This is a genomic window from Sphingomonas sp. (assembly GCF_017304615.1).
Lineage (GTDB): Bacteria > Pseudomonadota > Alphaproteobacteria > Sphingomonadales > Sphingomonadaceae > Sphingomonas.
This window is the reverse complement of sequence record NZ_JAFKLZ010000002.1, coordinates 330264-445606: the sequence shown is the minus strand read 5'-3', so window position 1 is coordinate 445606 and position 115343 is coordinate 330264. Positions and strand designations below refer to the sequence as shown.

Below are 115343 nucleotides of genomic sequence, written 5' to 3'. Positions count from 1 at the left end.
GGCGGCGGAGCATTATTTCGATTGCGAGCCGGGCGAATTGACGATCAGTCAGGCGGCGATGCTGGCTGGACTGGTCAAGGCGCCGTCGCGGCTCGCGCCGACCGGCAACCTGAAGGGCGCGCGCGACCGCGAGAAGGTCGTGCTGGCGACGATGGTCGACAATGGCGTGCTTACCAAGACGCAGGCGCTCGGGATCAAGCCCGCGACGCCGCGTCCGCGCCCGGTCAAGCTGGTCCCCGACGGCACCTACTTCGCCGACTGGGTGTTGCCCGAAGCGCGCGATACGGCGGGCGACCTCAGCCAGGAATCGACCGTCACGACGACGCTCGACCGGCGCCTGCAGAAGGCGGCGGAGCGCGCCGCGAACCGCGCCGGGCTCAAACAGGCGCAGATCGCGATCGTCGCGATGCGCCCCGACGGCCGCGTCGTCGCGATGGTCGGCGGCAAGGATTACGCCGCCAGTCCCTTCAACCGCGCGACTCAAGCGCAGCGCCAGCCGGGCTCGGCGTTCAAGCTGTTTGTCTATCTGGCGGCGATGCGCGCTGGCCTGACCCCCGACGACATGATCGAGGACGAGCCGGTCACGATCGCCGGGTGGAGCCCGAAGAACAGCGACGGCCGCTATGAAGGCAAGATCACGCTGCGCCGTGCGTTCCAGAAATCGTCCAATGTCGCCGCCGCGCGGCTGATCCAGAAGGTCGGGGTCGATGCCGTCATCAAGGCGGCGCGCGACCTTGGCATCACTACCCCGCTGCCGCGGGAGGCGACGATCGCTCTCGGCACGGCTACAGGGTCGCTGCTGGAACTGACCAGCGCGTTCGCGGCGGTGGCGGGCGACGGCTACCCGGTCGCCGCGCGCGGGATCGATGCGACCGCCGAAAAGAGCTGGTACGACCGGCTCGTCGGCACGCGCAGCATGTTCGGCGGCAAGGTGCGCGACGAAATGCTCGACTTGCTCTCCGCCTCCGCGACCAGCGGCACCGGGCGCGAGGCGGCGCTGTCAGTGCCGACCTATGGCAAGACCGGAACGACGCAGGATGCGCGCGACGCGCTGTTCGTCGGGTTCGCGCGCGACCTGGTGGTCGGCGTGTGGGTCGGCAATGACGACAACACCCCCAATCCGGGCCTGTCGGGCGGCGGCGTGCCCGCGCGGGTATGGAAGGATTTCATGCAACAGGCTTTGGGCATCGCCCCGCCGCCACCGCCGCCCGCCGCCGAGCCTGACGACGGCAACTCGACCGACGGCAATTTGACGATCGATCCGGGCATCGGGCCGGTGCCGGTCGAGGGCAGCATCGAAGGGCTGGGTATGAACGTCCAGGTCAAGAAGGACGGCACGATCAAGATCGCGCCCGTGCCCGACACCGGCGATCGCCCGCCAAGGCCGCCCGACCAGTGATAGTCGCCTCGTCATGCCGGACTTGATCCGGCCTCCCGCGTCTTCTGCGTCGGAAAAGCGGGACCCCGGATCAAGTCCGGGGTGACGGAAGAATTGAAGCCGGTCCTCCTTGCGGGCAAAGAGCCGCCATGCACTTCTTCTCCGACAATGCAGCCCCCGCCTGTCCGCAAGTGATCGATGCGATCGCCGCCGCCAACACGCTCGACGTCGCGTATGACGGCGATCGCTGGAGCCGCCAGCTCGACGGACGCTTTTCCGACCTGTTCGGGACCGACGTGCGCGTGTTGTGGACGCCGTCGGGCACGTCCGCCAATTGCCTCGCGCTCGCCGCGCTTTGCCAGCCGCATGGCGCGGTGGTCTGTCACCGCGAGGCGCACATCAACACCGACGAAGCCGGCGCGCCGGGTTTCTTCCTGCTGGGCGCGAAGCTGCTGCTGGCCGAAGGACCGGGGGCGAAGCTGACGCTCGACGCCGCGAAGGCGGTGCTCGACGCGATCCGGCCTGACGTCCACCAGGTTCAGGCGCATGCGCTGTCGATCACAAACGCGACCGAATACGGCCTGACCTACATGCCCGACGACGTGGCGGCGCTTGGCGATCTCTGCCGGGAGCGCGGGCTCGGCTTCCATATGGACGGTGCGCGGTTCGCCAATGCGGTCGTCTCGACCGGCGCGGACCTCGCCGACCTGACCTGGCGCGCCGGGGTCGATACGTTGAGCTTCGGGTTCATCAAGAATGGCGGGATGAGCGCCGAGGCCTTGGTGTTCTTCAAGCCCGAACTCGCCGACGCCAGCCTCTATCGCCGCAAGCGCGCGGGGCTGCTCCTGTCGAAGGGGCGCTTCCTCGCCGCGCAGATCCTGGCGATGCTCGACGACGACGTGTGGCTCGACAATGCGCGCGCCGCGAACGCCGGAGCGGCGCTGTTAGCGAAGGCGGCGGGCGACCGGCTGGTCTATCCGGTCGAGGCCAACGAGGTGTTCCTGCGCGTGACTCCGGACGAAGCGGCGGGGCTTCGCGCGCTGGGGTTCGACTTCTACGACTGGGCGCCAGGCGAGGTGCGGCTGGTCACGTCATGGGACCAGCGAGAAGCCGCGATCAGGCCGCTCGCCGACGCAATCGCGGCGCTTCCATGAGCTAGGCTTGTCATTCCACAAGCATAAGCGGGGTTGTCGAGCGGTCGCGCCGCGATAAGGCAATAAACGTGCTCCAGCCACCGCCAGCCAAGCCGCAATCGACCCGGCTCGCCATCCTGATTCCGTTCGGGATCGTCACGCTGATTTGGGGATCGACCTGGCTGGTGATCCGCGACCAGCTTGGCGTGGTGCCGCCGAGCTGGTCGGTGACCTATCGCTTCCTCGTCGCCGGTCTGTGCATGGTCGGATACGCGCTGTGGAAGCGTGACAGCTTCCGGCTCGGCGCGCGCGGGCTGGCGTTCGCGGCCGTGTTGGGGATCGCGCAGTTCGCGATGAACTTCAACTTCGTCTATCGCGCCGAACAGCATGTCACGTCGGGCCTGGTGTCGGTCGTGTTTGCGCTGCTGCTCGTGCCGAACGCCGTGCTGGCGCGGATTTTTCTGGGACAGAAACTGGGGCGGCAATTGGTAATCGGCGCCAGCATCGCGATGGCCGGGATAGTCCTGTTGTTCGTCAACGAAGCGCGGATCGATCCGCACGGGCCGGGGCAAGTGCTGATGGGGATCGGCTTCACGCTGTGCGCGATCCTGGCCGCCTCGACCGCCAACGTAATGCAGGCGACGCCGACCGCGGCGCGCTATCCGATGGGGTCGTTGCTCGCAGTCGCGATGCTGACCGGCGCGGCGATCGACGCGCTCTACGCGCTCGCAACCGTCGGCCCGCCGGTGATCGAAATGCGCGGCGCTTATTGGCTCGGCATCCTCTATCTCGGCGTGTTCGCGTCAGCGCTCGCCTTTCCGCTCTATTTCGGCGTGCTCAGGACGATCGGCCCGGCCAAGGCGGCCTATTCGAGCGTGATCGTGCCGGTGATCGCGATGCTGCTGTCGACGATCTTCGAAGGCTATCGCTGGTCCGGGCTGGCCGTGGCGGGGGCGTTACTGGCGGCAGCGGGATTGGTGATCGCCCTGAGGGCGCGCAGGCCCGTGCGGTAATCGGCGTAGCGGGACCGCCAGCCGAGCACGCGCTTCGCCTTGCCGTTCGCGACCCGGCGATTCTCGGCATGGAAGGCGCGGGCGGCGGGTGAGAGGGACTCCAGCGGCACGATGGGCGGCGGCGCAATGCCCAGCAGTTTGGCAGCAAAGGTGACCACATCGTCCTGTGGCGCGGGGCAATCGTCGGCGAGGTTGTAGGCCCCTGGCGGCGCGTCGAACCCGGCTATCACGCCCTGCGCGAGATCGTCGACATGGATGCGGCTGAACACTTGCCCCATTATGCCCGTGCGATGCGCCGTGCCCGCCGCGACCCGATCGAGCGGCGAGCGGCCAGGGCCGTAAATGCCGGGCAGGCGGAACACCCGCGCACGGAGCGCTAGCCAGGCCGCGTCGGCGCGGTTGCGCTCGTCCCGCCGCCCCTTGACCGGCGCGCTTTCATCGACCCACGCCCCACCCGTATCTCCATAGACGCCGGTCGAGGAGAGATAGCCGAGCCACTTCCCACTCAGCCGATTGCCATAGGTGGCGAGGACCGGGTCGTCCTCGCCCGGCGGGACCGACGACAGGATATGCGTTGCCGCGTCGATCGCCGCCATCACGGCATCGCGATCGTCGAAATCGAGGTCGCCCGCGCTGCCCGTCGCCGACACTTGCCACCCGTCGAGCCGAGCCGCGACGGCGCTTGCCGCATAGCCCAGCCCGAAGATCAGCAGGCGCCCGTCACTTCGCGCCATACCCCCCAAACACCGTCCCGAAATAATCGCCCTTGTTCCAGCGCGGGCGATCGTCGCCATCGGCTATTTCGCGCGCGATCGTATAGTTGACCGTCACGAACCGCATCCCCTGCTCCCAGTCGAGCGGCAGGCCGATCTCGTCCGATGGCTGGTGGTAGTGGTTCTTCATGAAGTCCTCCCACGCCGCCTTGCCCGCGCCCTTGTAGCCAGGCCACAGGAACACCGAGGGAATGCCCTTCTGCACGAAGCGGAAATGATCGGATCGGACGAACAGCCCTTCGTCGGGCATCGGATCGGGCGCGAGGCCGACCCCGACGCTCTCGACCGCCTTCTGCACGATCGATCCCAATGTCGATCGCGGCGCGCCGAACACCACCATGTCCTCGAACTTGTAGGTGATCAGCGGCATGTCGAGATTGACGTCGGCGACAATCGACTTGAGCGGCACGGTCGGGTTGTTGGCGAAATAGTCGGAGCCGATCAGCCCCTTTTCCTCCGCCGTCACCGCCAGGAACATGATGGTGCGACGCGGCGGCTTGCCGGACGCGGTGAAACGCTTGGCTTCCTCGATCAGGCTGGCGATCCCGATCGCATTGTCCTCCGCGCCATTGTTGATTGTGTCGCCGGTCTTGTCGGGCCGTCCCACGCCGATATGGTCGAGGTGTGCGGACAGGATGACGACTTCACCCTTCAGCTTGGGGTCGGCGCCGGGGATGATGCCGATCACGTTGGACGACGGCATCGGGCGCATCACGGTCTTGGTCGCGACCGACAGATTGCCCTTGAGCATGAAGGGCGTGAATTTGGCGTCGTCGCTGTCGGCGGCCTTCTTCACGTCGTCCGACGACATCTTCGCGCCGGCGAACAGCTTGGTCGCGCCCTTCATGGAGATGGTGCCGAGGATCGGGATGCCGTCATTCTTGCCACTGCCGTCCGACCGTGACCACGTGACGCGCTCGCGGTCCCAGGTACGCATCGTCACGGCGAAAGGCAGCGACCCCCGACCGACGCGGGGGCTTTCGATCTGGATCGCGCCGACCGCCCCGTGCTGGAACGCGATCGCCGCCTTGGTCCCGCTGCTCGAGAAGAAGGCGCGTTCCTCGCCGTCATAGCCCTTGGGCGCGCCGCCAACGAAGGCGACGATCTTTCCCTTCACGTCGACGCCCTTGTAGTCGTCGCGCTTGTAGTCGGGCGCGACGATGCCGTAGCCGACGAACACGACCGGGGCACTGATGCTGGTTTCGGTCTTGCCGGCGTTGGGCGCGGGCGAGAAATCCTCACCGAACACCAATGTCTGCGGCGCGGCGGCCTTGCCCTCGGCGGGCGTCCACACGAAGCTGCCCTTGTCGGCGAGCTTGTAGCCGACCAGCGGCACCTTTTGCAGGTAGCCGCCATCCTCTCCGCCCGGCCGCAATCCGGCGGCGTAGAATTGCGCAGCGACATATTGCGCGGCGATGTCGAATTCGGGGCTGCCCGCCTCACGTCCGCGCATCGCGTCCGACGCCAGGAACAGGACATGCGCCTTCATCGCCGCCTGGTCGGCGGGGAGGGGGGCCATGACGCGCGCGTTGACGCTGGCCACCGATTCCTTCTGCGGCGGGGCGGCTGGGGTCTTGTCGGTTTGTGCGATTGCGGCGCCCGCGACGACGGTCAGAGCGGCGGCGCCGATCAGTTTGAACATGGCTTTCCTCTTGGCTGTCCTCGACCGGCGGCGTAGCACGGCCTGAAACCTTGGCAACACTGTATTGTAACAGTGCGACAGCCAGTCGCACCGCATCGTGGAATTCGAATGATCGACGCCCAGTCCGCTCTCGCCGCACCCGCTATCACCAGGCGTGAGGATTACCGGCCGCCCGATTGGCTGGTCCCCGACATTGCGCTCGATTTCGATCTCGATCCGGCGGCGACCCGCGTGACGGCGATGCTCGATGTCGTGCGGGACGGGGCGCACGATCACCCGCTTCGGCTCGACGGCGACGGGCAGGCGCCGGTCAGGGTACTGGTCGACGGCGTTCCGCATAACGACTGGCGGATGGATGGCGATACGCTGGAGATCGACTTGCCCGGCGGCGAGCATCGCGTCGAGACCGAGGTTGTGATCCACCCCGACCGCAACACGCAGTTGATGGGGCTGTACGCGTCTGGCGGGAATCTGTGCACGCAATGCGAGGCGGAGGGGTTCCGCCGCATCACGTTCTTCCCTGACCGGCCCGATGTGCTGGCGCGCTATTCGGTGAAGATGACGGCGGACAGGAAGCGTTTCCCGGTGCTGCTGGCGAACGGCGATCCGATCGCTTCGGGCGACTTGGGCGACGGCAGGCACTGGGCCGAATGGCGCGACCCGTTTCCCAAGCCGTCCTATCTGTTTGCGCTAGTGGCGGGCGATTTGGCCGTGAACCGCGCCACGTTCACGACGATGTCCGGGCGCGAAGTGGAGCTCGGCATCTGGGTGCGCGAAAGCGACTTGCCGCGCACGGAACACGCGCTCGACGCGCTCAAGACCGCGATGGCGTGGGACGAGCGCGTTTATGGCCGCGAATACGATCTCGACGTCTTCAACATCGTCGCGGTCGACGATTTCAACTTCGGGGCGATGGAGAATAAGGGGCTGAACATCTTCAACAGCCGCTACATCCTCGCCAACCCCGACACGGCGACCGACTATGACTATGACGCGATCGCCGCGGTGGTCGCGCACGAATATTTCCACAACTGGTCGGGCAATCGCGTGACGTGTCGCGACTGGTTCCAGCTGAGCTTGAAAGAAGGCTTCACCGTCTTTCGGGACCAGGGTTTCTCCGCCGACCAGGGATCGGCCGCGGTCAAGCGGATCGAGGATGTCCGCACGTTGCGCGCGTCGCAATTCCCGGAGGACGCCGGCCCGCTCGCGCACCCGATCCGCCCCGATTCCTATATCGAGATCAGCAATTTCTACACGGCGACGATCTACAATAAGGGCGCCGAGGTGATCCGCATGATGGCGACCATTCTGGGCGCCGAGGGTTTCCGCGCCGGCACCGATCTCTATTTCGACCGCTATGACGGGACGGCGGCGACGTGCGACGATTTCGTCCGCTGCATGGAATTCGGCGGCGGGGTCGACCTGACCCAGTTCCGGCGATGGTATTCGCAGGCGGGCACGCCGCGCGTATCGGCCGCGATCGACCACGAGACCGGGTCGGGCCGTGCCACGCTTCGCCTAGCCCAACGCACCCCACCGACTCCGGGCCAGCCCGAAAAGGAGCCGTTCGTCCTGCCGCTCAAGCTCAAGCTGTTCGGTGGCGAGACCGGCAGGGCGTTGGGCGACGAGCAGCTCTACATGTTCGATCGCGCTCAATCGGAGATCATGTTCGACGGCCTTACCGAACGCCCTGTCCTGTCGATCAATCGCGGCTTTTCCGCGCCCGTCATCATCGAAAGCGACCGGTCGCCCGACGACCTCAAATTCCTGTCGGCGCATGATGACGATCCGTTCGCGCGCTACGAGGCGATGCAGCAATTGATGCTCGACACGCTGGTCGCGTCGGTGACGGCGGGACGCGCCGCCCATGCGCCGGTGATCGAGGCGGTGCGCCGGACGCTGGAGGATCCGTCGCTCGACCGCGCGTTCGTCGCCGAAGCGGTGCTATTGCCGTCGGACAGCTTCATCGGCGACCAGTTGGCGGTCGTCGATCCCGAATCCGTCTTCCGCGCGCGGGAAGCGTTGCGCCAAGACTTGGGCAAGAGCCTCGCCGACCTGTGGCGCTCGGCCTATGCCGATTCGAGTCAGGCCGACGCATTCGTCTATTCGCCCCCGGCCAAGGCCGCGCGCCGGATGCGCACCGTCGCGCTCGGCTATATCGCCGCGAGCGGGGGATCGGATGCCGCCGACATCGCGTTCGCGCAGTTCGAGGCTGCGGACAACATGACCGACCGCCAGGGCGCGCTGACGACATTGGTCAATGGCAATTCGGACAAGCGCGTCGCGGCGCTCGACATCTTCTACAATCGCTATTCGGGCGATGCGCTGGTGCTCGACAAATGGTTCCAGACGCAGGCGCTGTCGATGCGCGACGATACGCCCATGGTGGTCGCGGAGCTCGCGCGGCATCCCGATTTCAGCCTGGCCAACCCCAATCGCGCGCGGTCATTGGTCGGGGCGTTCGGCGTCAACCAGCGCGCGTTCCACATGGCGGGCGGGGCCGGTTATCGCTTCCTCGCCGACCATTTGATCGCGCTCGACAAGCTAAACCCCCAGACCGCCGCCAAGTTGCTACCGCCGCTCGGCCGGTGGCGCCGGTTCGATGAAGGCCGCGCGCGGCTGATGGTGGCGGAACTGGAACGGATACTCGCGACACCCGGCCTGTCGAAGGATATGTTCGAACAAGCGTCGAAGAGTCTCGACGGCTAGGCGATCGGACGTCGCTAAACCATTGCCGAAAAGTAGCTTATTTTGTCGAATCCGGGGCGCCTTAACCAATCGGTAAGGTCCCGCGGCAATCCGTCGTTTTCGAACGAGAGACGGATCAAACATGGCATTGGCTGCGCAATTGTATCGGGACGCTCGGGCGGCGGAGCGTTTCCGCGTCGGGCTGGACGCCACGTTGCGCGACCCGGAGCATGTGCCGCTCGACGTGATGGTCGAGGATTTGTCGGCCAGCGGCTTTCGCGTGCTGACTGCGACCGATCTCGCCGTGGGTGTCGAGATCGGGCTGGGACTGGCGGGTATCGGCATGCAACGGGCCGTCGTTATCTGGTGCGATGGCGGGGTGTGCGGTTGCGCGTTCGTTCAGCCGTTGTCGAAGGCAGCGCTCGACCGAGCGCTCGGTGCGCCATCGACCGCGCCGGTGGCGCTGCCCCGGGTCGGACCCTGGGGTCCGGTGCCCGTCGACGCGAATTCGGACGAGCGCCCGGTCAGGAAATTGCCGATTCCCGTCCGGTTGCTGGTGATCGTGGTACTGTCGGTGCTGGCCTGGCTATCGGTGATCGCCCTCGGCCTCCTGGTCGTCCGCGGGCGCCTCTTCTGACGCTTGTCCTTAAAACAGCCGACCGCCATTTGGCACTGCTTCGCTCGGCGCGATCAGCACCACCTTGCCGTCGGCATCGGGAAATCCGAGCGTCAGCACCTCCGACCTCATCGGCCCGATCTGGCGTGGCGGGAAATTGACCACCGCCGCAACCTGACGCCCCACCAGTTCCTCAGGGGTGTAATGCTCGGTGATCTGGGCCGAGGATCGCTTGACGCCGATCGGCTCGCCGAAATCCACGCTGAGCTTGTAGGCGGGCTTGCGGGCCTCTGGAAACGGCTCCGCCGAAACGATCGTCCCGACACGGATGTCGACCTTCAGGAAATCGTCGAAGCCGATCGGCTTCGCCGCCGGCGCGCCCGCGTCGTGCGTCACATGCATGTCAGAAGTTCACGTCGTCATAGTGGGGTGCGGCCGGTATCCCTTCCATCCGCTCACTCAATAAAGGGCGGAAGCTGGGCCTCGACTTCATCCCCGAATACCAGCGCGCGGTTTCCTCGTGGCTCTTCCAGTCTATTCCGCCGAGATAGTCCGCGACCGAAATCTGCGCCGCCGCGGCAAGATCGGCGAGGCTGAGCGTCGACCCCGCCATCCAGTTGTGCCGCCCTAGCAGGTAATCGGTGTAGTCGAGATATTCGACCGCCGACTTCATCGCCTCGCGCAGCACCTTGGCGTCGGGTCCCTGCTTGGTGACGATCCGCTTGATCATCCGCTCGCCGAGCAGTTTCTCGGTCACGTCGCGGTAGAAGAAGGTGTCGAACCAGGTCGACAGCCGCCGGATTTCCGCCCGCTGCGCCGCGGTGCCGTTGATCATCTGCGCCTTGTCGACCGTCTCGTCGAAATATTCGCAGATGACGAGCGAATCGATCAGGCGGACGTCGCGCTCGGGGTCGGCGATGACCGGGGTCTGCCCCGCCGGGTTCATGTCGATGAACTCGTCGCGCCGCTCCCAAGGATTTTCGCGCATCAGCGTGTAGCCGACACCCTTCTCGCCCAGCAGCAGCCGGACCTTGCGCGAGAAGGGACAGAGCGGGAATTGATAAAGCTGCCACATGACCTCACCCTAGCGAGCGCCGGGGTGAGGCGGCAACCCGGTCAGCGGCGATAGGAGTCGATAATCCGCTGCAGCCGGGCGGCGGTGGCGTCGATCGAATCGGTCATCGCCGCGGCATCGCTCGCGGCGCGGCCGGCGACCGCTACGGCGCCGACGGTGCCCATGCGGAGCTTGTTGCGGAACGCGGGATCGCGACGCGCCTGCACCGAACCGACCGTGTCATCGGGGCGGATGTCCGAATCGGGCGCAAGATCGGCGAGCGGGCCGACGCGCGTGTCGAGCACGGCGGTCGTGAGCTGGTCAAGCAGCACCGCGACACCGGCCTGCACGCGCGGATCGCTCAACGCGCGAGCGGTGGCGCGCACGTCGTCGCGCGGCGGCGGGGCGTCGTAACGATCGCGAGCGAGAGCGGGAGTCGCCACAGTCGCGGCGAGAAGAAACAGGGTAATCTTACGCATGGCACACATCCGATCGATTATCGGTAACACCGTCCCATACCACTTTGCTCCCGCGATTTGAAGTGTCTACTCCGCCGCGACCAGCACCTCGCTGTCGTCGAGCGGGTGCGCCATTCGTCCGACCATTTCCTTGGGCACCACCTGCCAGAACGCCTCACGCGTGCGATCCCAGTCGTCGAGCAACGATTGCGACCAGGCGCTGTCGGTCGCGACGGCGTGCGCCCGGACCAAATTCTTCAACACCGCCTCCCAATGCGCCGAGGCCAGCCGCTGCCACAGGATCGATTCGCCGTTGGCGCGGCGTTCGAAGCTCTTGCTCGCGTCATAGACGAACGCCATCCCGCCGGTCATGCCCGCGCCGAAATTGGCGCCGACCGCGCCGAGCACGACCGCAATGCCGTTGGTCATATATTCGCAGCCGTTCGCGCCACATCCTTCGACCACCACCGTCGCGCCCGAATTGCGCACTGCGAACCGCTCGCCCGCCTGTCCCGCCGCGAACAGCCGCCCGCTGGTCGCGCCATAGAGGACGGTGTTGCCGATGATCGTGTTTTCCTGGGATCTGAGGGGCGACGACACGACCGGGCGCACGACGATCGTACCGCCCGACAGCCCCTTGCCCACATAATCGTTCGCGTCGCCGAACACTTCCAGGGTCACCCCCTTGCACAGGAACGCGCCCAGGCTTTGTCCCGCCGATCCGCGCAGCCGGACGGTGACATGGCCGTCGGCGAGCTTGTTCATCCCGAACGTCCGCGTGATTTCCGACGAAAGCCGCGTGCCGACCGCGCGATGCGTGTTCCGCACCGAATAGGTGAGCTGCATCTTCTCGCCGCGCGAGAAGACGTGCGCGGCGTCCTTGATCATCTGTGCGTCGAGGCTGTCCGGCACGTCGTTGCGCCATGTGCCCAGGCTGAACCGGCGCTGGTCGTCGTTCGCGTCGACCTTGGCGAGGATCGGGTTGAGGTCGAGATCGTCGAGATGCTCGGCCCCGCGGCTGACCTGACGGAGCAATTCGGTGCGGCCGATCACCTCGTCCAGGCTGCGGAAGCCCAGCCGCGCAAGGATGTCGCGGACTTCCTCGGCGATGAAGGTCATCAGGTTGATGACCTTCTCCGGCGACCCGGTGAACTTGTCGCGCAAGGCCGGGTCCTGCGTGCAGACGCCGACCGGGCAAGTGTTCGAATGGCATTGCCGCACCATGATGCAGCCCATCGCGACCAGCGACAGCGTGCCGATGCCGAATTCCTCCGCGCCCAGGATCGCGGCGATGACTATGTCGCGCCCGGTCTTCAGCCCGCCGTCGGTGCGCAGCTTCACGCGACCGCGCAGGCCGTTGAGCGTCAGCGTCTGGTTGACCTCCGACAGCCCCATTTCCCACGGCGTTCCGGCATATTTGATGCTGGTCTGAGGTGAAGCGCCGGTGCCGCCATTGTGCCCTGCGACCAGGATGACGTCGGCATGCGCCTTCGCGACGCCCGCCGCGACGGTGCCGATCCCGGCCGAGCTGACCAGTTTCACGCACACGCGGGCGCGCGGATTGATCTGCTTGAGGTCGTAGATCAGCTGCGCCAGATCCTCGATCGAATAGATGTCGTGGTGCGGCGGCGGACTGATCAGCGTCACGCCGGGCGTCGAATGGCGCAATTTGGCGATGAACTCGGTGACCTTGAAGCCGGGCAATTGCCCGCCCTCGCCGGGCTTCGCGCCCTGGGCCACCTTGATCTCGATCTCGTCACACGCGTTGAGATATTCGGCGGTCACGCCGAACCGGCCGCTGGCAATCTGCTTGACCCCCGAATTGGCGTTGTCGCCGTTCTCGTAGGGCTCAAAGCGGATGCTGTCCTCGCCACCTTCGCCCGACACCGCGCGCGCGCCTATGCGGTTCATCGCGATCGCCAGCGTTTCGTGCGCCTCGGGACTGAGGGCGCCCAGCGACATGCCGGGCGTCACGAAGCGCTTGCGGATCTCGGTGATCGGTTCGACCTGGTCGACCGGGATGCCCTCGCCGGGATAGTTGAACTGGAGCAAGTCGCGCAGATAGACCGGCGGCAGGTCGGCGACCCCGCGCGAGAATTTCTGGTAGGTCGAATAGCTGTCGGTCGCGACGGCGGTTTGCAGCAAGTGCATCAACTGCGCCGAATAGGCATGCGTCTCGCCAGTGTGCCGCTGGCGATAGAAACCGCCGATCGGCAGCGTCGCCACCGCCGGATCGAACGCCGCCTGATGCCGCAACTGCGCGTTCAGATGGAGCGACGCATAGCCTTCGCCAGAAATCTTCGCCGGCATGCCGGGGAACAGGTCGTTGACCAGGCTGCGGCTCAGTCCGACCGCCTCGAAATTATACCCGCCGCGATAGCTGGAGATCACCGCGATCCCCATCTTCGACATGATCTTGAGCAGCCCTTCGTCGACCGCCTTGCGGTGGTTGGCGAGGCATTTGTCGAGGCTCAATTCGCCGAACAGGCCGCGCGCGTGGCGATCGGCGATCGCGGCTTCCGCCAGATAGGCATAGACCGTGGTCGCGCCGACCCCGATCAGCACCGCGTAATAATGCGTGTCGAGGCATTCGGCGGTCTCGATGTTGATCGAGCAGTATGAGCGCAAGCCACGCCGGACGAGGTGCGTGTGCACCGCCGCCGCCGCCAGTACCCCGGCAATGCCGACCCTGTCCTCGCCGATGTCGCGGTCGGACAGGAACAATTCGCTCTTGCCCTCGCGCACCGCCTGTTCGGCCTGGTTGCGGATGCGCTGGATCGCGGTGCGCAGCGCATCGACATCGCCGCCCGACGCGAAGGTACAGTCGATCTCCGCCGCCGCGGCGCCGAAATGCGCCTTCAGTCGCGCCCAGTCCCTGCCGTCGAGCACCGGGCTTTCCAGCACCAGCACGCCGTCCTGCGCCCCATCGGTGTCGAGGATGTTGGCGAGGTTGGAGAAGCGCGTCTTGAGCGACATGACATGGCGCTCGCGCAGACTGTCGATCGGCGGGTTGGTGACCTGGCTGAAGTTCTGGCGGAAGAACTGGCTGATGAGGCGCGGCTTGTCCGAAATGACCGCGAGCGGCGTATCGTCGCCCATCGACCCGATCGCTTCCTTGGCGGTTTCGACCATCGGCGACAGGATCAGCTCCATATCCTCGATCGTCTGGCCGGCGGCGACCTGGCGGCGCATCAGTTCGGCGCGGTCGAACCGCGTCACGTGATCGCCCTTTGGCGTCTTCAAGTCGTCGAGCGTCAGGAACTTGCCGATCATTGCGGCATAGTCATGCTCGCCGGCGATACGGTCCTTGACCTCGCGGTCGTGGAACAACTTGCCCTGGTCGAGGTCGACCGCGATCATCTGGCCGGGGCCGAGCCGGCCCTTCTCGACGATCATCGTCTCCGGCACGACGACCATCCCGCTTTCCGACCCGACGATCAGCAGCCCGTCGGACGTGTGCGTATAGCGCAAGGGACGGAGCGCATTACGGTCCATCCCCGCCACCGCCCAGCGCCCGTCGGTCATCGCCAGCGCGGCCGGGCCGTCCCACGGCTCCATCACGCTGCCGAGATATTTGAACATATCGAGATGCGCCTTGGGCATCTCGCCCTTGCCGCCCCACGCCTCGGGCACCAGCATCAGCTTGGCGGTCGGCGCGTCACGGCCCGAGCGGCAGATCGCCTCGAACACCGCATCCAGCGCGGCGGTGTCCGACGCGCCCGCCGGGATCACCGGCTTGATGTCCTCCGAATGCTCGCCGAACGAGGTCGCCGCCATCTTGATCTCGTGGCTGAGCATCCAGTTCTTGTTGCCGCGGATCGTGTTGATCTCGCCATTGTGCGCGAGACAGCGGAACGGCTGCGCCAGCCACCATTGCGGGAAGGTGTTGGTCGAATAACGCTGATGGAAGATCGCGACGCGGCTCTCGAACCGCGGGTCCTTGAGGTCGGGGTAAAAGACCGACAGCGACTCCGCGAGGAACAGGCCCTTGTAGATGATCGACCGGCACGACAGCGAACAGACGTAGAAGCCGTTGATCTGCGCCGCGATGATGCGCTTCTCGATCCGGCGGCGGACGAGATAGAGGTCTTTCTCGAACTCCTCGGCGGATTGCTGGTCGGGCAGGGGGCCCGCGATCATGATCTGCTCGATCTCCGGCCGCGTTTCCTGCGCCTTGCGGCCGATCACCGACACGTCGACCGGCACCTGGCGCCAGCCGTAGATCGTATAGCCCGCCTCGATGATCGCGCTTTCGACGATCGTCCGGCACGCTTCCTGCGCGCCCAGATCGGTGCGCGGCATGAAGATCATCCCGACCGCGAGCCGGTTGTCGGCGACCTTATGCCCCGACGCCTGGATTGCCTCGTCGAAGAATTTGTGCGGCAGGTCGATATGGATGCCCGCGCCGTCGCCGGTCTTGCCGTCGGCATCGACCGCGCCGCGATGCCACACCGCCTTAAGCGCATCGATCGCCGACTGCACGACGCGGCGCGAGGCGAGGCCGTCGGTCGCGGCGACGAGGCCCACGCCGCAGGCGTCGGATTCGAACTCGGGACGATACATCCCCTCGGCGGCGAGGCGGGCGCGTTGGTCGGTCACTTGCCGGTCTCCTTGAGCGCGGGCTGGCCGCGCATGGCGCGGCGCTGGGCCGCTTCGCGTACGAGCCGCTGATAATCGGGTCTCTTGCGCAGTTCGGCCAACCACGCCTCGCGGCTGTTGAAGAAGCCGGCCCGCATCCGCGGGCAGACAAAGCCGTCATCGGCCATTCGGGGGCCAACACTCGCCCAGAATTCATCGACCGCCCGGCCGACCGAGCCTTGCGGGTCGAGCACTTTCCACATCGGCGTCCGCTTTGCGCGTGCGCTCGAGAAGTCACCGTGAAGCTTCACCGGCGGTTCACGTTTTTCGCCGACAAAATCATAATATCGGTAATAGCTACCGTCGCCGCGGTCGAAGGCGAGCGCGATATAGGCCTGATCGAGCACCTCCGGTCGCACGCGGGCGCGTAACAAGGCAGCGAAACTTGCGCGAAACTCGACGTTGCAAGCGCCAGGGTTGTAACCAATCCTGCGATAATAGGCCCCGTTGGTTTCTGGATCGAGACCCTCAAGCTCGGTACCGTCGAATTCGCTCCCGTCCCACAGGTTCTTCGCGCTGCCGAGCGTGTCATATTCGTTGCTGTCCCCGCAACTATTCTGCCAGATCCGCACCGCTCGCACGTTCGGGATCAGCATGTCGGCCAGCCCGACTGCAACGTCGACGCGTCCCTCGCGCACCTCGGCAGCGATCCGTGTAAGACGTTCCGTTGCGATCTGCTTCGCGACCTGCGCATCGAACCGGGCCTGCGCACGCTTGCTCAACGGCTTGCCGAGCGTCTCGGTAAAGACGGTTCGCACGCAGGCATGCGCCGGCGCAGCAACCAGCAACGCCACGCCCACGGCGATCGCCGCCGCGCCCCTCACGCCGCTTTCCTCTCTTCCTTCGCCTTCGCACGCAGATACTTGTCGATGTGTCCCGCGACATCGCGCCCGTCGCGGACGGCCCACACCACCAGGCTCGCGCCGCGGACGATGTCGCCTGCGGCGAAGACGCCGTCCAGGCTGGTCATCAGGCTGGCATTGTCGACCAGCACCGTCCCCCAGCGCGTCACGCCGAGTTCGGGGGAGTCAAACAGCGTCGGCAGATCTTCGGCGTCGAAGCCGAGAGCCTTGATCACCATGTCGGCGTCACGGACTTCGGCGGGGGCGCCGTCGGGTTCGGGTGCGCGGCGGCCGCTGGCGTCGGGCGCGCCGAGCCGCATGCGGGCGATCAGGACGTTTTCGATTTTGTCCTGGCCACCGAACGCTTGCGGGGCGGAAAGCCAGACGAACTCGACGCCTTCCTCCTCGGCATGGCCGACCTCGCGCTGAGAGCCGGGCATGTTGTCGCGGTCGCGGCGATACAGGCACGCGACCGACGCCGCGCCCTGGCGGATCGCGGTTCGCACGCAATCCATCGCGGTGTCGCCGCCGCCGACCACGACGACGTTCTTGCCTGCCGCGTCCAGCGCGCCGCTGTCGAATTCGGGCACCGCGTCGCCGAACCCCTTGCGGTTGGAGGCGGTGAGGTAATCGAGCGCTTCGATCACGCCGCTTTGGTCCGCCCCGGGCGCACTCAGCCCGCGCGCTTTGTAGACGCCGGTCGCGATCAGCAGAGCGTCGTGGCGCTCGCGCAATTCCTCTAGGGTCGCGTCGCGACCGACTTCGAACCCTTCGTGGAACACGATCCCGCCCGCCTTCAATCGGTCGACGCGGCGCATCACGATCGGCTTTTCGAGCTTGAAGCCGGGAATGCCGTACGTCAGCAACCCGCCGGCGCGATCGTGCCGGTCGTAGACGTGCACGTCATAGCCTGCGACGCGAAGCAGCTCGGCGGCGGTAAGCCCGGCAGGCCCCGCTCCGACGATCCCCACCGACTGGCCACGCGGGCGGCCCGGCGCCAGTGGCTCGACCCAGCCTGCTTCCCAGGCGGTATCGGTGATGAACTTCTCGACCGACCCGATCGTCACCGCGCCGTGACCAGAAAACTCGATGACGCAATTGCCTTCGCACAGCCGATCCTGCGGACAGATGCGGCCGCAGATTTCGGGCATGGTCGACGTGGCGTTGCTCAGCTCGTACGCCTCGCGCAGCCGACCCTCCGCTGTCAGCCGCAGCCAGTCGGGGATATGGTTGTGCAACGGGCAATGCACTGAGCAATAAGGCACGCCGCATTGCGAACAGCGCGCCGACTGTTCTTCGGCGGTCGGGACGGCGTAGCGGTCGGCAATTTCGCGAAAATCTTCCGCGCGCGCCTCGGCCTCGCGCTTGGGCGGGTAAGCCTGCGAAACCTGCACAAATTTGAGCATATCCCCGGCCATCGCCCGTTCCTTTCGAAGCGGCCGGTATCGTGATTCTATCTCTTCGTCACGCAGAATCGGACAATTAGGACAATAAAGCTGTCCTTAATACCGTCGTTTTCAGCGCTGGAGGTTCGGTAGGCGATCAACATTTCCGATTTAACGCCCGGATCGGACTCATTTAAGCAGGAGAAAGAGGGCAATCGCTCCAACGCCGATTCGGTACCAGCCAAACGGGCTGAACCCCGTCCGGCCGACCAGTCCGACGAACCACCGCACCACGATCAGGGCGACAAGGAACGCGACGACGAAACCGATGGCGATCAACCCGAACCCGACGGTGTTGCCCGCCGCCAGCTCGTGCCGCTTGCTGACCAGTTCGAGCACGGTCGCGCCAAGCATCGTCGGGATGGCGAGGAAGAAGCTGAATTCGGCCGCGGTGCGCCGCTCGACCCCAAGGCTTAGCGCGCCCAGGATCGTCGCACCCGACCGGCTGACCCCCGGCACCATCGCCAGGCACTGGATCAGCCCGATTCCGACAACCTTGGGCAGCGGGATGTCGGCGACGCCTTTGACGTTGCCTTCGCGCACGAACCGCTCGATTCCCAGGATCGCGAAACCTCCCACGATCAGCGCAACCGCGACCGTGATTGGCGACCCCAGCAGCGCCTCTATCTGCTTATGAAGCAATACACCGAGCACGGCTGCTGGAATGAACGCGACCAGCAGGTTGCGGACGAACCGCACCGACGTCGGATCGAACCGCAGCAACCCCATGCCGACCGCCCAGAAGGTCCGCCAGTACAGCACGACGATCGCCAGAATAGCGCCCAACTGGATGACGATGTTGAACAGCGCCCAGTAAGCCGGGTCGTATTTGAGCAGCGCGCTCGCGAGGATGAGATGACCGGTCGAGGAGACCGGAATGAACTCGGTCACGCCCTCTACGATGCCGAGGATGATGGCGGCGATGATGTCGGACACGGAAAGCCCCTAATGGCGGCGGCTGACCGCGCGCCGGAAAAATTCAGGCGGCGGCGCGCACGCCGAACCGGCCGGCCTTGCGATAGCGGACCAGCCATCCGGGCGCGACCGCCTCCATCGGCGTCGGCGCGATGCCGAGCGCGGACAGGCCGGGTAGCGTACCGCTCGCGACATTGTCGGTTTGCAGCATCTTCCACTGGTCGCGCTTGATCGGCGCGCCGGGCAGGAAGCCGAACAGCGACAGCAAATCGCCCGCGACGTCGGGCAACTCGGCAATCGCAGGCGCACGCCCGATCGACTGCGCGAGCCAGCCGATCAGCTCGCCCATGGCGATCACTTCCGGCCCCGCGAGTTCATAGGTCTTGCCCGCATGCGCGTCCGGCTCCGCCAGCACGCGTGCCACCGCCTTGGCGACGTCCACGACATGAACCGGCTGGAACCGCGCCTTGGGCTTGAGCACGGGCACCACCGGCATCGCGGCCACCATCGCGGCGAAGCGGTTGATGAATTTATCCTCCGGCCCGAACACCACCGAAGGACGCAGGATCACGGCGTCGGGAAAGGCCGACCGTGCAGCGGCCTCGCCCGCGCCCTTGGTCGCATAATATTTCGAATCCGATTCGGCGTTCGCGCCGATCGTGGAGATGTCGACGAAAGCCTCGGCGCCCGCCGCCTTGGCGGCGTCCGCGGCCGCGCGCAGGCCGTCCTCCTGCAGACCCTTGAAGTTCGGTCCCCATGTGCCGACCAGATAGACCACCGCATCCGAACCTGCGACCGCGCGCGCCACCGTATCCGGCTTGGTCACGTCGCAGGCCGCAAACTGCGTCTGGCCGAGGCCCCCAAGGGGCTTCAGGAACCAGGCGCGGCGCGGATCGCGTTCGGCGATGCGGATGCGCGCGCCCGCGGCAAGCAATTCCTGCGCGATATAGCGGCCGATAAATCCGCCACCGCCGATCAGCGTTACGACTTTGTCCTTCACGACGCGCCTCTTGTCCCGGGTCCGTCGCTTCCATGCCGCGTCGCGCTCGCGCCGACAAGCCGCGACCGCGCGGTTGACAACCTCCCGCCCCGCTCATAGAGCCGCGCGCCTACCCCGTGCCCAGATGGCGGAATTGGTAGACGCACCAGCTTCAGGTGCTGGCGCTCGCAAGGGCGTGGAGGTTCGAGTCCTCTTCTGGGCACCAATACTGGCTCTGGATGCGTCCAGTAGCGTCCAGTAAGCGGCTGGTTTCACAGCATTTTTAGACCGAGAATCGCCAGACACCGTCCGGCGAAATCCGGCTAAGGGCATGTGCAGCGACCACAAATGCTGCCCTTTTTGTTGCCCTCGGATCGACCCGGCATTGCTGGGAAAACGACCATGCTGACCTACATCCAGATCAATGCGGCCAAGCCGAGAGCGAAGGCCTGGAACCTTTCCGATTCTCAAAACCTCTATCTCGTCATCCAGCCCAACGGCTCGAAGCTGTGGCGCTTCAACTACCGTTTCCTGGACAAGCAAAAGAAGCTTCATCTCGGGGGCTGGCCAACCATTAGCCTCGCCGAGGCACGGGCGCGGCGCGACGAGGCCAAGAAGAAGATCGCGGAGGGGATCGACCCGGCGCTTGAGAAGAAGCGCGCGCGGATCGCCGCGAAATATGCCGCTGCCAACACTTTCCAGGCGGTCGCCGAGGAATGGCTCATCAAATGCGAGCGCGACGGTTTGGCGCCGGTGACCGTCGACAAGATCCGCTGGCTTCTCGCCAAGGCATATCCGCTGATCGGCACCATCCCGATCGCGCAGATCACTCCGCATGAAGCCCTCGCTGTGCTACGAAAGGTCGAGGCGACGGGCGCCTATGAAAGCGCGCGGCGCATGCGCAGCGTGCTCAGCCGGGTGTTTCGCTATGGCGTGGCAACCGTGCGATGCGACAAGGACGTCGCGGCTGACCTTCGCGGCGCGATCGCCGTGCCCAAGGTCAAGCACTTCGCAGCCATCACCCGGCCATCCGAAGTCGGTGCGCTGCTCCGGGCGATCGATGGCTACACGGGGCACAAGGTGACCGTCATGGCGATGCGCCTATCGCCGCATGTGCTGCTTCGTCCCGGCGAACTCCGACAGGCCGAGTGGACGGACATCGACTTCGAAGAGGCTATCTGGTTCATCCCAGCGGAACGGATGAAAATGCGCCGGCCGCACCGGGTGCCGTTGTCACGCCAAGTGATCGAGATGCTCAAGGAACTTCACGAGCACACGCACTGGTGGAAGTATCTGTTCCCGTGCCTCGGCAAGCCGCGCAAGGCGATGTCGGAGAACGCCGTCAACCAAGGCCTGCGCAAGCTCGGCTACACGACCGACCAGATGACCGCGCACGGCTTCCGGGCGATGGCCGCAACGCTGCTCAACGAGATGGGCGAGTGGAACCCCGACGCGATCGAACGCCAGCTCGCCCACGTCGATACCAACCAGGTCCGGCGCGCCTATGCCCGTGGCGAATATTGGGATGAGCGCGTCGTCATGATGCAGCGCTGGTCTGACTATCTCGATCAACTGCGCGATGGTGGAAAGATCCTCCGCCCGGTCTTCCCGGCGGCGCGCCGCGCCTGACGCTGGCAGGGAACGTGTCGGTACCGAACTGGACCGGCACGTTCCCAAAAGCGGTGCGGTGGTTGTCTTTGCTCTGAACTAAACCCCGTGAGCACGAACCATGTCGAAATACATCAAGCCAACTCCGCTCGCTTCACCCGAGCCCGGCGGCGTGGCTGTCGGAAGCCTGCCGCAGGCCAAGCGACACAAGCGCAAGTTCGACGCCGTAATCACGATCGAGGAACCGGGTGCCCGGCCGAACCTGCGACTCCGGTTCGCGCCCGATCCGGGCCGAGCGCATCTCGTCCTCCAGTTCGAAGACGTTGACACGGATAGCCTCGGCATCCGCGTGGCGACGCTGGAAGACGTCGAACGGGCGATCATCTTCGCGCGGTCTTGGGCCGATCGCTCGATGCTGGTGCATTGCTTCCACGGCGTGGGGCGCTCCGCGGGGATTGCACTGGCCGTCCTAGCCGACCGGCTTGGCCCCGGGAACGAGGCGCAGGCGCTGGACCGGCTGCTGGCGGTTCGGCCCGAGGTCACGCCGAACCTTGTCGTGGTCGCGCTCGCCGACAGGCTGCTCGAGCGATCAGGCAGGCTCTGCGAGGCAGTAGCGGCATGGGAGGCCTCCGCACCGGGCCTTGCCGAAGCCCGCGCGGCGCGACTGCACTTTGCCCGGACCCGCCCCGAACTCTACGCCGCGCGAGATAGTCATGTAGGAAATGGCGGAAATCCGCCATTGCCCCGAAATCGCGAGACCCAGGCGTGGTGCCATGCCTGACGACGACTTCACGCCCAAGCTCGGCCGCAAGCGACCCAAGGATGGCAAGAAGGTCGTCAAATACGGCGGTCGCATCCTCGCCGCCGCTCGACTCGCCGGCACCAAGACCGGCGTCCGCGCCCCCCGCTTCGACGGCAGCCGAATCGGGCGCGGGGCGAGCATCGGCCGCTTGCTTTCGAGCCGGGATCGGCTGGCCGGATATCGCGGTCGCCGGGCGGTGGTTAAGGCGAGCCTCATCCGCCTGCAGGGAAAGGCCGGCCAGGTCGCGCGTGCGCACATGCGCTACATCCAGCGCGACGGGGTTACGCGCGAGGGATTGCCGGGCGAACTATATGGTCCGCAGGAGGACCGCGCCGACGGCAACGATTTCCTCAAGCGCACCGCCGGCGACCGGCATCAATTTCGCTTCATCGTCTCGGCCGAAGACGGGGCCGAATATCCCGACCTCAAGCCCTATGTCCGGCGGCTGATGACGCAGGTCGAACAGGACCTGGGCACCAGGCTCGATTGGGTCGCCGTCGACCACTTCAACACCGAGCGCCCGCACACCCATGTCGTGCTGCGCGGCGTCGATGACCGTGGCGACAACCTCATCATCGCGCGCGAGTATATTGCACACGGGCTGCGCGAGCGCGCGTCCGAACTGGTGACGCTCGACCTGGGACCACGCACCGACCAGGAGATCGAGGCGCGGCTTCGTCGTGATGTCGACCAGGATCGATTGACCGCGATCGACCGGCGCCTGCTTCGTCGCATGGATGTCGATCGTACCGTGGCGGCGACGGACAACGATCCGTTCCAGCAATCGGTCGCGGCTGGGAGGCTGCGCAAGCTCAAGGCGATGGACCTGGCCGAGGATGTCGGCGGTGGCCGCTACCGGCTCGCCGAAGGGTTGGAGGACACGCTGCGCCGGATGGGTGAGCGCGGCGATGTTATTCGGCTCATGCAGCGCGAACTGACCGCGCGGCGTCTCGACCGGGCGGGCGTCGAGCAGGTGGTGTCGAGCGACCTGCGCGAGCCGCTGGTGGGACGCGTGATTAGCCGCGGCTTCTCGGACGAGCATCGCGACCGGCACTATTTGATGATCGACGGCGTCGATGGCCGGGTCCATTATGTCGATATCGGCCGGGGCGACGCCACGCCGGCCGTACCGGGAAGTGGGACAGTGCGGATCACGCCGTCGCGGATCGAGGCGACGCAGGCCGATCGCACCGTCGATGCGGTGGCGCGCGCCAATGGCGGCCATTATTCGGTCGATCTCCACCTTCGTCACGACCCCAACGCCAGCGAGACCTTTGCGGCGAGCCATGTCCGCCGGCTCGAGGCGATGCGGCGGGAACGTGCCGGTCCCGAGCGCCTGGCCGACGGCAGTTGGTCGATCCCCGACGACCACCTCGCTCGCGCGGAAGCATTGGCCCAGCGCCAGCAGCGCGACCGGCCCGTGATGCTGTCGGTCCTTTCGCAGTCGCCGGTCGCCGAACTTGCCGGAAAGGACGCGCCGACCTGGCTCGATCGGGAGCTTGCCGAGGGCGGTCACGGGGCTGTCCGCGATGTTGGCTACGGGCGCGACGTACGCACTGCCTTGGCAGCGCGGCGGCAATGGCTGATCGAGCAGCAGTTGGCGGACGGCGAGCGGTCCGCGTTTCGATATCGAGACGGCGCGTTGGACACGCTGCGCCAGCGTGAATTGCAACACGCCGGCGAGCGGATCGGCGACGATATCGGGAAACGGTTTAAGCCGGCCCGGATCGGCGAGCGGATTGAGGGCAAGATCGCCCGACGGCTGGATCTTGAAGGCGGGAGTTTCGCTGTCGTCGAGCGATCGCGGGACTTCACGTTGGTCCCGTGGCGCAAGGTACTCGAACGCAACATCGGGAAGACGGCGTCGGGCATCCTGCGTGCGGCAGGGATCGACTGGCAGTTCGGGCGCGGTCGATCCGGCCCGACGATTTCCTGAAGCTGGGCTCGGCCGGAACGAGTCTGCCATCAACGCACTTCTTGGGCGGTGAAGACCGTGACCTATAATGTGAAAGGCATCAACGGCCGCCTGGCGGTGTTAGGGCGCTGGCGTGTCTTGTTGAGCCTGACGGGTCTGCCTGCTGGGGTTGAAGTCATTCTCGTATACATTGTCTTTGCTGATCCGACACCTACATGCGCGGCATGGCCCGCGCTATATCTTCTTCCAAAAAGATCCAGGCGGGTCTTCAACAGGACATCCTATGGCTGCTAATCACGATATACTCTTACGTCACCCGGATGCGCTTTGAGCGCATGCGCGAGATGTCGCGCGAGGAGTTCCAGGTGGAGGCAATCCTCCTTGAGAGCGCGAGCCGCGATATCGTCTCTCGGCTGGCAGCTCTCGACGACGACGGGAAAACCAATCGATCCTTTCAGACCCTCTTCGGCGCTCTGAAGCGAGAGGGGCTTGGTCCTGAGCGAACGAAGGACCTCGACCGAAAGGTGAAGGCCTTCCGCCAGATTGTGAACGGCCTCAAAGTCGCGCACCGCAATTCGTACATCGCGCATGTCGCGACCGACGCGGAGGTGAAGCCGCGCGTCCTCGACAATCCCATCGACTTCGGTCCGGCAGCCTCGATGTCAGTTGACCTTCTCGACGACATCGCCGGCCGACCGTTGTCGTACTTCTTCCGTCTTGGATCTGACGGATCGATCGATCTCCGGAAGGCGCTGGCTTAGAGGATTTCATCCCGCCGCTGCCAGCCGTGCCCACAATCCCGCGAGTGTATAGTCGTCCGGCGCGAGCGACGCGAGGTGCGCGGTCTGGATCCGGATCACCGCGGTGGCGCGGTCTGGCAGCCGCTCTGGTGTCGGCACACCGTTCACCGGGGCCCAGCTGCCGGCAGCCAATCTGGGCCCAGGATGTTCGGTCGCCCATTGATACTGCATGCGCCGCTCGCAAGGGAGCAGGTCCTGAAGCGGGTCCCAGCTCCAGAAGAGCCGGTAAGTGTAGGCGAAGGGTACGAGCAGGCACATCGCGTAGCGAGTGCGATTGCGCTCCGCCTTGCCGCGCTCGAGATCGGACCAATAGATTCGTTCGGTGGCGAGCGTCTTTACCTCGACATGCCAGGCACCGTCAGGGCGGTTGACCACGATGTCGCTTTCCCCGTTCAGCGCGTCGCGGGCATTGCGTTCAATCGTCGTGCCAGAGGGTGCAGTGGCTGCGACGCGCGCTGCCAGCCAGGCCTCGCCATCGGCACCGAGCTCTTGCTGGCGTTGGGACCAGGAATTCCCATTGCCGCCGCCGCCACCGCCGCCCTGGCCCGGCTCAGGATCATACAGCGGACGATTGGAGAGATCCCCGGAGGCGTAATAAGTCGCGCCGAGACGCCGGGACGGATCGGCGGTCTGGCCGGGCGATGGCGGAGGAGGCGGCGGTGGAGGAGGAGGTGGTGGTGGCGGTGCGGGCGGCTCGGTCCCGCCGCCATCCGCCTCCTTCCTGCCGTCGTCCGATGGAGCGGCCGATTCCGGTTCCTCTTCATCAAGCTCAGGATCATCCTCCAGGCGCACTGCGGCGAGCTGGTAGGGCGGAATGCCGTCTTCGAGTAGCGCTCGTATGACCTCGTCGCGGTTCCTGGCCCTGAGGATGGCGGCAAAGCGATAGCGGAGATCTGCCCCATGCCCCACGCCTTCGGCGAGGGCGCTCGCCAGACCGTCGGTGACGTTGGTCAGATCGATGAGCCAGACATCGCCTTCGAGGAAGTTGGAGGCGCTGATCTGGGTAACCGGCGTTTCGCCAAGCCCGATCGACAGAGTGAGACCGTTCACCATCCGCAATTTCGGGACGGCGGGCGGACGGACACGCTTGGCCTCGCATTGCACCGCGATTGCCCGCCAGCGCGATTGCAGCAACTTCTCATAGCGGCGAGTTGACCCGTCCGCGGGGCTATAGTCCGGAGTAATCCGGACCAGCGCCGAGGCACGCGGCGTCTTCAATCGCTCTGGCGCGCTGGCGCCACGGTCCAGAAGCGGCGGCAAATAGCGAAGGCCCGCCTGGGCGAGCGCGTCGAGAATCTCGGGTGCCGCGAGCGCCGGCTTGTCGATCCACGCCGCCTGGGCGCGGGGCACCGCTTCCAGCCCTCCGTCGGCCCCTGCAGTCACGCACACGAGCGTGTCGGGAGGATTGCCGCAATGGGTGAAGCGCATGTCGAGCAGCGCCTCGTAAAAGACGCGGGCTGTGCGCGCGCCGCCGGGAACCCGGTTCTCCCTTGCGGCGGTCACCAGCGCCTTGTTCCATTCCATCCATTCGTCCCAGCCGGTGGGAAGCTCGCTGCGGATGGCAAGCGCCTTCCCGACACTGTTTCGCAGCTGGGCGCGGCGCGGCTCCTTGATGCCGAGGAGATCGAGATTTTGCGTGACGCCGGGGATGCCGCGCCTCGGCCAATAGGCCTTGCTGCCGACCGCATGAGCCGTACCGAAGATGTTTGGGCGGACCGGCAGGAAGGCGGTGCGGCGCAGCTGGAATTGTACGAACGACTTGAACGGCCTTGGCTGATGGGCCGTCGTCGAGTTGGATTGCTTGTAATAGGCGCCTTCCAGGCTCTCGGCGGCGCGCTGGACGTCCTCGACCATCGTCATCAGCGAGCTGGCCGGCACGTCGTCGCCGAGGCATTCGGGAAAGGCCTCGAGATACCAGTCCTGGCCGCGATAGCGCAGCGTCTCGGTCTGGGCGTGCCAGAAGTCCCGCTCGTTTGGCGCGCCGAGCTCGGCACCGATGTCATCATCGAATGCCCAGATCTTAGGCTCCCAGGAGACACCGAGATAGCGCAGCAGCGCGCGCCAGGTCTCGCGGGAGAAACGCTGGCGCGCCTCGCTCGGAAAACTGCACAGATATCGGCCCGGCACCTCCTTGTAAAAGCGGCCGAAACAGGCCGGCGCGCCGAGCTCGGTGCGGGCAAAGCTGTGGCGCGCAGGCACCCAGGCTCGCGGTGTCGGCACTCGCGCCACTTCCGCAAGCGCATCTCTGGCAGTCTCGCCACCCTTCGGGGGCGCATAGGGCTTCATGGCGTTGAACTCGCCGAGCGAGGCCCAGTCAGCGATGCGTTCGAGCGCTTGCCAGCCATGCCGCTCCCAATCGGCGTCGCCCCAATCGGCGAGCGTCGGCGCGAGGCAGGCGTCCAGATAGGCCTCGAGCGTGCGGTGGAGCGCGTCGTCGATCAGCGGCAACCAGTCCTTGCCGACCGCCTTGCCCGGAAATACCGCAGCGACGAATGCGGGCGCCAGCGCATCGGCCGCGCTCCAGGCAGGCCAGTCGGCGGGCCGCTCGAGGAGCAGCGGCGGCCCGTCCTTGAGCGAGCGCACCGACCCGTCGCCAGTCGGCCAGATCGGCGCAGCGTGCAGGCGGGTGAGCGTCGCTGCACCGACATGTCCGGTAAGGCAGGTGCGCAGCATGACGCCGGCAGCGGTGATACAGGCGTCGATGGTCGGGCAGCGCGCATGCTGGAGAAGTGCTGCATATTCATGCTGGACGAGCCGCGTGCTGCCCAGCTTCGCCAGCACGTCGACGCCCGGCTCGAGCTCGGGCCGGGCGATCGCCGCCTCGGCCACCGCGCGCTTTTGCGGGCTGAGCAATGCCGCGAAACCCGGCGCGCTGATCCGCGCGGCTCGCGGAATCTCCTTGCTGCGGGCACGCCCCACCACCGGCACAAACGCAGTTTCGCGAAGTGCCCCCATGATCCGGAACTGCAGCTGCCGGTCGACGGCCTTTTGCTTACGCGCGGGTGCTGCGTCGATAATTTCGCGGAAGACGGCCAGGGTCGCCTCGGCCGGAATGTCGAGCGCGATCCGCGACGCCAAAGCCGCCATCCGGTCGAGCAAGGCGGTGTCATTGTCGCCTTGGCGGACATGCTTGCGGTTGCCCTGGACGTCGAAGGCGCCGTGGATGAGGAAGCGCGCGGCGACCTGGTCTTCGGTCGGATAGAAAACGAACACGGGCAGCGGCTCGGCGGTCGGTGCCGGCACGCCGCCCTGAAGCTCGAGCGCGATGGCGACGCTCAGCCGCTTGGAGCGGTCATGCTCGGGCGGCCAGACATCGCGCCACACCCGCCACTGGCTCTCGCGCCATGCTTCCTTTCCCGCCCGGACCCGAAGCGTTGCCAACGCCCCGGCCAGGCTGCCGCGCGGCCCGCTTCGCACAAGGTCCCGCCGCTCGCCCCCCTCAAGGCGGATTTCCACGGCCTCCAGATGCTGGGCAAGCAGCAGGAAATGCGGCTCGAGCGCACGGAGCTCAGCGAGCGCGAGCGTCCGCGCCGCGGCATCGCGGAAGGGCAGCCGGATCACGGTCGAGAAGCCAGCGCGGAGCAGCTGGCCCGCGCGCGCGTCGGGATCGAGCATGTGCGGCAGGCGGAACACGCCGACGCGGTCGGCATGGGGATGGTCGGCAAGGAGGGCGCGCGAGCGCCCGACATCGAACTGGAAGCGGAAGGGCCCGGAAAAGATTTGCGGATTGTCGGTCAGCTCCAGCACCGACTTGAAGCCGAGCCCCTTCGCGCCGATGAGTTCGGCGGGCGAGGAGCCAACCGGTGCCATCGCATCGTCTGAGTTCTGGAGCAGCTCGAGAAGGCAGCGGCCGGCATAGTCGCGCGTCGCCTCGTCCTCGGCATTGCGGTTCTCGAGCAGCAGGTTCGGGTCGATGCGGTAGAGTTCGAGCTGGCGCGCCTGGATTGCGGGCACAAGATCGGCATCGGCGCAGGAAGGCAGGCTGATGTCCTGAGCGCTCGCTCCCTTGGCGCTCAAATTCTGCCGGCAAATCGAAATGACGCCGGCCTGGTCGAACGCGCTGCCGCTATTCGCGACATAAAGCGCGTCCTTGGTTGCCTCAAACCTGATCCTGGCAAGCGATCCGCCAGCTTCCCGCCCCGTCATTTCCGGAAGCTGCAAGTGAATGCGGCCAGCTGCAAATGGAAATTGATTTCGCTCTTCAGAAGCGGCGGCCAGAAGGGGGGCGGACGGAGTCGTCGATCTCAGAAGTAGCTGCGAATTTGAGCAGGGCTTGATCGACGACGAGCGCGTCTCCATCGAGCGAACGGAATGCTTGACCGGCGGGGGTTTGGTTTCGGCAGCTTCGCCATCTAATCTGTCCGGATCATCAGCACGGCCTCCCCCAACTCTCGCCCGCGACGAAGCGTTGCTTCGGCTTCGCGCTGCGCGCGTGTTGCTTTGCCGAGAACTTGGCTTCGCGCGATGAGCATACGTCGCGTGTCGTGCGCGCGCACCGTCTGTCGCTTGAGATCGACGACCGTTGCGCTGCTCGACGATGGGAATGTTGCTTTGCGGTCGTCCAGCGGCAAATAGGTGACGCTGCGCTGCTGGCTATCAATCCGGATCAGTCCGTCGGGATCGGGCTCGCCCGCGAGATAGGTCGCGCAGCCGAGATACACGCGTAATACGCCTGGCAACGCTTCGCTGGCGCGAGCGTCGAGCAACAAACGACCTTTCTGATCGCGCGCTGCGACACCGCTTGCCGCCGCCTCTAGCATGGCACCGCCGACCTTTTGCTCGTCAGCCAGCGCCATCAGATAGTCCATCGCCGCAGCCATCACTTCGCGCTGGCTCCCAAAATGCGCGCGGACGTCGCGGACCATCGCTGGGCTTGGTCGGTCAGCCGTGCTCGACCGGTTGATCCGCGCCAGCGCATAATGGACCAGCAGATCCTCGCGCATCGCCGCGGCTGCGGTGTCAAACGCCGCCTGACTGAGCGGGCCATCCAACATCAGGTCGAGCGCGCGTGATAGCGAGACGCGCTCGCTGGCGAGCTGCTCGAGTACATCGGCAGACACTTCTTCAACGACTGGTGTCCGACCTCGCAGCTGCGTCAGTTCCGCCAGATGGGCGAGCGCCTCGGCAACCCGCTCGCTGGCGGCTGGTTGCAGCTGCGCCTCTCGACGCGGCCGCGGCGCACGATAGGCCAGCGTACTCGAGCGGCGACCAATCCGGCGGCGCAGGAGAAACTCTTCCTCATCTTCGCTTGCCCGAAACACGAAGAAGATGCCCGGCGCGGCCGAGACTGGCGCGCGTCCCAAGGCGTCGCTGATCAGTGTGCGCAACTCAGGCACCGAGAAATACTTCTGGAACGTGCCACGACTGGTCAAATAGCCATCACGGTAGGGCTTCAGACCTTCGGTCGGAACCTGTCCAACAATCATTGTCGAGACGGCCAGCGCTCGGGTGGCGAGCGACCACGCCGTGACCAGCGCCTCGCGGCGTTCGGTGTTATCCTCAATTACATTGAGCACGAAGCCCAGATTGACCACATCGGCCGCGTGGCGCGACTGCTCGGGACAGAAATGCGGATCCCAGCCTGCCGCGCTGATCCCCGCTGTCGCCAGCGCGCGCAGGTCGTCCCCTTGACCGCAACCATAGTCGAACACGCTGACCCCGGGATGGATCACGCCGTGCTGAACCATCAGCGACATGGGCTGCGACATGCTGTGGCGTACCATCGCCGTACGATGCCGCTGCACGGGCTGCGCTGCGCTCATGCGATCATCTGCCCCTGCCCATCACGTCCTGCATCCGCCAGCATCGTGTTCCACACCTCGCGGCGGCCGATCCGGTTCCAATCACGGAACAAGCCAAGCAGCTCCAGCTCCACCGTCAGCGCTGCCCACGCAGCCCGATTTGGATGGTCCAAGCGCACCAGCAATTCCTTGCGGTGGAGGATCAGCGGATTGGGGGACTTTTGGTAGTTTGTGAAGCGCACGCTTCGCGCACTGACGTCGACCAGAGCGGCGCGCGCAAGCGCTGGAAAAGCATCGCTATCAAACGCGAGATAGTCGAGCAGCCCAACGATATCACCGGGATCAATGCGCGCGACGTTCCAGCTGAAATCCTCAACCAAGCGGCTCGCCCGCTCGATCAATTCCCGCTCGGCCGCTGGCAAATCCGCAATCGCGTTTCGGTGAATATAGAGCGCGCCACGCAAGCGCTTTCCGACCGCATGCGCCACGATCATTGCTGGGCGGGCGCGCCGCGTTTCCACGTCGCCACGATGGCATCGACCAGCTCCTCGACATCGTCCTCATCGATGAAGGGGACTTGCGCGTAGATCTTCTCGTCGCTGTCGAGCTTGGCGATCAAATGACCCTTGCCGAGCAAACGGTCAGCACCTTTCTCGCCAAGGGCGATTTTGGAGCTGCCCTCGTCTGGCAGTCGCAGGATCAGCCGGTTGCCGAGGTTGGTGCGCAGCTGCATCGTCATCACCTGCACATCGGCACGCTGATAAATCATCACGAGATGCAAGCCCGCCGCCCGCGCACGCGTGGCGATCTTGTTGAGCAATGTCTCAACAGCCTTTTTGAAGTCCTCGTCCTGCATCCAGTTGGCGACTTCGTCGAAGAACACCACCACGCGCGGCAGGCGCTCGCTCGGTGAGACACGCTCGTTGAACTGGTTGATGTTGCGATAGCCTCTCTGCGAGATCAGCGCATCGCGCTCTTCCATCTCGACAACGAGCTTTTCGAACAGGGTCACCGCTTCGGCCTGATCCGAGATGATCCCGCCCCGCAGGTGCGGCAGCCGCCGCGCCCAATTGTAATCGAGGCCGCGCTTTGGATCGATCAGGTAGAGCTCAACTTCATCGGGCGCGTTGCGCGCACAGAGATCGAGCATCAAATTGGTGACCAGGATGCCCTTGCCGCTGCCCGTGCTGCCCGACACCAACGTATGGGGTGCAGCGCGCGGTTGCCCGCCAAAATCGCCAGCCAAGGGAAGGTACAGCAGATTGCCGTCATCTTCCTTTTCACCGACCACTGGTGCGAAGCGCTCGCCTGGTCCGGCGTTGCGGCTCGGCACTTGCCGTAGCCACGCATCAGCCAAATGCAAGATCGCGCGTTCCGGCCGTTTGACAGCGATGGCGATACTACCGCGCTGCGGCGTGATCCGCATGATCTCGATGCTGTGCCGGGTCATCAAATCGGTCTGGCGCCGTTCGAGCCAGCCGACCGTGAGCATCCGCGCGCCCACATAAATGAGGCCGCTATTTGGGGTCAGTCGCGATTCAATGATCGGCGCGTCCATGCCTTCGGCTTGCAAGGCATTCTGCAGGTCCTGGACAATCGTCTTTAACCACGCTTCGCCCTGCGCCTGGTCGTCGACTTCGCTCATCCGCGCTAGCGCATCAGCAATCGCTGGCGGCCAACCTGTCGGCGTGTCGCTGGCGGTGGACGCGCCGTCGCCAGCGTCCACTATTTCGGTGCCGTTTCCTGGTTTGTCCGTAGCCGTCGGCTCATCCGCACCAGCGTCGCCGTGCAGTGCAATGTCAGTGTCTGATGGATCCGACTTGCCATCACCCGCCGGACCGCCTGAAGTCGTGACAGGTGCGGCAACCGGCTCCGCTCCCGTCATCGCCGCGTCGTGATCGAGGTTGTCCGCTGCCATGGCATCGCGGTGGTGCGTCGGGTCGGTGCGGCTGGCCGTACCGCTGTCGCTTGTCGCGCCTCTAGCATCGGGCGGTGACGGGGTTGGGAGAGGGGGCGGGCCATCATCGCCCCCATCTGACGCCACATCGCCAGCGCTGTCGCCGCCGCCTGGCCAGCCCGCTGGCAGGTTCAGTGGCGGGGCTGGCTGATCTTCACCCATTGCGGTGAGAAGGGCCACAACTTCAGCTTGGCCGTGAACCCATTGCGCCAGCGGCCGGCGTTCTTCCGCTGGCATATCGATATCGGGCATGATCGGTGCGTTCGGCGCATTGGGCAGATCGTAGCTGAACACCATCGAATGGCCGCTGACCTCGATACGTACGCTTTCCTGGCGCAGCGCTTCGATCCATTCGAGCTGGCTCATACCAGCAACCGTATCGAACGGATCCATTTGCTCGAGCAACATGTCCGCAATGCGGTTGCGCCAGATCGACGGATCGAGACTGGTCTCCGATTGTTGCAGCCGTCGATGCATCTCGGTGAACGTCGCCTCGAGCTGCCTAAGCGACGTCGTCCGCATCTTGCTGATCGTGCCAGCCGTGCAATATTTTGCTTCGGCTATGGCGATCTTGATAACCGGGCCACCGGCGTCGCTCGTGAAGGCGACCGACAAAATATCGGCCATCTCTCCGCGCAGGTCGAGCCACGACCGATTGTCATCGAGGAAGAACCAGGCCGCGGCATGCTCGCCGCCCTCGGCGAACCAGCCTTCCAGACGTCGTTGCGCCAGGACCAAGCCGATCAGCTCTTGCGCGAAATTCTGCCACTGCGCCGCCTTCATCACCACCGCACCCGACAGGCGTGCCGCTGTCGCATGCAGGCGTTGCAACACCGCAGTGCGCAGCTCGATCGAGGCGTTCGGCAACAGCTTGGCGAGATCATTGTCCAGGCGATCGCCGAGGTCGCGACTGCTGACCTCTGCCGACACAATCACATTATGGGCTGAATTTGGCGTCGAGAAATAGCGGATGATGCGACGATCATCCTGCACGATCAGTCGACGATCGGCGATCCGATCAAACGTCACCACCCAATTGGCCAGGCTGTGCGCGCGTTTTAGCACATCGGCAACGCCTGTATCGACAAATTCAGCGGTGCGCAGCGGCAGCCACGGCGCGGTCCGCGTGGACACTTGCCGCATCAGCACATCGCGCAGGGCATTGGTCCAGGCGATAACGGCGTTGGGTTGAACCGTGGCGGTCAGATACAGACCAGACTCAACGCTGCGTTTCCTGAATGGATAGCGCTTCGATCGCGACGTTGGGACATGCGTTGCAAAGTCGACCTCGTCGCTGATCGCTTCGCCCTCGACCCAGCGGACCGTTGCCGAGCGCGCGATCACGTCCTGCAGCAAAACAAGATCGCTACCCTTGCCGGTTTGCGAAGACGCCAGCCGGTCCGGGCCGACGAGGCTGATCCGCAGCCGCGACATGAAGGACCGGCTCGGGTCACCCGTCGCGTTATTGTCAAAATCGGCCCCCATCCGCCGGTTCTGACTTTCGTATAGATCGCGCAGCCGCGCCGGGTCGTCATGGGTAACGACAAGGTCGCAGCGCACATCCGGGCTCTGATCGACTAGCCGTGTTAGGCTCTTGGCCAGTAACACGGGAATATCGTCGGATTCCGCGCCCAACAGCACGATAGAGAAGTTGGCGCGCTCGTGTGGCCGCAGGTCGAGATATTCGGCGCTAACGCGGTGCAGCGATTCAACCGCTTCCTGCGCGCCTTCTTCACCGATATTGCGAACTCCGTCACCTTCGGCTTCTTCGAGCATGCTGCAATCCAGCACCCGCTGAGTCTCGGCCAATAAAGTCGAGCGCGTGCCGATGCCGCGGCCGATGTCAGCGTAATAGCTGCCCGCCAGCGTACGAATACGGCTCTCAAGATAGTCGCCAGCGCCTGTCCGCTGCGCAGCATTGGCGGGTCAGGATTGCCGTGGCCGCTTCTGCCATCTGGAGCGCCTTGGCGCGGATTTCTGCCAGGCGCAGCGGATGCCAACTGGCAATGATCGCAGCGGCACGCTTGCCCTCAACCTGGATGCAGCCAATCTCGAGCAGTGGCGCCACCAGTTCGCGCAAGCCGGGCTCGGACGCGGCATGGGTATACAAGGTCTCGAACAAGCGGCCGTAAGCTTCGGCCTGCTCGATCAGCGCCGGATCAGCCAGGCCGTCGCCGTCGATCAGAGCGCTGATCGCGGTGGTGTAACGCTCGCGGAACGTCGCAAAGCTTGCGGCAATCGCGACAGCACCCGCATCGCTGATGACAGCGTCACCGCGCAACTCGCCCAGCGCCGTCTCGAACCGCGCGCAAACATGATTGCGCTGATCCTCGGAGTTTGCGAGCACGCCCGCCTGCATGCCGAACGTATCGACGAGCGAGCCTGCATCCTCGAGATCGATGCCGCTCGCGCCGCGCCGCGCGCGCCGGTTTTCGGCAACCGATCCGGTCAGCAAAAAGGCGCACACAGCGCTTGCTGGCTTAAGGAAGCGCAGCTCCGCTTGCAGCGCATAGCCAACCGCATTGGGTTTGGGCCGCCAGCTCATCTGCGCTCGTGCGAAGGGGTTGCCGACTTTCCCTGAGGACAGCGTCGGGAGGTCAGCCACATCGACCAGAAAGGCTTCAAACTCGATCGTGGTCGTGCTCGAGGCACTCTCGATCGTCTCATGTTCCCAGTCGGTCGCCCAGCAACGACCGAAATCCAGTTTGATTGCAGGCGCCAATAAGGTTGCCAGCCCGCGGTAGCGATCGCGCAAATACAGGAGTTGCGGCTTGAGCTTTTCATTCGCCCAAAAGCTCGCCTGATCGGAACCGCGCAGCCACAAATAGACAACGCGCCCACTGCCGTCGTCTTCGGAGCAGACCCGGTCAATCAGCCGCAGCAGACCTTCGGTGAGATCGTCGACCTCGATCGACTGTTTGAAAATCAACTTTTCCCAGCGGCGGTAGAGCGGCGGCCGGCTCTTCAATCGCTCGCGATGCGTCTCGAAGAAGTCATCGATCTTTTTGACGCCAGGCTTCGCGACATCACTTTGCAAGCCTTCGAGGAAGTCGGTCTCCTCCTTGGTCAGCGTGCCGCGGAACTGCTCGTCAAACAGCCGCTTGGTTTCTTGCCCAAAGCTCGGCTTCTCCGTTTTCTTGGCCGACACAAAGATGGCGCTAAGGTCGTCCCAGGGGATCTCGGCGGCATCCGCCTGAGCCTTGCTCCACTGACCATCGCGCACGTTGCGATCATCGCAGAGCGCGTCGACGCGAGCGGCATTGTCCGCACTTATCGCATGCGTCTGGCGGAGGTCATCGAGCTTGCGCCGCAAATCACCGGACGCCAGCGTCTCACCGTCGCGGGCACGCCGGTAGAGATAGGGCTGCGCCTCGCTGCGCAAGCGCTGAAAGAAATCGCGTGCCGCGCCTGGCGATTCCGCAATTGTCGATTTCGCGTCACCCGCATTTCGGGGCAAGCGCAACGCTGGCAAGCTCTCGCGCACGGCATTTTCGAGCATCGACCCGCCATCGCGCATTGTCGTAGCTACGCGCGCGCAAAAGGCTGCAAGCAACACTGGCGTGACGACAAGATCGCTGCAGATCAGCCCGTCGAGGATCGTCCCAAAGTCCTTGCGCGTACTCTCAACACTGTGCGCAAGTGCCGTCTGCGCCCAAAGGTCAGGACGTTCGAGCAGCCAGCTTTCGTCGATCCGCGTGATATGGTTGAGGCTCTGCTCGACCGCGCGGATCTGCGTGGCTGGCACCGAAAAGATCGCCGCACGCACACCTTCGGTAGGGTGGTTGCGGTGCCAGGTCGCCGTCCTGCGCGATTCTTGGGCTGCGCCGATATTGCCGTCCTTGAGCGAGGGATGGACGAATACCTCAATCTTCCCGACCGCTGGGATCGCCGCCACTTTGCGCGCGATCGCGCTGGTAACATCGGGCTTCAGTCCCATGATGCCGAACAGCGCTCGTGTGCCCGGACGCTCGAGCATATCGGCGAGCCGCGTCGCGGTGACCTGACCGATAATCTCAAGCGGCGACATCATGATCCCCGTCGGTCAAGCTGGTGTCCGGGTGGAAAGGGTTGAACACAAAGGCGCAGTCATCGGATTTGCGTTCGAGAAACCCGAGCATGCGCAAACGATCTTCGAAACTTCGCTCATTCTCACGGAATGTCGCGTCGACCTCGGGTAGCTCGCCGTCGAACGCCCGCATTGCCTCCTGCGCGCCAATGACGATGCGGTAGCGGTCGAACAGCTTTTCCAAGAACGCGTCGAGCTCAATCGGGCCAGCAACATTGGCGAGCACCAGCGCTTCGATCAGTTCATCATTTGGCGCATACCAAGTCCCGACGCCCGCACGCGCCGTGATCGCCCCGATTTGCCGGCTGTGCGCCACATACATCGCGCTCACTGAGTGACTGTGCGACTTTTGCACTTCATTGATCAGCAGTTCGATCTGCTCGCTCGGGCTCGGCATCGCGTCCGGATCGGTACCGATGTCGCGCTTCCACAAGAAACGCTGCTGGAGCCGGTTGCAGGCCGTCAGACTTGCCTGGTCGGTCCCTTCAATCGCCTGCCACTCGTCACTCTGGCGATAGGCCTCGACAAATGCGCGTGTTGCGCTCGGCATCAAGCGTCGGTGCTGCTGCAACAGGTTCTGTGACAGCTTGCGCAGCCCATTCCCCGACGTGTTGCCGACCATGTCGAACACATAGGGTGGAACATAGCCGCCCGGACCTTCGGTCACTTCAACCGCCCGCTCAACGATGTAGAGCAAAAGGTTGAAGCTGCTCAGTCGAGCCAGCGGTGCGAGGGAGGTCGCAACCGGCATCTTCTTCAATGACAGAATTGCCCGCCAGTCTTGCGCGAGCCGCTCATAGGCCCCATGCTCGGCGAGCGGCAAAAATCCGGTGTTCAGCGACCGAGGCTGATCCTCATAGGCATCCCCGCCCATCAGTTTGCGCGCCAGGCGGTTCCACGGACTGTCCGCGCCGATCAGCTCGCTCTGGATCAGGTTGGCGACCTCGGTGCGCAACGACGACCGATTAAGCATCAGGAATATGAGCTCGCCATTGCGTCGCATGAAGCGTCGATCTGACGTGTGCTCGACCTCCTTCACGTCCGCAAACAGCATTGATGGGCCGAGCGGCAGCAAATGCCGGGACGTTGGGCGCCGGCCATTATTGCCATCGACCTGGCCGCTGCGCAGCAAGGCGACCGCGTTGGCCAAATCCTGAAATTGCGGGAACGTCTTGCGCAAATGCGCAATGTTCACGGGCGGCTTGACCCCGAGCTCGGCGATCCAGGTCGACCACATCGTTCCATTCTCGGTACCGGAGCTGGCGATCTCGTCGATGTGCTGATCTTCGAACAGCAAATGGCGCAACCCAAGCGCCAACGGCGCCTCGTAATTGATCCACTCATGCTCGCCATCGCTGGTCTCCGGCGGGAAAACGGATTTCTTGTGGCTCACCCGCGCGAAACAGATATGCAGCGTCTCGAGCAACGTCAGCCACGGTGTTTGATTATCGTAGAGCAGCAATCCCCAGATCGGGATCTCGCACCACAGACCGATCTGCGACACCTGCAAATTGCGCGGTGGCTCCAGACTGTTCGCGACTAACAGGGGCGAGCGTTCGACCTCTGCCATCGTCACACCTCTAACGTCTTTGCGTCGACATTCCCTGTCGCGCTCAGGGACAGCACAAAGACGCTGCTCACATCGCCTTCATCGCCCTCGTCGCCAAAGGCAGCGTTCGTAATCAGCGCAAACTGGCGCACCTCCTGTTGGCACTGGCGGGAGAAACTCGATGGCAAGCTGCCCTCGTCGACGCGCAGGAGGTACTCGAACAACAACGGCCGCAACTCGAGCGGCTCAATGGGCTCGTCGAGCGACTTGCTGCGCACCAGGAGCACCGGGCGGCGCTTGCCGCGGTCCATGTCCAGCTTGATGCTCTGCGCGCGCGTTGCCCGCGCGATCGCGTCGACGGTCGCTATCCGACCTACCGTGTCGTCGGTGCGACCGATCGTGCCAGCGAGCCACAATTTCTCGGTCTCCTCGGCCATCATGCCGAGATAGGCGCGGTTGAGACCCTTGATCAGCCGCCGCGTGATCTGGTCGAGGAAGGTCTTGTTGGCGTCCGCATCGGTCAGCGCCGCGATAACATCAAGATAGGTGCCAGCATGATGCAGCACCGTGAACCGCCAGGGCGACGCCATGCCCTCATGAGACGCCGACATCCGGAAAAACGCGCGGCGACGCTGCGTCGCAATGCTGCCGCGAAACTCGTCCGCCTTGCTGCGATCCGCAGTCACATAATAAGCATGGTGCGCAGGCGCGAAGAGCCGCTCGCCATACATTTTCTCGGTCGCGAAGATTTCCTCGGCCAGGGCCTTGGGTTCGCCTTTGGTCAGTGCCTCGTCGAGAAGATTGTTGGTCTCTTCGCCGAGACCGAGCGAGGCCAGCTGGCTGAACACGACATTGGCGTCGCGCTGGCGCTTGGGCATGTTGAGCCCGAGCGCATTGTCATACGGGTTGCATAGTTCGTAATTGCCCTTGGCCGCACGCTGTTTGGCGCGATCGCAATCGAGTAGAGGATCGTCGGCCACTTGCCGGTCGCCCAACAGAATATTGACCGCAAGCATGATCAGATAGCGAATAGGGATATGGCTGTCGTTGGCCGCACCGACGCGCAACGCATCCTTGATTCGGGTGCGGAAATTCAGTCCTGCACCGTCGTCGCCGCGCAAAATGCTCTGGTTGAGACGGATAGGGCAAGGGTTGGCCACTCCAGTTCCCGGGCATCCATCGCACGAGCTGGCCCAATCAGGGTGATCGATCACTGCATCGAATATCTTGTCGACGGTCTCGCCGCTCCAACTGCGGCTTAAATTGAGCAGCACCAGGTCGAGCGCACTCTTACCGACCTCGGACCGCAACATCCGCGCGAGCTCGGCGTGGATCGCGCCCGCACCAACCGTCGTGCTGTCGCGAAAATAGCGCAGCAATTGTCCGTCGTTCGCGGCAATCAAATAGCGGACGTCGGTTCGTTTGCCCTTGAGGCAGGCGATGATCGCCGCGAGCTCTGCATCCTTCTCATCGTCTTCGAGCTCACTCAGGTCGCGAATGACGCGTAGCGGAATTCCGCTTGGCAACGACACTTCGAGCACGGGTGCGTCGCCTGGCCACAATTCCGGCGCCATATTGAGCTCGCCGAGGAGCAGCTGCCGGATATGGTAGGTCTTACCGTCGCCAGCGGTACCAGTCAGGATGACGTTACTCGGCGTCTCGCCGCATAAGGCCGTCTTGAGCTTCTCGAGCTGCGGCGCTGGCGTGACGATTGGCTGCACCCCGAACTCTGCCAGCGCCTTGCGGACATTCTCATCGCTCAGCGCGTCGGTTTCAGCCGACGGACCAAAGATCCGCAGAAATGAAACCAGCGAACTCGACTGGCAGGCACTCACAGATGACACACCGCACAGCCGTCATCGGCCTTGGCCTTGATCGCGCGCCGCGGCATGCGCTCGACATCGTCGAGCGAACGCCCATCGACCCAAGTGTACTTCCGGCCGCCCTTCATCGTCTCATAGGCTTTGGCACGCTCGTACAGCGTCGGGTGACGCTCCTTCAGGCCCTGCCATTCGCCAATCTGCTGATAGAAGCAGAAGTAGCAGCCCGAGCGACTGCGCCACTCATAATAGTCCGGCAACCTGAGCCCGGCGCTCTCGAGAATGCGACCGACCTCAGCCACGTCGATACAATCGTCACGATAGGGATAGACAGGCGTGATGTTGGGCTGTTCGGAAATCACCACCGGCTTGGCACCCGCCGTGCCAGTGCCAAGATAGCCCGCACGATTCTCGTCGGCGCGGATACCAATGTACGAATACGCGCGATCCGTGCCGACAAACCGCTCGAACGGCGCGATCTTCATGATCCGTGTGCACCAGCGTGCACGCGGGCTGGGCAGAAACCCGGCGAAATGTTCATATAGCGCGACGTCGAAGGCCGTCCGCCCCGGCTTTTCCGCGACGTCAAACAGGTCCATTGCCGACACGCGGTGGACTTCGATCCCGAGCACATTCTCGAGCCGGTCGAGGAAATCATAGGTTTCGGGCAGTTCTACGCCTGTATCCGAGAAAACATATTCAAACTTCACCTCGGGATTACGCTGACGCAGATACACCGCCAGCGCTGAAGAATCCTTGCCGCCAGAGATCGGCACAATGTGACGAGCACTCTTATCGCGGACAGCGTCGTCGACACTTGTAATGGTTACGCTCACCGCACCCCTCCCACGATCTTCACACTATCCCCGCCACTGCTGTCCTTGCTCTCATCGATTCGAGCAAGCATTCCGGTAAGCTCGCCCAATTTTGCTTCGATGATAGGCCTCAGCGCAGCGCGCGGGCGATCGGTATCAAGCGCGGCCGCTTCGACCCGCTCGCGCGCCTCGCGGAGTGCTGTCCGAAATTGCGGTGCGGTTCGATCGTCCCATTTATCGAGACTACGCTGCAGCAGAATTGAGCTCAGCGCATTGGCCAGCGACTTCTCCGAGAAGCGACCATTGGCGGTCTCCAACGCCTTGCGCACCACCGACCGGTCGACGATGCGCAGCGATGCCGCCGCGTCGAGATCATCGACCGCGAAACAGCCCGCCCAACTCTTGATCGCGTCGACAGCCGCCGTCTTATCGGTTGCGTAGCGCTCGAAGCTGCTGCGAATGACCTCGACCGCTTCATCGGCATAGTCATCGCGCAGCTTGTCTATCTGGTGCCGCGCGTGCTCAACCCGCTCAACCAGGCGCACGCTTGGCGATGACGCGCCAAAGGCTTCCGGGATATCTTGGATGAGCAGATCGATCGGATCGCTGGCATTGCCCACCGCGCGCAGCAACGCCCGCGCGGGCGCTCCCAAGCGTGTCGAGCGGCGAGCGCCGTCGGTCACGGTCAACAGCCAACCGCGGACCGCATCATGCGCCTTGCGGATCAATTCATCATCGGCCGCTGGCCGCTCATGGGCGAACGCGTAACAGATTTCCGACAGATATTCGGTGAGTTCAGGGGTCACCTTGAGCACACGCACGCAATAGCTCTCGGGCGTCGATACCATCTGGTCGAACGGGAAGCCCAGGATGTCGGGCACATATTGACCGTCACGGTAGAGGGCGACGGCGCGCGCAAAATGTCGGTACCCAGCCGCAATCAACACCGGCATCACCGCGCGGGGCAGTCCGATCGGCGGTGCGGCCAGCATGTCGGTCAACGTTGCCAGCCCGCGATAGGCTGGTTGCCGCGATTGGCTCGGCTGACGGAAAAAGCCAGCGATCTGCAGCCACACTTCCTTGAGCCCAGCGTCATCGACCTGATCAGGGTCGGCAAACCGGGCTTCACTCGCGCGTCGCAGTCCCGTGCGTTCGACCACAGTGCGATAGATCGACGCTTCGGCGCTCCCGTCACTGTCTTCATAGCCGAGCGTCGGCTGATCGCTACGCTCAAGAATGGAGCTCACGACGCGAACTCGCGCTGTCTGCATCGTGCGCGACGCGGTGCTGCGCATCAGCTGCTCATTGGCGATCCGCGGCGTTTGCGCATACCATTCGCCGAGCAGGCGCGAGGCTGACACCGAAGCTGGTCGCTCGGCCGTGACCCGCAACTTCTCACCTGCGCTGAACCAGCTTGCATGGCTCCCACTTGGATCAAGCAGCACGCGCATCATCCGCGCGAGCTGCTCGAACGCCACCGAGTGCAGTTCGTCGATCTCGGTCGGGATCATCGGATCCGATGCCAGGAAATCGGCGTCCTTGCTCAACGCTTCAATTGCGACCAGCTCGAGCGCTGCGCCGGTGATATCGAGCGGCCGGTCCGGAACCACCAGCACGACACGCGCTTCATCGGACTGCGCAGCGGCCTTGCGCGCGCGTTCGATGTCCGCACGATCTTCCGCCAGCAAATAGCCGACGACGCCGCTCGTACTGACGTCGAGCCCAATCGGCGCCGCCATGTCTGCAGGCAACAGATAACGTCCCTCAAGGAAGCGATTGACCCCGAAATCGGCGTTGTGGCCAGGCGCGCGCACATGCGGCGCGGGAAAGCGCTGATTGAGGAAATCGCGCAGTCCAAAGTCACCTGAGCGGCGATCGCGTTCTTCGCGTACGCGCAGGGCCACATCGATATCAGCGCCATGCCAGACGGCGACGTCGTCATTATGTTGCCGCCACAGCAAGAGCCGCGATGAGACCAGCTCATCGAACGCGTGCGCGATCGCTTGCCGTGTGTTCACATCACTGGCTACGGCCAGTTCGACAACCGCACGTGAAACCCGCCGCCGTTCGCCGCTTCCGCCAAGCTGCAACAGGCAAGCGGCCGCCAGCAGCTCGCGTTTCAGCGCACTATTTGCCCGCGAGCGTGCGCTTTCGGTCTCGACCCATCGGCGGTAGGTGCCGCCAATACCGACATCGGTGCGCATCGCATCGGCAAAGGCAACGTAAACATCCTCAATCCCAGCCGGGAAGCTGAGATCCTGCTCACGCAGGAAGGAGAATAAGCTGCGCTCATTCTGTCCGACCCGGGCGACCAGGGTTGGCAGGACCTGCAAGGCGCCCGCAGACAAAGGGGCTGCGCCCTTGAGCAACGCACTGACGCGCTGCTCATCGTCCATACCGTCAAACCATCCGGCCTCGATCGCAGCGCGCACAAGGCTAGCGGCGGGCGCCGCTGGTCGCGATCCCGCCCCGCGCAAACTTGTCACGACTTCAGCGACGAGCTCGAAGAACTCCTGGCTGTCCTCGATCAAGCGGAGCGCAGAAAAACGCCCCTCGATCTTGCGCCATTCATTGCGCGACGTTTCGTTCAGCCGGGTGGCATAGGCCAGGAGATTTTGATGAAGCAGCAGGGTCAGGCTGAGACTGGGGTCATCGGCGCGCGCAGCTCGCTCTGCCAATCGCTGAATGATGTCGAGCTCGCTCGACCGGCCATCGGCGATCAAACCCTCAAGATGCCGTCCGAACTCATCCCAGATGATCGCAACATGATCCCAACCAGCATCGCGCATCGCCTTGCCAAAGCCTTCAACCGACTTTGGAACATGGGCCATGCCTATCGCGTGGGCGATCGCCGCGAGCGGATCTCCGATCAGCCCCGACAACACGACCACTTTGCCGCGCGTGCCCGCCGCAACCCGCTCGCCCAGCATTGCCGCGAGCGGCGGATCGACGCGCGCGATCCGTTCTACCAACTGCCCTAGCGACACGGCATGTTCGTCGGCATTGTCGACGAACAATCCGCCAACGCCCGCCGCCAGGCTCTTGCCGCTGCCGTAAGGCGCGATCACCATTGTCGCCGCACCAGGGCGAAGCACTTGAGCCACGATTGGCAGGGCCCGCCGCGTCGGATGATAATGCAGAAACCGGTGGGGATGGGGCAGATCCTCGACCAAGCTCATCGACCGGAAAAAGGCGCTCAATGCCGTCACGCGCTGGCCTCGAGGCGCTCGTACAGATCGCTCATCCACGCGGTCATCGGTTGCGGTTCGACTATGAGCATGCGTTCGCCGGCGAGCGAGTCGAGCTGCGCGTGCGGTGAGGCGGCCGCGGCGTTTGCGACCATCGTCTCCAAGGCGTCTAACCCCGCGCAGAATATTCTCCCTGGCCCATGTGCAATCGTTGCGAGCTCACGCAGCGAGAAAGCACTGCGACCACTATCCTCGACCAGCGCCGACACGCACGCAAGTAACGCTTCGGGGGGCACGCCCGCGGGAAGACGGGTGCGCTCGAAGCGCTGAACATGCGCGTGGCGATATATCAAGCCGAGCTCGCGCAACGGGCACGCGCCGAGATCGTCGGGATCAACATAGTCGACTCCCGGACGACTGCCGTACGCCGCCAGCAGACAGGCCACGTCCTTTTGCGCCATCTGCGGCGACGCCGCCCGGATCGCACGCGCGCGGGTATGCTCGATAAATGCGTCGATGCAGCCATTTCGATCGAAAATGCGATCAGCATAGACATTGAAAAACCACGACCACACGGTGCCAGGTGTCCGCGCCAAGGCCAGGTGCAGGAACCACCATGTGCCAGGCAGCTCACAGAACCGATCGCGTTCGGCAATCAGGTGGGCAATTTCGGATGCACCGCGCGTCTTGGTGTCGGCGTCTTCGACACTCAAACCCATGGCGCGAAGCCAGAAGCCAAGCGAGTCCACCATCTTCGAGCCAAGTCCGAGCGCATCGGCCACATCGGTTGAGGCCGAGAAGCCGCCAGTTTCGACCAGTCGGTTGATGCCCTTCGGTAGCCAACCATACCGCACCGGAAAGGTGTAATGGCCGCCGTACGCGTAGCGCTGCAGGGCGATCGTCACAGCCCGCCTCGCATCTGTGCCACGATCTCAGCGATGGCTCTGGCTGCCAGATCAACATCGCTCGCCTGATTATGGACCGACAACGACAGACGGATCGCCGAGAAGGCCTCGCCTTCGCTCAAGCCCATCGCAACCAACACGGGCGACGGTTCGGGCCGGCGGCTCGAGCACGCCGATCCTTGCGACACATATATGCCGCGCGCATCAAGGTTGGCGACCAGCGCCATCGCATCGATCCCAGCAAACCGCACGTTCGTCACATTGGGAAGGCGGGGTGAAGCCGCACCGTTGATGATGGCGCCGTCAATCGCGGCGAGCCGCGCTTCAAGCGCGCTTTGCATTTCGGTCAGAGTGCGCTGTCGCTCGCCGCGCATGCCCGCCCATTCTTGGCATGCAGCCGCGAGGCCGGCGATCGCTGGCACAGCCTCGGTGCCTGCGCGCAATCCATGCTCCTGTTCGCCGCCGCGCAATAGCGCTTGCAGCGGAATGTGGCTGTCAGCGGCCACGACAACCGCGCCAATCCCCATCGGTGCGTGGAGCTTGTGCCCCGACAAAGTCACGACATCTGGCCCAACACCACGACCTACAGTGAGGTCGATCTTTCCGACAGCCTGGGCGGCGTCGGCATGAAAGAAGCAATCGGCCGACCCTGAGACGATCGCTGCGATCGCACGAGCGTCTTGCAGAATGCCAGTTTCGGAATTCGCCAGCTGGATCGACACCAAACATGGTCCGCTTGCCGCATTCACCGCGGTGCGCAGTTCCGTCAGATCAATGCCCCCATCGCCGTCAACGCCAAGGATGGTCACAAGGCCGCCGGTCGCACGAATGTCGTTGACCGTCGCGATCACCGACGGGTGCTCGACCGCAGTAGTGATAATCCGCGCGGGAGCGCCTGCAAAACTACGCAAAACAAGGTTATTCGCCTCAGTGCAGCCCGAGGTGAATGTGACACCGTCCTCGCTCGCTCCGCTAATCAGTTCGTTCACTGCATCGCGAGCATCAGCCAGGATCCGACGGGCTGCGTCACCGCGGCCATGGCCGCTCGACGGATTACCGTAACCTTCTGACATGGCAGCAACTACCGCTGCAATGACGCCAGGCGTCGGCGCCGTCGTTGCACTCGCGTCGAGGTCGATTTCAGTCACACTTGCCCTTGCGTCCTCGCGCAACGACGACGCGACTGCTTCAAAATTCATGACCGACTCCCGCACCATCGCTATAGGGTGACCCCGATCATCGCGCCACCTTAGAATGCCAAAAAGCGAGACTATTCCGCCGTCCGAGTATAACAAAGGTTCCTTCTTTGTTCTAGACCGTACCAAGGGGAGAATGCGGCGGTAGCTACGTTCAGCCGTGGGTGCATTCACTTGTCTCGTTCGCCGGAACGAGACCGGAACAAACTCTTGACACAGCATCTTGTGATGCCTATTAAAGCGTCAGGAGATGCGTTATGAGCAATGTTGTTGCCCTACAGCAGCCGGCTGCAGTCGTTGGCGCCCTTCAAAATTTTGCCGGTGATGACGATCGTCGGCGTTTGACACCGGCCGCCGCGAAGGCAGTACTTCGTCTGGTAGACGCTTGGGGTGGCAGCAATGCGGAGGGCGCTGCGCTCCTTGGCGTTTCTGAGAGCACGTGGGACCGGATAAAGTCCGGAAAATGGGAAGGTGTGTTCTCGCAGGACCAGCTCACTCGTGCTTCAGCATTGATCGGGCTATTCAAGGGGCTCCACCTGCTTTTCGCCGATGACATGGCCGATCGGTGGCCAACGTTGCCTAATCGCGGTCCAGTCTTCGATCGGATGTCGCCTGTGCAGGCGATGATCTCAGGCGGCATCCCGCGTATGCTCGAGACGCGACAATATGTAGACGCGCTGCGTGGCGGACTCTGACCCAGGCGTGATGGATGGCATACCGCTCGTGCGCGAAGCCTTTCCGCGCACAGTTCGGCTCGTCAGCAGTGCGCGTCTGCGCGACGCTGTCATGGCGCCGTTGGTCGACGACGCGGATGAACTCGCGCTGCTCGCCGAAATCGAGGCGGCGACGAGCAGCCGGCTGATCGCCGAAGAGCGTGGCCAAGGCGGCATTCCCGCCGCCGAACTTGTGCATGGCGTGCCGCATGCAAAGTTCATCAATGCGAGCTTCGCGTATGCAAAGCCGCGCGAACCAATGCGATTCAATCCGGCAGACCGAGGCGCGTGGTATGCAGCTATTGATGTCGAGACCTGCATTCGCGAGGTCGGCTATCACCTGACCAATGCGCTGGCCGACGCCAACGACTTCAATGCCGTTGTCGAGTATGGCGAGATGCTTTCAAGCATGTCGGGCGTTTTCGTCGACCTTCGGCAGGTGCCGGACCACCCCAGCCTCGATGCCAACCCGTCGATTGGATATCCGGCGGGCAATGCCATCGCCGCGAGCGCCCGTGCCGCTGGCCACAATGGGATTATCTATCCATCGGTGCGGCATGGTGGCGAGCCCTGCATCGCAGCATTGTGGCCCAATGTTGTGCAATCGGTCGTTCAAGGCGGAATGTATCGTCTGACCTGGTCGGGAAAGCCCGAATTCAAAGTGGAAGTTCTCTGAATCCAATTCGGTGTCGGTCATATCAGCAGGAGCGAGAGCAAGATGGCTGAACCGGTTGCTGCGGAATTCACGAGCTGGACACTTATTCAAGCTTCGCGCGGAGCGTGCGGTTCTCAGGTCGTTAAGGCGGGGCTCGAATTAGCGCGTCCGACGATGTCCACCCTTTTCCACGAATTCAGATCATGATATCGTTGCCTCTGGCGACTTCGCAAGTCTCTGATTTGACTGTGAAATCAATCGCTTAGGTGCTTTGCTAGAAAGCTCTTCTGGGCACCATTTCCTGCCTTTGGCGCGTGGCGGCGTCAGGCCGATCGGCCGCGGGCCGTCACTGGCCAGATCGCCACCAACATTTCCCGTCGCACGACGTGATAGGCGTCGTAGAGGTTGACCGTCGGGTCGCAATGAGGGGTCATCAGCGACAGGCGGGTTCCAAGACCGGGCGCGGACGCGCCGCCCGGGACGATGACGGCGCCATGTTCGTCGCCCATGAACCGATAGGAGCTACCGTCCGGCGCGCCCGACAAGATCACTGGCGGCCCCGCTTCGGTCGCGAACGCCTTAATCCCTGCATCGAGCGTCGCCATGCCGGGCGCGTTGGCACTGATCACGCTTGTGTCGACCGTCAGCGCTGTGGCGAACGACGCGCCGAGGTCGCAGTCGCGATATTCTCGGTCCATGAACACATAGGATCCGACCTGAAGCTCGGTCAGCACCCCGAGTTCGGCGTCGATCCGGTGCGTGCCGGTGCCGCCGCCGGTGACGGTCGGGGGCGGCAGGCCGGCTTCGGCCAGCGCGGCGATGATGGATTGCAGATAGGCGGTGCGGTCGGCGATCGCAGAGCGCCGGTCCGCGAAGGCCGCGATATGCTGTTGCAATCCGCAATAGAATTGCACGCCGCCATAGACGAGTTGCGGGGCGTCGGCGATCCGCTGCGCCAGTATGACGGCGTCGGCGGGCGACGCGACGCCGGTTCGATGGGTGCCCGGATCGACATCGACCAGCACGCGTAGTGGGCGGCCCGTGTTGGCGTTGGCGATGGCCGCGACAGCATCCGGGTGATCGGCCACGACGGCGAGGCGGGGGATATGCCGGTTGAGCGCGGCCAGCCGTTCGATCGCGGGGCCGGTGATGACGGGCGAGGTAAGCAGGATCGACTCGATCCCTTCCGCCGCCAACGCTTCGGCCTCCCCGATTTTGGCGCAGCATATGCCGATCGCGCCCGCGTCGATTTGCAACCGGGCGATGTCGGCGCTCTTGTGCGTCTTGGCGTGCGGCCGGAGTGCGACGCCTGCCTCACGCGCGAACGCCGCCATCGTCGCGATGTTCGCCTCCAGCGCGTCGAGATCGACGATCAAGGCCGGCGTGTTGAGCCGGTCGCGCGAGCCGGGTTGGCCGATCAGGTGGCCGTGGAGATGCTGGCTTGGGGTCACGGCGCCGCATTTACCATGCCGCGCCGCGCCGTCGTCAAGCCGATGGGCTACCCCAGCGCCGCCACGGCGCGCGCTTCGGCGGCCGCGTGGAGTTCCCAGAAATTCTCCACACCCTTGCCGACGATGCGACGTTCGAGCGCGTCGAGATGCGATCCCCAGCCGCCGCCGAAGCTGCGCGCGTCGTCGGGGCCGCGCAGGCCGCTGTGCGTGAGGACGAGCCGCGTCCTGCCTTCGTCTATCGGAGTCAGCTCGATCGTCACCCGTCCCGCTTCGCCATTGTCCCAGGTGAAGGACAGCAGGTGCGGCGGGTCGATCGCCTCAATCGTCTCGAACCAGGCCTTGCCGGCATTCTTCGCATAGCGCTCCGGCCCCGGCGCGTCGCCGTCCGACAGCGCATCGTGATTGAAGGTCAGCCCGAACTTGCCGCCGACGCGCGGCTCGGTCTCGCCGCCCATGAACCAGCGGGCGCGCAGGTCGGGCTCGATCAGATAGCGCCACACGGTCTCGACTGGTGCGTCGAGCACGCGGTCGAAGCGCAGTTCGCGCGTAGTGATGGTGTCAGTCATGCTTATCCTCCGCGATAATCGCTTCGAGCCGGTCGAGGCTCGCATTCCAGAATTGCTCCCATTGCCGCAGCCATTGGTCGGCCTCGCGCAGCCGGTCGGCCTTGAGCCGGCATAATTGCTGGCGACCGGCGCGGCGGCGCTCGACCAGGCCCGCGCGTTCGAGCACGCCGACATGCTTGGCGGCCCCGGCGAAGCTCATCGCGAAGGGGGCGGCGAGTTCGCCGACCGACCGTTCGCCCGAGGCGAGGCTGGCCAGCATCGCGCGGCGCGTCGGGTCGGCGAGGGCGGCGAAGGTCAAGTCGAGTCGTTCAACCATACGGTTGAATTACGGCGGCTCGCGATAACTGTCAACCAATTAGTTTAATGTCACTCGCCGGTATCGTCTTCCTTGTCGGGTCGCGCGCCGGGCGGCCGGCCGCCAAACCCGCCACGCCACCGTGGGCCGTCGTCCATCGGCAGCTCGATGCTGGGCAGTTCGCCGCGCGTGATTCGTCCGTCATGGTTCTTGTCGAGCATCGCGAAACGATCCAGCGCGGCCGCGCGGAACTCGTTCGGATCGACGCCGCGGTTGAAATTGGTGTCGGCCACCACGACCGGCTCTGGATAGTCGAAGAACGAAAAGCGCGCGGCGCCGCGTTTGGTGTCGGAATATTTGGGCGTTTTGGCCGATCCGCCATTGCCGAACGAGAAGCCGCCCGGCTGGCCACCGCCCATGCCGCCACCGCCGGGACCGCCACCGCCCCCTCCGCCACGGCGTCCGCCGCCGCGCCGCCCACCGCCGCCGCTGGCTCGTGGGCCCGCCGCCGCGCCTTCACCGCCGGTGCGGATTTCCGGGGCGAGCTTGGTCTCGTAGAATTCAATGTCGTCGGGATCGATCTCGCCGTCCTTGCCGCGATCGAGCACCGCGAAGAATCGCATCGCATCGGCGACGAACTCGTCGGCGGTCAGCGCGCCGTCCTTGTTGGTGTCGGCGCCGTCGAACCATTGCCGGATCGGATCGGATCCCCGGAACGGTTCCCCCATCGGGCTGATGAACAATTTCCCGCGCGGACGATCCTCCCGCCGTTCGCCGGCCGGCCGTGGCGGCGGGAGGGGCGGCAACGTGCCGGCAAGCGGCGGCGCGTCCTGCGCCGCCATCAACGCCCAGACCAACATCGTCCCCAGCATCGCCCACGCTCCGTCGTTACCGGCGCAGCGCTAGCCTTGCTTTGTCGCACAAATATGTCGCGGTGTTGCGGTTAGTCCGCGAACAGCAACACCGGCGTCTCGAGATACTTCCTGAGCGCCTGGACGTAGCTCGCCGCGTCCCAGCCATCGACGACGCGGTGGTCGCAGCTGATCGACAGGTTCATCAGCTTGGCGCGGATGATGTCGTCGCCGCGGAACACCGGACGCTCGACGATCTTGTTGGGGCCGATGATCGCGACTTCGGGGCGGTTGATGACCGGCGTCGTCGCGATCCCGCCGAGCGGGCCGAGGCTGGTGACAGTGATCGTGCCGCCTTGCAGCTCCTCGGACTTGAGCTTGTTGGCCCGCGCGGCTTCGGCAAGGCGAGTGATCTCGCTCGCGAGCTGCCAGACATTCTTGTCCTGCGCGTCGCGGATGACGGGGACGGTCAACCCAGCATCGGTCTGCGTCGCCATCCCGAGATGGACGCGGCCCGACCGTGTCACCACGCCCGCATCGTCGTCGTAGCGCGCATTGAGCATCGGGAAGTCGGGCAGCGAGCGGCAGATCGCGACGATCAACAGCGGCAGCATCGTCAGCTTGGGCCGGGGTCCGCGATTGGCGTTCAGGTCCGCGCGCATGTCCTCGAGCGCCGTGACGTCGACTTCGTCGACATAGGTGAAGTGGGGAATGTGGCGCTTCGCCGCGGCCATGTTCTCCGCGATGCGGCGGCGCATGCCGATGACTTTGATCGTCTCGTCGTCGCGCGCGCGACTGGCGTGCGGCGCGTGATAGCCCTGGTCAGAGCCATAGCGAAGGAACGCGTCGAGATCGGCATGGCGTACGCGGCCGCCGTCGGCCTTGACTTGCGCCAGGTCGACGCCGAGCTCCTTTGCCCGCTGGCGGACCGCGGGAGAGGCGAGCACGGCCTTCGCAGGAGCTGAATCCTCCGTTCGTGCTGAGCTTGTCGAAGCACGTGTATCCGGGACACGCCCTTCGACAGGCTCAGGGCGAACGGGGACGGAGGTTGCGTTATCGGCGACCTCTTCGAACCCCGGCGTCTCTGCCTCGAACGTCTCCTCGTCTTCGATGCCGAGCTGTTCGGCGACTTCCTCGCCAATGTCCTTCGGCGCAGGCACGGCGGGGGCGTCGCCCGCAACCTCGATCACCACCAGGGTCGATCCGATCGGCACTTGATCGCCGACCTCGCCCGCCAGCTCGATCACCGTCCCCGCGACCGGCGATTCCATCTCCACCGTCGCCTTGTCGGTCATCATGTCGGCGAGCTGTTGGTCCTCGCTCACGGTGTCGCCGACCTTGACGTGCCACGCGACGATCTCGGCCTCGGCGATGCCTTCGCCGATGTCGGGCAGGCGGAATTCGAAACGCGCCATCGCGGTCAGTCCTTCATGATCTTCTTGAGCGCCTGTCCGATGCGGACGGGGCCGGGGAAATAGGCCCATTCCAGGCTGTGGGGATACGGCGTGTCGAACCCGGTGACTCGCTCGATCGGCGCTTCTAGGTGATAGAAGCAACGCTCCTGCACCAGCGCCGACAGTTCGGCGCCGAACCCGCTGGTGCGCGTCGCTTCATGGACGATCATGCACCGTCCGGTCTTCTTCACCGATTCCTCGATCGCCTCGATGTCGAGCGGCACGAGCGTGCGCAGATCGAGGATTTCGGCATCGACCCCGGCTTCGTCGACCACCTTCTGACAAACATGGACCATCGTGCCGTAGCAGAGGATCGTCAGCGCCTCGCCGCTGCGCACGACGTTCGCCTTGCCCAGCGGCACCTTATAGTAGCCGGTCGGCACCTCGCCGCCGGGATGCGACGACCAATTCTCCGCCGGACGATCCCAATGGCCGTTGAACGGGCCGTTATAGATGCGCTTGGGCTCGAAGAAGATGGTGGGGTCGTTGTCTTCGATCGCCGCGATCAGCAGCCCCTTGGCGTCGTACGGCGTCGCCGGGATCACCGTCTTAACCCCTGAAACGTGCGTGAAGATACCCTCGGGCGATTGCGAGTGCGTTTGCCCGCCGAAAATGCCGCCGCCGTAGGGGGAGCGGATCGTCATCGGCGCGATGAACTCGCCTGCCGAGCGATAGCGCAACCGCGCCGCCTCGCTCACCAACTGGTCGAGTGCCGGGTAGATGTAATCGGCGAACTGGATCTCGGGCACTGGGCGCAGGCCATAGGCGCCCATCCCGACCGCAACGCCGACGATGCCGCATTCGGTGATGGGGGTGTCGAACACGCGGGTCTTGCCGTGCTTGGCCTGCAAGCCCGCGGTCGCGCGGAACACGCCGCCGAAATAGCCGACATCCTCGCCCATCACGATCACGTCGGGATCGCGCGCCATCATCACGTCGAGCGCCGAATTGATCGCCTGAATCATGTTCATGCGGGTGGTTTCGCCGGTGCTGGCGGTGTTTTCGATTTCCAACACGTCGCTCATTTCTTGCGAGCCCATGGCCGGCCGCTTGCGGTTTCCTCGGCGATCATCTGCGCCTGCTGCTCGCGCAGATGCCACGGCATTTCTTCGAACACGCCGTCGAACAGGCTGTCGAGCGGCTGGTGCAGGCCGTGGCCAAGGATGCCGTTCTTCTCGGCCTCCTTCTGCGCCGCCTTGACCATTTCGGCGAGTTCGAGGTCCTGCGCGGCGTGCCGTTCCTCATCCCACTCGCCGATCGCGATCAGGTGGTTCTTGAGCCGCACGACCGGGTCGCCGAGCGGCCAGGCGGTCGGTTCGCCCGCCGAGCGATACTGGGTCGGATCGTCGGAGGTCGAATGGCCTTCCGCGCGATAGGTGAAATGCTCGATCAGCGTCGGACCCTGGTTGGTCCGCGCGCGCTCCGCCGCCCATTCGGTGGCGGCATAGACGGCAAGGGCGTCATTGCCGTCGACCCGCAGCCCGGCGATGCCATAGCCCACCGCGCGCGCCGCAAATGTCGTCGCCTCCGCGCCCGCAAAGCCCGAAAAGCTCGAAATCGCCCACTGATTGTTGACGACGTTGAAAATCACCGGCGCGCGATAGACCGTCGCGAAGGTGAGGGCGGAGTGGAAGTCGCCCTCCGCCGTCGATCCCTCGCCGCACCATGTCGCCGCGATCCGCGTATCGCCGCGCGACGCCGACGCCATCGCCCAGCCGACCGCTTGCGGATATTGCGTCGTGAGATTGCCAGAAATCGAGAAAAACGAGAAGCGCCGCTCCGAATACATGATGGGGAGCTGCTTGCCCTGCAGCTTGTCGCCGGCGTTCGAATAGATCTGGTTCATCATGTCGACGATCGGGCACCCGCGCGAGACCAGCACGCCCTGCTGGCGATAGGACGGGAAGCACATGTCGTCGGCGGCGAGCGCGGCGGCCGCGCCGACCGACACCGCCTCCTCGCCGAGGCTCTTCATGTAGAAGCTGGTCTTGCCCTGCCGCTGCGCGCGGAACATGCGTTCGTCGAACGCGCGGACCAGCGCCATGTTGCGGAGCATCCGGCGCAGCGTGTCGGGGGTCAGCTTGGGGTCCCACGGCCCGACCGCGCGGTCGTTCTCGTCGAGCACGCGGACCATCGTATACGCCAGGTCGATGAAGTCCCTGGGCGCGTCGGTGGTGTCGGGTCGACGGACGCTGCCCGCGGCAGGGACTTCGACCGCCGCAAAATCGACCGTATCGCCGGGCCGGAACTTGGGCTCGGGAACGTGCAGCGACAGGGGCTTCAGATTGGCGCGCGGTGACTCGCTGGCCATGCTCTCTCCGGGTTCGACTCGACGGCTAAACGCTTGGCCGCCGCCTTTCACCCGTTGTTATTTTATTTCAAGCGGCTTGGCGAGTCACCGTAACGCCGTCACGCTCCGACAGTTTGCTCGATGACGCCGAAGATCGGGTGATGCCGGTCGTCCTCGGCCCAGATGCGGACGGTATCGCCTTTCTTGAGGAATGGCGTGACCGGCTTGCCGGCCGTGATCGTCTCGACCGTGCGCACCTCCGCCAGGCACGAATAGCCGACGCCCCCATCGGCGATTGGCTTGCCCGGACCGCCATCTGCGTCGCGGTTGGACACGGTGCCCGACCCGACGATCGTGCCCGCGCCGAGCTTGCGCGTCTTGGCGGCATGCGCAACCAAGGTGCCGAAGTCGAACGTCATGTCCTCGCCAGCATCGGCGCGGCCGAACGGCTCGCCGTTGAGGTCGACCATCAGCTTGCGGTGGAGTTTGCCGTCTTTCCACCAGTCCCCGAGTGCGTCTGGGGTGACGAACACCGGCGAGAAGGCGCTGGCGGGCTTCGACTGGAAGAAGCCAAACCCCTTGGCGAGTTCGCCGGGGATGAGGTTGCGCAAGGATACGTCGTTGGTTAGGCCGACCAACAGGATCGCGTCGAGCGCCTGATCGCGGCTCGCACCGAGCGGCACGTCGCCGGTGACCACCACGACCTCGGCCTCCATATCGCAGCCCCAGCTTTCGTCGGCGAGCGGGATCGGGTCGCGCGGGCCGAGGAACCCGTCCGATCCGCCCTGATACATCAACGGATCGTGCCAGAAGCTGTCGGGCATCTCCGCCGCGCGCGCCTGCCGCACCAGCGCGACATGGTTCACATACGCCGACCCGTCCGCCCATTGATAGGCGCGCGGCAGCGGTGACGCGGCGTCGTGTTCGTGGAATCGCTCCAGCGGGATCGCCTGGTTGCGCACATCCGTCGCCAGCACGATCAGATCGGGCAGCAACCGGTCCCAATCATCGAGCGCGGCCTGCAGCGTCGGCGCGATGTGCCCGGCATCAGCGTACCAGGCCAGATCGTCTGACACGACGACGAGCTTGCCGTCGCGACCTTGCTTCAAGCTTGCCAGTTTCATGCGCTCTCCTTTTGTCGTCGGTGATCCTAGCCGCACCTACGGGGGATTGACCAGCCGCCCGGTTGCCCGCCACATCAGGGAAAAGGTTGCAGGAGAGGACTGACATGACCCCCGACAGCGTGCCCGGCCGCTTTGCCTATAACGAGGATCACGAGGCGTTCCGCCAGACCGTGCGGTCATTCCTTCAAAAGGAGGGCGTGCCCCACGTCAACGAATGGGAGCAGGGCCGGCTGGTTCCCAAGGAGTTCTGGCGCAAGGCGGGCGAGATCGGGATGCTGTGCCCGACCGTGCCGGAGGCCTATGGCGGGCTGGGGCTGGACTTCGGCTACAATGCGATCGTCGACGAGGAGATGTCGTATATCGGCGTCCCCGCGGGCTTCGCGCTGCAATCCGATATCGTGTGCGGCTATCTCGAGGCGTACGGATCGGAGGAGCAAAAGAAGCAGTGGCTGCCGCGGCTCGTCAGCGGCGAGACGATCACCGCGATCGCAATGACCGAGCCGGGAACGGGGTCAGACCTCCAGTCTATCCGTACCAGCGCCAAGAAGGACGGCAACCATTACGTCGTCAATGGCAGCAAGACCTACATCACCAACGGCCAGAACGCCGACCTGGTGCTGGTCGTCGCCAAGACCGATCCCGACGCCAAGCCCGCCTATAAGGGCATGTCGATAATCCTGGTCGAGGCGGATCGCGAAGGGTTCAAGCGCGGGCGCAAGCTCGACAAGATCGGTCAGGACGCGGCGGACACGTCCGAACTGTTCTTCGAGGATGTCCGCGTGCCGATGACCAATTGCTTGGGCGAGGAGGGCAAAGGCTTCATCTACCTGATGAGCCAATTGCCGCAGGAGCGCCTCTCGATCGCGGTCGGGACGCAGGCCAGCGCGCAAAAGGCGTTCGACGAGACGGTCGAGTTCACCAAGACGCGCAAGGCGTTCGCGGGGATGGTGTTCGATTTCCAGAACACCAAGTTCGTCCTCGCCGATCTCGCCGCCAAGCTTCAGGTCGGCTGGGCGCATCTCGACTGGGCGATCCAGCGCCACCTGAAGGGCGAACTCACCCCGACCGAGGGCGCCGCCGCGAAATTGTGGCACACCGAACTGCAATGGGAGGTGATGGACAAGTGCCTCCAACTTCACGGTGGCGCGGGCTATATGAACGAATACCCCATCGCCCGCATGTGGCGCGCGGCACGAGTCAGCCGGATCTATGGCGGGACCAACGAGATCATGAAGGAACTGATCGGGCGTTCGCTGTAGGCGCGACCTCGTCCCGATCTTGACTTTTTGCGCTGCAACATGCATATTCTTCTCATCGAGGCGTTATGCAGCGTGATCGAACCCTCACGGGTTCAGGCTCCGCCTCGGTCGTTTTAGCGACAGGCTTCCCAAGTCACGCGGGGTGTCATTTACCCCCGCCGCCCGTGCGCCTCCCCGGCGTGCGTGAGGCTATTTTGAAAGTTTCCATGACCAAATTCACCGATCTCGGCCTAGCCGAGCCGCTCGTCCGTGCGCTCGAGGCCAAGGGCTACACCACGCCCACCCCGATCCAGGCGCAGGCGATCCCGACCGTCCTCGAAGGACGCGACTTGCTCGGCATCGCGCAGACCGGCACCGGCAAGACCGCGGCGTTCGTGCTGCCGTCGATCCAGCGCCTCGTCGACGGCGGCAAGCGCGTCCTGCCGACGCATTGCCGCATGCTCGTCCTCGCGCCGACGCGCGAACTCGCGAGCCAGATCGCCGAAAGCGCGCGCCAGTACGGCAAGTTCAGCCGCATGTCGGTCGCGACCGTGTTCGGCGGCACCAGCATCAACAAGAATCGTCAGGACATGAGCCGCGGCGTCGACATCCTCGTCGCGACGCCCGGCCGCCTGATCGACCTGGTCGAGCAGCGTTTCGTCAGCCTGCAGCTGATCGAGACGCTGGTGCTCGACGAAGCCGACCAGATGCTCGACCTGGGCTTCATCCATGCGCTCAAGAAGATCGTGAAGATGGTGCCGCGTCAGCGTCAGACCCTGTTCTTCTCGGCGACGATGCCCGCGTCGATTCGCGAGCTGGCTGGACAGTTCCTGACCGATCCCGCCACCGTGTCGATCAAGCCGGCGGCGACCACCGCCGAGCGCGTCGATCAATATGCGACCTTCGTCAACCAGACCGAGAAGCAGTCGCTGCTGACGATGACGCTGGCCGACCCCAGCATCGACCGCGCGCTGGTCTTCACGCGCACCAAGCACGGCGCCGACCGCGTCGTGCGTCTGCTCGGCCAGAACGGCATCGCCGCCAACGCGATCCACGGCAACAAGTCGCAGCCGCAGCGCGAGCGTGCGCTCGCCGCGTTCAAGTCGGGCGACGTGCCGATCCTGGTCGCGACCGACATCGCCGCGCGCGGCATCGACGTGTCGGGCGTCAGCCACGTCATCAACTTCGAGCTGCCCAACGTGCCCGAACAGTATGTCCACCGCATCGGCCGTACGGCGCGCGCGGGCAATGACGGCATCGCGATCAGCTTCGTGGCGGACGACGAGAAGCCGTACCTGCGCGATATCGAAAAGACGATCCGCCAGAAGGTGCCGCTGAAGGCGCTGCCCGAGGGCTTCATGGCCGAAGCGGCGCGGCTAGCGTCGGTGCGCAAGAAGGCCGGTCCTGTTGAAGTGCCGCGCGACGAACGTCCGCGTGGTCCGTCGGGCCAGCGCCCGCCGCGCAAGACGCACGATCCGCGTCCGACCGGTAACCGCTTCGGCGGCCGTCCGGGCGGCGGCCAAGGCCAAGGTGGCGGTCAGGGCGGGGGCAATCGCCGTCGTCGTGGCGGCCGCGGTGGCCAAGGCGGCCCGCGCAACAGCGTCACCGCCTGACCTTATCCTCTCATCGGAAACGGTGAGGAGCAGCGATTCTGCACGGATCGGGCGCGGCCTTTGGCCGCCGCCCGCCATCCTCCCGCTTCCCGCGTTGCGCGCGGACCCCGCCCCTCACCCATGGGGAGAGCGGGTCAGGTCCTGACGTTCAACCACTCGCCTTCCGGTGCGCGCTCGGTGCGCAACCGGTTGGCGGGTTCACCCTTATCCTCGTAGCCGATCGCCATGCCGCAGAAGAGCATCCGCTCGGCGGGCGTGCCCAGGAACGTTTCGATCGCCCGCGGATAGACTGCCCAGCATTCTTGCGGGCACGTCGCGAGGCCAGCCTCCACTGCCAGCAGCATCACGTTCTGCAAATACATGCCGAGGTCGGACCATTGCGGCGGCCCCATTTGCCGGTCGACCGTGCAGAACAATGCCGCCGGCGCGCCGAAGAACTGGAAATTGCGCGCGAACCACGCCCGCCGCGCGGCCTTGTCCTCGCGCGGGATGCTGACATGCCCGTACATCGCCTCGCCGACCGCGAAGCGCCGGTCGCGATACGGCGCGGTGAGCGCGCGCGGATAGATGTCGTAGCCTGGCTCCTCGGTCTCGCCCGCCATCAGCTTGGCGGCGACGATCGCCTTCAGTTCGGCCAAGCTGTCGCCCGTCACCAGGTCGATATGCCAGGGCTGGAGGTTGCCCCCGCTCGCCGCGCGCGCGGCCTTGACGGCGATCTCGCGCAGCAACGCCGCATCGACCGGCGTGTCCAGGAACCCGCGCACCGACCGGCGCGCCGCGATGGCATCGGAAACGTTCATTGCCCCACCCTTGCCGAGCGGCGGGCGCCCGGCAAGAGTGGGGTTACACGACGCCTATTTCTCCATCGTCATTTCGGTCCACTGACCGTCGTCGAGAAACTGGCGATACTTTTCGTATCCCGCCACCGCGATCTTGCCCTGTTCTTCGCTGAACGTGGCAAGGATTTCCTTTTCAACCGCTTCGTCGCGCGCCTTGTCCGGATCGAGCAAAGCCGCGCTGGGGACGTGCGTCATGATCAGCACGTTGGGCGATCCTTTGCCATAGCCGTTGCGAACGAGGAACTTGTAGGAATCCATTAGCCCGCGCTTCTTCAGCACCTCGAAGCCCGGCACTTGCGACTTGCGCAGGCCAGCCAGGTAATCGTCGATATGATTGGGATCGACTTCAATCGCGCTAATCTGCCAGAAGCCCTTTTGCGGTGTGTAATCGACGTATTGCTTGGCCACTGCCACACCGGCGAATGCGAGCGTCGCGGTCGCAGCGCCCATGACGAACGAACGAATCATGCCTAGTCCCCTCTTGTCGTGGAGGCGGCAGAAGGAACCTGTCCGCGGCCGTAATCAAGTCAATTCGCAGAAGCGCGAAGTGGACGATCAGTCGCGCCGCTTGTACCGGGCGCACACGATCCCGCTGGATCGAGTTAAGTGACGAAAGAAGGGGAAGTATTTCATGCCGATCACGATGTTCAGTTTCGTCGATCTCTACGATCGCACGCTTGGATCACTCACTCATCTACTCGACAAAGGCGAAGCGTTCGCGACCGAGCATGGCTTCGAACGCGAATCGATCCTCGACTGGCGGTTGATCGACGACATGCATCCGCTGCGCTTTCAGGCGGAGGTGGTCATCAGTTTCTCGCGGCAATGGACTGCGCGCGTTGCCGGGCTATCGGTGCCCGATCGCTTGCCCGAAGGAGCGACGCTCGATGGTCTGCGCGGCGCCATCGCGACCGCACGCGCTGAACTCGCGGTCCTGACCCCGGAACAGTTCGCAGGTCGCGACGACGAGGCAATGACGTTCCAGATCACGGAGACGATGACGCCGACTCTTCCCGCAGGCCAGTGGCTGTCGGTGTTCGCCACGACCAACATCTATTTTCACCTCTCGATGGTCTATGCGATCCTGCGCATGAAGGGCGTATCGATCGGCAAAATCGATCTGTTCGCGGGCAGATTGTAGTGCGATGTCCAGTGGCTCGGTCGGCAGGCGACGGTGACGTAACCATCCGTATCCTCGTCGCGAATATGTTTGGCTGACATCGGTCTGCCAGCTCAACGCGATTGGCGGCGCTCGAGCGATAGTATAGATTGATTTCATGGAAGAGGCCGCGCCGCCGCCCGACCCCGATCTGCCGCCGCCGCCCGCGCCGCCCACCGTCTATCGCCACGCCCTCGCAACGCGCGTCTGGCACTGGGTCAACGCGGTTACGATCTTCGTGATGATCGGCAGCGGGCTGTCGATCTTCAACGCCCATCCTCACCTTTATTGGGGGCAGTACGGCGCGAACTACGATCATGCCTGGTTCCACGGTCGCTGGATCTTCGGGACCGACCGATTCCCGGTGCCGGGCTGGCTGACGATTCCGTCGAGCTACAATCTCGCGCTGGCGCGACGCTGGCACCTGACCTTCGCGCTGCTGCTGGCGTTCGGGCTGCTGATGTTCATGATCGCGAGCCTGATCAACCGCCATTTCCAGCGCGACCTGCGCGTGCGGGCGAAGGAGGTCGCGCCCGGCCACCTGATCGACGACGCCATCGCGCACGCGAAGTTCGATTTTCACAATCACGACGACCCCGCCGCCTACAACACGCTCCAGAAGCTGTCCTATATCGCGACGATCTTCGTGCTGATCCCGGCGATGATCCTGACCGGGCTCGCCATGTCGCCGGGGATGGACGCGGCGTGGCCGTGGCTGATCGAGATATTCGGGGGTCGGCAATCCGCGCGGTCGATCCATTTCATCGCGATGCTGCTGCTGGTCGGGTTCATCGTCGTGCATCTGGCGCTGGTGATTCTGGCCGGCCCGGTCGGCGAGGTGATGTCGATGATCACCGGGCGCTGGAGGTTGCCCGACGCGGCGCCCCCAGCGCCCGAACCGGAGCCAGCGGAATGACCATCGTTACCAGGCGCGCGCTGGTCGGTTTCGGCGCGACGGGCGCGGGACTGCTGCTGTCAGGCTGCGACAAGCTTGCCGAGCAACCGACGTTCCGCAAAATTCTGTTCTCCGGCGATAAGATCAACATGGGCCTGCAACGCGCGCTCAGTAATCGCAATGCACTCGCCCCCGAATTCCGCGCCGACCAGATGTCGCCCTTCTTCCGCACCAACGGCACGCGCGACCCCGGCACGGCGGAGTATGGCGAGCATGTCGCGACTCGCTTCGCCAATTGGCGGATGCAGGTTGGCGGGCTGGTCGATCGTCCGCTGAGCTTGAGCGTGCGCGATCTCGGCGCGATGCCGCAACGGGCGCAGATCACCCGGCACGATTGCGTCGAAGGCTGGAGCGCAATCGGCAAGTGGCAGGGGCCGATGCTCGGAAACGTGCTCAAGGCTGCGGGCGTGCGATCGGCGGCGCGCTTTGTCGTTTTCACCTGCGCCGATCTCTATAATGGCGCTCCGTATTACGAATCGATCGACATGATCGACGCATTCCATTCCCAGACCATCCTTGCCTGGGCGATGAACGACCAGCGCCTGTCGGTCGGTCACGGTGCCCCGGTGCGGCTGCGCGTCGAGCGTCAGCTTGGCTACAAGCACGCCAAATATGTCATGAGGGTCGATGCGGTCGCCAGCCTGGACGGGATCGGCCGCGGGCAGGGCGGCTATTGGGAGGACGCGATCGGATACGACTGGTACGCGGGGATTTGATCGGTCAGGACGGTTAGGGGCTTTTTCCCGCCTCAATCCGCCGATACGACGACTCGCATGGCGCTGCTCGATCTTTTCCTCAACCGCGCGATCAAGCGTGGTGAAGTCACCATCACCTATCCCGACGGGAGCGAACGGACGTTCGGGAAGCCCGACCCCGAACTCGGTGATGTCGGGATCAAATTCACCGACAAGGGCGCGATCAGCGCGCTGGCACGCGACCCGGCGGTGGGTGCGGCCGAAATGTACATGGCCGACCGGCTGCAGATCACGCGCGGCACGCTGATCGACTTGCTGGTGCTGTTCACCGCCAACAATCGCTATGAAGACAATACCAGCGGCCTCAACCCGACGCTGCTCATGCGCGCGGGCGCGGTGCTGCGCTACAAGCTCGGCCGCTACAATTCTCTCCGCCGCTCGAAGCGGAACGTCGAACATCACTACGATCTCTCCGACCGGCTCTACGACCTCTTCCTCGACGCCGACCGCCAATATAGCTGCGCCTATTTCGCCGATCCGGCTAACACCCTGGAACAGGCGCAGCACGACAAGATGGCGCACATCGCCGCCAAGCTGGCGATCAAGCCCGGTATGCGCGTGCTCGACATCGGCTGCGGCTGGGGCGGGATGGCGATGTACCTTCACCAGAAGACCGGCGCCGAGGTGCTGGGCGTCACCCTTTCGGAGGAACAGATCAAGGTCGCGCGCGAACGCGCCGCGGCGGCGGGCGTCGCCGACAAGGTCAAGTTCGAGCTGATCGACTATCGCGAAGTGACGGGCACATTCGATCGCATCGTGTCGGTCGGCATGTTCGAACATGTCGGACAGGACCAGTACGGTGTGTTCCTGCGCAAATGCTACGAGTTGCTGCCGCGCGACGGTGTGATGCTGCTCCACACGGTCGGCCGCGCGAACGGGCCGGGGATCACCGACAAGTTCACCGACAAATATATCTTCCCCGGCGGCTACACTCCGGCGCTGTCGGAGATTCTTGTCGCAAGCGAGCCGCTCAACTGGTTTACCGCCGACATCGAGCAGCTGCGGCTGCATTACGCCTATACACTCAAGAACTGGTACGACCGCGTCGTCGCCAATCGCGAGGCGGTGATCGCGCTCTATGACGAGCGTTTCTACCGGATGTGGACCTGGTATCTCGCCGCCTTCTACGTCAATTTCCTCAACGGCATGCTGGTCAACTACCAGATTCAGTTCGTGCGCGACCGCAACGCCGTGCCGATCACGCGCGATTACATGGCAGAGGAAGAAAAGCGCCTGCGGGGCTAGCCCGCCCAGGCGGCGGCGATCAGTTCGTCGAGCACCCCGGCGTCCACGTCCGTCAGCTTCTTGATGTAAAGGCACCCCTTGCCAGTGCTATGCTTGCCGAGCCGCGTGACGACCCCGGCGTTGCGCTCGATCCCCATGCCGTAGAGCGTCAGCGCCGCCTTGCGCGGGGAAAAGCCGATCTTGCAGATGCTGCCTTCGCGCCCGCTCTCATACTTGTAGTGATTGACCCCGAACCCAACGATCGACGGCCCCCACATCGTCGCCGGCTCGCTCGAAACCCGCGCCATCGCGGCGCACAAGGTTTCGGCGTCGGCGCGGCGGCCGTCGTCCACCCCGGCCAGATAATCGGCGACGCTCAGCGCGGTCGCCCGGGTCTTGTTTTCGGCCACCGTCGCTCTCCGCGACCGACTCGGTTGCGAACCGGCCCCCGTCACCTTAATGCGCCGCGTCATGAGCGAAAATATCAACCGCGTCGTCCTGGCTTACTCCGGCGGGCTCGACACCTCCGTCATCCTGAAATGGCTTCAGCAGACCTATAATTGCGAGGTCGTGACGTTCACCGCCGATCTGGGTCAGGGTGAGGAACTCGAACCCGCGCGCAAGAAGGCCGAGATGGCGGGGGTCAGGCCCGAGCACATCTTCATCGACGACCTGAAGGAAGAGTTCGTCCGCGACTACGTCTTTCCGATGATGCGCGCCAACGCGCTGTATGAAGGACTGTACCTGCTCGGCACGTCGATCGCGCGGCCGCTGATCGCCAAGCGCCAGATCGAGATCGCGAAGCTGGTCAACGCCGACGCCGTAAGCCACGGCGCGACCGGCAAGGGCAACGATCAGGTGCGGTTCGAGCTCGGCTATTACGCGCTCAATCCCGACATCAAGGTGATCGCGCCGTGGCGCGAATGGGATCTGACCAGCCGCGAACGCCTGATCGAATTCGCCGAGAAGAACCAGATCCCGATCGCCAAGGACAAGCGCGGCGAGGCGCCGTTTTCGACCGACGCCAACCTGCTGCACACCTCGTCCGAAGGGAAAGTGCTCGAGGATCCTTGGCAGGAAGTGCCGGATTATGTGTACTCGCGCACGGTCAACCCGGAGGATGCGCCCGACCAGCCCGAGACGATCACGATCGATTTCGAACGCGGCGACGGCGTGGCGCTGAACGGTCAGGCGATGAGCCCCGCGACTCTGCTGGCGGCGCTCAACGATCTCGGCCGCAAGCATGGCATCGGCAGGCTCGATCTGGTCGAGAATCGCTTCGTCGGCATGAAGTCGCGCGGCATGTACGAGACGCCGGGCGGCACGATCTATCACCTCGCGCATCGCGGGATCGAACAGATCACGCTGGACCGCGGCGCCGCGCACCTGAAAGACGAACTCGCGCCGCGCTATGCCGAGCTGATCTATAACGGCTTCTGGTTCGCACCCGAGCGCGAGATGCTCCAGGCCGCGATCGATTACAGCCAGGAAAAGGTGTCGGGCACCGTTCGGCTCAAGCTCTACAAGGGCAGCGTGATCGTGACCGGCCGCAAGTCGCCCAACACGCTGTACAGCGAGAAGGTCGTGACCTTCGAGGACGACCAGGGCGCCTACGACCAGCGCGACGCGGCGGGCTTCATCAGGCTCAACGCGCTGCGGCTGCGATTGCTGGGTCGCAGAGATCGTTAATTTCGGGGTTTTAGGGGGTCGTTAACCACTTTGCCGCCAAGGCTGCTCGCGACCAATGTGGGTCGGGGGAACTCTCAGCATGCGCGACGACCAGGCCGTTGATGTCGCGATCATCGGCGCCGGCCCGGCGGGACTGACCGCCGCGTATCAGCTCACCAAGGCAGGTTATTCGGTGACCGTGATCGAAAAGGATCCGGTCTATGTCGGCGGCATCAGCCGCACGGTCGAGCATGAGGGATTCCGCTTCGACATTGGCGGGCATCGCTTCTTCTCGAAGTCGAAGGAGGTCGTCGACCTCTGGAACGAGATACTGCCCGACGATTTCATCGAACGCCCGCGGATGAGCCGCATCTATTACGAGGGCAAGTTCTACTCGTACCCCTTACGCGGGTTCGAGGCGCTGATGAACTTGGGGCTGTGGCGCTCGGCGATGTGCATGCTGAGCTACGCCAAGGCCAAGGCATTCCCCAACAGAAATCCGCGTTCGTTCGAGGATTGGGTGGTCAACCAGTTCGGCCACAAGCTCTATTCGATCTTCTTCAAGACCTATACCGAGAAGGTCTGGGGCATGCCGTGCGACGAAATGTCGGCGGACTGGGCGGCGCAGCGCATCAAGGGCCTCAGCCTCGGCGGCGCGGTGATCGACGGGCTCAAGCGTTCGCTTGGTCTCAACAAGGCCAAGAACGACGGCATGGCGGTCAAGACGCTGCTCGAAACGTTCCGCTATCCGCGCCAGGGTCCGGGGATGATGTGGGACGCCGCGCGCGACAAGGTCGTCGCCGGCGGCAACCGCGTGCTGATGGGCACCGCGCTTCACCAGATCAGCCAGGATCAGTCGAGCGGCCGCTGGCGCGTGTCGGCGAAGTGCGGCGACGAGACGCTGGTGATCAACGCCGGCCACGTCATTTCCTCCGCGCCGATGCGCGAGCTGGCCGGGCGTATCCACCCGCTGCCCGCGACGCTCCCCAATGCGCTCGACCTCTCCTATCGCGACTTCCTGACGGTCGCGCTGATGATCCGCTCGGACGATTTGTTCCCCGACAACTGGATCTATATCCACGATCCGCGCGTGCAGGTCGGCCGCGTGCAGAATTTCCGTAGCTGGTCGCCCGAAATGGTGCCCGACGAGAAGCTCGCGTGCGTCGGCCTCGAATATTTCTGCTTCGAAGGCGATGGCCTCTGGGCCGCGTCGGACGATGATCTGATCGCGCTGGCGACGAAGGAACTCGCGACGCTCGGTCTCGCCGATCCGGCCACCGTGGTCGGCGGCAAGGTGGTGCGGCAGGAAAAGGCCTATCCGGTCTATGACGACGCCTACAAGGCGAACGTCGAGGAGATGCGCGCCGAGCTGGAGGCGAAATATCCGTCGCTGCACATGGTCGGCCGCAACGGCATGCACCGCTACAACAACCAGGATCATGCGATGATGACGGCGATGCTGACCGTCCGCAACATCGAGGCGGGAACACGCGTCTACGACATCTGGGCGGTCAACGAGGACGCCGAATATCATGAGGCCGGTACCGAAGGCGAACAGGCGGCGCTCGCCAGCGTGCGCGCGGTGCCCGAGCGGCTGAAGGCGGCGGCCTGACATGCGAGTCGCGATGCTGCTGTGGCGGGTGACGTGGCTTCGTTACGTTGGCGCGAGCGCGATTTCGCTCGGCGTCGATCTGGCGATCTTCCTCGCCTCGCACGCGAGCGGGCTGAGTGCGGCATCGGCCGCTGCGGTCGGCTATAGCGCGGGCATCGTCGCGCACTGGCTGCTATCGAGCCACCTGGTGTTCGGCGCTGGCCGCCGCAACGGCGCAGAGCGCGTCCGCCAGCAGGGGCTGTTCGTCCTATCCGCCATCGTGGGCCTGTTGCTGACGGTCGCGATCGTTGGTCTCGGCTCGGTGATCGGCATGCCCGCGATCCTGGCCAAGCTCGTCGCCGTCGGCGTCAGCTTTCAGGCGACCTATCTTTTGAGGTCGCGGATCGTCTTCGCGTGAACGGGGCGGCTGCGGCAAAGCCCGCGGCCGCGCGGCGCGATTATTGGCGTACGGTGCTGTTCGGCTTCGTGCTGGCCGCGATCGTGCTGAGCGCGATGAACGCGCACGACATCTTCCTCCGCCATTTCGCCGACCCCGACGACACGATGCGGTTGCTGGAGGTGCGCGACTGGCTCGCCGGGCAAAGCTGGTGGGACGTCAGCCAGCATCGCCTCGGCGGGGGCACCGTTTTCCAGATGCACTGGTCGCGGCTGGTGGATCTGCCGATCGCGGCGGTGATCGGCGGACTGACCCCGTTGATCGGCGCAGAGCCGGCCACGACGGTCGCGCTGTTCGCGGTGCCGCTTTTGACCCTGTTCTGCACGATGGCGCTGGCGTCGGCGTTGACGCTCCGGCTGAACGGCGCGGCGGCGATGCGCATCGCGGTCGTGCTCGCGCCGATCACCGGACCGATCCTGGCGCAGATGCAACCGGGACGGATCGACCATCACGGGTGGCAGATCGTGATGGCGCTCGCCGCCACGCTCGCGCTGGCGACGCGAACGTCGTGGCACAGCGGCGTCGCCGCCGGGCTGGCGCTCGCAACGCTCGTCACGATTTCTTTCGAAGGTTTGCCCTTCGCGTTGGGGGCAATCGCCATTGCGGCGGTCGCCTGGGCGTTCGATCCCGCGCGTCGCGGGCAGTCGGTCGCGCTGACCGCCACGGTCGCCGGCTGGGCAGTGCTGCTGCAACTCGCCACGCGCGGCCCGGCCTTCTGGCGGCCGGCCTGTGACGCGGTCGCGCCGGCCTGGCTCGCCGCCCTCATCGTCGCCGCGCTGGCGTTCGCCGCGATCACCGCGCTGCCCATGCGCACTTACCGTTGGCGGCTGACTATGCTCGCCGTTCCGGGCGTCGCGAGCGGCGTAGTCCTGCTCTGGCTCGCGCCGGATTGCGTCGTGCGAGGGCCGTTCGGCATGCTCGATCCGTTCGTCCGCCATTGGTGGTTCGACAATATTTCCGAGGGTCTGCCGGTGTGGCGGCAATCGCCGAGTTTCGCGCTCACGACGCTCGCGCTGCCGGTCGTCGGCATGATCGGGGCGATCCTGTCGCTCCGCCGCGCCGAGGCCGATCGGCGCAGCGCGTGGCGCATGATGATCGCGTTGCAGGGTTGCGCGTTCGTGCTCGCGTTGCTGGTGATGCGCGGCGGCGGGTCCGCCAATGCGCTCGCCATTCCCGGCGCGGCGGGATTGGTCGCGATGGCGCTGGAGCGTGCGCGGAAGATCGAGCCGGTCCTGCCCCGGATTCTCGCGATGCTCGGCGCGTTCGTGCTGGCGGCGCCGTCCACCTTCTACATCGCGGCGCTGGTGCTATTGCCGGAACATCGTGCGACCGTTAGCGCTGCCGCAATGGCGCGGCCGGTCTGCACGGTCGATTCCGACGTGGGGGCGCTGGGTCAACTGCCGCCATCGCGGCTGTTCGCACCGATCGACGTCGGACCAGAACTGTTGATGCGGACGCGTCACGAAGCCGTGGCGGGCGGCTATCATCGCAACAACAACCGCATGCATTTGGTGATGGCGGCGTTCATGGGCAGGCCAGACGACGCGCGGCGCGCGATCGCGGCGACGGGATCGGCCTATGTCGTCGGCTGTCCCGGGCTGGGCGAGACCGAGCTCTACGCCAAGGCTGCCCCGAACGGCTTCTGGGCGCGGCTCGAACGGGGTGAACGATTCGATTGGCTTCAGCCCGTTCCGATCAAGGGATCGCCGGTTCTCGCATGGCGAGTCTTGCCGGGAACACCGCCCCGCCGGTAAGGATCGCGGCTCGATGACGAGCGCGATCACTTCAGAACCGCTGCGATGGTGGCAAACCCGGACCTTCGTCGTCACAATGGCGTTGCTGTCGATGGTGCCGCTGCTGTGGCCCGACATTCCGCCACTGGTCGACCTGCCCGGGCATATGGGGCGCTATCGGGTCCAGCTCGACCTGCACACATATCCGTGGCTGACCGACTGGTACAATTTCAAATGGCAGCTGATCGGCAATCTAGGGATCGACATCCTCGTCCAGATTTTCGCGCCCTTCCTAGGGCTCGAACTGACCGTCAAGCTGATTGTTCTGTCGATCCCGCCGCTGATCGTGATCGGATTGCTCTGGATCTCGCGCGAGGTGCACGGGCGTATTCCGCCGACCGCCCTGTTCGCGTTGCCGCTTGCTTACTGCTTCCCGCTGCAGTTCGGGTTCGTCAATTTCATGCTGTCGATGGCGCTGGCGCTGCCGCTGTTCGCCTTGTGGCTGCGGCTCGGGCGACTGGGCAAGATCAAGCTGCGCGCCTGGATTTTCGTGCCCATTTCCTGTGCCTTGTGGGTGTGCCACACGTTCGGCTGGGGCGTGCTCGGCGTGCTTGCCTTCTCCGCCGAAATGGTCCGCGAGCACGACCGCGCCCGGGGACCAGAGCGGCCGCTGCACCGCTTCGGCCCGCCTACCGCCGCGGGTGTTAAGCGCTGGGCGATGGCGTGGTTCCGCGGCGGCCTGCAATGCCTGCCGCTGGCGCTGCCGATCCTGCTGATGATCGCTTGGCGCAGCGGGGAACATGTCAGCGGGCAAACTGCCGACTTCTTCAACTGGCGCGCCAAGCTCGCCTGGCTCACGATGATGCTGCGCGATCGCTGGCTGGGGTTCGACATCGCGTCGAATGCGCTGATCGGGTTGATCCTCTACAAGTCGTTCCGCGACCGGAATATCGAGTTTTCGCGCAATCTCGGCCTGTCGGCGTTGTTCCTGATCGCCGTGTTCGTAGTGTTGCCACGGATCGTGTTCGGATCGGCCTATGCCGACATGCGGCTAGCGCCGTTCATGATCGCGATTGCGGTGATCGCGATCCGCCCGCGCCCGCTGCCCGGCGATACGCGACTGCTCGCGCTGGAAAATCCGGGACTGAACGACACGCAGCTGCAATCGATCGTCGTGGCTCGGCGGCGGCGAACGATGACTCGGTTCGCGGTGCTTGGGCTGGCGTTCGTGGTCGCACGCACCGCCGCGACGACGGTTAGTTATGTTCTGTTCGACCATAGCTATAGTCGCGAACTGAAGGCGTTGGAGCACGTGCCGGTCGGGGCGCGACTGATCAGCTTCGTCGGACAGAATTGCGTGGCCGACTGGAAGATGACGCGCCTCGAACATCTGCCCGCGCTCGCGCTCGAACGGCGCATGGCGTACACCAACGATCAATGGTCGATGGCTGGGGCGCAGTTGCTGACGACCAAATACGTGCCCGCGCGCCCTTTCGCGCACGACCCGTCGCAGATCACGACGCTGACGCAATGTCCGCGCGAATATTGGCGGCCGATCGACCGCAGTCTGGCGCGCTTCCCGCGCGCGGCGTTCGACTATGTCTGGCTGATCAGCCCGCCCCCCTATGACGCGAAATACACGCAGGACCTGACGCCGATTTGGCGCGACGGCACCAGCGTGCTGTTCAAGGTCGAACATGTCGAGGTCGCGCCGGTCAGCAAGAACGGCGATTTTCCTCTGCCCCCAAGAGGCAAGAATCCGCTCTACTGATCTCGCTTGAACGGCGTAAGCGCAGCCAGATGGTGCTGGTCGCACTCGACCCCTTGCCGTTCGCGCTCCAGGAAATCTGAGACGGCGCGGCGGAAATTACGGTCGGGGATGTAGTGTGCGGACCAGGTGGTGACCGGCACATAGCCGCGCGCGAGCTTATGCTCGCCCTGCGCCCCGGCCTCGACCGTCGCGAGGCCCCGCGCGATCGCGGCATCGATCGCCTGATAATAGCAAAGCTCGAAATGGAGGAAGGGCACGTCCTCGGTGCAGCCCCAATAGCGGCCGTAGAGCGTGTCGGCGCCGATCAGGTTGAGCGCCCCCGCGATCGGCCGGCCATCGCGTTCGGCGAGGATGACGAGCGTCCGGTTCGCCATCCGTTCGCCCAGCAGCGAGAAGAACGGCCTCGTCAGATAGGGGTGGCCCCATTTGCGGCTCCCCGTATCCTGATAGAATTTCCAGAACGCGTCCCAATGCGCCTCGGTAAGATCGGCGCCTGTCAGGTGGCGGATCGTCAGCCCCTCGGCCGCTTTTGCCCGTTCGTGCCGGATCGCCTTGCGCTTGCGCGAGGACAGGGCCCCAAGGAAATCGTCGAAGCTCGCATAGCCGTCATTGTGCCAATGGAACTGAGTGCCGGTGCGGATCAGCCAACCCGCCGCTTCGAACAATGGCACCTGATCGGGGCCGACGAACGTGGCGTGCGCGGACGACAGGTTGTTCTGGTCGGTCACCGCCTCCAGCGCGCCGATCAGCGCCGGGGCGAGACTGGCGTCGCGCAGCAGCAACCGTGGCCCCGCCACCGGGGTGAAGGGCGCTGCGACCTGCAGCTTGGGATAATAACTGCCACCCGCGCCCTCCCACGCATCGGCCCAAGCGTGGTCGAACACATATTCGCCCTGGCTGTGGCTCTTGGCGTAAGCAGGCGCGACCGCGCCGGGCGATCGGTCCGTGCCGTCGACGATCACCGGGAGCGGTTGCCAGCCGGTCCCGCGCCCGACGCTGCCCGATTCCTCGAGGATCGACAGGAAGGCATGCCCGACGAACGGATTGCCGTCACCGGCGCAGGCGTCCCAATCTGCCGCAGGGATAGCGGAGACGCCGTCGGTTATGCGGGCGGTGATCGGCTGGGAAGTCACTGAACCCTAGATAGGGTCAGGCGGTGAGCTTCACCACCGCATCCACCTCGACCGCCGCGCCGCGCGGCAGCGCCGCGACACCGACCGCGCTGCGGGCGTGCTTGCCGGCGTCGCCGAACAGCGCTTCCATCAGGTTCGACGCGCCGTTGGCGACTTCGGGCTGATCGGTGAAGTCGGGCGCCGAATTGACGAACACGCCGAGCTTCACGATCCGCTCGACGCGGCTCAGGTCGCCGCCCAGCGCCGCCTTGATCTGCGCGACCAGCATCAGCCCGCACAGCTCGGCGGCTTCCTGACCCGCGACCTTGTCGACCGTGTCGCCCAATTTGCCGGTCACGACCTTGCCCTCCTTGAACGGCAACTGGCCGGAAATGTGCAGTAGGCCACCGGCGTCCACCGTCGGGACATAGGACGCGACCGGCGCAGCGGCGGTCGGCAGCGACAGGCCCATTTCCTCCAGCTTGCGGTCGATACGGTCGGTCATGCAGTCGTTTCCCCTGTATTGGCCGGCAGGTCGTCCGCGAAACGCTGGGCTATCCAGTCGCGAGCTTCCCCCCAGTCGTCGATCCTGGCGTGCGCGAACGGTGCGGGCGGCACGTTATCCGCCATCGCGGGTTCGGCAACGAGGTGGAGCCGGTGCACGCTCGGCGCATGCTTGGCAACAGATTCGTGGTGCACGGCGAGATCATCAACGAACACCGTGACCGGATTGCCATATTCGGCGACGAGTCGTGCGACCGGATCACCCTTGCCGCCGCGATTGGTCTCGACTCGGTGGTTGATGCCGTACGCCGCGAGCTGCGTGATGCGATGGTCGCGGCAATGATCGCCGAGGTTGGTCAGGATGACGATGTCGGCGTGCTGGCCGATCGCCGCGAGCGCTTCGGCGGCGGCGGGGACCAGGGTCTGGCGCTCCATCTCCGCCGGGAAGAACTCGTCAAGCATCTCGAACGCGCGGGCTGGTTCGACGGGCGTGCCGTCCGCCGCGGTGATCGCGACGAAGCTGCCAGTTTCGTACGCAAAATGCATATCGTGGCGCTCGCGTAGCCATGTCCCGAAATGCCGCACCATATGGAGCAGCACTTCGTCGCAATCGCAGATGAGCAGAGGGCGCGTCATGCCGCGAGCGCCCGGTGCGCGGCGACCAGCGCCTCCGGCCTGACGCCGATCCCGTCGGCGCAGGCGATCAGGTCTGGCTCGTGCGCCTCCAGGAAGCCGAGCAAGGCGGCCAGGGTCGCGGGATCGCTGGCCGATGCCCTTAATTCGGCGGGACTCAGCCCGGTCGTGTCGAGTAACCGATTCGCTCGGGCCGGCTCCGCCAGTGTCCAGACCAGCGCGTTTAGCGCGATCATCGCTGGATCGTGGCTGGTGTCTCGGGCGGTCATCGCTATCGTTGCATCATGGAGAACGAACTCCCCGTGGCAAAGCGCGTGCTGGTTGTCGAGGACAACGAGCTGAACCTGAAACTATTCTGCGACCTGTTGCGCGCGCACGACTTCGCCGTCGAACCGGTGCGTGACGGGCGCGAGGCCATTGAAAAGGCGCGGGGATTCGCGCCCAACCTGATCGTGATGGACATCCAGTTGCCACACGTCAGCGGGCTGGAACTGATCGAGCAGATCAAGGCCGACGCGGCGCTCGGCGTCACGCCGATCATGGCGGTGACGGCCTATGCGGGCCGCGAGGACGAGGACCGGATTCGCGCGGCTGGCGCAGATGCCTACGTTTCCAAGCCGATTTCGGTCGCGCGGTTTGTCGAAGAGGTGAGCGGCTTGCTGTAGCCGATCGGCATTCTTCGGGTCCGTTTTGCACCAGGCGTGCAAAAAGCCGCGAAGAAATCCCTCGCGGCTCTGGGCCCGGCCTTCGCCGGATGACGTGGCGGCAGCCTGACGGCTGCCTGCTACATCACTTGATCTTCGCTTCCTTGAACTCGACGTGCTTGCGCGCGACCGGGTCGTACTTGCGGAACGACAGCTTCTCGGTCTGGTTACGCGGATTCTTCTTCGTTACGTAGAAGAACCCGGTATCGGCCGAGCTGACGAGCTTAATCTTGACGGTGGCCGGCTTTGCCATGACCCAAATCCTGTAAGTTGAAATGCAAAAGCGGCGGAAACGAGCCGCCGCTTGTCAGGGGCGGGCCAATGCCGAACGCCGGTGTGTTTGTCAAGCTTGAGCGATGTTGATGCCACGGTGCCGGCCCGCTCCCCATATCATCGGCGTTAGCCGATCGAATTAAGCACCCGTTTACCAATTGTAGCGCACCCTTCCATTCGTCCCAACAGGAGTTCGGGCAATGGGGGTTCAGGAACACGATCTCGCCGCGGCGTGCGCAAAGCTCAACGTGATGGCGGGGCATGCCCGCCCGGCCGATCTGGCGGGTGCAGTCGATGCGATCCGCGCGATGGCGCAGATCGAGGGGCGGTTGCCCGTAGTGGCGGTGGCGCGCGCGATCGAGGCGGCGCTGGCGCGCGGCGAGCGCGGCGTCGTCATTCGCGGCTGGATCGCGATGCTCGGCGAAGCGGTGGGCTGCGACCGCAGCGACATTGATTGCTCCAGCATCTATCTCGCCGCCGGCGCGGTGCGGCTGGCACACTGAGCCAATGGATTCGCTGATGGCGGCGCTGGTCGCGGCGCTGCTGATCCGCGCGAGCGACCCATCGACGGATATGGTCGCAACCGCCGCCGAACGATCGGGGCGGCCAGGCAGCGTCCTGTCCGGCATCCTGATCGCCCTCATCGTCACGCAAGCGGCGGCGGCGGCGGGAGGGTATTTCATCGGCCCGCATCTCGCGCCCAACGCGCAGCGCCTGTTCCTCGCCTTCGCATTGCTGGCGGCGGCAAGTAGCGCTTTCTGGCCGGGCAAGGCAAAGCCGATCGATGCCGGGCGCTTCACTGCGACCGGCGTGGCTACGCGACTGATCCTCGGCGGCTGGACGGGGCGCAGCGAGTTCGTGACGCTGGCCGTGGCGGTCGGCGGCACTGCAGCCCTGGCCGGGATCGGCGGGCTGATCGGCAGTTTCGTTGTGTTAGCCACCGCTGCGGTCGCGGGCGAATCGTTGTGGGCAACCCGGCCACGCCGGGCGATCGACTGGACCATCGGCAGTGTGCTGGCGGTCGCGGGAGCATGGCTGGCGCTGTCGGCGCTGCGGCTGATCTAGCCGGACGATCACACTTACCGAATTTAACGCGCGCGGCGATGGACCCAATCGGATATGGATTCGTTTACGAAACGAACCCCATCCAGGAGCCGTTATGACCACCGCCGACCTCAAGACCCCTACCGACTTGGCCACCAACGCGGCGAAGAGCGTTCAGGATGCGCTCAATACCATTCTCGCCGACAGTTTTGCGCTGTATCTCAAGACCAAGAACTTTCACTGGCACGTTAGCGGCCCGCATTTCCGCGATTATCACCTGTTGCTCGACGAACAGGCGGCGCAGATCTTCGCTTCGACCGACGACATCGCCGAGCGTGTGCGCAAGACGGGCAACACCACTCTGCGGTCGATCGGCGACATTGCTCGGCACCAGACGATCAAGGACAATGACAAGGATTTCGTTGCGCCGGAAGCGATGCTGAAGGAGTTGCGCGACGACAATCTGGCGCTGGTCGAGTCGCTTCGCGAGGCAAAGGACATTGCCGACGACGCCAAGGACAACGCAACCAGCGCGATGATCGACAATTGGACCGACGAGGCCGAACGCCGCGCCTGGTTCCTGTTCGAGGCCGGCCGGAAGGCCTAAGGACCCAGCGTCAGCAGCCAGAGGTCGGGTGGCGCGTTGAGTCGCAGCGCCATCGGGCCGCTGGTGCCGAGTCCCGCGGTGACCACGACGGTCCGCGCGCCTTCGATCCTGACGCCGCAACGGTAGCGGTCGCCGAATTTGCTGACGTCCGATACTGGTCCCCAAAGCGGCAGCACGACTTGCCCGCAATGCGTATGACCGGCGAGTAGCAGGCTCGTATCGGCCGGCATCTCCGGCGCAATATCTGGCGAGTGGGTCAACAGCATGCGGGCGCCGGCCAGCTTCTGGAGCTTCGCTAGCGTCGCCGGTAAATTGTCATGACGTGAATAGCGATCGCCCACCCCGCCGATCGCTAGGGGTCCGCGCGTTATAGCATCGTTTTCTAGGACGGTGACGCCAGCCCGGGTAAGTTGATCGCGAACGACACCGACACCAGTCCACTGGTCGTGATTGCCGAGGACCGCGACGACGCCGAACGGCGGCTGCAGCTTTGCCAGCGCCGCGAGTCCCGATCCGTACCTTTTCGCCCCCGCAGGGTCGTGACCGTAGATATAGTCGCCCGCCAGCAGCACGATGTCGGGCTTGAGCGCGTCGATCTGCGCGACGATGCGGGCGAGCCTCGCTTCATCCATCGCCTGGTTGTCGAGATGGATGTCGCTGATCAGGACGGCGCGGATCGGTTTCGCGCCTGAGGGCCAGTCTGGCAGCTTGATCGTGGCGGTGCGGACGATCGGATCGCGGAGCGCTTCGCGGTGCGCATAGATGACGAGTCCAGCGCCCGCCAACGCCAGGACCAACAGGGCGATAAACCACTTCCGCATGCCCGAACGTTAGCGCGGCGAAACGGGCGGCGGAACTCCTAGTTTCGCGCTAGGTTGACCTGTCATGCACGCCTTCGCGCAGCTTATCGATTCGTTGATCTACACGCGGTCGCGCAACGCCAAGCTGAAGCTGATCGGCGATTATCTGCGTGCGACCCCTGATCCCGACCGCGGCTGGGCGATGGCTGCGCTGACTGGCGATCTCGACTTGCCGGCGGTCAAGCCTGCGGTGATCCGTGGGCTGATCGAGGCGCGAGTCGACCCGGTGCTGTTCCGGTTGAGCCGCGACTACGTCGGCGACACGGCGGAGACGATCGCGCTGCTGTGGCCCGGTGCGAACGACGGAGCGGGCGAGCCGCTGTCAGTTTCGGCGGTCGTCGACACGCTCAACAGCCTGTCGCGCTCGGACGCGCCCGCCGCGCTCGCTGCCATGCTCGACCGGATGGATGCCGAGGAACGGTTCGCGCTGCTCAAAATGGCGACCGGCGCTTTGCGGATCGGCGTGTCGGCGCGGCTGGCGAAGACCGCGCTGGCCAATGCGTTTGGAGTCGACGTCGATGCGGTCGAGGAAGTGTGGCACGCGATCCGTCCGCCCTATGCCGAGCTGTTCGACTGGGTTGAGGGGCGGGGCGCGCAGCCGACGGCCGCCGATGTGCCGGTATTCCGCCCGTTCATGCTGGCGCATCCGCTCGAGGAATTGCGTGTCGACCTCAAGTATTATGCCGCCGAGTGGAAATGGGACGGCATCCGCGTGCAACTGGTTCATGTCGGTGGCGAGACTCGGCTCTACAGCCGGGCGGGGGACGACATAACCGGCAGTTTTCCGGACGTGGCGGGCGCATTCGCGACGCCTGGGGTGCTCGATGGCGAGCTGATGGTGAAGGGGGAGTTCCAGGGCGGGGAAGCGGCGAGCTTCAACGCGCTGCAGCAGCGGTTGGGGCGCAAGCTGGTGTCGGGCAAGATGCTAAGCGACTATCCGGCGTTTGTGCGGCTCTATGACATCCTGTTCGATGGATCTGAGGACCTACGCCCGTTGCCGTGGAGCGAGCGGCGAAAGCGGCTTGAATCTTTCGCGGGGCAACTCGATCGCGACCGCTTCGACGTCAGCGCACTGATCGATGTCGAGGATTTCGCCGCGCTCAAGGAAGTACGGGCCGGCGCGCGCGACGCAGCGATCGAGGGCGTCATGCTCAAGCGGCGCGATTCGGACTATGTCGCCGGGCGCCGCACCGGTCTCTGGTACAAATGGAAGCGCGATCCGCTGACGGCCGATTGCGTGATGATGTATGCGCAGCGCGGCAACGGGCGCAGGTCGTCCTATTACAGCGATTATACGTTCGGCTGCTGGACCGAAGACGGGGAACTGTTGCCGGTGGGCAAGGCCTATTCGGGCATTACCGACGACGAGTTGAAGATGCTCGACAGCTTCGTGCGCAACCATACGCTCAACCGTTTTGGCCCCGTCCGCGAGGTCGAAAAGAGTCTGGTACTGGAGATAGCCTTCGATTCGATCCACGAATCGAAACGCCACAAATCGGGCGTTGCGATGCGGTTTCCCCGTATCCATCGCATCCGCACCGACAAGCCGGCGGCGGAGGCCGACCGGCTCGAAACGCTCCGGCGAATGATTACCTGATCGCAGCTGGGGCCAGGCAGGAAAAGGCCCGGCGCGCGATGGTCTCGCACGCCGGGCCTTTCATCCCTGCAGGAACAGCGATCAGATCGCGGTGAGGTTCACCGCCGCGTATTTCCCGCGGCGATTGTCGACCTCGAGCTCGAATTCGAGCCGGTCGCCCTCGTTGAGGTTGGTCATGCCGGCGCGTTCCACCGCAGAGATGTGGACGAACGCGTCAGGCTGGCCGTCGTCGCGCTGGATGAAGCCGAAGCCCTTCATCGCATTGAAGAACTTGACCGTGCCGGTCGCCTTCTCACCGGTCAGCTCGCGGCCACCGCCGCCACCACCACCACCGGCACGCGGACCGGCATCGCGGTCGCGCGGCGGACCACGGTCGGTCACCGGCATCGGCTCGCCATCGATCTTGAGATCGGTCGCCGAGATGCGGCCGCCACGATCGACGAGCGTGAAGCCGAGCGGCTGGCCCTCGGCCAGGCCGGTCAAGCCAGCCTGTTCGACCGCGCTGATGTGAACGAACACGTCCTCACCGCCGTCGTCGCGCACGACGAAGCCGAAGCCCTTTTGGCCGTTGAAGAATTTCACAACGCCGGTGCCTTCGCCGACGACTTGCGGGGGCATGCCGCCACCGCCACCGCCACGGAAGCCGCCACCACCGCCGCCGCCGCCACGGAATCCACCGCCGCCACCGCCGAAGCCGCCGCCCCCACCGCCGCGATAGCCACCGCCGCCGCCGTAACCGCCGCCACCGCCGAAGCGGTCACCGCCGCCGAAGCCACCGCCGCCGAAGTCACCGCCGCCGCCAAAATCGTCACCGCCGAAACCATCGCGCTTGTCGCGGCCGCGTCCACCACGGTTACCGCGGCCACCTTTATCGAAACTCATGCCCTGTTCGTCTTTCCGGTCCGCCCAATATTCCATTCAAGGATCTAAACGCCGGACGACGGGCGCAGTCCCTCGGGCGCAAACAACAGCGCCTCTTTTCGAGTCTTAGACCAAAATAAGGCCGCTCGCGAACAAAATCGTCTGTAATCCTGCCCTTCTCATCGCGATACTTGCGCGAGCGTGTCGCGGACGGCACACCGCGACCATGCCCATCATGGAATTGCTCGCCAGTCCGGCCGCCTGGGCGGCGCTCGTCACCCTGATCGTGATGGAGGTCGTGCTCGGTATCGACAACCTCGTCTTCATCTCGATTCTGTCGAACAAATTGCCCGAGGCAGAGCGATCGCGCACCCGGCGAATCGGCATCACGCTGGCGCTGGTGATGCGGATCGCATTGCTGTTTTCGATCTTCATCATCGTCGGGTTGGTCAAGCCCGTGTTCGACCTTGGCCTTCAGGCGACCGACGCGCAGGGTCACACGATCTACGAGACCGCATTCTCGATTCGCGACTTGATCCTGATCGCTGGCGGCGCGTTCCTGCTCTACAAGGCGACGAAGGAAATCCATCACAGCGTCGATCCCGCCGAGTCCGATTCGCCGCTCGACAAGACCAACAACCAGAAGACGCTCGGCTTTACCGCGGCTATTGTGCAGATTCTCGCGCTCGACTTGGTGTTTTCGATCGATTCGATCCTGACCGCGGTCGGCATGACCGACGAACTGCCGATCATGATCGCGGCGGTCGTCGTTGCGGTTGGGGTGATGATGCTCGCAGCCGATCCGCTGGCGAATTTCATCGCCAAGAATCCGACGGTAGTGATGCTTGCGCTTGGCTTCCTGCTGATGATTGGGCTCGTGTTGATCGCCGACGGGTTCGGCGTCCATGTGCCCAAGGGCTATGTCTACACCGCAATGGCGTTTTCGGCGGGAGTCGAAATGCTCAACATCTGGAGTCGCCGCGCGCGGGAGAAGCGCATAGGCAACACCGCCGGCCATTGAGCGTTCAGCCGGATCGGACTAGGCGAAGGCGATGACGGTTCATCTCCACGAAGAAGACATTCCCGCCTGCCTGTTCGCGCCCGGCGCTGCGATCGCGGTCGATACCGAGACGATGGGGCTGATCACGCCGCGCGACCGGCTGTGTCTGGTCCAGCTTTCTGACGGCGGTGCGGACGAGCATCTAGTGCGATTCGCGCCCGGCAGCGATTATGCCGCCCCCAATTTGAAGGCGTTGCTCGCCGACCCGGCGCGGGAAAAGCTCTATCATTTCGCGCGATTCGATCTGGCGGCGATCAAGCATTATCTCGGCGTGACCGCGGGGCCGGTCTATTGCACCAAGACCGCGTCGCGGTTGGTCCGCACCTATACCGACCGGCATGGCCTGAAGGAGCTGGTCCGCGAACTGCTCGGGTACGAGATTTCGAAGCAGCAGCAATCGTCCGACTGGGGCGGCCCCGAACTGTCCGAAGCGCAGAAGGAATATGCCGCGTCTGACGTGCGCTATCTCCATCGCCTTCGCGAGGAACTCGACCGCCGGCTGGCGCGCGAAGGCCGCACCGACCTCGCCAAGTCGTGCTTCGACTTCCTGCCCTGGCGCGCCGAACTCGACCTCGCCGGCTGGCCGGAAATCGACATTTTCGCGCATGTCTGATGTCTGACATCGCGGCCAAAATGCGGTCCGAGCGCCAGCATTGGGCGGCGCCGGGAAGCGGACACGATCACCTCGTCGCGGTGCTGCGCATCGTGCTGCCTTCGGCGGTCGGCGTGGTCGCTGCGCTGATGGTGTTCCTGCCGTTGACGTCGGGCGGCGACGTCAGCTTCGTGCTCGACCGGAACAAGGTCGAAGTTTCAAAGGAACGGCTGAAGGTTCAGTCGGCGACCTATCGGGGGCAGGACAACAAGGGTCAGCCGTTCGTGCTGACCGCGGAGAATGCGGTTCAGAAAAGCGCCGCCGAGCCGATGATTAACATGCAGAAACTGATGGCGGAGCTGCAGATGCCCGACGGCCTTGCGAAACTCGTCGCGCCGACCGGGAATTTCAATCCGACCACGCAGCAGATGGATTTGGCCGGCCCGATCACTTTCGCGGGTCCGAACAACTATACGCTGCAAAGCAACGGCGCTACCGTCGATCTCAAGACCAAGACGATGGAGGGCAAGGGCGGCGTGTCGGGTACCGTGCCGCAGGGCACCTTCACCGCCGACACGATGAGCGCGGACCTCGACGGGCGCGTTGTGCGGCTCGACGGACGTGCGCGCTTGCGGATCGCGCCGCGACAGGCGAAATAGGCCACCATGCGTTTTGCTATTCCCTTATTCGCGCTCGCCGCCGTGGCAGTCACCGCCGGGGGCGTGGCTCTGGCGGACTCTCGCCACGATTCGTCTGCCCCGATCGATTTCGCCGCCGACCATATCGAATTGCAGGACAAGGCGAACCGCGCGATACTCTCCGGCAACGTCCGCATCACCCAGGCCGAAATGGTGTTGACGGCGGCGCGGGTGACGGTCGCCTACACGGGCAAGGTCACCAGCGGATCGCCCCAGGCATCGCGGATCGACGCGTCGGGCGGCGTGACGGTCGTGCGTCCCGATCAGCGCGCGAGCGGATCCTACGGGGTCTATGACGTGACGCGACGCACGATCATCATGCTCGGCGGCGTCAAGCTCACGCAGGGTGCCAACACCGTCAACGGCAGCCGGCTGACCATCAACCTCGACACCGGCAAGGCTGTGATCGACGGCGGCGGCAGCGTGTCGAGCGGCCCTGGTGGCACGACGACCTCCGGTGGTCGCGTGACCGGGCGCTTCTCGGTCCCCAAACGCGACCAATAAGCTCTCTTTTCCGCTCGATCCGTCGCGTCGGCGCTTCCAATCCATGAGCACAGGGGGCATTGGCATGCATGAAGCTTGCCAATTGGCTTGGCCGTAACCATTCGGTAACCAACAAGCGGGCACTGACGGAGCCGGTATGGACGAGATCACCACGATGGATGCGATCGAACCGGTCGCCGAAGCGCCGAAGATGGACGGGCTGTCGGTCGTGTCGATCGCCAAGTCGTACGACAAGCGCACCGTCCTGACCGACGTGTCGTTGTCGGTCGGCAAGGGCGAGGTGATCGGGCTGCTCGGCCCCAACGGCGCTGGCAAGACGACGTGCTTCTATTCGGTCATGGGGCTGGTGAAGCCCGATTCGGGCCGCATCATGCTCGACGGCGACGACATTACCGGCCTGCCGATGTATCGCCGCGCGATTCTCGGCCTGGGCTATCTTCCGCAGGAAACGTCGATCTTCCGCGGGCTGTCGGTCGAAAAGAACATCCTCGCCGTGCTCGAACTCGCCGAGCCTGACAAGGCGGCGCGCGAGCAGCGCCTCAATCAGTTGCTCGACGAATTCGGGCTGACCCGGCTGCGCGACGCGCCGGCCATGGCGCTGTCGGGCGGCGAGCGGCGGCGCGCGGAAATCGCTCGTGCGCTGGCGGCGAACCCGTCGATCATGCTGCTCGATGAGCCGTTCGCCGGGATCGACCCGCTGTCGATCAGCGATATTCGCGACCTGATCGTCCAGCTGAAGTCGCGCGGCATCGGCGTGCTGATCACCGACCACAATGTCCGCGAGACGCTCGAAATTGTCGATCGCGGCTACATCATCTATGACGGTCGTGTGCTGTTTGCCGGCACCCCGCAGGAACTCGTCGCCGACGAGAATGTGCGGCGGCTGTATCTGGGCGAAAGCTTCACGCTGTAGCCATGTCTCTCGCGCCTCGCCTCGACCTGCGGCAGTCGCAATCGCTGGTGATGACGCCGCAGTTGCAGCAGGCGATCCGCCTGCTCGCGCTGTCGAACCTGGAGGTCGAGACCTTCATCGCCGAGGAAATCGAGCGCAATCCGTTGCTCGAAAGCGCAGTGCTCGACGATGACGGCCCAGTAATCGAACGCGAGGCGCCTGTCGCGGCGGGCGACGAACCGGCCAGCGCCGATTCGCTAGTGATGGGGGAGGGCGGCGGTGAGGCTGCGCTCGACGTCGATTTCGCGACGGAAAGCTTCCACCACGATTCGCCGTCCGATCAGGTTGGGATGGATGGGTCGCTGGGAATGAACGGGGGGTCGGGCGGGATGCCCGAGGATGGTCCCGACCTTGATGCGTTCGCCGACACGTCGCTCAGCCTCGCGGATCATTTGCTTCAACAGGCGGGAGAGGTGCTGAGCGGGCGTAGTCTGTTTGTAGCGCAGCACCTGATCGATCTGATCGACGAGGCGGGGTATTTGGCCACGCCACTGCTCGACGTGGCCAACCGGCTCGGCGCGCCTTTGGTCGAGGTGGAGGAGGTGCTGGGCGTCATCCAGACCTTCGACCCGACCGGCGTCGGCGCGCGTGACCTCGCCGAATGCCTGGCGCTGCAGGCGAAGGAGGCCGACCGCTACGATCCGTGCATGGCGCGCTTGATCGACAATCTCGACCTCGTCGCACGCGGCGACCTCGCGCGGCTTAGGCGGTTGTGCGATGTCGATGACGAAGATCTGGCGGACATGATCCGCGAGCTCCGCAACTACGATCCCAAGCCCGGCTGCAAGTTTGGCGGTGAGGCGATGCATGCGGTGACGCCGGACCTGTTCGTCGCACAACGCAAATCGGGCTGGGCGATCGAGATCAATGCCGCGACCCTGCCACGCCTGTTGGTCAATCGTTCCTACTATGTCGAATTGTCGGCGGGGCCGCAGGACAAGGCGTCGAAGGCGTGGCTGTCGGACATGCTCGCCAGCGCCAACTGGCTGGTCAAGGCGCTCGATCAGCGCCAGCGCACGATCATTAAGGTCGCGAGCGAGATCGTGAAGCAGCAGGAGGCGTTCTTCCTCCACGGTGTCGCGCATCTCAAACCCATGACGCTGAAGCAGGTCGCCGATGCGATCGAGATGCACGAATCGACCGTGAGCCGGGTGACGTCGAACAAGTATCTGAGCTGCGCCCGCGGGCTGTTCGAACTCAAATATTTCTTCACCTCGGCGATCCAGTCGGTCGATGGCGGCGACGCGGTGTCGGCGGAAGCAGTCAAGTCGGCGATCCGCGCGTTGATCATGGCCGAGGACCCCAAGGCGATCCTGTCCGACGACACGCTGGTCGACATGCTCAACGCCAAGGGCTTCGGCATCGCGCGGCGCACCGTCGCCAAATATCGCGAGGCGATGGGGATCGGCAGCTCGGTCCAGCGCCGCCGGCAAAAGGCGCTGGAGGGCGTGGGTTGAGCGAGTCCGGCGCGGCGACGCTCGCCCGGGCCGCCGCCGCGTTCGAGGCAAACGACTTGCCGGGGGCGGAACGGTTGGTCCGCGAGCGATTGCAGCAGGCGCCGGAGGATGTCGCGGCGCTGCGCCTGCTCGCGGCGATCGCGGCGCGGAGCGGGCATGACGCGCCAGCCGAGCAACTCCTCCGGCGCGCGCTGGCGATGGCCCCTGACTTCACGCTGGCACGGCAGGATTTGGCGCGATTGCTTTACCGGTTGCATCGTTATGCTGAGGCGTTGCCCGAGTTCGACCGGCTGATCGCCGCCGATCCCAATCATCTGGGCGCGCGCAACCTAAAGGCGTCGATCCTCGATCGCACCGGCGAGCATGAGGCCGCGATCGCGCTTTACCACGAGTTGCTGGCGGAGGAGCCGGGCCGCGCCCGGGTGTGGATGACGATGGGGCATGTGTTCAAGGCACTCGGGCGGATCGACGAAGCGATTGACGCGTATCGGCAAAGCATCGCCGCCGAGCCGGGGCTGGGGGAGAGCTGGTGGGGCCTCGCCAACCTCAAGACGTTCCGGTTCACCGCCGAGGACCTCGCGGCGATCGACGGGTTGCTGGCGAGCGCAAAAGTGTCGACCGACGACCGCCTCCATCTCGGCTTTGCCCTCGGCAAAGCGCGCGAGGATCTGGGCGACGATGCTGCCGCGTTCGCCGCTTATGCCGAGGGCAACCACTTGCGCCGCTCCGCCGTGCCGCACGATCCCGCGATGCTGCCAAGCTTGACCGCGCGGTCGGCTGCGACCTTCACCTCCGACCTGATCGCGCGCCATATCGGCGTCGGCGATCCGGCCGCCGACCCGATCTTCATTGTCGGTTTGCCGCGCTCGGGATCGACGCTGGTCGAGCAGATTCTCGCGAGCCATCCCGCGATCGAAGCAACGATGGAGCTGCCCGATTTGCCCCGGCTAGCGGGCATGATCCCCAACTATCCCGGCGGGTTGGCGAGCCTGACCGCCGCCGACTTGCGCCAGATCGGCGCGCGCTACCTTGCGACCACGCGGATTCAGCGCAAGACTGATCGTCCGTTCTTTGTCGACAAGCTGCCCGCCAATTTCCTGTTCGCTGGACTGATCTGTCTCATCCTCCCCAATGCGAAGATTGTCGATGTCCGGCGTCATCCGCTCGGCTGCGGCGTGTCGCTGTTCCGGCAGCATTTCGCGACCGGCCATGCCTTCGCCTACGACCTTGCCGAGATCGGGCGTTATTATGCCGATTACGTGAAGCTGATGGCACTGTGGGACGAACGCTTCCCCGGCGCGGTGCACCGGCTGGTCTATGATGATCTGGTCGCGGATGCGGAAGGGGAGGTGCGGCGGTTGCTCGGCTATCTCGGACTGCCGTTCGATCCGGCGTGTCTGCGCTTCCACGAGACCGCGCGCGCGGTGCGGACCCCCAGTGCGGAGCAAGTCCGCCGCCCGCTCAACATGGATGGGCTGGACCAGTGGCGGCGCTATGCGCCATGGCTTGGTCCGCTCGAAGCGGCGCTAGGTGACACGCTGGAGAACTGGCGAGGGGAAAAGGCATGATCATCGTCACGGGCAGCGTCACGGCGAAACCGGGCAGTTTCGAAGCGCTGCTCGAGGCGAGCCTCGCGCACGTCCACCGATCGCGCACCGAGGACGGCTGTATCAGCCACGCGGTGCGGATCGACAGCGAGGATCCGATGAAACTCGTTTTCTTCGAGGAATGGCGCGACATGGCGGCGCTTCAGGCGCATTTCGTCACGCCGGGCATCGCCGACCTGCTGGCCGCGTTCCGGGAACATTCATGCGCGAGCGAGAAGATCACGGCGTACGAAGCGACGAAGCTCCCGCCGATCGGCTGAGTGCTAGATTTTGGGTTGAGTCGTCGCTTTCAACTCGCGCCCGAAGTCGGTCAGCGCCTTCTCGTCGAAATATTTGTCGACCCGGTCCATACTTTTCACGACCGACTCGTCCCCCATCAATCCCTGCATCGCAATCTGCCCGAGCACGCCGAAACTCGCCTGCATCGCGCTCGGCCCGTCATTCTTGATCGCCGCTGCGGCTTCGGTCCGGCAGTCCTTGGTGACCAGCCGGGTAAAGATCGCCGCCGTCTCCCGCGCCAGCGATTCGCGCTGTTCGTCGTTCACCTTGGTCAAGTCCTTGACCCCGTCCGCGGCGGCGATCGCGGTGAATATCCATCGGACCAGCGCCAGCTTGTCCGCCTCGCTGGTCTTTGTGACCAGGCAACGGCTGAGATCGTCCGTGAACACGCTCGCCTGGGCGGGGGGTGCCACAATGCCCGTGGCGGTTATGCAGACAGCGGCGACAGCGATGCGCAACATGGATTCCCCGTTCGAGCCAGACGCGACGATCGTCGCCGCGGGGCGTGGTCAATGCAAGTCCTTGATCGAACTGTCGGATCGCAAATTTCGTATCGATGACGACGGGTCAGTCGTCCTCGTCCTCATACCCGACCAACGCCAACACGCGCGCCTTGATCTGCCGCGTCATGCACCAGTGGATCAACGCCTCCTCGCGGCCGTGCGTGACCCACACTTCCTGCGGCGCGATCTCGGTCAGCGTTTCGGTGAGTTCGTCCCAGTCGGCATGGTCCGACAGGATGAGGGGCAGCTCGACCAGCTTCTGCCGGGCGCGCTGGCGGACGCGCATCCAGCCCGATGCCATGGCGGTAATCGGGTCGGGCAGGCGGCGCGACCATCGGTCGTTGAGCGCAGAGGGCGGGCACATCACGATGCGGCCCTGCAATTCCGCCTTGGGTACCCCGGTCGCTGGGCGCAGTTCACCGAGACCCACGCCGAGTTCGACATAGAGATCGCACAGCCGCTGCAGCGCGCCGTGGAGGTAGATCGGATCGTCGAACCCCATGTCGCGCAGCTCGCGGATCACGCGCTGCGCCTTGCCGAGCGCATAGGCGCCGACCAGCACGCACCGTTCCGGATTGGCACGAAGTGTGGCGAGAAGTTTGTCCATCTCGTCGTGCGTGTCGGGGTGGCGGAATACGGGCAGGCCGAAGGTGGCCTCCGTTACGAAGACGTCGCACTTGACCGGCTCGAACCGCGCGCATGTGGGGTCGGGGCGGCGCTTGTAATCGCCCGACACGACGATCGTCTCGCCGCGATGCTTGAGCACGATCTGCGCCGAGCCGAGCACATGGCCGGCGGGGACGAACTCGACCTCGACCCCGCCCATGTCGAGCTTTTCGCCATATTCTACCGCTTGGCCGGCCTGTGGGCCGTAGCGCGTTTCCATGATCGCCAGCGTCTCGGGGGTCGCCCACACCGCCTGATGACCGCCGCGCGCATGGTCGGCATGGCCGTGCGTCACCAGCGCGCGCGCGCTCGGTACCGACGGGTCGATCCACGCGTCGGCGGGCTTCACGTAGATGCCGTGGGGCTTGGGATCGATCCAGTCGCCGAGTTTCGCCATGCATCCTATATGGTCGGGATGCGCTTGAGTTCCCAGTGACCGAACTTCCCGAAATTCTTGCCGAATGGTTCGCCAACCGCGGATGGCGGCCGCGGCGGCATCAGCTCGAGATGCTGGACGCGGCACGGGACGAGCATCATGCGCTGCTGGTCGCGACGACCGGGGCGGGGAAGACGCTGGCGGGGTTCCTGCCGACGCTGACCGAACTGATCGAGGCGCCGCACGACGGCCTGCACACGCTCTACGTCTCGCCGCTCAAGGCGCTGGCGGTTGACGTGCAGCGCAACCTCCTGACCCCGATCGAGGAGATGGGGCTCGACATCCGCGTCGAGACGCGCACCGGCGACACGCCGAGCGACCGCAAGGCGCGGCAACGGGTGAAGCCGCCCAACATCCTGCTGACCACGCCCGAATCGCTGTCGCTGCTGCTCAGCTATCCCGACAGTTTCAAGATGTTCGCAGGGCTGCGCACGATCGTGGTCGACGAGGTCCACGCCTTCGCGACCGGCAAGCGCGGCGACCTGCTCAGTCTATGCATGGCGCGGCTGCAGCGGATCGCGCCCAATCTGCGCCGCGTCGCGCTGTCGGCGACGGTCGCCGATCCCGACGGCTATCGCGCCTGGCTCGCGCCGGATGGCGACATCGATACGGTCGATCTTGTGCTCGGCGAACGCGGGGCGGACCCCAACCTCTCGATCGTCCTGCCACAGGGCCGAGTGCCCTGGGCGGGGCATTCGGGGCGCTATGCCGCCGAGCAAGTGATGGCGGAGATCGAGACGCACCGCACGACGCTCGTCTTCTGCAACACGCGCAGCCTGGCCGAACTGATCTTCCAGGACCTGTGGAAGGTTAACACGATGTCGCTGCCGATCGGGGTGCATCACGGCAGCCTGGCGCGTGAGGCGCGGCGCAAGGTGGAACAGGCGATGGCGGATGGGCGGCTGCGCGCTTTGGTCGCGACCGCCAGCCTCGACCTCGGCGTCGATTGGGGTGACGTCGATTGCGTGATCCAGATGGGCGCGCCCAAGGGATCGTCGCGGCTGCTCCAGCGCGTCGGGCGCGCCAACCACCGGCTCGACGAATCGTCGGAAGCGATCATCGTCCCCGGCAACCGGTTCGAATATCTGGAAGCGCGGGCCGCGATCGACGCGGTCGAGGAGGGCGCGCTCGACGAGGACGTGTTCCGGCTGGGCGCGCTCGACGTGCTGGCGCAACACGTCATGGCGTGCGCCTGTGCCGCGCCGTTCGGGCAGGACGACCTTCTCGACGAGATACGGTCGGCCTTGCCCTTTTCGGCACTGTCGGCGGAAATGTTCGGCCGCGTGCTGGGGTTCATCCGCGACGGCGGGTACGCGCTCAAGGCGTACGATCGGTTCAAGCGGCTGACGCAGGATGCGGACGGCACCTGGCGCGTCAGCCACCCGAAGTTCGTCACGCAGCATCGACTCAACGCCGGGATCATCGTCGAGGCGACGATGCTGAACGTGCGGTTCAAGAACGGGCGGTTGCTGGGCAAGGTCGAGGAGGGGTTCGCGGCAACCCTGTCGAACGGCGACACCTTCTTCTTCGCCGGGATCAGCTGCGAAGTGATCCGCATCGACACCGAGGACCTTCTGGTCCGCGCCTCGGCCAAGCCGGCGCGCATCCCGACCTATGGCGGCGCGCGGATGCCGCTGTCGACCAACCTCGCCGATCGCGTCCGCCACTTCCTCGCCGAACCCGAACAATGGGCGCGCTTCCCCGACGACGTGCGCGAGTGGCTGGAGGTGCAGTCGTACCGTTCGACCCTGCCCGACCCTGGCCAGTTGCTGGTCGAGACCTTCCCGCGCGAAGGGCGCAACTACATGGTCGCCTACAGCTTCGAAGGGTGGAACGCGCATCAGTCGCTCGGCATGCTGCTGACGCGGCGGATGGAAACGCAGGGGCTGCGCCCGCTTGGCTTCGTCGCGAACGATTACGCCATCGCTACCTATTCGCTCGATCCCGTGACGGACCCGGCCAGCCTGTTCTCGGCCGACATTCTGGAACACGAATTCGTCGACTGGGTAAAACAGAGCCACTTGCTCAAGCGCGCGTTCCGCGAAGTCGCGGTGATCGGCGGGCTGGTCGAGCGCCAGCATCCGGGCAAGCGCAAGACCGGCAAGCAAGTCACCTTCTCGACCGACCTGATCTATGACGTGCTGCAGAAATACGAGCCGACGCATCTGCTGCTGCAGGCGGCGTGGGACGATGCGCGGGCGAAGATGACCGATGTCGGGCGGCTCGCGCATCTGCTGGACCGTGCCGCCGACACGATGGTGCATGTCGATCTCGAACGCGTATCGCCGCTCGCCGTGCCGGTGCTGACCCTGATCGGCCGCGAGCGAGTCGCAACCGGGACGGTGGACGATGCATTGCTGATCGAAGCGGAGACGCTGGCGCAGGAGGCGATGCGGCTGGATTAGCGACTGTATTATCCGCTTGGTACATGCCCCGAACAGGCATACACTCCTCGTCGCGATGTGCAGGTGGAGGATCTGTATCGCGGTCGCGGCAAGCGCAACGGCGTTGCCGTTATTCGCGGAGGGCGGTCAACCGCAGAAGGATGCCGGCTTGCCAGCGGGCACGGTCCAGCCAGTGCCCGCACCGGCCGAGACGATCGGTGTCGGCGAGCTGACCAATCGTATGACTGTTCAGGTCCAGATCGACGGAAAGGGACCGTACCCGTTCATCGTCGATACCGGTGCCGAGCGCTCGGTCGTATCGAACGAACTTGCCAGCACGCTCGGACTCGATGCGGGAGATCGCGCGCGACTATTCGATTTCACTGGATCAAGCACGGTCAACACGGTCAGGGTGCCGATGCTGTCGGCCGGCTCGCTGAGTACCACCGACATGCAGGCGCCGTCGCTGGCGGAGGCAAATCTCGGCGCGCCAGGTATGCTGGGGATCGATGCACTGCAAGGCCATAAAGTGGTGATCGACTTCGACCGCAAGCGCATGACGCTGGTTCCGGCCAAAAAACATCCCAAAGGCGAGATACTGGTCGGCGCAGAGCCGCGATTGGGCCAGCTTATCGTGACGCGAGCCGAGTTTAACGGCCAGCCGATCGCCGTCATCATCGATACCGGATCGTGGGTGAGCGTTGGCAATAAGGCGATGCTGGCGCTCGCGAAGCGAAAGCCGCGCATGCTAGGACCAATTTCGGTCAAGTCGGTCACCGGCCGCACGTTTAACGCTGACTATGTCGCGGTTAGCGACCTGCATGTCGGCGACGTGCGGTTCGACAATTTCGGCCTATCGTTCGCCGACATGCCGCCGTTCGAGCGATTCGGGTTGAAAGACAAGCCGGCGCTGATCCTGGGCATGAGTTCGCTCAAGATGTTCCGCCGGGTCGAGATCGATTTCGTCAACCGAGAGATCGCCTTCACACTGCCAAAACCCAAGATCGACTTTCTCAACGCGTGCCGCGGCGTTTCCGCGTGTAAGCGCTATTGATGGCGCGATTCGCACTCCTGGCGTTGATGAGCGCCGCGATCGCGGTCCCGCTGCTTGCGCAGAATGCCAAATTGCCGCAGCCGCCGCCTGCCGACCCCGCGCTGGCGCTGCCGGAAACACTGGGGATCGGATACGAACAGAGCAACCGGATGACCGTGCCGGTGTCGATCGGCGCGAGTGGGCCGTACAGGTTCATTATCGATACCGGCGCCGAGCGGAGCGTTGTGTCGAACGAACTCGCCAGCACCCTCAACCTCGCCGCCGGGCGGCGGGTCAAGGTCACAACCATGGCGGGGCAGAGCGAACTCCGCACCTTCCTGTTGCCCGCGCTTCAGGTCAGCCTGGTCAAGCCCGATACGCTGGAGGCGCCCGCCGTGTCCGCCGCCGATCTCGGCGCGCCCGGGATGCTGGGGATCGACGCGCTCAAGGGCCATGCCGTCGCGATCGACTTCGACCGCAACGTGATGGAGGTGCGCCCGGCGACGAAACGCCGTGTGGCCGCGGGCCCGGACGACGTCGTGATCCGCGCGAAGAACCTCTACGGCCAGCTTATCGTCACGAACGCTTCGTACAGGGGCCGACGGATCTCCGTCGTGATCGATACCGGATCACCGGTCACGATCGGCAATCTTGCGATGCTGAAGCGTGTCCGCACGGAAAAGTCGCTGGGCCAGATCGGCTTGATCGCGGTCACCGGCCAGTGGTTACACGCGGACTATCGCGTGATCGATTCGCTGGAAATAGCCAAGGTCGGGTTTCACAGCATCCCGATTGCGTTCGCGGACGCGCTGCCCTTCAAACGCTTCGGGCTGACCGATACGCCGGCGCTAATGCTCGGCATGGACACGCTCAAACTGTTCCGCCGCGTCCAGATCGATTTCGCCAATCGTGAGATCCGGCTGACCCTGCCCAAGGATGCGATCGTCGACCGGGGGCGGTTCGAATAGCGTTGCCAGGGCGGCGGATTGCCGCTTTATTCACCATTACCATAACATCGGCAGGGGGCGGACATGCGCGCATTGGGGTGGGTCGTCGCGGCGGCGCTGATCGGACAATCGATGGGCGGCGCGGTGGCGCAGACCCGCCCGGATCAGCAGGCGTTCTTCGGCCTGTACAAGGAGCTGGTCGAAACCAACACGGTGGTCGATGTTGGCAGCTGCACCCAGGCCGCGGCGCAGATCGCTGCGCGGCTGAAGGCGGCGGGCTATGCCGATGCCGACATCGTCCAGTTCTCGACGCCGGAGCATCCCAGGGACGGCGGCATCGTCGCGGTGCTGAAGGGCAGCGACGCGAAGGCCAAGCCGATGCTGCTGCTCGGCCATATCGACGTCGTCGCGGCGAACCGCGCCGACTGGGCGCGCGACCCGTTCAAGCTGATCGAGGAAGGCGGCTATTATTACGGCCGCGGCACCGTCGACGACAAGGCGATGGCGGCGATCTGGGCCGACGCGATGATTCGGTTCAAGCAGACCGGCTACAAGCCGAAGCGCACGATCAAGATGGCGCTGACTTGCGGCGAGGAGACGACCTACGCGTTCAACGGGGCGGAGTGGCTGGCCAAGAACAAGCCCGACCTGATCGCTGCCGAATTCGCCCTCAACGAGGGTGGTGGCGGGCGTTACAACGCCAAGGGTGAGCGCGAACTGCTGGCGATTCAGGTCGGAGAGAAGGCGGCGCAGAACTTCACCTTCACCACCACCAATCCCGGCGGTCACAGCTCGCAACCGGTGCCGGACAACGCGATCTACGAGCTGGCCGACGCGATCAAGCGTGTCCAGGGCTACGAATTCCCGGTCAAGTTCACCGACACGACGCGCGCCTTTTTCGGCATGGTGGCGAAAGCGCCGACCACGCCAAAGCCGATGGCCGATGCGATCACCGCGTTGCTCGCCAACCCCAATGACGTGGCGGCGGACAGGATCGTCAGCATGGACAAGGCGATGCACTCGACGCTGCGCACGACCTGCGTCGCGACTTTGCTCAAGGCGGGCCACGCCGAAAACGCTCTGCCACAGGCGGCGACGGCGAATATCAATTGCCGCATCTTTCCCGGTGAAAGCGTCGACGGCACGCTCGCGAAATTGAAGGAACTCGCCGGGCCGAAGGTCACGGTCAGCGCCAACCAGCCAATCCGCCCGATTGGCATCCCGCCGAAGCTCGATCCCAAGATCACTGGGCCGATGACGACGTTGGCGGCGAAATATTTCCCCGGCGTGCCGCTGCTGCCGACCATGTCGACCGGCGCGACGGACGGTATCTTCCTGGAAGCGATCGGCATCCCGGTCTATGGCGCGCCGGGCGTGTTCGTCGACAGCGATCTTAGCGGGATACACGGACTCAACGAGCGAATCCGGGTGGAATCGCTCTACGCAGGACGCGATTATCTCTACGACCTCGTAAAGGCCTACGCCGGCTGACACGCCGCCATTTTCGGTTTGGGAAAGTGCCGTGCTCCGGCGCAGGCGGGAGCGTTGGAAATCGAAGGCTGCATTCGCCTGCTCCGGCCTGTGCCGGAGCAGGCGCACACGCCTATGCGGCGGTTCAAGGCTTCGCGGGGGTGTTCACCGCCTTGGCGCCGTTGGTCAGGTCCATCGCCGCCGCCTGATATTCGCGTTCGCAGCGCGCGCCCTCGATCGGGGCGTTGATGTTCGATCGCTTCGCCTCGGCCGTCGCCGCCGCGAGCAGCTTGCCGAAATCGGCGGACGGATTGCGCGCGCGAATCTTGCCGACGAAATACATCGTGCCAAGCTTCGCCTGAGCCTCCTGCGTAGGATTTCCGCGCGACCCGAAATAGCCGAACAGGAACACGCACCGCGTGTCCGACAGATCGACGGGCGATGGCGCCGGCGTTGCCGCCTGCATCAGCAAGAAGGGCAATATACTCAGCACGACTAACTCCTCGCGATCACACAGTAACTTGCTCGCCCAGCTCCAGCACCTTGCCCGGCGGGATTCGCAGGAAGTCGGTCGGGTCGCTGGCGTTCCTTTGCAGGAACATGAAGATGCGATCCTGCCATAGCGGCATGCCGACGTCCGCATCGGCCTTCAGCGTGTTGCGGCCAATGAAATAGCTCGCCTTCATCGGATCGAGGTCGATCGTCCCCGCCTTCGCCGCCGCCGCCAGATCGTGCGGCACGTCGGGGCTTTCCATGAAGCCGTAGCGCAGCACGACGACGCTGAAATTATCGTCGAGCCGCTTGATGTCACACCGCTCGGCCGGATCGACATAGGGCATGTCGCTGGTCTTGACCGTCGCGATCAGGTTGGTCGCGTGGAGCACCTTGTTGTGCTTGAGGTTGTGGAGCAGCGCGCCGGGAGCGGCGGTCGGCGTGCCGGTCATGAAGATAGCGGTGCCCTCGACTCGTTCGGGCGGGCGGCGGGCCAGCGCGGCGGCGAGGTCGGCGAGCGGCACGCTCTGGCGCTGTTCGAACGTGCGCACGATCGACTTGCCGCGCACCCAGGTGAAGATCGTGAAGCCGATCGCAGCGGCGATCGCCAAGGGCACCCAGCCCCCCTCGATCACGCGCAGGCTGTTCGCGCCGAAGAAGATCAGGTCGAGGCTGAGGAACGGCAGGATCAGCGCCAGCGCCCAGGGCCGCGACCAGCGCCAGTTATGCCGCACCACGATATAGGCCAGGCACGTGGTGACCACCATCGTGCCGGTTACGGCGATGCCGTACGCCGCCGCCATCGCCGATGACGTGCGGAACTGGATCACCAGCACTAGCACGCCGACCAGAAGCAGCCAGTTGATCGACGGCAGGTAGATCTGCCCGGCATAATCCGCCGATGTGTTGCGCACGCGCAATCGCGGCAGGAAGCCGAGCTGCACGGCTTGCTGAGTCAGAGAGTAGGCACCGGTGATGACCGCCTGGCTGGCGATGACCGTCGCGATCATCGCGAGCACGATCAACGCCGGGCGAACCGCGTCCGGCGCCATCAGGAAGAACCAGTCGGCGTTGACGAAGGGCTGGTTCGCCGCCTCGAGCGCCTCCAGTTTGTTGAGCGCATAGGCGCCCTGGCCGAGATAGTTGAGGACCAAAGCCGGACCCGCGAGCGCGAACCAGGCGAGCCGGATCGGGACGAGACCGAAATGGCCCATGTCGGCGGTCAGTGCCTCCGCCCCGGTCACCGTCAGGAACACCGCGCCCAGCACGAACAACCCGAGCGTGCCGTGGGTGAGGAGGAAATGCACCGCCTCCCACGGATTGAACGCCCACAGGATCCCCGGCTCGTCGGCGATGTGCCACAGCCCTAGCCCGCCGATCACGACGAACCACAGGATGCAGACCGGGCCGAACAGCTTGGACACGCGTGCGGTGCCGCGGGCCTGGATCAGGAACAGCCCGATCAGAATGACTATCGTGATCAGGATGATTTGCGTCTCGTTGATCGCATCGGCCGCGCCCGGCAGCGTGCGCAGACCCTCGACCGCCGACAGCACCGACAGGGCGGGAGTGATCATCGCGTCCCCGTAGAACAGGGCCGCACCAGTCGCGCCGAGCACGATCGCGGTCCGCGACCGCCACCCGAGTGCGCGCCGCGCCAGTGCCGCCAGCGCCAGCACGCCGCCTTCGCCGTTATTGTCCGCGCGCATCAGAAAGGTGACGTATTTGACCGACACGATGAGAAACAACGACCAGATGGCGAGGCTCAGCACACCGAAAATCTCGTCCGCGACGAGCCCGTCCGACGCGGCCTGGCCCAACGCCTCGCGAAACGCGTAGAGCGGGCTGGTACCGATGTCGCCGAATACGACGCCGATCGCGCCGATACTGAGCGCGATGAGCGCGGATTTGGGGAGCGTGGTCGTCTTGTGCGAAGACATGGAGGACATGGCCTACCGGAATGGACGGCGCGCTTTACGCCTGTTTGTGTGGCGATCAAGCGCTATCTGCCGCGGTGCAGCAGGTGATTGATCGCGCATCGTTAATACGGCATGGCCGCGCAATGGTTCCCTTTTCGTTCGCTGGCCACCAACTCGCTGCCCTGCCCGAGGGCGCGCTGTACTGGCCGGCGCGGCGCGCGTTGATCGTCGCCGATCTGCATTTCGAAAAGGCGAGCTGGTTCGCGAGTTTCGGCCAGATGCTGCCGCCGTACGACAGCGCGGCGACGCTGGCGGCGATCGAAGCGGCTGTCGCAGCGACCGATCCGGCGGAGGTCTGGTGTCTCGGCGACAGCTTCCACGATTCGCGCGGGTGCGACCGGCTGCCCTCCGCCGAACAGGCACGGCTGCGCGCGTTGACGGCGATGCGTCGCTGGACGTGGATTGTCGGCAATCACGATGCGGCGATCGGCAATCCGTGCGGCGGCGACGTGATCGACGAGGCGATGGTCGACGGGCTGGTGTTCCGACATGAGGCCGATCCGGCCGATCCCCGGCCCGAACTGTCGGGGCATTTCCACCCGAAGCTGCGCGTGCGGGTGCGCGGGCGGCTGGTGTCGCGGCGGTGCTTCGTTGCGACGGAAAGCAAGCTGATCCTTCCCGCCTTCGGAGCGCTGACCGGCGGACTCGACATCCACCATCCTGAAATCGTCCGTGCTGTCGGGCGTCAAGGCGAAGCGCTGGTGCCGCTCGCCGACCGACTGCTCAAGTTTCCGCTCGCGGCCTGATCATTTCGCCAGTTGCGGGAACGCCGCCCGGAAGGCCGCAACCTTCGGTTTGTCCCAGGCGACGATGTACGGATGGTTCGGGTTCTTGTCGTAGAATTGCTGGTGATATTCCTCGGCCGGGAAAAAGCGACCGCTCTCCAGCTTAGTGACGATCGGGCGCGGGAACGCCTTCGCGCGGGTCAATTGATCGATATAGGCCGCCGCGACGCCACGCTGCGCCTCGTTCTGCGGGAAGATCGCCGAGCGATAGCTGGGGCCGGCATCGGGACCCTGGCGGTTCAATTCGGTCGGGTTGTGCGCAACCGAGAAATAGACTCGCAGCAGCGTGCCGTAGCTTACCTTGCGCGGGTCGTAGGTGATCCGCACAGCTTCGGCATGGCCAGTACTTTCGGTCGATACCTGGTCATAGGTCGCAGATCCCGCGGTGCCCCCGGCATAGCCCGCGGTCACATTGGTCACGCCTTTCACTCGCTCGAACACCGCTTCCATTCCCCAGAAGCACCCGCCGGCGAACACCGCAACGCGCGGGGCGGCGGTCGGCACCACGTCACGCGCGGGGGCCGGGATGATGACGGCGCGTTCGGGCGCGCTGTTCGCGTGAGTCGCCGCCAGCGCCGCTGCCCCGGCCAGCGCGATCGTCAGGAAAGGCTTTATCATCGTGGGTCGCTCCGTCGTTCCGCCGATATAATACGGAACGACGCGCGTTAAAGTTTCAACGCGCGGACGCGACCGCCGCCGTCGGCGTGGCGGGCACGGTTTCCGCGGTCGCCGGGTGGAGCGCCAGCACGCCGAGTCCACCGACAACGAACCCGCCGAGGAAACGCCACAGCATCGCGGATTTGAGGATGGTTCTCATGTCCCTTTGTCCCTTCGTCGCGGCTGAAGTCGGCGCGTCCCCGCGGTCTTTCAACCATCAATGCATGAACATTAGGTTTCCGGGACTGAACCGATCGTGGCCGGGCCGTTCATCGGGCAGCAGGGATGTTTAACGCAGCGCGGCGCACGCCGTCTGGATACGCTCGCACGCTTCGCGCAGCAGATCGTCCGACGTTGCATAGCTGATCCGCATCGCCGGCGAGAGGCCAAACGCTTCGCCCTGCACCGCCGCGACTTTTGCATCGTCGAGCAAATAGCCGACAAAATCCTCGTCGGTCGCGATCACCCTGCCAGCCGGGGTCGACTTGCCGATCAGCGCGGAGAATTCGGGATAGACGTAGAACGCGCCTTCGGGCCGCGGGCACGTCACCCCGCTCGCCTGGTTGAGCATCGATACGACGAGGTCGCGGCGCGACTGGAACAGCGCGGCATTGTCCTTCAGGAACGCCTGATCGCCGGTCAGCGCCGCGACCGAGGCCGCTTGCGCGATCGAGCAGGGGTTGCTGGTCGATTGCGACTGCAGCTTCGACATCGCCTTGATCAGCCACACCGGACCGGCGCCGAACCCGATCCGCCAGCCGGTCATCGCATAGGCCTTCGAACAGCCATTGGCGGTCAGCGTGCGGTCGTAGAGCGACGGGCAGACCTGCGCGATCGACCGGAAGGCGAAATCGTCGAACACGATATGCTCGTACATGTCGTCGGCATAGATCCAGACGTGCGGGTGCCGTTCCAGCACTTCGCCCAGCGCCTTCAGTTCGGCCTCGCTATAGGCGGCGCCCGTGGGGTTGGACGGTGAATTGAGGATCAGCCACTTGGTCCGGGGCGTGATCGCCGCTTCGAGCTGTTCGGGCTTGAGCTTGTAGTTCTGGTCGGCGCCCGCGGGGGCGAATACCGGCGTGCCGCCCGCGAACTGGACGACATCGGGATAGGTCACCCAATAGGGCGCGGGGATCACCACTTCGTCGCCCGGATCGAGCGTCGCGACCATCGCGTTGAACAGCGTGTGCTTGCCGCCCGAATTCACGCTGATCTGGTCGATGCCGTAATCGAGCTGGTTGTCGCGCTTGAACTTGAGCTGGATCGCCGCCTTCAGCTCGGGCGTGCCGTCGACGTTGGTGTATTTGGTCTGGCCGTCGCGGATCGCCTTGATCCCCGCTTCCTTGATGAAATCGGGCGTGTCGAAATCGGGCTCGCCAGCGCCCAGCCCGATCACGTCGACCCCGGCGCGCTTCAGCTCCAGCACGCGGCTGGTGATCGCCAGCGTCGGCGACGGCTTGATGCGGTTGAGCGCGGCGGAAGGTTGCATGAACGTTACCCCTATGACGGGCGCGCTATAGCGACGTCGCGCGCGCTCGCAACCGCAACAAAACTTTCAGGCCAGAGAAGCCGGGATCAGCCCGCGCAGCGCATTGCCGATCAGGAACCCGTTGGCGAGATCGTCGTACGTCAGCGTCGCCTCGACCGCGCGGCCGCTGTCGATCAACTCGCCGCGCAACACACCGGGCAGCAGGCCGAGCGCGAGGGGCGGGGTGAGGAGCAGGCGGTCGCGTTCGACGAACAGGTTGGTGAAGCTGCCCTCGGTCAATTGTCCGTCGCGCTCGAACAATATTTCGAACGCCGATCCCCGTGCTTGGTCGTAGAAGGCCCGGTCGCTGGTCTTGTGGCGCAGGCGGAAATCGGTGCGGTCGGCGGGCATCGGCACGATCGCGACGGCGACCGGACCGGGCGGCGCGAGAGGCGGCGGCGCTACCTCGATTGCCAGCGCGCCCGATTGCGCCAGCATCAGCCGGATGCGTTTCGGCTCGCGTAACCGGAAGGTCGCGGCGTGAAGCTCGTTGCGCGCCGCATGACGGTCGAAGACGAAGCCGAGCGCTTCCGCGCTTTGCGTCATCCGCGCCAGGTGCCGTTCCAGCAGCTTGATCCCAGCTACCGGATCGAACGCCATCGTCTCGATCAGGTCGACGGTGCGCGCGCCGGCGGTCACGAAATCCATCTTGGCCAGCGCCTCATCCCATTCCCCGCTCGCTTGCGAATCGGCGACGATCCCACCGCCGACGCCAAGCGTCGCATGGCTGTCATCGCCTGAAATCGCCAGCGTTCGGATCGCGACGTTGAACATCGCCCCGCCGTCCGCGTCGAACCGCCCGATCGCCCCAGTATAGGCCCCGCGCGGCGCGCTCTCCACCTCGATCTCCGCCAAGGCCTCGATCGCGCGAATCTTGGGCGCCCCGGTGATCGAACCGCAGGGGAACAAAGCCCCGAACACGTCGATCCCGTCGTGATCGGGCGATAGCGTCGCGGTGACGGTCGAGGTCATCGTGTGGATCGTCGGATAGGTCTCGACCGCGAACAGCTCGGGCACGGCGACGCTGGCCGGGGCGGCGACGCGCGACAAATCGTTCCGGAGCAGGTCGACGATCATCAGGTTTTCCGCGCGCTGCTTGGCGTCGGCGCCAAGGTCGGCGGCGAGCTTGCGATCCTCGTCCGGAGTCGCCCCCCGCCGCGCAGTCCCTTTCATCGGCTTGGCGGTCAGCGTCTCGCCGTCGAGCGCGAAGAATAGTTCGGGCGACAGCGACAGCAGCCAGCCGTTTCCGGTCGACACCACCGCACCGTATCCGGCCTGCGCGCTCGCCCGGAGCCTGGCGTAGATCGCCAGCGGGTCGCCGGCCACGGGCACGCGGGCGCGATAGCTGAGATTGGCCTGATAGATGTCGCCCGCCTCGATCAGCGCGCGCACCCGGTCGAAGCGGTCGGCATAGGCGGCGCGGTCGATGTCGGGCCGTGGCGTTCCCGCCCAGCCGGATGCCGGGTCGGGCAACAGCGCGGGCACATCGCCCGGCGCAATCTCGTCAAAACCTTCGAACAGCCCGAACCATAGCAGCGGTCCGTCCCCTGCGGGCAGCGCACCCAACGCCGCCTCGAACGCCGCCGCTGCTTCATAGGCGACGAATCCTGCCGCATGCAGCCCGCAATCCCGCGCCGCGCGCATCTTGTCGAGCGCGGGCGTCACGTCAGCCAGCGTGCGCGCCTCGACCACGCCGATCGGGGCCTGATACAGCCGCGCCGAGGCGGCACCCGCGGCACGGGCATCGTCGAGCAGCACGAAGGGGCGGTCGCGGCGGATCACTGCCCGGCTGATGCAACCGGTCATGCCCCCGGGGCAAGCCCAAGCTTGCCGCGTCCGGCCGGGCGGCTTACCTCGCCACCATGACCGATCCCGCCCAGCCGCTCCGCGCGGCGATCATCCCCGTCACCCCGCTGCAGCAGAATTGCACGCTTCTATGGTGCACGAAGACGATGCGTGGCGCCTTCGTCGATCCGGGCGGCGACTTGCCGATGCTGAAATCGGCGATGGAGAAATACGGGGTCGAGGTCGAAAAGATCCTGATCACCCACGGCCATTTCGATCATGCCGCCGGCGCGGCGCAACTCGCCGAGGAGCTGGGCGTCCCGATCGAGGGGCCGCACCCGGACGACAATTGGCTGATCGAGAAGCTCGGCGAGGACGGGGTGAAATATGGCGTGCCAGGCCGCTCGTTCGTCCCTGATCGCTGGCTCGATCAGGGCGACGAGGTGATGGTGGGGGAGGTGCGCTTCGCGGTCCACCACACGCCCGGCCACACGCCGGGGCACCTAGTGTTCCATAATGCCGAATCGAAGCTGGCGATCGTCGGCGACGTGCTGTTCCAGGGGTCGATCGGCCGCACCGATTTCCCGCGTGGCGACCACCAGCAGCTGATCAACTCGATCGTCACGCGGCTGTGGCCGATGGGCGACGACACCGTCTTCCTGCCCGGCCATGGCCAGCCGAGCACCTTCGCGCAGGAACGCGCGACCAATCCCTTCGTCGCCGATTCGGTGCTTGCCTAGCCCTTGGCGGGCGGGGCGGCGATGATGACCGGGCCGGTCGTGGGCTGGGGCGTCGCGCTCTGATAGCTGATTACCAGCGCCCAGCCCGACAGCGCGAGCAGTACGACAAGCGTCGTGATCGCGCCGATTCGGCGGAGGATGCGCGGGGCAGTCGGGTCCATGCCGATCCCGTGGCTCAGCCGTGCCAGCGTAAACGCCACCCCCAGCGCCCATAGCCATATGCTCGGCCCACGCGCCAACTCGATCAGCCCGATCAGGATCAGCACGAACGGCGCATATTCGACGAAATTGGTGTGCGCCCGCGTCCGCGCGACGACCGGTTCTTGTCCGCCATCGCCCAGCCACACATTGGCCTTCGACCGCACCTGCGTGACACGTACCGCGAGCCAAATGTTGATCAGCCCCGCCGCGGCGGCGATCGTGAGCGTTACCGGCAATATCATGGACAGGCTCCCCCTTGTTGTCGCAGAGGACCGTGCCACCACCTGCTTCGGGTTGCAACGGCGCGTCAAATCGCTATAGGCGCACGCTTCGCGATCAAGCCGCCGAATTGCGCCGCGCGCCGACCTGTCGGTTGCGCGGTTCGTGTTCCGGGCCTAATCGTCCTTATAAATTCGATTTTGTTTAGAAGGTTGTCGCCGCAATGGCCGTTCCAAAACGCAAAACTTCGCCCTCGCGTCGTGGCATGCGCCGCGCGCACGATTCGCTGTCCGTCGAAGCATTCCAGGAATGTCCGAACTGCGGCGAGCTGAAGCGTCCCCACAATCTGTGCGGGTCGTGCGGGCACTATAACGGCCGCGAGATCGTTTCGGTCGAAGGCTGACCCCTAAAGAGGAATAGAGCGTGACCACCGGCTCCTGGATCGCCGTCGACGCAATGGGCGGTGACGAGGGGTTGGCGGTGATGCTGGCGGGCGTCGCGGAAGCGCGGCGTCGCTATGACGGCACGCATTTCTTCCTGGTCGGTGACGAGAAAGCGATCGCCGAGGGGCTGAAGGCGCACCCGAACCTAACGGCCAATTCCGAAATCGTTCACGCCCCTGACGTGATTCGGGGCGACGAAAAGCCTAGCGCCGCTTTGCGCCGCGCCAAGACGACGTCGATGGGCGTCGCGATCGATCTGGTGAAACAGGGCCGCGCCGCCGCCGCGGTCTCATCCGGCAATACCGGCGCGCTTATGGCGATGGCCAAGCTGTCGCTGCGCACGATGAAGGGGATCGATCGCCCGGCGCTGGCTGGGCTGATGCCGAGTCTGGGCGAACACGATACGGTGGTGCTCGATCTCGGCGCCAATACCGAATGCGATGCGCGCAACCTCGAGGAATTCGCGATCATGGGCGCGGCCTATGCGCGGACCATGCTCGACCTGAAATCGCCCAAGGTCGCACTGCTGAATATCGGCACCGAGGACATGAAGGGTACCGAGGAAATCCGCGAGGCCGCCGCCGCCTTGCGTGCCGCGACTCACCTGCCGCTGACCTTCGAAGGCTTTATCGAAGGCGACAAATTGTCGCGTGGCGATGTCGACGTGATAGTGTGCGACGGTTTTTCCGGCAACGTCGCGCTCAAGACCGCCGAGGGGACAGCGCGGTTCGTCGCCGATTTGCTCCGGATCGCGTTCTCGAGTTCAGTGCGCTCGAAGATCGGTTTCCTGATCTCGCGCCCGGCGACCGCATTGCTGCGCGACCGGCTCGATCCCAACCACCATAACGGCGCGGTGTTCCTGGGCCTCAACGGGCTCGTCGTGAAGAGCCATGGCGGCGCGAACGAGACTGGCGTCGCCAATGCGATTGCGGTGGCGGCCAAGAGCGTGCGCGATAATCTCGCAACCAGGATCGCCGAAGACCTTCAGCATTTCGCCGCTCGCGCCGCCGTCGAAACCACGGAGGCCGCGGCATGAGGCGCGCCGTGCTGATCGGCACCGGATCGGCGCTGCCCGCGCGGCGCGTGTCGAACGCCGAACTGGCCGAAACCGTCGACACCTCGGACGAGTGGATCGTCGAGCGTACCGGTATCCGCTTCCGTCACATCGCCGGTCCCGACGAAACGACCGGCACGCTCGGCGCCGACGCGGCCAAGGCGGCGCTGGCGGCGGCGGGCAAGCGCGCTGACGAGATCGACCTCATCGTTCTCGCGACGGCAACGCCCGACCAGACCTTTCCGGCGACGGCGACCAAGGTCCAGGCGATGCTGGGGATCGATGATTGCGTCGCGTTCGACGTGGCGGCGGTGTGTTCGGGCTTCCTCTACGCGGTGCAGGTCGCTGACAGCATGATTCGCGGCGGCGTCGCAAACCGCGCGCTGGTGATCGGAGCGGAGACGTTCAGCCGCATCCTCGACTGGGAGGATCGCGGGACGTGCGTGCTGTTCGGCGATGGTGCCGGCGCTGTGGTGCTCGAGGGGCAGGAGGTGGCCGACGACGGCCCCGGCATCCTGACCACCAAGCTCCACGCCGACGGGCGGCACAACGAACTGCTCTATGTCGACGGCGGCCCTTCGACGACCGGCACCGTCGGGAAAGTCCGCATGAAGGGTCGCGAGGTGTTCCGTCACGCGGTCGTCAATCTGGCGAGCGTGATGGACGAATCGCTCTCTGCGATCGGGCTGTCCGCCGCCGATGTGGATTGGGTCGTCCCGCACCAGGCCAATGCCCGCATTTTAGACGCGACCGCGCGCAAGCTCGGACTGCCGGCAGAAAAGGTCGTCGTCACCGTCGATCAGCATGCCAATACATCGGCCGCCTCGGTCCCCCTTGCGCTCGACCTCGCGACTCGCGACGGTCGCATCAAACCGGGACAGATCGTGGTCTTGGAGGCGATGGGTGGGGGGTTCACCTGGGGCGCTGCGGTGGTACGGACCTAATGGTCGGCGTCACGTGCGGGTAACGGTAGCGTAACTATCGCTTTTCTTCCCCGTGCTCATTGTGTTACGTCGGTTTTCTAGCACCTGGGGAGGGGCGTAGATGAGTGTGGGTACGTTGACGCGAGCTGATCTGGCCGATGCGCTGCAGCGCGAGGTCGGGCTGTCACGCGCCGACTCGGCCAAGCTGGTCGAGGAAATTCTGGAATTCATGTGTGACGCGCTGGCAAAGGGCGAGAACGTGAAGATTTCCGGCTTCGGAACCTTCGTTCTGCGCGACAAGGGTCAACGGATCGGGCGCAACCCCAAGACCGGGGTCGAAGTGCCGATCGCACCGCGCCGCGTGCTGACGTTCCGGGCCAGCCAGATGATGCGCGATCGCATCGTCGGCGCGGGCTAGCAGGCTGGCGATGGCCGGTCCCGAAAAGGCGGCTGGCGCGTTTCGCACGATCGGCGAGGTGTCGCGCGACACCGGTTTGCCGCAACACATCCTGCGCTACTGGGAAACGCGGTTCCCACAATTGCGCCCGCTGCAGCGCGCCGGCAATCGGCGCTACTATAGGCCGGAGGATGTCGCGCTGGTGCGGCGTCTCGACTCGCTGCTCAATCAACAGGGCTATACCGTGCGCGGCGTGCAGCAACTGCTCGCCGGCGAAGCGAAAGGTGCGCCCGCGCCGACCGCACCTGTGCCGGTCGCCGGCGCGCCCGTCGATGCCGCGAGTCTGACGTCGATCCGCGATCTGCTGGTCAAGGCGTTGGGCAACGCCTGATTCCGCCTTTGCGAGCGAAGCGAAGCAATCCAGACGGATCGCGTGGCGCTAGATTGCTTCGCTGCGTTCGCAACGATGGAAGATTGAACGGTCTTATTTAGGCGCGAGCCCGGCGCGCAGCATGTCCGCGACCGTGTCGGCCACCGCATCCGGCGTGCGATCCTCGTCCCACACGCCGTAACGCAACCCCAGGAACACGTTCATCCCCATGATCGCCCAGGCGTGCACGGCGGAAACGTCGGCGCGGATTTCGCCGCGTGCGGCGGCCGCCTTCAGGCGCTGCTCGATGCGCTCGGCAGTGGTGGAGTAATGCGCGTGGAAGCTTTCCGGGTCGACGAACTCGGCTTCGTCGATGATGCGGTAGATTTCCTTGTGGCCGCGCACGAATTCCAGGAAGCTGAGCAGCCCGGCGCGCTCGGCGGCGATCTGGTCGGGCGCCGCACGCAGCATCGGGGCGACGTGATCGCGCACTTGATCGGACATGTCGCGGACCAAAGCGCGGAAGATCGCGTCCTTCGAATCGAAATAGGTGTAGAAGGTGCCGAGCGCGACGCCGGCGCGGCGCGTGATCCCGCTGATCGATCCTTCGTGGAAACCCTTGTCGCCAAACTCGGCGGCGGCGGCGTCGAGCAGCGCGCGTAGCGTCCGGCGGCCGCGATCGGTGCGCGGCGCCTTCCCCGCGCTTGCGGTCGCGTCGAGCGCGCCCTGATCGCCGCTTCGCTCCGTCACGGGCGTTGCCGTTTCGCCACGCTTCCGCATTTATCGTCTCTCCCCAACATCCCGAAGTTGAAACCCGGTTCAGGTTTCAGTATACGCGGGATGTACAAGCGTTCAACCGGGTGCCGCCCGGCAGGAACGATATATGGATTTGGGAGGGAGATGACATGATCGGCACTCGCATGCGCAATGTTTGCACGGCACTCTATGGCGGAGCCGCCGCCGTCGCATTGTTCGCGACGCCTGCGCACGCGCAGGACGCGCCCGCTCCGGCCGCGCCCGAGGCGCAGGACGACAGCGGTACTGGCGACATCGTCGTTACGGCACGCCGCCGCTCGGAAACCCTGCTTAACGTTCCGATCGCCGTCACCGCGCTGAGCGGCGACAAGCTCGACAAAATCGGCGCGATCGACTTGACCGACCTGCAGACTGTCACGCCCAACACCACGATCAAGGATGCGCGCGGCACCAACTCGACGCTTGCCGCCTTTATCCGCGGTGTGGGCCAGCAGGATCCCGTGCCGGGGTTCGAAGCGGGCATCGGCATCTATCTCGACGACGTCTATCTCAACCGTCCCCAGGCCGCGGTGCTCGACATCTATGACGTCGAGCGGATCGAAGTGCTGCGCGGGCCGCAGGGCACGCTCTATGGCCGCAACACGATCGGCGGGGCGATCAAATATGTGACCAAGCGGCTGCCCGACGATTTTTCGGCCTCGGTGCGCGGCACGTACGGTTCGTACAATCAGGCCGACGGCATCGTCAGCCTGTCCGCGCCGATCGGCGATCTGGTGCGCATCGGCGTGTCGGGCGCGCGGCTGACGCGTGACGGGTTCGGCAAGAACCGCTTCCTTGGCATCGACAATTACAACAAGAACGTCTGGGCGGGCCGCGGCACGATCGAGTTCGAAAGCCCCGATGGCGGACTGTTCGTCCGCGTGACCGGCGATTATACTCACGACAAGTCCAATCCGCGCAACGGCCACCGCCTCTTCGCCGGTTTGCTCAACGGGTCGCCGGTGCTGTCGAACGAGTTCGACACCAATGCCGGCCTCACCTTCCCGAAGCAGGACATCCAGGCCGGCGGGTTGTCGATGGCGGCTACCGCGAAGCTCGGCGGCGGCTTCACGCTGCGGAGCATCAGCGCGTGGCGCAAGGATCGCAGCTTTACGCCGATCGACTTTGACGCGACGCCGCAGACCGACGTCGACGTGCCCGCAGTCTATCGCAACGAGCAGACCAGCCAGGAATTCCAGCTGCTCTATTCGAGTCCGAAGCTGAACGGCCTGGTCGGCTATTACTACCTGGGTGCCAAGGCATCGACGGCGTTCGATGTGCTGATCTACCAGCAGGGCGCGCTGCTTGGGCTGCCGACCCTCAACGCCTACACCTCGGGCGACGTGCGGACCGAGACCTCTTCGGTGTTCGCCGACTTCACCTATGACTTCACCCCGCAGTTCAGCCTGTCGGTCGGTGGGCGCTACACCTGGGATCAGCGCCAGTCCTATATCTACAAGGCCAACAAGCTGGGCGTGTCGCCCGAATTCGGCGGCACGGGCGTCGTGATCGGCGCGCCCGCCACCAATTTCCGCGGCACCGCCAACTTCAAACGCTTCACGCCGCGCGTCAGCCTGGCGTTCAAGCCGAACGACAACCACATGCTGTACGCTTCCTATTCGGAAGGCTTCAAGGGCGGGGGGTTCGACCCGCGCGGGTCGGGCACATCCGCGCCGATCAGCAATCCGGCGGCCGGCCGCACCTATCAGGACATCTACAACTTCCTGTCGTTCAAGCCCGAAGTCGTGAAAAGCTATGAAATCGGCTGGAAGGGTTCGGCGTTCGACAAGCGGTTGACCTGGGCCATCGACGGCTTCCACGCCAACTATTCGAACGTCCAGATTCCCGGATCGGTCGCGTGCACGGTCAACGGTCTCGCCAGCTTCTGCGGCATCACGACCAACGCCGCGAAGGCGGAGATCAACGGCGTCGAACTGGAAACGACCGCCGTTCTCGCCAAGGGTTTCGCCGGACCGGGTTCGAACGTCACCTTCGCCGGCACGCTTGGCTATATCGACCCCAAATATAAGAGCTATATCGGTCCGACCGGCGCCGAGGTGTCGCAATACCGGCAGTTCCAGAACACGCCGAAATGGACGATGTCGGGCACGCTCGGCACGATCGTGCCGGTGGGTTCTGGCTCGATCAACGCATCGACCACGGTATCCTATCGCAGCCTGACGCATCAGTTCGAAGTGGCGAGCCCGTTCCTCGACCAGCCGGGTTATACGCTGTGGGACGCGAACCTGACCTACACCTTCGGGTCGAAGGGCCAGTATTCGTTCGGAGTCCACGCCAAGAACATCACCGACAAGCGTTACAAGACGGCGGGTTACCAGTATCTCGCGGCCAATGCGGCGACGGGGGCGATCATCTACACCCCGACCGGCGGCGTCACCCCGACGCTGGGCCGCGAGGGCGTGGCGACTGTGTTCTACGGCAACCCGCGCCAGGTGTTCGGAACCTTCTCGCTCAAATTCTGATAGCGCGTTAAGGGGGAATGGAGCCGGGTGCACAGCGGTGCGCCCGGCTCTGTTTTTGCAGGGGAGAGGCGAATGACCACGCGGACCGAACGGCCGGGCTATCCGGGGATCGTGCTGGCGATGCTGCTGGTCGTGTACACCTTCAATTTCCTCGACCGCCAGATCCTCGGCATCCTCGCGAAGCCGATCCAGGCGAGCCTCAATCTCGACGATGCGCAGTTCGGCGCGATCGGCGGGACCGCCTTTGCCATCCTCTATTCGGTGCTCGGCGTGCCGCTGGCGCTGGCGGCGGACCGCTGGGGCAAGACGCGCGTGATCGCGGGATCGCTGGTGGTGTGGAGCGGGTTCACCGCCTTGTGCGGCACCGCGGTCGGCTTCTGGCAGCTATTCCTCTATCGCCTCGGCGTCGGGACGGGCGAAGCGGGCGGCGCGGCGCCGTCCTACGCGCTGATCGCCGACTATTTCCCGGTCGAACGGCGCGCCAAGGCGCTCGCAATCTATTCGATGGGTATCCCGATCGGGCTGGGCCTCGGCGTCCTGCTCGGCGCGTATATCGCGCAGAACGTGAACTGGCAGACCGCCTTCATCGTAATGGGCGTCGCCGGCATCATCGTCGCGCCGCTGTTCCTGCTGGTGGTCCGTGACCGCTACCCGCCGATCGTCGCGGTGAAGGGTGCGCCGTCGCCGCTGTCGGTGATGCCCATCGTGATGCGCAAGCCGGCGTATTGGCTGTTGTCGGTCGGCGCGGGGTGCAGCTCGATGGCGGGATACGGCCTGGCGCTCTGGGCGCCCAAGATCATCGCCGTGCAGTTCGGCTGGACCGCGCATGACCAATTGATCAAGGTCGGCCAGTTCATGGGAGCGTTGCTGCTGATCGGCGGGTCGGTCGGCATCTTCCTGGGCGGGGTCGTGTCGGATCGGTTAGGGAAGATCGATCGCGCCTGGTATTGCCGCGTGCCCGCGATCGCGTGGCTGATCACGGCGCCGATGTTCATCCTCGGCTTCAACACGTCCCAGCCGGTACTTGCCTGGGTTATTCTGTTGATACCGAACGCGCTCAATACGCTGTGGCTGGGGCCGATCATCACCGCCACCCAGCACCTCGGCCCGTCGCGGATGCGCGCGGGCACGTCGGGGACGTTCCTGCTGATCAACAATCTGTTGGGGCTCGGGCTCGGCCCATGGCTGATGGGCGCGCTGTCGGTATCGCTGAAGGCGAAATATGGCGACCAGTCGCTCGCGGTCGGCGCGATGATCGGCGTGTGCCTCTATCTCGTCGCTGCGGTGCTGGCGTTCCTGGCGATCAAGCCGCTCAAGCGCGGCTGGATCGAGGAAGGCGATGACGTGCCGACCCCGCCGCCGTCGCAGATCACGGGCTCGATCCTGCTGATGGCGGCGCTGGTGGTGTGGATCGTGGCGCTGGTTCTGTTCCCGATCTGGCCGGTGAGGATCGTCGCCGGGCTGTTGACCATCGCCGGGCTGGTGATGCTGGTACGCCCGGGACGGGCGGTCGCCTAGCGTTCCCTGGTCGCCGCGAACCGCACCTTGGGATAGCGGTCGGCGACATAGCCGACGTCCCACGCCGTCTTCGCCATATAGACCGGGTTGCCGTCGCGGTCCTTGGCCATCGCCGACCGGTTGAGGTCGGCGAAGTTCTTGAGGTCGGCGGGATCGTCGGCGGAAATCCAGCGCGCGGTCTCGAACGGCGCCATTTCCAGCCCGGCGGCGACCTTGTACTCCGCCTCCAGCCGGCTGATCAGCACTTCGAGCTGGAGCTGCCCGACCACGCCGATGATCCAGTTCGATCCGATCTCCGGATAGAAGACCTGCGTCACGCCTTCCTCGGCCATGTCGTCGAGCGCCTTGCGGAGCTGCTTGGTCTTGGTCGGGTCCTTCAGCGCGACGCGGCGCAGGATTTCGGGCGCGAAATTGGGCAGGCCGGTGAAGCGGACGTCGGCCCGTTCGCTCAGCGTATCGCCGACCCGCAGCGTGCCGTGGTTGGGAATGCCGATAATGTCGCCGGGAAACGCCTCGTCGGCGACTTCGCGGTTCTGCGCGAAGAACAGGATCGGCGAATGCACGGCGATCGGCTTGCCGTGCCCGGTCGGTGTCAGCTTCATGCCGCGCTTGAACGTGCCCGAACACAGCCGCATGAACGCGATACGGTCGCGATGCTGCGGGTCCATGTTGGCCTGCACCTTGAAGATGAAGCCGGTGACTTCGGGATTGTCGGGCGCGACCGGCGCGGGCTCGGCCGGCTGTGGGCGCGGCGGCGGGGCATAGGCGGCGAGCGCGGCGATCAGCTCGGCCACCCCGAAATCCTTGAGCGCGGAACCGAAATAGACCGGAGTCAGGTCGCCGTTGCGATAGGCTTCCGCGTCGAACGCGGCATAGCCGCCCTGCGCCAGCTCGATCTCCTCGGCGATTGCGTCGGGCAGGGTCGGGTCGCCATCAACCTTGCCCTGGAACGTGCGGCTGTCGCCCTCGGGCCGCGCGACCGTATTGTCGGCCAGGTTCAGCACGCCCTCGAACTGCCCGCCCATCCCGACCGGCCATGACATCGGGCATACGTCGAGCGCCAGCATATCGGCGATCTCGTCGAGCAATTCGAACGGGTCGCGGCCCTCGCGATCGACCTTGTTGACGAACGTGATGATCGGCACCGACCGCAACCGGCACACTTCGAACAGCTTGCGCGTCTGCGCTTCGATCCCGCGCGCGGCGTCGATCACCATCACCGCCGAATCGACCGCGGTCAGCGTGCGATAGGTGTCCTCGCTGAAATCCTCGTGCCCCGGCGTGTCGAGCAGGTTGAAGGTGATGCCGTCGCGCTCGAACGTCATCACCGATGAGGTGACGGAAATCCCGCGCTGCTGCTCGATTTTCATCCAGTCCGACCGCGCGCGGCGGTTCTGGCCGCGAGCCTTCACTTCACCGGCCAAGTGGATCGCGCCGCCGAAATACAGCAGCTTCTCGGTCAGCGTGGTCTTGCCGGCGTCGGGGTGGGAAATGATCGCGAACGTGCGGCGATCCGAAATCTGGGTCATCGCGCGGCCCTTAGCGGGTCAGGCGAGCAACGTCACCTGCATCGAACAGGTCCACTCGTCGCCGGGTGCGATCTCGATCACGCCCGGCTTGTCGCGGAAATCGCCGGTGAAGCCCGCCGGATCGGCATGGCCATGCCACGGCTCGATGCAGACGAAGCGCGCGCCGGGCTTGGTCCACACGCCCAGGTCGGGCGTATCGGGGAAATCGACCCGCAATTGCGGGCCGTCCGCCGCGCCATAAGTGACCGACTGCGAGGCGACCGGCGACCAGATCAGCGCGTCGTCGGCGAACAGGTCGTCCGCCAGCGCCAGCGCGCGCCCCGCCAGCGGCGACGGCCGCGTTGCGGCGAACAGCCCGTCCTGCAGTTCGATGACGCGGCCCTCTTCTTCGCGATCGAACACGATGCGATGCGCCCCGCGCGGCTGGCCATAGGGCAGCGGCCAGGCGAACGCAGGGTGAAAGCCGATGCTGAACGGCAGCGGATCCTGGCCGGGGTTGGAAACGCGGACGACCCAGGACAGGCTCGTTTCCTCGATCGCGTAGAGGATCGCGAGATCGAACGCGAAGGGGTAGCTGGCGCGCGTGGCTTCATCGTCGCGCAACCGCAGCGTCACCGCGTCCGCCCCGGCCCCGACCACATCCCACGTCATCCGGCGCGCGAAGCCGTGCTGTTTCATCGGATAGTCGCGCCCGCCGATCCGCAGCACGTCGCCGTTCAGCCGGCCCACGATCGGGAACAGAATCGGCGCGTGGCCGGTCCAGAACGCTGGATCGGCGTCGGTCATCAACTCGCGGCCTTGGGCGTCGCGCAGGCTGATCAGTTCCGCGCCTAGCGGGTTGATCGTGGCGGACAGGCCGGGGCCGACAAGTTCGATCATGTCAGCCCCGCAAACTCGCTCCCAGCTTTTCCGCCGCCGCGACGACCTTCGCCGCGATGCTTTTCAGGTCGTCGTCGGTGAAGCTTTTGTCGGCCGGTTGCAGCGTGACTTCGATCGCCATCGACTTGACGCCGTCGCGTTCGAACAGGTCGAAAACGCGCGCGGCAACGATCGTCATCTTGTCGGCGCCCCTGACCGCGCGCACCAGCGCGTCCGCCGTCAGGCCTGAGGGCACGGTGAAGGCGAAGTCGCGCTTGACCGCCTGCAGCGCGGGCGGCGTGTAGGCCGGGCGCATGAAACCCGTAGCGCCGCGCTTGGCCGGGATCGCGTCGAGATACAGCTCGACCGCGGCGACCGGACCATCGAGGTCGAACGCCCTGGCGGTGAGCGGATGGACCATGCCGAACGCGGCCAGCACCGTCTTCGGCCCAAGCCGCAGCGTGCCCGACTGGCCGGGATGCCAGGTGTCGCCGGCCTCCCCCATCACCTGCAGATTGTCGACGGGCGCGCCCGCCGCGGCGAGCAGCGCCAGCGCTTCGGCCTTGGCGTCGAACGCGTCGTACGGCGCGGCCTTGCCCGCCGCCCAACCGCGCGCGCGCTTGTCACCCGCCAGCACCACGCCCAGCGTCGGGCGCTCGGCATCGGCGAGGTAGCGGCGGCCGAGCTCGAACAGCCGGATGCCGGTCGCGCCGCGATTGGCGTTGCGCGCCGCCGCCGACAACAGCCCGGGCAGCAGCGAGGGGCGCATGACCTTGAGGTCCTCGCTGATGGGGTTCGCGAGGCTCCACGCCCCACCGCCGAACGCGTCGGCTTCGGTCTGGCTGACGAAACTCCACGTCACCGCTTCGTCGAGCCCGCGCGCGGCGGCGGCGCGGCGGACCTTGCGCTCCAGCTTCTGCTCGGGCGTCGCGGTCGGGCGGGCGACGCCGGGCATGCGTGGCAGCGGGGTCGAGGGCACGTTGTCGATACCCTCGATGCGGATCACTTCCTCGACCAGGTCGGCGGGGCCATCGACGTCGCGGCGCCACGTCGGCACGGTGACGGCCCAGTCGTCGGCGACGGTGAAACCGAGGCGTTCGAGGATGTCCTTCTGCCGATCGGGCGCGACCATCAGCCCGCCGAGCGTCTCGGCGCGCTGCGGATCGTACTGAACGGTGCGCGGCGCGACCGGCGGCCGGCCCGCGCGCGTCACCGCGCTCGCCGTCCCGCCGCACAGTGCCAGCACCATACGCGTCGCGATCTCCAGCCCCTCGTCGAGGAACGCCGGATCCACGCCCCGCTCGAACCGCTGGCGTGCGTCGCTGGTCAGCATCAGCTTCTGGCCGGTGCGCGCGATATGATCGGGATCGAAATAGGCGCATTCGATCAGCACGTCGGTGGTGCCGTCCGACACGCCCGAATGCTCGCCGCCCATGATACCGCCGATGTCGTGCACGCTCGCGTCGTCGGCGATCACCGTCATGCTCTCGTCGAGCGCATAGGTCTTGCCGTTGAGCGCCAGCACCTGTTCGCCGGCCTTCGCCTTGCGCGCGACCAGCGCCCCGCTGAGCTTGGCGCGGTCGTAGACGTGCAAGGGCCGGCCGAGGCCGATCATGATGAAATTGGTGATGTCGACCAGCGCCGAAATCGGCTTTTGCCCGATCGCGAGCAGCTGGCGCTGCAGCCAATCAGGAGACGCACCATTTGTAACGCCCGTTACAATTTGAGCGTAGAACGCCGGGCAGCCGGCGGTGTCGCCGGTGCGCACATCCGGGCCGGCACCCTGCGCGTCGATCGCTGGCAGATAGGCGAGGATATCCGCCAGCGGCTTCAACGTCCCGAGTCCCGCCGCCGCCAGATCGCGCGCGATCCCGCGCACGCCCATGCAATCCTGGCGATTGGGCGTGATGCTGACGTCGATCACCGGATCGTTGAGCTGGCGATAATCGGCGAAGCTCGTCCCGACCGGGGCATCCGCGGGCAGTTCGATGATGCCGTCATGGTCGTCGCCGAGTTCGAGTTCGCGCGTCGAGCACATCATGCCGTTCGATTCGACGCCGCGGATCGCGGAGACCTTCAGCTCCATGCCGTTGGCGGGCACCGTGGCGCCGGGCAGGCCGAGCACGCCGACCAGCCCGGCGCGCGCATTGGGCGCACCGCACACGACCTGGAGCGGCTTGCCGTCGCCGGTATCGACGGTCAGCACTTGCAGCTTGTCGGCCTGCGGATGGCGTTCGGCGGTCAGCACCTTGGCGACGCGGAACCCCTCCAGCCGCTCACCCGGATTCTCGACGCCCTCGACCTCCAGCCCGACGCGGGTCAGCGCCTCGACGATCTCGTCGAGCGAGGCGTCGGTGATCAGGTGGACCTTGAGCCACGAAAGGGTGAACTTCATGCGCCGACTCCTCCGCTGAGCGTGGGGACGTCGAGGCCGGAGAAACCGTAATGCTTCAGCCAGCGCACGTCGCCGTCGAAGAAGGCGCGTAGATCGTCCATCCCGTATTTGAGCATCGCGAGCCGGTCGATCCCGCAGCCGAACGCGAAACCCTGCCACTCATTCGGGTCGTAGCCGCCAGCTTCGATCACGGTGCGGTGGACCATGCCCGAGCCGAGCACTTCCATCCAGCCGCCGCCGTTGCCGCCGCCGGACCCGCCGATGACGCGCTTGCCGTTCACGATCTGATAGCCGACGTCGACCTCCGCCGACGGCTCGGTGAAGGGGAAGTAACTCGGACGCAGCCGCAGCACGATATCGTCGCGCTCGAAGAACGCTTTCAGGAACGTTTCGAGCGTCCATTTGAGGTGGCCGAGCGTGATGCCCTTGTCGATCACCAGCCCCTCGACCTGATGGAACATCGGCGTGTGCGTCGCGTCGCTGTCGGAACGATAGGTGCGGCCGGGCGCGATGATCCGCACCGGCTGGTTGCCGCCCGCCGCCTGCATCGCGCGGATTTGGACCGGCGAGGTGTGCGTGCGCAGCACCATCGGCTGCTCATGCTCGCCCGCGAGGTAGAAAGTATCGTGCATCGCCCGCGCCGGATGCGTCTCGGGGATGTTGAGCGCGGTGAAATTGTACCAGTCGTTCTCGATCTCCGGCCCGGTCGCGACCGCGAAGCCCAGGTCGGCGAAGATTTCCGCCAGTTCGTCCATCACCTGGCTGACCGGATGGATCGTGCCGGTCGGCGGGATGTCGGCGGGCAGCGTCATGTCGAGGGTCTCGCTCGCGAGTCTCGCGTCGAGCGCGGCGCGTTCCAGCCCGGCCTTGCGGCTGGTCAGCGCATCGCTCACCGCTTCGCGCAGACCCTGGATGCGCGGCCCCTCGACCTGGCGCTGTTCGGGCGACATCCCGCCCAGCGTCTTGAGCAACGCCGTGACGCTACCCGACTTGCCGAGCGCGGACACGCGGATGTCCTCAAGCTGCGCGAGATCGGCGTCGGCGATGCGGCCGATCAAGTCCGCCTGCATC

General features: G+C 65.1%; 101 protein-coding genes and 1 tRNA gene (2 of these 102 cut by a window edge). 49 read left to right on the top strand and 53 right to left on the bottom strand.

Annotated elements, in window-relative coordinates; translation table 11 throughout:
- From J0J06_RS10390 to J0J06_RS10380, 3 genes are all read left to right on the top strand, one after another.
- Positions 1–1399, top strand: the 3' portion of a protein-coding gene (locus J0J06_RS10390) for a transglycosylase domain-containing protein (protein WP_294041670.1). 665 nt of this gene lie to the left of the window's left edge; 1399 of the gene's 2064 nt are visible here — the last part of the coding sequence; its start codon lies beyond the left edge, outside the window; it ends in the stop codon at positions 1397–1399.
- Positions 1400–1527: 128 nt separating this feature from the next.
- Positions 1528–2532, top strand: coding sequence for a low specificity L-threonine aldolase (locus tag J0J06_RS10385; RefSeq protein WP_294041667.1), 1005 nt, complete (start codon positions 1528–1530; stop codon positions 2530–2532).
- Between the two features lie 68 nt (positions 2533–2600).
- Positions 2601–3524 carry an EamA family transporter gene (locus J0J06_RS10380; protein WP_294041665.1) on the top strand — a complete coding sequence of 308 codons (924 nt, stop codon included), beginning with the start codon at positions 2601–2603 and terminating at the stop codon, positions 3522–3524.
- Here the strand turns inward: J0J06_RS10380 and J0J06_RS10375 are convergent.
- Both J0J06_RS10375 and J0J06_RS10370 read right to left on the bottom strand, forming a co-directional pair.
- Positions 3434–4258 (bottom strand): NAD(P)-dependent oxidoreductase, encoded by an 825-nt coding sequence (locus J0J06_RS10375; protein WP_294041663.1) that lies wholly within the window; start codon positions 4256–4258, stop codon positions 3434–3436. The two genes, J0J06_RS10380 and J0J06_RS10375, sit on opposite strands and share 91 nt — an antisense overlap.
- Positions 4245–5939, bottom strand: coding sequence for a M28 family metallopeptidase (locus J0J06_RS10370; protein WP_294041661.1), 1695 nt, complete (start codon positions 5937–5939; stop codon positions 4245–4247). Before J0J06_RS10370 ends, J0J06_RS10375 begins: the two co-directional genes overlap by 14 nt.
- Positions 5940–6047: 108 nt before the next feature.
- Between J0J06_RS10370 and pepN the strand changes: the two genes are divergently transcribed.
- Positions 6048–8648, top strand: coding sequence for an aminopeptidase N (gene pepN / locus J0J06_RS10365; RefSeq protein WP_294041659.1), 2601 nt, complete (start codon positions 6048–6050; stop codon positions 8646–8648).
- A gap of 121 nt (positions 8649–8769) precedes the next feature.
- Positions 8770–9264, top strand: a complete 495-nt coding sequence (locus J0J06_RS10360; protein ID WP_294041657.1) for a PilZ domain-containing protein — start codon at positions 8770–8772, stop codon at positions 9262–9264.
- Positions 9265–9273: 9 nt separating this feature from the next.
- Here J0J06_RS10360 and J0J06_RS10355 read toward each other — a convergent pair whose 3' ends face one another.
- From J0J06_RS10355 to J0J06_RS10320, 8 genes are all read right to left on the bottom strand, one after another.
- Positions 9274–9645 carry a tRNA-binding protein gene (locus tag J0J06_RS10355; protein WP_294041655.1) on the bottom strand — a complete coding sequence of 124 codons (372 nt, stop codon included), beginning with the start codon at positions 9643–9645 and terminating at the stop codon, positions 9274–9276.
- 1 nt (position 9646) lies between these two features.
- Positions 9647–10318 carry a glutathione S-transferase family protein gene (locus J0J06_RS10350; protein WP_294041653.1) on the bottom strand — a complete coding sequence of 224 codons (672 nt, stop codon included), beginning with the start codon at positions 10316–10318 and terminating at the stop codon, positions 9647–9649.
- Positions 10319–10359: 41 nt separating this feature from the next.
- Positions 10360–10776 carry a hypothetical protein gene (locus J0J06_RS10345; RefSeq protein ID WP_294041652.1) on the bottom strand — a complete coding sequence of 139 codons (417 nt, stop codon included), beginning with the start codon at positions 10774–10776 and terminating at the stop codon, positions 10360–10362.
- A gap of 66 nt (positions 10777–10842) precedes the next feature.
- Entirely contained in the window at positions 10843–15318 is a 4476-nt protein-coding gene (gltB, locus tag J0J06_RS10340; protein WP_294042476.1) for a glutamate synthase large subunit, read from the bottom strand.
- Positions 15319–15350: 32 nt separating this feature from the next.
- Positions 15351–16217 carry a hypothetical protein gene (locus J0J06_RS10335; RefSeq protein WP_294041650.1) on the bottom strand — a complete coding sequence of 289 codons (867 nt, stop codon included), beginning with the start codon at positions 16215–16217 and terminating at the stop codon, positions 15351–15353.
- Complete coding sequence (locus J0J06_RS10330; protein ID WP_294041649.1) at positions 16214–17653, bottom strand: NAD(P)-dependent oxidoreductase; 1440 nt, start codon at positions 17651–17653, stop codon at positions 16214–16216. The genes J0J06_RS10335 and J0J06_RS10330 overlap by 4 nt, the downstream gene beginning before the upstream one ends.
- Before the next feature lie 156 nt (positions 17654–17809).
- Complete coding sequence (locus J0J06_RS10325) at positions 17810–18616, bottom strand: undecaprenyl-diphosphate phosphatase (RefSeq protein ID WP_294041647.1); 807 nt, start codon at positions 18614–18616, stop codon at positions 17810–17812.
- 43 nt (positions 18617–18659) lie between these two features.
- Positions 18660–19595 carry a complex I NDUFA9 subunit family protein gene (locus J0J06_RS10320; protein WP_294041645.1) on the bottom strand — a complete coding sequence of 312 codons (936 nt, stop codon included), beginning with the start codon at positions 19593–19595 and terminating at the stop codon, positions 18660–18662.
- Between the two features lie 118 nt (positions 19596–19713).
- Between J0J06_RS10320 and J0J06_RS10315 the strand changes: the two genes are divergently transcribed.
- The 5 genes from J0J06_RS10315 (at position 19714) to J0J06_RS10295 (ending at position 24660) form a co-directional block, all read left to right on the top strand.
- Positions 19714–19800 (top strand) — tRNA-Leu (locus J0J06_RS10315).
- Between the two features lie 176 nt (positions 19801–19976).
- Entirely contained in the window at positions 19977–21203 is a 1227-nt protein-coding gene (locus J0J06_RS10310) for an integrase arm-type DNA-binding domain-containing protein (protein WP_294041643.1), read from the top strand.
- A gap of 151 nt (positions 21204–21354) precedes the next feature.
- A complete protein-coding gene (locus J0J06_RS10305; protein ID WP_294041641.1) occupies positions 21355–21963 on the top strand; it encodes a hypothetical protein in 609 nt (202 codons plus the stop codon).
- A complete protein-coding gene (gene rlxS / locus J0J06_RS10300) occupies positions 21905–23920 on the top strand; it encodes a relaxase/mobilization nuclease RlxS (RefSeq protein WP_294041640.1) in 2016 nt (671 codons plus the stop codon). The genes J0J06_RS10305 and rlxS overlap by 59 nt, the downstream gene beginning before the upstream one ends.
- A 203-nt stretch (positions 23921–24123) precedes the next feature.
- Positions 24124–24660: a hypothetical protein gene (locus tag J0J06_RS10295; RefSeq protein ID WP_294041638.1), complete on the top strand. Its 537-nt coding sequence runs from the start codon at positions 24124–24126 to the stop codon at positions 24658–24660.
- Positions 24661–24666: 6 nt separating this feature from the next.
- Here J0J06_RS10295 and J0J06_RS10290 read toward each other — a convergent pair whose 3' ends face one another.
- The 11 genes from J0J06_RS10290 to J0J06_RS10240 all read right to left on the bottom strand — a co-directional run bounded on the left by J0J06_RS10290 (position 24667) and on the right by J0J06_RS10240 (position 45939).
- Positions 24667–28845 carry a hypothetical protein gene (locus J0J06_RS10290; protein WP_294041636.1) on the bottom strand — a complete coding sequence of 1393 codons (4179 nt, stop codon included), beginning with the start codon at positions 28843–28845 and terminating at the stop codon, positions 24667–24669.
- A gap of 206 nt (positions 28846–29051) precedes the next feature.
- Positions 29052–30461 (bottom strand): DNA phosphorothioation-associated putative methyltransferase, encoded by a 1410-nt coding sequence (locus J0J06_RS10285; protein ID WP_294041635.1) that lies wholly within the window; start codon positions 30459–30461, stop codon positions 29052–29054.
- Complete coding sequence (locus tag J0J06_RS10280; RefSeq protein ID WP_294041633.1) at positions 30458–30961, bottom strand: hypothetical protein; 504 nt, start codon at positions 30959–30961, stop codon at positions 30458–30460. The genes J0J06_RS10285 and J0J06_RS10280 overlap by 4 nt, the downstream gene beginning before the upstream one ends.
- Complete coding sequence (locus J0J06_RS10275; protein WP_294041631.1) at positions 30931–34173, bottom strand: FtsK/SpoIIIE domain-containing protein; 3243 nt, start codon at positions 34171–34173, stop codon at positions 30931–30933. Before J0J06_RS10275 ends, J0J06_RS10280 begins: the two co-directional genes overlap by 31 nt.
- A 106-nt stretch (positions 34174–34279) precedes the next feature.
- Entirely contained in the window at positions 34280–36427 is a 2148-nt protein-coding gene (locus J0J06_RS10270; RefSeq protein WP_294041629.1) for a hypothetical protein, read from the bottom strand.
- Positions 36411–38033, bottom strand: coding sequence for a hypothetical protein (locus tag J0J06_RS10265; RefSeq protein WP_294041627.1), 1623 nt, complete (start codon positions 38031–38033; stop codon positions 36411–36413). Before J0J06_RS10265 ends, J0J06_RS10270 begins: the two co-directional genes overlap by 17 nt.
- 2 nt (positions 38034–38035) lie before the next feature.
- Positions 38036–39847, bottom strand: a complete 1812-nt coding sequence (locus tag J0J06_RS10260; RefSeq protein ID WP_294041625.1) for a hypothetical protein — start codon at positions 39845–39847, stop codon at positions 38036–38038.
- Entirely contained in the window at positions 39844–40668 is an 825-nt protein-coding gene (locus J0J06_RS10255) for a phosphoadenosine phosphosulfate reductase family protein (RefSeq protein ID WP_294041623.1), read from the bottom strand. Before J0J06_RS10255 ends, J0J06_RS10260 begins: the two co-directional genes overlap by 4 nt.
- Positions 40665–43856 carry a hypothetical protein gene (locus J0J06_RS10250; RefSeq protein ID WP_294041621.1) on the bottom strand — a complete coding sequence of 1064 codons (3192 nt, stop codon included), beginning with the start codon at positions 43854–43856 and terminating at the stop codon, positions 40665–40667. The genes J0J06_RS10255 and J0J06_RS10250 overlap by 4 nt, the downstream gene beginning before the upstream one ends.
- The gene (locus J0J06_RS10245; protein ID WP_294041619.1) at positions 43853–44740 is read right to left on the bottom strand and encodes a DUF4007 family protein; all 888 of its coding nucleotides are present in this window, start codon (positions 44738–44740) and stop codon (positions 43853–43855) included. The genes J0J06_RS10250 and J0J06_RS10245 overlap by 4 nt, the downstream gene beginning before the upstream one ends.
- On the bottom strand, positions 44737–45939 hold the full coding sequence (locus J0J06_RS10240; protein ID WP_294041618.1) for a cysteine desulfurase family protein: 1203 nt from the start codon (positions 45937–45939) through the stop codon (positions 44737–44739). Before J0J06_RS10240 ends, J0J06_RS10245 begins: the two co-directional genes overlap by 4 nt.
- A gap of 254 nt (positions 45940–46193) precedes the next feature.
- On the opposite strand from J0J06_RS10240, the gene J0J06_RS10235 reads away from it, so the two are divergent.
- Together J0J06_RS10235 and J0J06_RS10230 are read left to right on the top strand one after the other, a co-directional pair.
- A complete protein-coding gene (locus tag J0J06_RS10235) occupies positions 46194–46631 on the top strand; it encodes an antitoxin Xre-like helix-turn-helix domain-containing protein (protein ID WP_294041616.1) in 438 nt (145 codons plus the stop codon).
- 10 nt (positions 46632–46641) lie between these two features.
- Positions 46642–47325, top strand: coding sequence for an RES family NAD+ phosphorylase (locus tag J0J06_RS10230; protein ID WP_294041614.1), 684 nt, complete (start codon positions 46642–46644; stop codon positions 47323–47325).
- Between the two features lie 302 nt (positions 47326–47627).
- Here the strand turns inward: J0J06_RS10230 and J0J06_RS10225 are convergent, their stop codons facing one another.
- The 8 genes from J0J06_RS10225 to J0J06_RS10190 all read right to left on the bottom strand — a co-directional run bounded on the left by J0J06_RS10225 (position 47628) and on the right by J0J06_RS10190 (position 55335).
- The gene (locus J0J06_RS10225) at positions 47628–48755 is read right to left on the bottom strand and encodes a DSD1 family PLP-dependent enzyme (protein WP_294041612.1); all 1128 of its coding nucleotides are present in this window, start codon (positions 48753–48755) and stop codon (positions 47628–47630) included.
- Positions 48756–48802: 47 nt separating this feature from the next.
- Positions 48803–49321, bottom strand: a complete 519-nt coding sequence (locus J0J06_RS10220; RefSeq protein ID WP_294041611.1) for an SRPBCC family protein — start codon at positions 49319–49321, stop codon at positions 48803–48805.
- Positions 49314–49637, bottom strand: a complete 324-nt coding sequence (locus tag J0J06_RS10215) for a metalloregulator ArsR/SmtB family transcription factor (RefSeq protein WP_294041610.1) — start codon at positions 49635–49637, stop codon at positions 49314–49316. The genes J0J06_RS10220 and J0J06_RS10215 overlap by 8 nt, the downstream gene beginning before the upstream one ends.
- 50 nt (positions 49638–49687) lie before the next feature.
- Positions 49688–50488, bottom strand: coding sequence for an EF-hand domain-containing protein (locus tag J0J06_RS10210; protein WP_294041608.1), 801 nt, complete (start codon positions 50486–50488; stop codon positions 49688–49690).
- A 71-nt stretch (positions 50489–50559) separates the two neighbouring features.
- A complete protein-coding gene (locus tag J0J06_RS10205; protein ID WP_294041606.1) occupies positions 50560–51882 on the bottom strand; it encodes a dihydrolipoamide acetyltransferase family protein in 1323 nt (440 codons plus the stop codon).
- Between the two features lie 5 nt (positions 51883–51887).
- A complete protein-coding gene (locus J0J06_RS10200) occupies positions 51888–52892 on the bottom strand; it encodes an alpha-ketoacid dehydrogenase subunit beta (RefSeq protein WP_294042474.1) in 1005 nt (334 codons plus the stop codon).
- A gap of 50 nt (positions 52893–52942) precedes the next feature.
- Positions 52943–54232 carry a 3-methyl-2-oxobutanoate dehydrogenase (2-methylpropanoyl-transferring) subunit alpha gene (locus J0J06_RS10195; RefSeq protein WP_294041605.1) on the bottom strand — a complete coding sequence of 430 codons (1290 nt, stop codon included), beginning with the start codon at positions 54230–54232 and terminating at the stop codon, positions 52943–52945.
- A 98-nt stretch (positions 54233–54330) separates the two neighbouring features.
- Positions 54331–55335, bottom strand: coding sequence for a fumarylacetoacetate hydrolase family protein (locus J0J06_RS10190; RefSeq protein ID WP_294041603.1), 1005 nt, complete (start codon positions 55333–55335; stop codon positions 54331–54333).
- Between the two features lie 104 nt (positions 55336–55439).
- Between J0J06_RS10190 and J0J06_RS10185 the strand changes: the two genes are divergently transcribed.
- The gene (locus tag J0J06_RS10185) at positions 55440–56594 is read left to right on the top strand and encodes an acyl-CoA dehydrogenase family protein (protein ID WP_294041601.1); all 1155 of its coding nucleotides are present in this window, start codon (positions 55440–55442) and stop codon (positions 56592–56594) included.
- Between the two features lie 206 nt (positions 56595–56800).
- The gene (locus tag J0J06_RS10180) at positions 56801–58186 is read left to right on the top strand and encodes a DEAD/DEAH box helicase (RefSeq protein ID WP_294041600.1); all 1386 of its coding nucleotides are present in this window, start codon (positions 56801–56803) and stop codon (positions 58184–58186) included.
- 134 nt (positions 58187–58320) lie between these two features.
- Here J0J06_RS10180 and J0J06_RS10175 read toward each other — a convergent pair whose 3' ends face one another.
- Positions 58321–58986, bottom strand: coding sequence for a nitroreductase (locus J0J06_RS10175; protein ID WP_294041598.1), 666 nt, complete (start codon positions 58984–58986; stop codon positions 58321–58323).
- A gap of 54 nt (positions 58987–59040) precedes the next feature.
- Complete coding sequence (locus tag J0J06_RS10170) at positions 59041–59493, bottom strand: hypothetical protein (RefSeq protein ID WP_294041596.1); 453 nt, start codon at positions 59491–59493, stop codon at positions 59041–59043.
- A gap of 163 nt (positions 59494–59656) precedes the next feature.
- Here J0J06_RS10170 and J0J06_RS10165 point away from each other — a divergent pair, with 163 nt between their 5' ends.
- The 4 genes from J0J06_RS10165 to J0J06_RS10150 all read left to right on the top strand — a co-directional run bounded on the left by J0J06_RS10165 (position 59657) and on the right by J0J06_RS10150 (position 63139).
- On the top strand, positions 59657–60166 hold the full coding sequence (locus tag J0J06_RS10165; protein ID WP_294041594.1) for a DUF1993 domain-containing protein: 510 nt from the start codon (positions 59657–59659) through the stop codon (positions 60164–60166).
- A 136-nt stretch (positions 60167–60302) separates the two neighbouring features.
- Positions 60303–61100 (top strand): cytochrome b/b6 domain-containing protein, encoded by a 798-nt coding sequence (locus J0J06_RS10160; protein ID WP_294041593.1) that lies wholly within the window; start codon positions 60303–60305, stop codon positions 61098–61100.
- On the top strand, positions 61097–61855 hold the full coding sequence (locus J0J06_RS10155; protein ID WP_294041591.1) for a molybdopterin-dependent oxidoreductase: 759 nt from the start codon (positions 61097–61099) through the stop codon (positions 61853–61855). Before J0J06_RS10160 ends, J0J06_RS10155 begins: the two co-directional genes overlap by 4 nt.
- A 57-nt stretch (positions 61856–61912) precedes the next feature.
- The gene (locus J0J06_RS10150) at positions 61913–63139 is read left to right on the top strand and encodes a cyclopropane-fatty-acyl-phospholipid synthase family protein (protein ID WP_294041589.1); all 1227 of its coding nucleotides are present in this window, start codon (positions 61913–61915) and stop codon (positions 63137–63139) included.
- Here J0J06_RS10150 and J0J06_RS10145 read toward each other — a convergent pair.
- Positions 63136–63528: a DUF1801 domain-containing protein gene (locus tag J0J06_RS10145; protein ID WP_294041588.1), complete on the bottom strand. Its 393-nt coding sequence runs from the start codon at positions 63526–63528 to the stop codon at positions 63136–63138. The genes J0J06_RS10150 and J0J06_RS10145 overlap by 4 nt on opposite strands.
- A 61-nt stretch (positions 63529–63589) precedes the next feature.
- Here J0J06_RS10145 and J0J06_RS10140 point away from each other — a divergent pair, with 61 nt between their 5' ends.
- The 5 genes from J0J06_RS10140 to J0J06_RS10120 all read left to right on the top strand — a co-directional run bounded on the left by J0J06_RS10140 (position 63590) and on the right by J0J06_RS10120 (position 70338).
- Complete coding sequence (locus tag J0J06_RS10140) at positions 63590–64807, top strand: argininosuccinate synthase (protein WP_294041586.1); 1218 nt, start codon at positions 63590–63592, stop codon at positions 64805–64807.
- A 79-nt stretch (positions 64808–64886) separates the two neighbouring features.
- A complete protein-coding gene (locus J0J06_RS10135) occupies positions 64887–66398 on the top strand; it encodes an NAD(P)/FAD-dependent oxidoreductase (protein ID WP_294041584.1) in 1512 nt (503 codons plus the stop codon).
- A gap of 1 nt (position 66399) precedes the next feature.
- The gene (locus J0J06_RS10130) at positions 66400–66795 is read left to right on the top strand and encodes a GtrA family protein (RefSeq protein WP_294041582.1); all 396 of its coding nucleotides are present in this window, start codon (positions 66400–66402) and stop codon (positions 66793–66795) included.
- Entirely contained in the window at positions 66792–68588 is a 1797-nt protein-coding gene (locus J0J06_RS10125; protein ID WP_294041580.1) for a hypothetical protein, read from the top strand. The genes J0J06_RS10130 and J0J06_RS10125 overlap by 4 nt, the downstream gene beginning before the upstream one ends.
- A 13-nt stretch (positions 68589–68601) precedes the next feature.
- On the top strand, positions 68602–70338 hold the full coding sequence (locus J0J06_RS10120; RefSeq protein ID WP_294041578.1) for a hypothetical protein: 1737 nt from the start codon (positions 68602–68604) through the stop codon (positions 70336–70338).
- On the opposite strand, the gene J0J06_RS10115 is transcribed toward J0J06_RS10120, so the two are convergent.
- The 4 genes from J0J06_RS10115 to J0J06_RS10100 are packed head-to-tail and all read right to left on the bottom strand — an operon-like array spanning position 70332 to position 72856.
- Positions 70332–71471 carry a GNAT family N-acetyltransferase gene (locus J0J06_RS10115; RefSeq protein WP_294041576.1) on the bottom strand — a complete coding sequence of 380 codons (1140 nt, stop codon included), beginning with the start codon at positions 71469–71471 and terminating at the stop codon, positions 70332–70334. The two genes, J0J06_RS10120 and J0J06_RS10115, sit on opposite strands and share 7 nt — an antisense overlap.
- A gap of 16 nt (positions 71472–71487) precedes the next feature.
- Positions 71488–71955 (bottom strand): RidA family protein, encoded by a 468-nt coding sequence (locus tag J0J06_RS10110; RefSeq protein ID WP_294041575.1) that lies wholly within the window; start codon positions 71953–71955, stop codon positions 71488–71490.
- Positions 71952–72590: an HAD family hydrolase gene (locus J0J06_RS10105; protein WP_294041573.1), complete on the bottom strand. Its 639-nt coding sequence runs from the start codon at positions 72588–72590 to the stop codon at positions 71952–71954. Before J0J06_RS10105 ends, J0J06_RS10110 begins: the two co-directional genes overlap by 4 nt.
- A complete protein-coding gene (locus J0J06_RS10100) occupies positions 72587–72856 on the bottom strand; it encodes a DUF3572 family protein (RefSeq protein WP_294041571.1) in 270 nt (89 codons plus the stop codon). Before J0J06_RS10100 ends, J0J06_RS10105 begins: the two co-directional genes overlap by 4 nt.
- A gap of 33 nt (positions 72857–72889) precedes the next feature.
- Between J0J06_RS10100 and J0J06_RS10095 the strand changes: the two genes are divergently transcribed.
- Positions 72890–73252, top strand: coding sequence for a response regulator (locus J0J06_RS10095; RefSeq protein WP_294042472.1), 363 nt, complete (start codon positions 72890–72892; stop codon positions 73250–73252).
- A gap of 124 nt (positions 73253–73376) precedes the next feature.
- Here the strand turns inward: J0J06_RS10095 and rpmG are convergent, their stop codons facing one another.
- Positions 73377–73544: a 50S ribosomal protein L33 gene (gene rpmG / locus J0J06_RS10090; protein WP_294041569.1), complete on the bottom strand. Its 168-nt coding sequence runs from the start codon at positions 73542–73544 to the stop codon at positions 73377–73379.
- 220 nt (positions 73545–73764) lie between these two features.
- Between rpmG and J0J06_RS10085 the strand changes: the two genes are divergently transcribed.
- The 3 genes from J0J06_RS10085 (at position 73765) to J0J06_RS10075 (ending at position 75215) form a co-directional block, all read left to right on the top strand.
- The gene (locus J0J06_RS10085; RefSeq protein ID WP_294041567.1) at positions 73765–74067 is read left to right on the top strand and encodes a hypothetical protein; all 303 of its coding nucleotides are present in this window, start codon (positions 73765–73767) and stop codon (positions 74065–74067) included.
- A 4-nt stretch (positions 74068–74071) separates the two neighbouring features.
- Entirely contained in the window at positions 74072–74629 is a 558-nt protein-coding gene (locus tag J0J06_RS10080) for a hypothetical protein (protein ID WP_294041565.1), read from the top strand.
- Between the two features lie 94 nt (positions 74630–74723).
- The gene (locus J0J06_RS10075) at positions 74724–75215 is read left to right on the top strand and encodes a DNA starvation/stationary phase protection protein (protein ID WP_294041563.1); all 492 of its coding nucleotides are present in this window, start codon (positions 74724–74726) and stop codon (positions 75213–75215) included.
- On the opposite strand, the gene J0J06_RS10070 is transcribed toward J0J06_RS10075, so the two are convergent.
- Positions 75212–76036: a metallophosphoesterase gene (locus J0J06_RS10070; protein ID WP_294041561.1), complete on the bottom strand. Its 825-nt coding sequence runs from the start codon at positions 76034–76036 to the stop codon at positions 75212–75214. The two genes, J0J06_RS10075 and J0J06_RS10070, sit on opposite strands and share 4 nt — an antisense overlap.
- Before the next feature lie 64 nt (positions 76037–76100).
- Between J0J06_RS10070 and J0J06_RS10065 the strand changes: the two genes are divergently transcribed.
- Complete coding sequence (locus tag J0J06_RS10065; RefSeq protein WP_294041560.1) at positions 76101–77672, top strand: cisplatin damage response ATP-dependent DNA ligase; 1572 nt, start codon at positions 76101–76103, stop codon at positions 77670–77672.
- 81 nt (positions 77673–77753) lie between these two features.
- Here J0J06_RS10065 and J0J06_RS10060 read toward each other — a convergent pair whose 3' ends face one another.
- The gene (locus tag J0J06_RS10060; protein WP_294041558.1) at positions 77754–78554 is read right to left on the bottom strand and encodes a cold-shock protein; all 801 of its coding nucleotides are present in this window, start codon (positions 78552–78554) and stop codon (positions 77754–77756) included.
- 205 nt (positions 78555–78759) lie between these two features.
- Here J0J06_RS10060 and J0J06_RS10055 point away from each other — a divergent pair, with 205 nt between their 5' ends.
- The 8 genes from J0J06_RS10055 to J0J06_RS10020 all read left to right on the top strand — a co-directional run bounded on the left by J0J06_RS10055 (position 78760) and on the right by J0J06_RS10020 (position 85663).
- Positions 78760–79554 carry a TerC family protein gene (locus J0J06_RS10055; protein ID WP_294041556.1) on the top strand — a complete coding sequence of 265 codons (795 nt, stop codon included), beginning with the start codon at positions 78760–78762 and terminating at the stop codon, positions 79552–79554.
- A gap of 31 nt (positions 79555–79585) precedes the next feature.
- The gene (locus tag J0J06_RS10050) at positions 79586–80206 is read left to right on the top strand and encodes a ribonuclease D (RefSeq protein WP_294041554.1); all 621 of its coding nucleotides are present in this window, start codon (positions 79586–79588) and stop codon (positions 80204–80206) included.
- Positions 80206–80844 carry an LPS export ABC transporter periplasmic protein LptC gene (gene lptC / locus J0J06_RS10045; protein ID WP_294041553.1) on the top strand — a complete coding sequence of 213 codons (639 nt, stop codon included), beginning with the start codon at positions 80206–80208 and terminating at the stop codon, positions 80842–80844. The genes J0J06_RS10050 and lptC overlap by 1 nt, the downstream gene beginning before the upstream one ends.
- Before the next feature lie 6 nt (positions 80845–80850).
- Positions 80851–81387 (top strand): LptA/OstA family protein, encoded by a 537-nt coding sequence (locus tag J0J06_RS10040; RefSeq protein WP_294041552.1) that lies wholly within the window; start codon positions 80851–80853, stop codon positions 81385–81387.
- A gap of 136 nt (positions 81388–81523) precedes the next feature.
- Complete coding sequence (lptB, locus tag J0J06_RS10035) at positions 81524–82300, top strand: LPS export ABC transporter ATP-binding protein (protein ID WP_294041550.1); 777 nt, start codon at positions 81524–81526, stop codon at positions 82298–82300.
- A gap of 2 nt (positions 82301–82302) precedes the next feature.
- Positions 82303–83796, top strand: coding sequence for an RNA polymerase factor sigma-54 (gene rpoN, locus J0J06_RS10030; protein ID WP_294041548.1), 1494 nt, complete (start codon positions 82303–82305; stop codon positions 83794–83796).
- Positions 83793–85364: a sulfotransferase gene (locus tag J0J06_RS10025; protein WP_294041546.1), complete on the top strand. Its 1572-nt coding sequence runs from the start codon at positions 83793–83795 to the stop codon at positions 85362–85364. Before rpoN ends, J0J06_RS10025 begins: the two co-directional genes overlap by 4 nt.
- Positions 85361–85663, top strand: coding sequence for a putative quinol monooxygenase (locus J0J06_RS10020; RefSeq protein ID WP_294041544.1), 303 nt, complete (start codon positions 85361–85363; stop codon positions 85661–85663). Before J0J06_RS10025 ends, J0J06_RS10020 begins: the two co-directional genes overlap by 4 nt.
- 3 nt (positions 85664–85666) lie before the next feature.
- Here J0J06_RS10020 and J0J06_RS10015 read toward each other — a convergent pair whose 3' ends face one another.
- The gene (locus J0J06_RS10015; protein ID WP_294041542.1) at positions 85667–86143 is read right to left on the bottom strand and encodes a hypothetical protein; all 477 of its coding nucleotides are present in this window, start codon (positions 86141–86143) and stop codon (positions 85667–85669) included.
- A gap of 106 nt (positions 86144–86249) precedes the next feature.
- On the bottom strand, positions 86250–87248 hold the full coding sequence (locus J0J06_RS10010; protein WP_294041540.1) for a ligase-associated DNA damage response exonuclease: 999 nt from the start codon (positions 87246–87248) through the stop codon (positions 86250–86252).
- Between the two features lie 35 nt (positions 87249–87283).
- On the opposite strand from J0J06_RS10010, the gene J0J06_RS10005 reads away from it, so the two are divergent.
- From J0J06_RS10005 to J0J06_RS09990, 4 genes are all read left to right on the top strand, one after another.
- The gene (locus tag J0J06_RS10005) at positions 87284–89692 is read left to right on the top strand and encodes a ligase-associated DNA damage response DEXH box helicase (RefSeq protein ID WP_294041538.1); all 2409 of its coding nucleotides are present in this window, start codon (positions 87284–87286) and stop codon (positions 89690–89692) included.
- A gap of 148 nt (positions 89693–89840) precedes the next feature.
- The gene (locus J0J06_RS10000; protein ID WP_294041536.1) at positions 89841–90725 is read left to right on the top strand and encodes a retropepsin-like aspartic protease; all 885 of its coding nucleotides are present in this window, start codon (positions 89841–89843) and stop codon (positions 90723–90725) included.
- Positions 90725–91672, top strand: a complete 948-nt coding sequence (locus J0J06_RS09995) for a retropepsin-like aspartic protease (protein WP_294041534.1) — start codon at positions 90725–90727, stop codon at positions 91670–91672. The genes J0J06_RS10000 and J0J06_RS09995 overlap by 1 nt, the downstream gene beginning before the upstream one ends.
- Positions 91673–91735: 63 nt before the next feature.
- Positions 91736–93142, top strand: coding sequence for a M20/M25/M40 family metallo-hydrolase (locus J0J06_RS09990; protein ID WP_294041532.1), 1407 nt, complete (start codon positions 91736–91738; stop codon positions 93140–93142).
- A gap of 124 nt (positions 93143–93266) precedes the next feature.
- On the opposite strand, the gene J0J06_RS09985 is transcribed toward J0J06_RS09990, so the two are convergent.
- Positions 93267–93614, bottom strand: coding sequence for a hypothetical protein (locus J0J06_RS09985; RefSeq protein ID WP_294041530.1), 348 nt, complete (start codon positions 93612–93614; stop codon positions 93267–93269).
- 16 nt (positions 93615–93630) lie between these two features.
- Positions 93631–95562 (bottom strand): potassium transporter Kup, encoded by a 1932-nt coding sequence (locus J0J06_RS09980; RefSeq protein ID WP_294041528.1) that lies wholly within the window; start codon positions 95560–95562, stop codon positions 93631–93633.
- Between the two features lie 113 nt (positions 95563–95675).
- On the opposite strand from J0J06_RS09980, the gene pdeM reads away from it, so the two are divergent.
- The gene (gene pdeM / locus J0J06_RS09975) at positions 95676–96338 is read left to right on the top strand and encodes a ligase-associated DNA damage response endonuclease PdeM (RefSeq protein WP_294041527.1); all 663 of its coding nucleotides are present in this window, start codon (positions 95676–95678) and stop codon (positions 96336–96338) included.
- On the opposite strand, the gene msrA is transcribed toward pdeM, so the two are convergent.
- From msrA to pabB, 4 genes are all read right to left on the bottom strand, one after another.
- Complete coding sequence (gene msrA / locus J0J06_RS09970) at positions 96339–96995, bottom strand: peptide-methionine (S)-S-oxide reductase MsrA (protein WP_294041525.1); 657 nt, start codon at positions 96993–96995, stop codon at positions 96339–96341.
- A gap of 55 nt (positions 96996–97050) precedes the next feature.
- Complete coding sequence (locus J0J06_RS09965; protein WP_294041523.1) at positions 97051–97194, bottom strand: hypothetical protein; 144 nt, start codon at positions 97192–97194, stop codon at positions 97051–97053.
- Between the two features lie 129 nt (positions 97195–97323).
- On the bottom strand, positions 97324–98523 hold the full coding sequence (locus J0J06_RS09960; protein ID WP_294041521.1) for a pyridoxal phosphate-dependent aminotransferase: 1200 nt from the start codon (positions 98521–98523) through the stop codon (positions 97324–97326).
- Positions 98524–98589: 66 nt separating this feature from the next.
- Positions 98590–100368, bottom strand: a complete 1779-nt coding sequence (gene pabB, locus J0J06_RS09955) for an aminodeoxychorismate synthase component I (RefSeq protein WP_294041519.1) — start codon at positions 100366–100368, stop codon at positions 98590–98592.
- 56 nt (positions 100369–100424) lie between these two features.
- On the opposite strand from pabB, the gene J0J06_RS09950 reads away from it, so the two are divergent.
- A complete protein-coding gene (locus J0J06_RS09950) occupies positions 100425–101087 on the top strand; it encodes an MBL fold metallo-hydrolase (protein WP_294041517.1) in 663 nt (220 codons plus the stop codon).
- Here J0J06_RS09950 and J0J06_RS09945 read toward each other — a convergent pair.
- Entirely contained in the window at positions 101084–101530 is a 447-nt protein-coding gene (locus J0J06_RS09945; protein WP_294041515.1) for an MAPEG family protein, read from the bottom strand. The genes J0J06_RS09950 and J0J06_RS09945 overlap by 4 nt on opposite strands.
- A 200-nt stretch (positions 101531–101730) precedes the next feature.
- Here J0J06_RS09945 and rpmF point away from each other — a divergent pair, with 200 nt between their 5' ends.
- The 5 genes from rpmF to J0J06_RS09920 all read left to right on the top strand — a co-directional run bounded on the left by rpmF (position 101731) and on the right by J0J06_RS09920 (position 104715).
- Positions 101731–101910, top strand: a complete 180-nt coding sequence (rpmF, locus tag J0J06_RS09940; RefSeq protein WP_146569211.1) for a 50S ribosomal protein L32 — start codon at positions 101731–101733, stop codon at positions 101908–101910.
- Between the two features lie 20 nt (positions 101911–101930).
- A complete protein-coding gene (plsX, locus tag J0J06_RS09935; RefSeq protein WP_294041511.1) occupies positions 101931–102986 on the top strand; it encodes a phosphate acyltransferase PlsX in 1056 nt (351 codons plus the stop codon).
- Positions 102983–103948 carry a beta-ketoacyl-ACP synthase III gene (locus tag J0J06_RS09930; protein ID WP_294041509.1) on the top strand — a complete coding sequence of 322 codons (966 nt, stop codon included), beginning with the start codon at positions 102983–102985 and terminating at the stop codon, positions 103946–103948. Before plsX ends, J0J06_RS09930 begins: the two co-directional genes overlap by 4 nt.
- 100 nt (positions 103949–104048) lie before the next feature.
- Complete coding sequence (locus J0J06_RS09925; protein WP_294041507.1) at positions 104049–104345, top strand: integration host factor subunit alpha; 297 nt, start codon at positions 104049–104051, stop codon at positions 104343–104345.
- A 10-nt stretch (positions 104346–104355) separates the two neighbouring features.
- A complete protein-coding gene (locus tag J0J06_RS09920; RefSeq protein ID WP_294041505.1) occupies positions 104356–104715 on the top strand; it encodes a MerR family transcriptional regulator in 360 nt (119 codons plus the stop codon).
- 93 nt (positions 104716–104808) lie between these two features.
- Here J0J06_RS09920 and J0J06_RS09915 read toward each other — a convergent pair whose 3' ends face one another.
- Entirely contained in the window at positions 104809–105474 is a 666-nt protein-coding gene (locus J0J06_RS09915; protein WP_294041504.1) for a TetR/AcrR family transcriptional regulator, read from the bottom strand.
- 125 nt (positions 105475–105599) lie between these two features.
- Between J0J06_RS09915 and J0J06_RS09910 the strand changes: the two genes are divergently transcribed.
- Together J0J06_RS09910 and J0J06_RS09905 are read left to right on the top strand one after the other, a co-directional pair.
- Positions 105600–107972: a TonB-dependent receptor gene (locus tag J0J06_RS09910; RefSeq protein WP_294041502.1), complete on the top strand. Its 2373-nt coding sequence runs from the start codon at positions 105600–105602 to the stop codon at positions 107970–107972.
- A gap of 72 nt (positions 107973–108044) precedes the next feature.
- Complete coding sequence (locus J0J06_RS09905) at positions 108045–109490, top strand: MFS transporter (RefSeq protein WP_294041501.1); 1446 nt, start codon at positions 108045–108047, stop codon at positions 109488–109490.
- On the opposite strand, the gene J0J06_RS09900 is transcribed toward J0J06_RS09905, so the two are convergent.
- The 4 genes in view from J0J06_RS09900 to pheS are tightly spaced (at most 18 nt apart) and all read right to left on the bottom strand, a layout consistent with a single transcriptional unit that may run on beyond the window.
- A complete protein-coding gene (locus tag J0J06_RS09900) occupies positions 109487–111019 on the bottom strand; it encodes a peptide chain release factor 3 (protein WP_294041499.1) in 1533 nt (510 codons plus the stop codon). The two genes, J0J06_RS09905 and J0J06_RS09900, sit on opposite strands and share 4 nt — an antisense overlap.
- A gap of 18 nt (positions 111020–111037) precedes the next feature.
- Complete coding sequence (locus tag J0J06_RS09895; protein ID WP_294041497.1) at positions 111038–111898, bottom strand: aldose 1-epimerase family protein; 861 nt, start codon at positions 111896–111898, stop codon at positions 111038–111040.
- 1 nt (position 111899) lies between these two features.
- Positions 111900–114272, bottom strand: coding sequence for a phenylalanine--tRNA ligase subunit beta (pheT, locus tag J0J06_RS09890; protein WP_294041495.1), 2373 nt, complete (start codon positions 114270–114272; stop codon positions 111900–111902).
- Positions 114269–115343, bottom strand: partial view of a phenylalanine--tRNA ligase subunit alpha gene (gene pheS, locus J0J06_RS09885; RefSeq protein WP_294041493.1) — the 3' portion only. 17 nt of this gene lie beyond the right edge of the window; only the last 1075 of its 1092 coding nucleotides appear in the window; its start codon lies beyond the right edge, outside the window — the gene reads right to left on this strand; its stop codon occupies positions 114269–114271. The genes pheT and pheS overlap by 4 nt, the downstream gene beginning before the upstream one ends.

Excerpts from the sequence above, each read along its gene's own strand:
- pheT (WP_294041495.1), bottom strand. The coding sequence starts at position 114,272 with ATGAAGTTCACCCTTTCGTGGCTCAAGGTCCACCTGATCACCGACGCC.
- J0J06_RS10100 (WP_294041571.1), bottom strand. The coding sequence starts at position 72,856 with ATGACCGCCCGAGACACCAGCCACGATCCAGCGATGATCGCGCTAAAC.
- J0J06_RS09915 (WP_294041504.1), bottom strand. The coding sequence starts at position 105,474 with ATGCGGAAGCGTGGCGAAACGGCAACGCCCGTGACGGAGCGAAGCGGC.
- J0J06_RS10150 (WP_294041589.1), top strand. The coding sequence starts at position 61,913 with ATGGCGCTGCTCGATCTTTTCCTCAACCGCGCGATCAAGCGTGGTGAA.
- J0J06_RS10265 (WP_294041627.1), bottom strand. The coding sequence starts at position 38,033 with ATGGCAGAGGTCGAACGCTCGCCCCTGTTAGTCGCGAACAGTCTGGAG.
- J0J06_RS10290 (WP_294041636.1), bottom strand. The coding sequence starts at position 28,845 with ATGACGGGGCGGGAAGCTGGCGGATCGCTTGCCAGGATCAGGTTTGAG.
- J0J06_RS10140 (WP_294041586.1), top strand. The coding sequence starts at position 63,590 with ATGAGCGAAAATATCAACCGCGTCGTCCTGGCTTACTCCGGCGGGCTC.
- J0J06_RS10200 (WP_294042474.1), bottom strand. The coding sequence starts at position 52,892 with ATGAACATGATTCAGGCGATCAATTCGGCGCTCGACGTGATGATGGCG.
- J0J06_RS10040 (WP_294041552.1), top strand. The coding sequence starts at position 80,851 with ATGCGTTTTGCTATTCCCTTATTCGCGCTCGCCGCCGTGGCAGTCACC.
- J0J06_RS10020 (WP_294041544.1), top strand. The coding sequence starts at position 85,361 with ATGATCATCGTCACGGGCAGCGTCACGGCGAAACCGGGCAGTTTCGAA.
- J0J06_RS10185 (WP_294041601.1), top strand. The coding sequence starts at position 55,440 with ATGACCCCCGACAGCGTGCCCGGCCGCTTTGCCTATAACGAGGATCAC.
- J0J06_RS09910 (WP_294041502.1), top strand. The coding sequence starts at position 105,600 with ATGATCGGCACTCGCATGCGCAATGTTTGCACGGCACTCTATGGCGGA.
- J0J06_RS10080 (WP_294041565.1), top strand. The coding sequence starts at position 74,072 with ATGGATTCGCTGATGGCGGCGCTGGTCGCGGCGCTGCTGATCCGCGCG.
- J0J06_RS10230 (WP_294041614.1), top strand. The coding sequence starts at position 46,642 with ATGGATGGCATACCGCTCGTGCGCGAAGCCTTTCCGCGCACAGTTCGG.
- lptC (WP_294041553.1), top strand. The coding sequence starts at position 80,206 with ATGTCTGACATCGCGGCCAAAATGCGGTCCGAGCGCCAGCATTGGGCG.
- J0J06_RS10130 (WP_294041582.1), top strand. The coding sequence starts at position 66,400 with ATGCGAGTCGCGATGCTGCTGTGGCGGGTGACGTGGCTTCGTTACGTT.
- J0J06_RS10235 (WP_294041616.1), top strand. The coding sequence starts at position 46,194 with ATGAGCAATGTTGTTGCCCTACAGCAGCCGGCTGCAGTCGTTGGCGCC.
- lptB (WP_294041550.1), top strand. The coding sequence starts at position 81,524 with ATGGACGAGATCACCACGATGGATGCGATCGAACCGGTCGCCGAAGCG.
- J0J06_RS10355 (WP_294041655.1), bottom strand. The coding sequence starts at position 9,645 with ATGCATGTGACGCACGACGCGGGCGCGCCGGCGGCGAAGCCGATCGGC.
- J0J06_RS10075 (WP_294041563.1), top strand. The coding sequence starts at position 74,724 with ATGACCACCGCCGACCTCAAGACCCCTACCGACTTGGCCACCAACGCG.
- J0J06_RS10285 (WP_294041635.1), bottom strand. The coding sequence starts at position 30,461 with ATGAGCGCAGCGCAGCCCGTGCAGCGGCATCGTACGGCGATGGTACGC.
- J0J06_RS10050 (WP_294041554.1), top strand. The coding sequence starts at position 79,586 with ATGACGGTTCATCTCCACGAAGAAGACATTCCCGCCTGCCTGTTCGCG.
- J0J06_RS10360 (WP_294041657.1), top strand. The coding sequence starts at position 8,770 with ATGGCATTGGCTGCGCAATTGTATCGGGACGCTCGGGCGGCGGAGCGT.
- J0J06_RS10155 (WP_294041591.1), top strand. The coding sequence starts at position 61,097 with ATGACCATCGTTACCAGGCGCGCGCTGGTCGGTTTCGGCGCGACGGGC.
- rpmF (WP_146569211.1), top strand. The coding sequence starts at position 101,731 with ATGGCCGTTCCAAAACGCAAAACTTCGCCCTCGCGTCGTGGCATGCGC.
- J0J06_RS10070 (WP_294041561.1), bottom strand. The coding sequence starts at position 76,036 with ATGCGGAAGTGGTTTATCGCCCTGTTGGTCCTGGCGTTGGCGGGCGCT.
- rpoN (WP_294041548.1), top strand. The coding sequence starts at position 82,303 with ATGTCTCTCGCGCCTCGCCTCGACCTGCGGCAGTCGCAATCGCTGGTG.
- J0J06_RS10190 (WP_294041603.1), bottom strand. The coding sequence starts at position 55,335 with ATGAAACTGGCAAGCTTGAAGCAAGGTCGCGACGGCAAGCTCGTCGTC.
- J0J06_RS10010 (WP_294041540.1), bottom strand. The coding sequence starts at position 87,248 with ATGGCGAAACTCGGCGACTGGATCGATCCCAAGCCCCACGGCATCTAC.
- J0J06_RS10060 (WP_294041558.1), bottom strand. The coding sequence starts at position 78,554 with ATGAGTTTCGATAAAGGTGGCCGCGGTAACCGTGGTGGACGCGGCCGC.
- J0J06_RS09960 (WP_294041521.1), bottom strand. The coding sequence starts at position 98,523 with ATGCAACCTTCCGCCGCGCTCAACCGCATCAAGCCGTCGCCGACGCTG.
- J0J06_RS10345 (WP_294041652.1), bottom strand. The coding sequence starts at position 10,776 with ATGCGTAAGATTACCCTGTTTCTTCTCGCCGCGACTGTGGCGACTCCC.
- J0J06_RS09900 (WP_294041499.1), bottom strand. The coding sequence starts at position 111,019 with ATGACCCAGATTTCGGATCGCCGCACGTTCGCGATCATTTCCCACCCC.
- J0J06_RS10120 (WP_294041578.1), top strand. The coding sequence starts at position 68,602 with ATGACGAGCGCGATCACTTCAGAACCGCTGCGATGGTGGCAAACCCGG.
- rpmG (WP_294041569.1), bottom strand. The coding sequence starts at position 73,544 with ATGGCAAAGCCGGCCACCGTCAAGATTAAGCTCGTCAGCTCGGCCGAT.
- pabB (WP_294041519.1), bottom strand. The coding sequence starts at position 100,368 with ATGACCGGTTGCATCAGCCGGGCAGTGATCCGCCGCGACCGCCCCTTC.
- J0J06_RS10370 (WP_294041661.1), bottom strand. The coding sequence starts at position 5,939 with ATGTTCAAACTGATCGGCGCCGCCGCTCTGACCGTCGTCGCGGGCGCC.
- J0J06_RS10215 (WP_294041610.1), bottom strand. The coding sequence starts at position 49,637 with ATGGTTGAACGACTCGACTTGACCTTCGCCGCCCTCGCCGACCCGACG.
- J0J06_RS09930 (WP_294041509.1), top strand. The coding sequence starts at position 102,983 with ATGAGGCGCGCCGTGCTGATCGGCACCGGATCGGCGCTGCCCGCGCGG.
- J0J06_RS10205 (WP_294041606.1), bottom strand. The coding sequence starts at position 51,882 with ATGGCGCGTTTCGAATTCCGCCTGCCCGACATCGGCGAAGGCATCGCC.
- J0J06_RS10220 (WP_294041611.1), bottom strand. The coding sequence starts at position 49,321 with ATGACTGACACCATCACTACGCGCGAACTGCGCTTCGACCGCGTGCTC.
- J0J06_RS10295 (WP_294041638.1), top strand. The coding sequence starts at position 24,124 with ATGGCCCGCGCTATATCTTCTTCCAAAAAGATCCAGGCGGGTCTTCAA.
- J0J06_RS10240 (WP_294041618.1), bottom strand. The coding sequence starts at position 45,939 with ATGAATTTTGAAGCAGTCGCGTCGTCGTTGCGCGAGGACGCAAGGGCA.
- J0J06_RS10015 (WP_294041542.1), bottom strand. The coding sequence starts at position 86,143 with ATGTTGCGCATCGCTGTCGCCGCTGTCTGCATAACCGCCACGGGCATT.
- J0J06_RS10085 (WP_294041567.1), top strand. The coding sequence starts at position 73,765 with ATGGGGGTTCAGGAACACGATCTCGCCGCGGCGTGCGCAAAGCTCAAC.
- J0J06_RS09990 (WP_294041532.1), top strand. The coding sequence starts at position 91,736 with ATGCGCGCATTGGGGTGGGTCGTCGCGGCGGCGCTGATCGGACAATCG.
- pepN (WP_294041659.1), top strand. The coding sequence starts at position 6,048 with ATGATCGACGCCCAGTCCGCTCTCGCCGCACCCGCTATCACCAGGCGT.
- J0J06_RS10105 (WP_294041573.1), bottom strand. The coding sequence starts at position 72,590 with ATGACGCGCCCTCTGCTCATCTGCGATTGCGACGAAGTGCTGCTCCAT.
- J0J06_RS09945 (WP_294041515.1), bottom strand. The coding sequence starts at position 101,530 with ATGATATTGCCGGTAACGCTCACGATCGCCGCCGCGGCGGGGCTGATC.
- msrA (WP_294041525.1), bottom strand. The coding sequence starts at position 96,995 with ATGATAAAGCCTTTCCTGACGATCGCGCTGGCCGGGGCAGCGGCGCTG.
- J0J06_RS10275 (WP_294041631.1), bottom strand. The coding sequence starts at position 34,173 with ATGCTCGAAGAAGCCGAAGGTGACGGAGTTCGCAATATCGGTGAAGAA.
- J0J06_RS10165 (WP_294041594.1), top strand. The coding sequence starts at position 59,657 with ATGCCGATCACGATGTTCAGTTTCGTCGATCTCTACGATCGCACGCTT.
- J0J06_RS10180 (WP_294041600.1), top strand. The coding sequence starts at position 56,801 with ATGACCAAATTCACCGATCTCGGCCTAGCCGAGCCGCTCGTCCGTGCG.
- J0J06_RS10350 (WP_294041653.1), bottom strand. The coding sequence starts at position 10,318 with ATGTGGCAGCTTTATCAATTCCCGCTCTGTCCCTTCTCGCGCAAGGTC.
- J0J06_RS09925 (WP_294041507.1), top strand. The coding sequence starts at position 104,049 with ATGAGTGTGGGTACGTTGACGCGAGCTGATCTGGCCGATGCGCTGCAG.
- J0J06_RS10210 (WP_294041608.1), bottom strand. The coding sequence starts at position 50,488 with ATGCTGGGGACGATGTTGGTCTGGGCGTTGATGGCGGCGCAGGACGCG.
- J0J06_RS09980 (WP_294041528.1), bottom strand. The coding sequence starts at position 95,562 with ATGTCCTCCATGTCTTCGCACAAGACGACCACGCTCCCCAAATCCGCG.
- J0J06_RS10160 (WP_294041593.1), top strand. The coding sequence starts at position 60,303 with ATGGAAGAGGCCGCGCCGCCGCCCGACCCCGATCTGCCGCCGCCGCCC.
- J0J06_RS10195 (WP_294041605.1), bottom strand. The coding sequence starts at position 54,232 with ATGGCCAGCGAGTCACCGCGCGCCAATCTGAAGCCCCTGTCGCTGCAC.
- J0J06_RS10270 (WP_294041629.1), bottom strand. The coding sequence starts at position 36,427 with ATGATGTCGCCGCTTGAGATTATCGGTCAGGTCACCGCGACGCGGCTC.
- J0J06_RS09895 (WP_294041497.1), bottom strand. The coding sequence starts at position 111,898 with ATGATCGAACTTGTCGGCCCCGGCCTGTCCGCCACGATCAACCCGCTA.
- pdeM (WP_294041527.1), top strand. The coding sequence starts at position 95,676 with ATGGTTCCCTTTTCGTTCGCTGGCCACCAACTCGCTGCCCTGCCCGAG.
- gltB (WP_294042476.1), bottom strand. The coding sequence starts at position 15,318 with ATGTATCGTCCCGAGTTCGAATCCGACGCCTGCGGCGTGGGCCTCGTC.
- J0J06_RS09950 (WP_294041517.1), top strand. The coding sequence starts at position 100,425 with ATGACCGATCCCGCCCAGCCGCTCCGCGCGGCGATCATCCCCGTCACC.
- J0J06_RS10055 (WP_294041556.1), top strand. The coding sequence starts at position 78,760 with ATGCCCATCATGGAATTGCTCGCCAGTCCGGCCGCCTGGGCGGCGCTC.
- J0J06_RS09920 (WP_294041505.1), top strand. The coding sequence starts at position 104,356 with ATGGCCGGTCCCGAAAAGGCGGCTGGCGCGTTTCGCACGATCGGCGAG.
- J0J06_RS09905 (WP_294041501.1), top strand. The coding sequence starts at position 108,045 with ATGACCACGCGGACCGAACGGCCGGGCTATCCGGGGATCGTGCTGGCG.
- J0J06_RS10385 (WP_294041667.1), top strand. The coding sequence starts at position 1,528 with ATGCACTTCTTCTCCGACAATGCAGCCCCCGCCTGTCCGCAAGTGATC.
- J0J06_RS10170 (WP_294041596.1), bottom strand. The coding sequence starts at position 59,493 with ATGATTCGTTCGTTCGTCATGGGCGCTGCGACCGCGACGCTCGCATTC.
- J0J06_RS10065 (WP_294041560.1), top strand. The coding sequence starts at position 76,101 with ATGCACGCCTTCGCGCAGCTTATCGATTCGTTGATCTACACGCGGTCG.
- J0J06_RS10310 (WP_294041643.1), top strand. The coding sequence starts at position 19,977 with ATGCTGACCTACATCCAGATCAATGCGGCCAAGCCGAGAGCGAAGGCC.
- J0J06_RS10135 (WP_294041584.1), top strand. The coding sequence starts at position 64,887 with ATGCGCGACGACCAGGCCGTTGATGTCGCGATCATCGGCGCCGGCCCG.
- J0J06_RS10330 (WP_294041649.1), bottom strand. The coding sequence starts at position 17,653 with ATGGCCGGGGATATGCTCAAATTTGTGCAGGTTTCGCAGGCTTACCCG.
- rlxS (WP_294041640.1), top strand. The coding sequence starts at position 21,905 with ATGGCGGAAATCCGCCATTGCCCCGAAATCGCGAGACCCAGGCGTGGT.
- J0J06_RS10375 (WP_294041663.1), bottom strand. The coding sequence starts at position 4,258 with ATGGCGCGAAGTGACGGGCGCCTGCTGATCTTCGGGCTGGGCTATGCG.
- J0J06_RS10175 (WP_294041598.1), bottom strand. The coding sequence starts at position 58,986 with ATGAACGTTTCCGATGCCATCGCGGCGCGCCGGTCGGTGCGCGGGTTC.
- J0J06_RS09995 (WP_294041534.1), top strand. The coding sequence starts at position 90,725 with ATGGCGCGATTCGCACTCCTGGCGTTGATGAGCGCCGCGATCGCGGTC.
- J0J06_RS10110 (WP_294041575.1), bottom strand. The coding sequence starts at position 71,955 with ATGACCGACCGTATCGACCGCAAGCTGGAGGAAATGGGCCTGTCGCTG.
- J0J06_RS09965 (WP_294041523.1), bottom strand. The coding sequence starts at position 97,194 with ATGAGAACCATCCTCAAATCCGCGATGCTGTGGCGTTTCCTCGGCGGG.